The organism is Arthrobacter sp. 7Tela_A1, from assembly GCF_049311065.1.
In the GTDB taxonomy this organism is placed as follows: Bacteria; Actinomycetota; Actinomycetes; order Actinomycetales; family Micrococcaceae; genus Arthrobacter_B.
Genome location: NZ_JAXIOO010000001.1, coordinates 56,560 through 169,283, shown reverse-complemented (window position 1 = coordinate 169,283; position 112,724 = coordinate 56,560). Strand labels below are relative to the sequence as shown.

Below are 112,724 nucleotides of genomic sequence, written 5' to 3'. Positions count from 1 at the left end.
ACTTCATTGACACGTACCAGCGCAGCGGTGTCTACAAGATGGACTATCCCTTCATTCCGGGTTCCGAAGCCGCCGGCACCGTAGTCCAGGCGGGCGTGGACGTAGCCGCTTTCAGCGACGGGGACCGGGTGGCCACGGCCGAAGGCGGCGGGGCGTACTCCCAGTACATGCTCCTGGATGCATCCAAGGCCCTGCCCGTTCCCCGGGGCGTAAGCAGCGAGGTGGCTGCGGCCCTTCCCCTGCAGGGCATGACGGCGCATTACCTGTGCAACTCCACCTACCCCGTCCAGGCCGGGGAAACCGTCCTGACGCACGCCGGAGCCGGCGGCGTCGGCATGCTGCTGACCCAGCTGCTGAAGGCCAAGGGCGCCACGGTGATCACCACCGTTTCCACGGATGAGAAGGAAGCACTGGCCTCTGCGGCCGGTGCGGACCATGTGCTGCGCTACGACGGTTTCGCCGACCGGGTCCGCGAGCTGACGGACGGTCGCGGCGTGGACGTGGTGTTCGACGGCGTCGGGAAGGCCACGTTCGACGATTCTCTGGCCAGCCTGCGCCCTCGCGGAATGATGGTGCTGTTCGGCGGCGCGTCGGGCCAAGTGCCTCCGTTCGACATCCAGCGGCTGAACGCCCTGGGCTCGCTCTACCTGACCCGGCCGACCATAAGGGATTACCTGCTCAGCGCCGAGGAGCGCCAGTGGCGTGCGCGCGAGCTGTTCGAAATGGTGGAGGCCGGAACCCTGGATGTGCGGATTGGTGCAACCTATCCACTGGCCGACGCTGCCCGGGCGCATGAGGACCTTGAGGGCCGGAAGACGACCGGCAAGGTGCTGCTGGTTCCGTAGCGCCGGCCCGATTGTTGCCGTTTCCGTTCCCCTGGCGCTGCCTCGGGATTCGCTCCGCTTTGTGACAAACGCTCCGGTACGCCGCGGAGGGAATGCCACAAACGGGAGCGATCTGCACAAACCGGAGCGATCCCGATTCTCTCGACAGTGTTGCCATCCGCACCAACCCGTCATATCGTTTATCAATATTATTGACAATCGATATGGGGAATGATGACGAACGTGACGCACACCAGAAAACCGAAGTCCGTCCAGTTGGCGGTGATCTCGGTTTGGATCGTTGCTTGCCTCGCAGCACTCGGTAGTGCTGCGGAGGCATTCGTGACGATCTTCGGCCGGACTCCGTTGGCCTTCGGGGGTGCTGATCCGCGGGTGCAGCTCGTTATGCTCCCCCAAATCAATCAGGCGGAACTCCGTGAGGGTGCAGTTGGCTATCTGGTGGATATTCCGTTGTGGCTGCGCGTGCTGTGTGCGACCCCTGCACTGCTTTACATTGTCCTGGCACTGGTGGCCGCGTTCCTCATCGCGAGAGTCCTGCGGGAAATCTCTGCCGGACGGCCGTTCACAGCGCGGGTACGGAAGAATCTACTGGCCCTTAGCTTTCTCCTGATTGGAGCTGGGCTTCTGTACGGCACGCTCGACGCTACGGCAAACCGGGCCGTCTTTGAGGTGGCGAGCAATTTCGGCACCGAAGGTTTCCCGCTCGGCGCGGATTACGCAGTAATCAGCACCGACGCTCCCCGGTGGCCGTACTTCATGATCACCAGCGGCGTCGTTGGCCTGGCGCTCTCCAGCGCTTTCAAGGCAGGCGGACGGCTGCAGGAAGAGACGGACGGACTTGTCTGACATTCGGTCCGCTGCCGAGCCAGCCAGCGGCCACCGAGTGGTGTGCCATCTGGATAAGGTGCTGCTCCAGCGGGGAATGACGTTGACTGAGCTTTCAGTGCGGACCGGCATAACCATGGCAAACCTTTCCATCCTCAAAACGAACAAGGCCAAGGCCGTTCGGTTCACCACCTTGACAGCCGTCTGCGACGCTCTGGAAACCACGCCGGGCGAACTCTTCAGCATCGAGCCTCGGACTTGAAACTGTTTGTCAGCGTCTAGGCCCGCTGCCGGCTTGCCGGTTCCGCTCCACTTTGTGGCAATCGCTCCGATATGCCGCGGAGCGATCTGCACAAAGCGGAGCAGATCCGGGTTCTGTTGCCGGTTTGGGGGTTGCTGCCTGATCCAAGCGGCAGCAGAAGTGCGAACCGGTCGGATCTTCCTGAACCGGCAGCAGAATCACCGCGCATCCCCCGCCCCGTGTCCGATACCTCGGCTGCACTGCGGGCGCCGCGCGTTTGTGCGAGACTCGACCCCATGATGAGCGCACAAGGCCCGGATCGGGTCGCGCAGGTCGACGCCGTCAGCATCGCACTCGCCGCTGCCGGCATTCTGAGCGGCAACCTGCTCGGGCTGCCGCCCGACGCACAGGCGGCCCAGCTGATGCTGCTATTCACCGGGCTCGCCGCTGCCCTCCAGGTGATCAGGGACCGCCGGGCCGCCGCAAGACACGAAACCTTCCGCATATTCCAACCAACAGGCAAGCGCCTGGCGGGAACTCTGCTGTTGCTGGGAGTAGTCGTCGTCCCCGTAGCTCTTTACGTCAGCTCGATTCCGGGGCACGGTTGGATAGCGATCGGATATCTGCTGATTGGCATGGGAATGACCGCCCCGCTCCTGGTGGCGAACCGGAAAACCAGTTCGGCAGATCCCGTGGGCAACCGTCCTCACTGAAAGGCGGCAGGATTATGCAGTCGGACCCGGCGCAGGAGACCCTGGCCCAGCGCATCCGGCAAGGCCTTACCTCCCACCAAGACGTCCGGGAGAAAAACATGTTCGGCGGCGTGGCTTTTATGGTGGACGGACGTCTGACGGTGTCAGCTGGCCGGGACGGAGACCTGCTGGTTTGTGTGGATCCGGCGGATTACCGCGAGCTGCTCGCTGCCGGCGGCCAGCCCGCCTTCATGGGCGCGGGCCGGCCGATGGGCGAAGGATGGATAAACGTGCCCATGGACATCATCGCGGACGATGAAGCTCTGGACTGGTGGATCGCCGTCGGCCGTACCTCCCGCAGACCCTAGCAAAAACGCACAAAGCCCCGCCGGAAGTTTCCGGCGGGGCTTTGCGCTTTCAGGTGGAACTACCGCTGCACGGCACCAAAACGCTCGGCAGCCAGCGCGACGGCGGCGGCCCGGGATTCGGAGGCCTCGTCGGCGGTCAGTGTGCGGTCATCGGCACGGAAGCGCAGGGCGAAGGCCAAGGACTTGTGCCCCGGCTCGATGCCCTTGCCCGTGTAGACGTCGAACAGCGCGATGTCTTCCAGCAGATCGCCGGCACCTTCACGCAGGGTTTCCAGCACAGCCTCGGCCGGGATGTCTTCGCCCACAATGAGCGCCACATCCTGCGTGGTGGCCGGGTACGTGGAAATTTCCTTCGCCACGATCACGTCCGGTGCGGCGTCGAAGAGAGCATCGGCGTCGAGCTCCAGTGCCACGGTGCGGGCCGGCATGTCCCGGGCTGCGAGCAGCTTCGGGTGAAGTTCGCCGGCGTAGCCAATGGTTTCGCCGCTGCGCAGCGAGATCTTGGCAGTGCGTCCCGGATGGAAGGCCTGGTGTTCGCCCTGGCTGATCACCAGTTCGACGCCGAGCACGTCCCCCATGAGCCGGGCGGTGTCGACGGCGTCGGCCCAGTCCCAGGCGCGCGGGGTGTGGCCGGCGCCGGCGGGTGATTCGTGGCCGGTGAACAGCACGCCGATATGCAGCGGCTGGTCCGGAATGCCGTTGTACAGGCCGTCCAGGACTTCCTCTGACGGCTTGATGCCCAGCGGCGGAATCGACTCGGTGCCGTTCTGCTCACCGGGCAGGAAGACCAGTGCGGATTCGAAAAGCGCCAGGTCACGGAAGCCGCGCGAGAGGTTCCGCTTGGCGACGTCGAACAGGCCCGGCAGCACCGAGGTGCGCAGGTAGCCGAACTCGGCGGAGAGCGGGTTGGCCAGCTTCACGGCCGGACGTTCTTCGCCGGCGACCGGGGTACCAAAGGTGTTGTTGTCCGCTTCGGTGACGAAGGGGTAGGACAGCACCTCGGTCAGGCCCGACGCCGCGAGGGACTGCTGCAGGCGGCGCCTCTGCTGCTGGACGCGGGTCAGGCCGCGGCCGGGAGGAGCAACCGGAAGGGTGGAGGGGATCTTGTCGTAGCCCACCAGCCGGATGATTTCCTCGGTGAGGTCCTCGCGGGTTTCCAGGTCGGTCCGCCAGCTCGGGGGAATCACCCGGAAGCCGCCGTCGGCCTTTTCAACGTCTGCACCCAGGTCGGTGAGCGTGCCGGTGATCTGGTCCTCGGTGAACTCCAGGCCGATCAGCTTGGCGGGGAAGTCCGCGGGCAGGAAGATGCTGCGGGTCTCCGGTGCGGTGCCGGCGTCGGTGATGGACGCGTCGGCGGTGCCGCCGGCCAGTTCCACCAGCAGGTCGACGGCGCGCTGTGCCGCGATGTCCGCGACGTGCCAGTCAACGCCGCGCTCGAAGCGCTTGGACGCTTCGGACGGGAGTTTGTGGCGGCGGCGCGAACGGCCAATCGAGACTTCCTCGAAGTGGGCGGCTTCAATCAGCACGTTCTGCGTGGCGTCGGAGACCTCGGTGGCGTTTCCACCCATCACGCCGGCGATGCCAATGGCACCGGAGCCGTCAGTGATCAGCAGGTCTTCGGGGTCCAGCGTGCGGACCTTGTCATCGAGGGTCTTCAGGGTCTCGCCCGGGTTGGCGCGGCGGACCACGATTTCGCCGGTGAGCTTGTCCAGGTCGTAGAAGTGCAGCGGCTGGCCGAGCTCGAGCATCATATAGTTGGAGATGTCCACGACGAGGGAAATGGAACGCATTCCGGCCAGGCGCAGGCGTGAAGACATCCACGGCGGCGTCGGGCGGGTGGGGTCCACACCGCGGACGGTGCGGGCCACGAAGCGGTCGCAGCCGGCCTTGCCGTAGATCGGGGCTTCGTCGGCCAGGCGCACCGGGTACCCGGCGCCGTCGGCTTCCGGAACCTCCACCGTGGCGGCGGGGTCGGTGAACTTGGTGCCGGTGGCGTGGGCGTACTCGCGGGCAGCGCCGCGGATGGAGAAGACGTAGCCGCGGTCCGGGGTGACGTTGATTTCAGCAGCCTGGTCGTAGAGGCCCAGCAGCTCCATCGCGTCGGAGCCTACCTCGGGATCGAGTCCCAGGGTGGAGAGCACCAGGATGCCGTCGTGGTCTTCGCCGATGCCGAGTTCACGCACGGAGGCGATCATGCCGGCGGAGACGTGGCCGTAGGTCTTGCGCGGGCTGATCCGGAAGTCTCCGGGCAGCACGGCGCCGGGCAGGGTGACAACAACCTTGTCCCCAACCTCGAAGTTGTGCGCGCCGCAGACGATGCCCTGCACGCCGGACGGGTCAATGCCCTCGCCGGTCAGGGTCTGTTCGGCGCCTTCCGGAACCACTCGGACGGAGCACCAGTTAATGGTCTTGCCGTTCTTCTGCGGCTCGGGCTCCTTGGAGAGCACCTGGCCCACGACGATCGGGCCCTGCAGTTCGTCGGTGGGACGGTGGACGTCCTCTTCCTCCAGGCCAACCTTGACCAGCTCTGCCATCACGTCTTCGGCGGTTGCCTCCGCCGGTACCTGGGCGTACTCGCGCAGCCAGGAAAGTGGGATTCTCACTTAGATCTCCATCCCGAAGTGTTCGCTGAAACGTACGTCGCCTTCGATCATGTCCCGCATATCCGATACTTCGTTGCGGAACATGAGGGCACGTTCAATGCCCATGCCAAAGGCGAAACCTGAATAGACCTCGGAGTCGATGCCCGCGGCGCGCAGCACGTTGGGGTTGACCATGCCGCAGCCGCCCCACTCGATCCAGCGCGGGCCGCCCTTGGCGCCGGGGTGCCAGATGTCCAACTCGGCGCTCGGCTCAGTGAAGGGGAAGTAGTTCGGGCGCAGGCGCACCTTGGCTTCGTCGCCGAAGAGCACGCGGGTGAAGTGCTCCAGGGTGCCGACCAGGTCTGCCATAGTGAGGCCCTTGTCGATGGCCAGGCCTTCGAACTGGTGGAACACCGGGGTGTGCGTGGCGTCGAGCTCATCGGTGCGGAAGACCTTGCCGGGGCACAGCACGTAGATGGGCAGGTCACGCTCGAGCATTGAGCGGACCTGCACCGGGGAGGTGTGCGTGCGCATGACCAGGTGCGCTTCGGGGGGCTCCACGAAGAACGTGTCCTGCATTTCGCGGGCCGGGTGGTCCGGCTTGAAGTTCAGCGCATCGAAGTTGAACCACTCGGACTCGACTTCGGGACCTTCGGCGATTTCCCAGCCCATGCCTACGAAAATGTCGCTGACGCGGTCCTGCAGGGTGGAAAGCGGGTGGCGTCCGCCCATGCGGCGGCGGCGCGGGGCGGCGGTAACGTCGACGGCTTCCTCAACGAGGATCCGGGCGTCACGCTCGGCTTCCAGCTCCACGGTGCGGGCGGCGAGCGCCTGGTTGATCCGTCCGCGGGCCGGGCCTACAACCTTGCCGGCGGCGGCCTTCTGGTCCTTGGGCAGCGAACCGATCTGGCGGTTGGCCAGGGACAGCGGAGACTTCTCGCCGGTGACGGCGATGCGGACGTCCTTGAGGGCATCCAGGTCCGCTGCGGAGGCGATGGCTGCGAGCGCTGAATCGACGGCAGCCGCAATGGCTGACTCGTCGAGCGGATTGGGTGCCGCGTTGTCTGGGGAGTCCGTCCCCGGTATGGAATTCGACATGTACCGTTCTTACCTGTTTCCGGCCGTGTTGATGTGGGTGAAAGTAAAAGGGGTGCTGCAGGCAAAGGCACAAAGCCCGCGGCTACCAGTCTAACCAACTCGCGCGCCGCGCCCGGGCAGTGTGAAGACCTCCCTCCCTCGCCCGGGCGCCGGCACTTAGCATGGGTGCATGACGCAGGAGCAGCGGCGGCTCACCCGCACACAGTTAGTCCGCCGCACGCTCAACCTCGTGAACGGTTCGACGGCGGCCGGCCTGCTGGCTGCCCGGGTTGGCAGGGTGCGTGTGCGGCCCGGTCCCGGCGGACTGCTGCTCGCCGGCGGCTGGGAGCTGCCGCTCCCACGTGCCGCGGCCTTCACGGTGGGCAATGTGGTCCTGTACCGCTCCCGCGTTGCCCCGGCGTTCGACGTCGTACCTGCCTCGTCCCTGCTGCGCCATGAAGCGCGGCACAGCTCCCAGTACGCGGTGCTGGGGCTGGCGTTCCTGCCGCTCTACTTTGCCGCCGCGGGGTTCTCCAAACTGCGCACCGGGGACCCGGCGTCGTCGAACATCTTTGAGCTCCTGGCCGGACTGGCCGACGGCGGCTACCGGCCCCCTCCTTCTTCCCCTCATCGAGATGACAGAAAGTGCCCGAATAGGGGTGCCTAACGTGCAGTTTCTGCTATCTCGATGAGGGTGAGGGGTAGGCGCCCATTCGAACACATGTTCTAATAGGTGTCATGAGGTGGCAGGAACAGGAACCAAAAGCAGCGCCGTCCGCTGACGCGCTGCTCCCCCTGCAGGGCCTCGTCCGCTCGGTGCAGACACCGGGGTTCGCGGGCGTGACGTTCCATGAGGTCCTGGCGAAATCCGTCCTGAACAAGGTCCCCAGGACTTCTTCCATGCCCTTCGGCTGGACGGTGAATCCCTACCGGGGCTGCAGCCACGCCTGCGTGTACTGCTTTGCCCGCAAGACACACAGCTATCTGGATCTGGACACCGGCGCGGACTTCGACAGCCAGCTGGTAGTGAAGACGAACGCCGCCGAAGTGCTGCGGCGCGAACTGGCCCGCCCGTCCTGGCAGTATGAGCACGTGGCCATGGGCACCAACACCGACCCGTACCAGCGGGCGGAGGGCCGCTACAAGCTCATGCCCGGCATCATCCGAGCCCTGGCGGACAGCGGAACACCCTTCTCGATCCTGACCAAGGGCACCCTCCTGGCACGCGACCTGCCGCTCCTGGCCGAAGCAGCGCAGCAGACCAGCATCAGCATGGGGATTTCCCTTGCCCTGCTGGACCCCGACCTTGCGCACCGGGTTGAGCCGGGCACCCCGTCACCCAAAGCCCGGCTGGACCTGATCCGGCGTATCCGGGATGCCGGCATGGACTGCAACGTGATGGCCATGCCGATCCTGCCGTGGCTGACCGACGGCGACGAGTCGTTGGACGCACTCTTTTCCGCACTGGCCGACGCAGGCGCCACGTCGGTCACGGCCGGCGCCCTGCACCTTCGCCCGGGAGCGCGCGAGTGGTACCGGGAATGGCTCGCGCGCGACTATCCCCAGCTTTCGGCACGCTACGACAAGCTGTACGACGGCGGCACATATGCCGTCAAGGATTACCGCCAGTGGCTCGCGGGACGAATCACCCATTTCAAAAAGCGTCACGGGTTCGCCGGCAAGAACCAGTTCCTCGCCACCCGCGGCGCCGCCCGTTCGGTTCCGGTGACGGAGGCCGGTCACCCGGTTGCCGCGGGAACTCTTTTTTAGTTTCGCCGAGGTCTTGACCGGTGCCGCCGCGGGCCCTAAGGTACAACCAAATGGTTGTAGATGCGTTGTCAGATGAAACCGTGAACCGCCTGTTCCATGCCCTGGCGGACAGCACACGCAGGGACATCCTGCGCCGTGCGGCCGCAGGCGAACTGTCGGTATCGCGGCTGGCCGAGGCCTATCCCATGAGTTTCGCGGCGGTGCAGAAGCACGTCGCGGTCCTCGAAGCGGCAGGCCTGGTCTCCAAGGAACGCCGCGGGAGGGAACAGCTCGTGAGCACCGCACCGGACGCCGTCGACCAGGCACACCGCGCGCTGGACGCGCTGGCTGAGGCCTGGGAACGCCGGCTGAACCGGATGTCAGACCTGCTGCGGCAGGAAACGCCCGGGAACGGACCCCGGTAGAGGAGATCAGTCATGAGCGTGAAGAGCATCGACAAGGAATACGACACCCTGACCATCACCGCCCTCGCGGAGTTCGAGGCAGCTCCCGAACAGGTCTGGGAGCTGTGGGCCGACCCGCGGAAGCTCGAGCGGTGGTGGGGTCCGCCAACGCACCCCGCCACGGTTCCGCAGCACGACCTGACGCCCGGGGGCACGGTCACCTACTTCATGACCGGACCGGACGGCGAAACGTACCACGGTTGGTGGGAGGTGATCTCGGTCGAACGCCCGGAGAAGCTGCGCTTCCGCGACGGCTTTGCCGAGGAGGACGGCACCCGCCGGGACGACATGCCGATCTCCGACGTCACCGTCACCTTCGCTGCCCGGGACGGGGGAACGGTCGTTGAAGTCGTGACGGCATTTGCGGACCGGGAGCAGATGGAGGAACAGATCTCCATGGGCGCCATTGACGGCGTGGCCTGCGCCATGTCCCAAATGGACGCGATCCTCGCGGACGCCTGACCCGGCTTCCAGTGGCGGGGCCCACGGCTAGGCGGATCCTGCCGGGGGCTGACCCGCGGCCGCGCGAACCGCCGTGACGATCGGCAGGTCAGCCGGAATCCAGGGCAGCTCGGCAAGCTCCAGGGAATCCAGGCGGACCCAGCGCAGTTCGTCGTGGTCCTCAAGGGGCATCGGCTCCCCCGCTGTCACTTCCACCAACCACACCCGCATGGCGGCCTTCGGATTCAGGGGCCAGCCCTGGTCCAGCGGTCCGGCCACCTCGGCGCCCAGAACCACCTCAATGCCCAGTTCTTCGGTGAGCTCACGGTGCAGGGCGGCTTCGCAGGTCTCCCCCGGTTCAACCTTGCCGCCGGGAAACTCCCACATGCCGGCATAGGCTTCCGGGGCCGTGCGCCGAGCGGCCAGCAGGCTCCGCGGCTGGCCCAGGTTATCCACAATCGCGGCTCCGACTACCTGCTTCAGTTCTGAATTCGACACAGATCGAGTCTACGGTGCCCGCTGTCCTAGACTTGGAAGGAACGGCATCGTGGCCGTTTGGCCCCCGGCCAACGGCAGCCCCTGCTCCCGCGCTGGTCCCGGGCCCGCCAGACGCGACCGTGCTTTTCACGGCTCCGCGGCAACCGCTGATCCGAAAGCACCCCCGCACTTATGCCTTCCCTGCGCGTAGCGACGCCCAAAACCCGCAATGTTTCCCTGGCCATCACTGCCCTTGCCGCAGGTGGCTTCGCCATCGGCACCACCGAGTTCGCCATTATGGGACTGCTCCAGGAGATGGTCGCAGAACTGGGTGTCTCCGTCCCCGAAGGCGGGCACGTCATCTCCGCCTACGCCCTCGGCGTCGTTGTTGGTGCGCCTCTTCTTGCAGCCGCCGGAGCCAAGATGCCGCGCAAGTGGCTGGCCCTGGGACTGATGGCGTTCTTCGCCGTGGCCAATCTTTCATCCTTCATTGCCCCGGACTACGGGTGGCTGCTGGTCACCCGTTTCCTTTCAGGACTGCCGCACGGCGCCTTCTTCGGCGTCGCGGCAGTGATCGCCGCTTCCCTGGTGGCGCCTACCCGGCGCGGCTGGGCCATCTCCATGGTCATGCTGGGCTTGAGCATCGCCAACGTGATCGGCGTGCCGTTCGCCACCTGGCTGGGCCAGCAGGCGGGATGGCGCTGGATGTTCGTCCTTGTGGGGGCGATTTCCCTGCTGACCGTCGCCCTGGTCGCCCGGTTCGTTCCCTTCCAGGCCGCCCATCCCGAGGCAAGCATCCGGCGCGAGCTGAGTGCCTTGCGCCGGATGCAGATGTGGCTGGCGCTGCTGGTCGGCACGGTCGGTTTTGGCGGCTTCTTCGCCGTGTACACCTACATCTCCCCCACCATGACCGAGGTGGCGGGCTTCTCCATGGGCGTGCTGCCCCTGATCGTAGGGCTCTACGGTGTGGGTCAGGTGGTCGGCAACATCGTGGGCGGCCGGATTGCGGACAAGTCCGTCATGGGCAGCATCTACGCTGTCCTCGCCGGAACCGTCCTGATCCTGGCCATCTACGCGTGGGGCGTCCAGTACAAGGCCAGCGCCATTGTGCTCGTCTTCCTGGTCGGAGCCATCGGCTCAGCACTGACGCCGGCTCTGCAGACCCGGCTGCTGGATGTCTCCCCCGGAGCCGCGTCGCTGGCATCTTCCCTGAACCACGCCGCCCTGAACATGGCCAACGCCCTCGGCGCCATGGCCGGCGGCCTCGTCATTGCCTGGGGCTGGGGCTTCCAGTCCCCGGCGATCGTCGGTGCCGTACTGGCACTGATGGGGCTGGGTGTGGCGCTGCTCAGCGGCGCCCTGGACCGCCGTCAGCCGGCTCACGAAGCCGGGAAACAGGGCGCCGCGAAAGACGAAGCAGGGGCCCTGGATGCGTCCACCGGCGCGGAGATCCAGCGCTAGGAAGGATTAGCGGTTCTGTGCCCGCGCGGAAGCGTAGAGGCACACTGTTGCTGCCGTTCCCACGTTAAGGCTTTCAGCCTGCCCGTACACGGGGACGGCGACGCGAAAATCCGCTGCTGCAAGTTCAGCTTCCGACAAGCCCTGGGCTTCGTTGCCGAAAAGCCATGCCGTCTGGTTCTCGAGCCGCGGCCCTGATGTGCCCTCTCCTTCAGCACCGGGTGCCAGCCGGCGCACGGCGGACTCATCCTGCAGCGCATCGAGATCCTGGCTGCCGTACCCGTCCGCGGCCAGGATGGTGATGCCGCCCTGACGCAGCGCGGCGGCGAGTTCTGCGAACTCCACGCCGGAGACAACAGGTAAGTGAAAGAGGGAGCCAACGGTGGAACGCACGGCCTTGGGATTGTGGATGTCCACACTGGAAGCCGTCAGGACGACGGCGTCAGCGCCGGCGGAATCTGCGGCGCGCAGGATGGTGCCCGCGTTGCCCGGGTCACGTACCTCGCACATCACGGCGATCAGCTTCGGCCCGGCTGCGAGCACATCCTGGAGACTCGGCGACTGTATTCTGCAAACGGCCACGATTCCCTGTGGCGACACTGTGTCCGCCATGGCAGCGAGGACCTCGTCTGTTGCCAGCCGCAGCGTTGTCCCGGCTGCGAGGCCGGCCAGTTCCGGCAGCCGCTGAAGGCAGGCCTCAGTGGCATACGCCTCGACGACGACGCCGGGCAGGCCCGCCTCCACGGCATGACGGTGCGCCACAAGCGCTTCACGGACTGCCTGCGGACCCTCAGCCAGGAACAGTCCGGTCTTTAAACGCGCCGAACGCCCCGCCAGCTTCGCTGCTTCCTTCACCCGATCGGCTCGGGGATTGGACATCAGCGGCGCTGGGGAGCGTCCGGCGTCAAACATGTTCAGCAGGTACCGAAATTAGCCCTGGAACTTCTGGCGGTTTTCGCCGCCAGCGGGCTCCAGGCCAGCAGCCTTGGCGGCTTCCACGGAGTTGAACCAGTACTCGGGTACGGTCTGCTCGTACCAGGTCGAACCCGGAACGTGGTACTTGCCGGTCGTGGCGCCCTTGATGACGTAGCCCTCGGGAGCGTCACCTTCGGAAGCCTTGAAACCGCCGTCGACAACCGTTGCGGTTGCAGCCGGAGCGGACTTGGCTGCAGCCTTGGCCGGTGCGGACTTGGCAGCCGGAGCTGCGGCGACGGCCGGAGCCGAGGTGTCGGACGGCAGGGCGTCCTTGGCAACCTGGACCAGGGTGGCGAACGCATTGGCGTCGTTCACGGCGAGTTCGGCCAGCATACGGCGGTCAACCTCGATCTCAGCTGCCTTCAGGCCCTGGATCAGACGGTTGTAGGTGAGGCCGTTGGCGCGGGAAGCAGCGTTGATGCGCTGGATCCACAGGCGACGGAAGTCACCCTTGCGCTTGCGGCGGTCACCGTAGCTGTACACATACGAGTGCAGCAGCTGCTCTTTGGCCTTGCGGACCAGACGCGAACGCTGTCCGCGGTAGCCCTTGGCGCGCTCGAGGATAACCCGACGCTTCTTATGGGCGTTAATCGCCCGCTTCACACGTGCCACGTGCGTACTCCTTAGAAATATGTCCCGCGCACTTCTTCTGTGTGCAATGGCCTGAATGAGGCCACGGGGAAACTAGATGGTTTGCGGAGCAGTCCTTGGCGAACCGCGCCTGGGGGAAGGATCGGCTACTTGCCGAGCATCTTCTTGATGACCTTGGCCTCGCCCGGGGTGACGATCTTGTCACCGGCGAGACGGCGGGTCAGGCGGGAGGACTTGTGCTCCAGGTAGTGGCGGCGGTTAGCCTGCTGGCGCTTGAGCTTGCCGGTACCGGTCAGCTTGAAGCGCTTCTTGGCGCCACTGTGGGTCTTCATCTTCGGCATGACTACCGATCTCCTTTTGGTTTCCGCGGGACAAGCCCGCGGGGATATGGGCACCTGTAAACAGGTGTCAGGGTTTTCCTAGGGACGCCTGGGCGTACTTAGCGGTGTTGTGCTGTGCCTACTCCGCAGTGCCAGGCTATTTCTGGCCGGCTCCCGGAGCGGGTGCCTTGCCAGCAGGCTTGGATGCAGCAGGCTTAGCTGCTGCAGCAGGCTTGGGCCGGGCAGCAGGCTTGGGCGCGGCCGGCTTGACGGCCGTCGGCTTCGGCACTGCCATCGGCTTGGGCGCCTCGGCCGGCTTAGCTTCTGCCGGCGCCTTGGCTGCAGGCTTGGCGGCCTGGGCCGGCTTTGCCGCAGCAGCCTTGGCAGCTTCCTCGGCGCGGCGGGCATCGGCAGCAGCCTTGTCCGCAGCAGCCTTGGCAGCCTGTGCTGCTTTCTCCTTCTCAGCTGTTTCCTTCTCAGCGCGGGCCTTGTCGGCCTCTGCTGCGGAGGAGCCAAGACGCAGTCCGTCCGGCAGGAGGTCTGCCAGGCTCTGCGTCATCGGGGCCTTGTCGGCGCTGGTGTCAACCCGTGCCGGAGCCTCGCCGTTCTTGGCAGCTTCGTTGGCGGCCTTTGCCTCGGCGCGCTGGGATGCGCGGCGGGCTTCAGCCTTGGCTTCAGCCTTGTTCTTGAGGGGGCCGATGACCATGACCATGTTGCGGCCGTCGATGCGGGGGCTGGACTCAACCACACCCACCTCTGCGACGTCCTCTGCGAACTTCTGCAGCAGGCGGATACCCATTTCAGGCCGCTGCTGCTCACGTCCGCGGAACTGGATCATAGCCTTGACCTTGTCACCCGCGCCGAGGAAGCGCATGGCATGGCCGCGCTTCGTCTCGTAGTCGTGGGTGTCGATCTTCAGCCGGAAACGAATTTCCTTCAGGACCGTGTTTGTCTGGTTCTTGCGTGCCTCACGGGCCTTGACTGCGGCTTCGTACTTGTACTTGCCGAAGTCCATTAGTTTGCACACCGGCGGCTTGGCCTGCGGTGCTACCTCAACAAGATCCAGGTCGGACTCCGCTGCCAGTCGCAGGGCGTCCTCTATCCGGACCACACCTACCTGTTCCCCAGCCGGTCCTACCAACCGCACCTCAGGGACACGGATCCGATCATTGATTCTTGGCTCGCTAATGTTGCAGCTCCTGTTTGACTCAAAACGGCTACCGCCTGCAAATGAAGAAGGCCCCCAATTGCACGCGCAATCGAAGGCCTCGAAAGGTCAGCCGGCACCGGATATCCGGTGCTCTTTCCGGCGGCATCCGAAGATGCTGCCCGGGAAGGGCCGACCTGAACCCGGCAACTCTGATCCTGTCCGTAGACTGGTTTTATCAGGCTGACGCGGGTGGGAGAGTCTCCGCTTGCATACCGGCTGAACACTTGAAAAAGCAGCTCACCGCAATGTTTCCATTGGTGCTCCCCGGAGGAAGGTGCGAGCTGCCGTAAATAACGTCAACCGGTCGGTCTGTGACAAGCTTACCAGTATGAGTACCCCACAGAGCAATCCGGCTGGCGAATCTGCCCGCCACTCCTTCCCTGGAACCTCAGAGGAAGCCCATTCACACGAGTCAACTCCCGTTTCATCCCAGGTCCGGGACATTGCCGAAGTAGCTGCGGTCGAAGTGATCACCACCGCCGCCGTCCACCTCATGAGCGCCGCCGCCGTGAAATGCGGACTGGCTGAGGGTTCCGATGCCGAGGACCTTAAGGACCTTGACGAGGCGCGCAAGCTGATCACCGCACTTGCCGGATTCGTCACGGCTGCTGCTCCGGAAATCGGCAGCCAGCACGCCCGTCCGCTGCGGGACGGTCTCCGTTCCCTGCAGCTGGCCTTCCGCGAGGCTTCCCTGGTTCCGGACGCGCCGGGCCAGGGCCCGGGCGAGAAGTTCACGGGTCCGGTCAACTAAGCACGTCCCGCCGCATAGCCAAAGAGCCCGGAGAGGCATCTCTCCGGGCTCTTTCCCTGTCCGGAAGAATCTAGACGCGGGCCGTTCGCTTGGCTACCAGGGCGCGGGCTCCCAGCGTTATCAGGACCATCAGGATCGCCGCTGTTCCGGCGAAAGCAAATCCGGAGGCAGGGCCAATCGTGTCGATGGCCGCACCCGCCAGCGGAGCCCCTATGGCAGTGCCGGTGGTGAGTGCCGAGCCGTACCATCCCATGGCTTCACCGCGGCGCTCCTCCGGAACCAGGTCAGCCACACGCTCGGACGCGGCGGAAAGCAGCGGTGCGCAGAGCAGTCCGCCGGGAATGGAGAGCAGCGCAAGGCTCAGTGTGTCGGTCGCCAGGGACATGGGAAGTGTCAGGACAGCCATGCCCAGCAGCAGGAGCATGGGAGAAATCTTGCGGTTCATTGCTCCGTACACCAGACCGCCGACCAGCGAGGCAGCGCACCAGACGGCGAAGACAATGCCCAACTCCCCCGGCTTCCCCGTGGACTCCACCATCGCCACAATGCCGACGTCGCTGCTGGCCAGGAGCACTCCGGCACCTGCGGCAACCACGAACACCACGGCAACGCTCAGTGTCAGCCAGGAGAATCCGGCAGAGAAACGGTGCAGGATTCCTCCTCGCGCCGGATCCTCGGCCTCCGCCTGTTCGGCGGCAGCCTGCGCCAGTTCCACGGCCGGTTCCCGAAGGTGGGCAGGAGCAGCGGTCACGACGGCTGCAGTGGCTGCTTCGACGTCGTGTTCAGGAAGGGCGCCGGTGGCAGCGGAACGTGTAGGCGGGTTGAACCACATCAGGAAAAGCCCCGCGGCCGCGGTCGAAAGACCAACCAGGGTCAGGCCGACCATAGTCGAAAGGGACGTAGCCAGGACTGCGCCTACCGCCGGGCCGCCCATGAACACGATTTCGGTGGCAATGGAGTCCAGGGTGAAGGCCGTGCGCCGTTTGTCTCCGGTCGCGAGGACACCCAGGGACTGACGGACAACACTGAAGACGGGAAGCGTGAACAGTCCGCCGATGAGTGCCAGCACCAGGAGCCATTCGTAGCTCACGTGCGGGGCAACAGACCAGATCACCGCCTCGGAGATCACGGACGGAATCAGTGCGCGGCGAAGTCCCGCGTTGTCCACGCGCCGTCCTCGCCACGGTGCGCCGACGGCGATGCCAATGGTGACCAGGGCAGCCACAGCTCCTGCAGCGGCATATCCCTTATCCAGGGTCAGGACTACATGGAGGGTCAGCAGGACTCCGGCAGCGGCGTGCGGAAAACGGGCCAGCATGCCGACAAGGAGCAGCCGACGGACCGGGACGATGGAGAGCAGATCCCGGTAGACGCTAAAGTTCACAGCACTTCTCTTCTAGCCTTGCGGCCGGTCAGCGCGTGATTTTCAGTTCCAGTGAATCAACGCGCTCAACGAATTCGGGGTGGGCGGCCAGGCGCTGCTGCAGCGCGGCCGCGACGGCTTGGACACCGGAGGCATCCAGCCCGGGTGCCAGCTGGAGCGTCACCCGCAGCTCGGGTCCGGATCCTCCGCCGGAGACCAGAGTACCGCCTGCTGTCCGCGACGCCACTCCCGACCCTGCCGAGAGCTGCACCTGCCGGACGGCGGGTTCCTTGGCCGCTGCCTCAGACACCAGGCCGGGAAGGGACTGGTCCGCGTAGCACGGCACCCATTTCCGCTGCTGGGCCAGCGCCCACATGGCTGGCCGCCGCACTACGAAGGTGACGTCGCTTCCGGGATCGATGACAAGCAGCTGGGCCTCTTCCGAGACCGCCGAGAGCGCGGCCCGCGGCGCGTAGACGGCCACAGGACGTGCCTTGGGATGCCAGCGGGCCAGCGAATCCACGGAGGAGAACACCGGCAGGGCTTTCCGTCCGTCGGGTGCCGTCAGCGTCACCAGGGCAAGATCTGCTTCCTTGTCCGCAGCCAGCCCGTGGGCGGATTCTGCTTCTTCCCCCAAGGTCGCAACGATGGCGACGTAGACCCGGGCAGTGGCCAGTGAGGCGACCACGTCGGCTTCGCTGCCCTCCCCGGAAACCAGTGCCGCCGCAGCGGCCGTGTAGCCCGCGTCGGGCTGCCCGTCGTCCTTGTCGAACTGGTGGAGCGGGTTGCCCTCCCCCTCCAAGCTGCGTCCGGCCCAGGGCTGACCTGCGGAGTCCGTAGCGCCCCCGGCCCCGGCGAGGGCGGCAGCGATGTGCCCGGGCAGTTCACGCTTGGCCATGGCTGCTAGCGCTCCGGGTGCCCTGCGACGTCGAAAGCCTGCGGCAGGGTGAAAGCCCCGGCGTACAGTGCCTTGCCCACAATGGTGCCTTCCAGGCCCAGCGGCACCAGTTCGCGCAGCGCGGCAAGGTCATCGAGGCTGGAGATGCCGCCGGAAGCGACGACGGGGCGGTCGGTGCGTGCCAGCACGTCGCGGAGCAGATCCACGTTGGGTCCGCGCAGTGTGCCGTCCTTGGTGACGTCGGTAACGACGTAGCGCGGGCAGCCGGCGTCTTCCAGGCGGGCGAGGACCTCCCAGAGATCGCCGCCGTCCTTGGTCCAGCCGCGGGCAGCCAGCGTGGTGCCGCGGACATCCAGGCCGACGGCGATTGCGTCGCCGTAGCGGGCAATGGCGCCAGCGGTCCATTCCGGGTTCTCCAGGGCAGCAGTGCCCAGGTTGACTCGGCTCGCACCTAGCTCCAGTGCCTTTTCGAGCGAGGCATCATCGCGGATGCCACCGGAGAGCTCCACCTTAATGGACAGTTCTTCCACCACGCGCTTGAGCAGCGGCAGGTTGCTGCCGCGGCCGAAGGCTGCGTCAAGGTCCACCAGATGCACCCACTCGGCGCCGTCATTCTGCCAGGCCATGGCGGCGTCGAGCGGATCGCCGTAGCTGGTCTCGCTGCCGGCCTCGCCCTGGACCAGGCGTACGGCCTGGCCGTCAGCCACGTCCACGGCGGGGAGGAGTTCGAGAATGGGGGTTTCGATGAGCGGCATGGTTCTGCTTTCAGTAACGGTTCCGGCCTAGAGGCCGTAGGTAAGGAGGTAGGCACCGAGCAGGGACATCCCTGCCAGGACCCAGAAGCTGATGCTGACGAACCGGGGAAGGCCCTGCCTGCGGAAGGAGATTGCTCCGCCGATCAGCAGGCCGGCGAGGCCCATGAGGACAACACTCCACACGGCCTAGCCCAGGCCCTTCAGCCAGTTTTCGAGCAGGGCGGCGCCGGCGTCCCCGGACTTCTCCGGGTGGAACTGGGTTGCGCTAAGCGGCCCGTTCTCCACGGCAGCCACGAAGCGCCCGCCGTGATCTGCCCAGGTCACCAACGGCGGGTGCATCGCCGGCTGGGTAACGTCGAAGTCCCACTTCTGCACGCCGTAGCTGTGCACGAAATAGAAGCGCTCATCCTCGATCCCGGCGAACAGCCTGGATCCGGCCGGGGCTTCTACGGTGTTCCAGCCCATGTGCGGCACCACGTCGGCGGCCAGGCGCTCGACAGTGCCAGGCCACTCGCCCATGCCCTGGGTGCGCACGCCGTGCTCCACGCCTTCCTCGAAGAAGACCTGCAGTCCAACGCAGATGCCCAGGACCGGGCGCCCGCCGGCCACCCGCCGGCCGATCATCCGGAGCGCGTCCACGTCCTTAAGGCCCTGCATCACCGAGGCAAAAGCTCCGACGCCGGGTACCAACAGGCCGTCCGCCTCCAGCACATCGGAGGACTTCGCACTCAGCGTGACGTTGGCGCCAACCCGTTCCAGGGCGCGCACTGCGGAGTGGATGTTCCCGGACCCATAGTCCAGGACCGTGACGTTGGGCTTGCTCACAGGGCCCCCTTCGTGGAGGGAATGCCCTCGACACGCGGATCCGGTTCCACGGCAGCGCGCAGCGCGCGGGCGAAAGCCTTGAACTGCGCTTCGACGATGTGGTGCGGGTCGCGCCCGCCCAGGACGTTCATGTGCAGGCAGATCTGCGCGTGCAGGGTGACCGCTTCGAAGACGTGGCGGGTCAGGGAACCCGTGAAGTGCCCGCCGATCAGGTGGTATTCCTGCCCGGCCGGTTCACCGGAGTGCACCAGGTAGGGGCGCCCGGAAATGTCCACGACGGCGTTGGCGATCGCTTCATCCAAGGGAACGGTGGCTTCACCGAAGCGGCGGATGCCGGCCTTGTTCCCCAGGGCGGTCTTCAGCGCCTCTCCGATGCTGATGGCAACATCTTCCACGGTGTGGTGGACATCGATGTGGGTGTCGCCAGCGGCCTTGACCGTGAGGTCGATCAGCGAGTGCTTCGCCAGCGCGGTGAGCATGTGGTCGTAGAACGGAACCGACGTGCTGATGTCGGAACGGCCGGTGCCGTCCAGATCCAGTTCTACAAGCACGGATGATTCGCTGGTGGTCCGCTCAAGGCGGGCGGTGCGGCCGGTGGCGGTCTCCACGGTCATGAAAGTTCCTTTGGAAGAAGTGAGGTCTGGTTACCAGTCTAGTGTTTCCCTGCGGGGCTTACCTCGCCGGGAGCAGCGGCTGCCGGCCGCCGTCACACCGCGCTTAGGCGCCGAGCAACTCCCGCAGCCCGGTCAGGAATGCAGTGGTTTCCGCTTCCGTGCCGGCCGTCACGCGAAGATGTCCTGGAATGCCGACATCGCGGATCAGCACGCCCGCGTCCAGGAGTCCCTGCCAGATCCGCTTCGTGTCTTCCACTCCTCCGAAGAAGACGAAGTTGGCATCTGAGGCGGCAGGCTGCAGGCCGAGTTCGGTCAGCCCTGCGACAATCCGGTCGCGCTGGACTTTGATGTCCTCGACGTTGGCCAGCAGTGCATCGGCGTGGGCCAGCGCTGCGTTGGCCGTGGCCTGTGTGACGGCTGAGAGGTGGTAAGGAAGCCGGACGAGCCTCAGCGCATCAGTGACTTCGGGGGCAGCCGCCAGGTACCCCAGCCGCGCGCCGGCCAGGGCGAATGCCTTGCTCATGGTCCGGGAGACAATCAGGCGCTCCCGGCCCGGAAGCAGTTCAAGGGCACTGGGGGTGCCGGCGTGGGAGAACTCTGCATACGCCTCGTCCACGATCACGATCGCGTTGCTTGCGGCGCCTGCCTCGTAGACAGCCTCGATGACGTCCAGCCCCAGTCCGGTGCCGGTGGGGTTGTTCGGGGTGCAGAGGAAGACGATGTTCGGTGCTGCCGCGCGGACCTGTTCCGCTGCGGATGCGGCGGAGAGGGTGAAGTCCGCTGCCCTGTCCCCGGTGACGTAGCGGGTTCCCGTGCCGCTGGCGAGCAGCGGATACATGGAATAGGTGGGCGGAAAGCTCATCGCAGTGCGTCCGGGACCGCCGAAGGCCTGCAGGATCTGCTGCAGCACCTCGTTGGATCCGTTGCCCGCCCAGATGTTCTCGATGCCCAGTCCGTGGCCCAGATAGCCGGCGAGGCGGGTTCGAAGTTCAGTGAATTCGCGGTCCGGGTAGCGGTTCAGTCCCGAGGCGGCCCGCTGGACGGAGGCGGTGATTGCGTCCTGCACCTCTTGCGGCAGGCCATGGGTGTTTTCGTTGACGTTCAGCAGGATGGGGACATCCAGCTGCGGCGCACCGTAGGGGGTCAGCCCCCGGAGATCGTCGCGCAGGGGAAGGCGGTTCAGTTTTTCCAGCTGTTCAGTCACCAGTACAGCTTAAGGCGCACGCCGCCGGTGAACAGAATCCGTGTAGCCCGGTGACGGGCCCCAGCGGCAGAACGACCCGAAAACGCAGTTAGCCGGCGACCGGAATGTAGAGCTGCGCCCCTGCCGGGACCACGGCGTCGGACAGATTGTTCAGTTCCATAATGTCGGCCACGACGGTCCGCGGATCCTGCTCGGGCGCATATTCGGCGGCCAGACCCCAGAGGGTGTCACCGGTGCTGACGCTCACCTGCTGGGTGCGGGTCAGGTCTCCGCCACCACCCGCGGCCAGTGCGGGCGCTGTGAAGAACCCGACAAAGGTCAGGAGGGCGGCGCCGCCAAACATGATCGGGGCACCAATAAGCAGCAGGCGACCCCGTCGCGTCAGGCGAAGCGGGGCGGGGGCTTGCTGTTCCACCGGCTGGTGGGCGGTGCGTGCTGCCGAGAGCTGGGCTGTCATGGCAAAACCTTTCCGGAGCGGGAGCCTGCTTATTCCGGTGCTGCTGCACCGGCCTGGGCGGGTTCGAAACTGGGTTCGAACAGTTGGCGACCTTGAATCGAACATGTATTCGATCCCTTCTGTTCCTTTTCTAGCATCTATCTACGAACGATGTCGAGACTCACTCGAACAAATGTTTGAAAATGACCCTCCGCTCCCCTAGCGTGGATACCGGCGGTGTCACTTGTTTATCGTTCGGACTCAGGCAACCACCCGCCACTGACATTGCCGACATTGCCGCCCTCCGGTTCGCCGGAACACTCGAAGGGAAGCCGAAGTGCCCCGTAGGAACAACTCCGAAGGCAGGAGCGCTGCCGCGGCCGCCGCCGATGCCCCGCGGCCCCGGTCCCTGACTCCCCGGCAGAAGAAGATCCTCGAAACCATCCAGGCGTCCGTCAGCACCAACGGCTACCCGCCCTCCATGCGCGAGATCGGTGACACGGTCGGCCTGGCCAGCCTCTCAAGCGTCACGCACCAGCTCAGCCAGCTGGAAAAGATGGGCTACATCCGCCGTGACCCCAAACGACCCCGGGCCATGGAGATCCTTGTGCCGCTGCTCATGCACACCGAGCGGGGCACGGGTTCCGCCGCCGGCGACGCGTCAGCGCCTGCGGCCGATGCACGAACGGCATCCAACGTCACGGAACTGACGACGGCGGTGGACACGGCAATGGTGCCGCTGGTCGGCAGGATCGCGGCCGGTGGTCCGATCCTGGCGGACCAGGTCGTGGAAGAAATGATCCCGCTGCCCCGGCAGCTGGTCGGGCACGGCGAGCTGTTCATGCTGCGCGTCTCCGGAGACTCCATGGTGGACGCGGCCATCTGTGACGGCGACTGGGTAGTGGTCCGCCGCCAGCAGACGGCCGAGAACGGTGATATCGTCGCCGCCCTGCTCGATGACGAAGCAACCGTAAAGACCTTCCGCCAGCGCAACGGCCACACCTGGCTGCTGCCGCAGAACACGCGCTACGAACCGATCATGGGAGACCACGCCACCATCATGGGCAAGGTTGTCTCGGTGATGCGTTCCCTCTAGGAACGCATCACGCAAAAGCCCGTCCTCCGCTGTGTTCCAGCGAAGGACGGGCTTCGTTCCTGCGACGTTCTTGTGCAGGGTCCGTCAGGATTTCACGCCCGTCTTCTCCCCCGCCTGGGCCGCCCGCAGCCGTTCCAGGATGCCGAGCGCCACGGTACGGTCGGTGGTGCTCCAGAACGGCGGCAGTGCCGCACGCAGGAATCCGCCGTAGCGGGCAGTGGCCAGCCGTGAATCCAGGACGGCGACCATGCCGCGGTCCCCGGCTGCACGGATCAGTCGGCCGGCACCCTGCGCAAGCCGCACGGCTGCGTGCGTCGCTGACACCGTCATGAAGCCGTTGCCGCCTGCTTTAGCCACAGCACGGGTACGTGCCGTCATCAGCGGGTCATCGGGACGCGGGAACGGGATGCGGTCGATCACGACCAGGCGGCACGACCCACCCGGAACATCGACTCCCTGCCACAGCGACATAGTGCCGAACAGGCAGGTGGCGTCCTCCTCCGCGAACTGCTTGACCAGACCCGACATGGACGATTCCCCCTGGCACAGGATCGGAAAATCGACCTTGGGCCGCAGGGCAGCGGCGGCTTCTTCGGCAGCACGGCGGGAGGAGAACAGTCCAAGCGCCCCTCCGCCCGAGGCCTTGAGCAGCGCTTCCAGTTCTTCCAGCTGCGCAGGGGACGTACCGCGGTCGGGCTTAGGCAGGTTCTTGGCGACGTACAGGACGCCTTGGCGCGGGTAGTCGAAGGGGCTGCCGACGTCGGAGCCCGTCCATTGGGGTGCCGCTGCACCCACGAGTCCCAGGCCGCCTGCCACCGGACCGAACTCGGAACCAATAGCCAGCGTGGCTGAGGTCAGGATGACGGTGTGGCCGTCGAACAGTCCGTCCCTGAGCCGGCCGGCTACGGAGAGCGGCGCGACATTCACGGTGGCGGGCGCGTCATCGTCGGGCGGCGAATAACCCTCCCCCGGAGAGAAGGTGCTCGGCCTGGAAGCCCATACGACTTCGCCGGCATCCGGAGCGGACACCAGCCGTTCACACACTTCCAGCACACCCAGCAGGCGCGAGCGGGCCATCTGCCGTCCGCCGTCTCCGGCGTCTCCGCCCTCGGGCTTTGAATCGGAGAGCGCCACACGGCATGCTTCCCGGACCCGTCCGACGGCTAGTTCCTGCTCGCCGTTCAGGCCCGACGGCAGCAGGCCGGCCGGAACGCCTTCCATGGAAGCGTCGAAGGCGCGTCCGGCTGCTGCCAGCTCCTCGACCGAAGCGGAGGTGTGCTTGCGGGCGGCGGTGACTGCGGCACTGATGACGGTGCCGGAGAGCTGGCCGGTCACCGCTCCCGTCACCCGGTCCTGCAGTTCGTGGGCCTCGTCGATGACAACGACGTCGTAGTCCGGCAGCACTGCGAGGCCCTCGAAGGCGCTGATCGCGAGCATGGCGTGGTTAGTGATGACCAGGTCGGCGACGGCAGCTTTGGCTCTGGCACGTTCGCTGAAGCACTGCTCCGCCACCGGGCACCGCTGGGCGCCGAGGCATTCCATCGACGTCACCGAAACCTGCCGCCAGGCGCGGTCGGTCACGCCCGGGAGCAGTTCGTCGCGGTCCCCCGTCTCCGTTTCTTCGGCCCATTCCCGCAGCCGGACCACTTCCCTGCCCAGGGCCGAGGTGGGCCCTGGGGCTGGAGCGGGGTGGGCGACACCGTGGTCATCGCCGAGGCTGAACAGGGCGCCTGGATCGTCGTCTTCCGGGAACCCTCCGCCGGTCTTGTGGACGCAGACGTAGTTGCTGCGCCCCTTGAGCAGCGCGACGTCGACTTCCCGCGGCAGTTTCGGTGCCAGGGCATCAAGCAACCGGGGCAGGTCCCGTCCCACGATCTGCGCCTGGAGGGCCAGGGTGGCTGTCGAAACGAGGGCAGGCTTGGTGCTCTCAAGGGCATGGTGGATGAGCGGGACCAGGTAGGCCAGGGACTTGCCGGTTCCGGTCCCGGCCTGCACCAGCAGGTGCTTTCCGGTCTCGATCGACTCCGCCACCTGGCGTGCCATGTCGTGCTGTCCCGGGCGGTTTTGGCCGCCCATTGCGTCCACCGCGGTGTCCAGGAGCTCCAGGACCTCCGCGGCTGCATCCTTCTTAGGCATGGAGGGCGAACGGCTCCAACTCGGGGGCAAGGGAATCGCGGACCTTGACCCGCAGGCGGGTTCCGCCTTCCTCGTGGTCGAGCGAGATGATTTCCGCGTCCTGGCTGTGCAGCCGGGAGACGACGTCGCCGCGCTGGTAGGGAACGAGGAGGTCCAGTTCAATTCCGGGCCGCGGAATGCCGTCAGAAATCGCCTGCCGGAGTTCCTCGATGCCTTCGCCGGTCCGGGCGGAAACCACCACGGTCCGGGGCTCGCGCTGCCGCAGCCGTTCGAGGACAAACGGGTCAGCTGCATCGGCCTTGTTGAGCACGATGATCTCGGGGATCCGCCGGGCGTCCACGTCCGCGAGGACCGCACGCACGGCGGCGATCTGCCCCTCCGGATCCGGGTGTGATGCATCGACCACGTGCAGGATCAGGTCAGCGTCGGCCACCTCTTCCAGCGTGGACCGGAAGGCCTCCACCAGCTGTGTGGGCAGCGACCGGACGAACCCCACAGTGTCCGCCAGGGTGTACCCGATTCCGTCAGCGGTCTCCGCCTTGCGGATGGTCGGATCCAGCGTGGCGAACAGTGCGTTCTCCACCAGCACCCCGGCGTCAGTGAGCCGGTTGAGCAGGGAGGACTTTCCCGCGTTGGTGTAGCCGGCGATGGCAACGGAAGGAACCTCGTTGCGCTGGCGGTTCGCCCGCTTGGTTTCGCGGGCAGGCTTCATCGCGGCGATTTCACGGCGCAGCTTGGCCATCCGCGTACGGATCTTCCGCCGGTCCAGCTCGATCTTGGTTTCACCCGGTCCACGCGAACCCATGCCGGCGCCGGCGCTGCCTACCTGGCCGCCAGCCTGGCGGGACATGGATTCACCCCAGCCGCGGAGGCGGGGAAGCAGGTATTCCAGCTGGGCAAGTTCCACCTGAGCCTTGCCCTCGCGGGACTTGGCGTGCTGGGCGAAGATATCCAGGATCAGTGCGGTGCGGTCGATCACCTTCACCTTGACGATGTCTTCCAGGCCGCGGCGCTGGGAAGGCGACAGCTCACTGTCCACGATCACGGTGTCCGCACCGGTCGCCAGGACGATGTCCTTCAGCTCCTGGGCCTTGCCGGACCCGAGGAAGGTGCCGGGGTCCGGTTTCATCCTCCGCTGGATGATTCCGTCGAGCACCTCGGAACCGGCCGTCTCGGCGAGGGCCGCGAGCTCACGCAGCGAGTTCTCGGCGTCGGCCGCCGTTCCTTCCATCCAGAGACCGGCCAGGACAACACGTTCCAGGCGCAGCTGCCGGTACTCGACTTCGGTGACGTCTTCGAGTTCAGTGGAGAGTCCTGCAACGCGGCGCAGTGCGCGGCGGTCCTGGAGGTCCTGCTGGTCTCCGTCGAAGACAGAGTGCTCCGCGTCCTGCGCTGAGAGTGCCTGTGCCTGCCGGGATAATCCGGAGCCGGAATCGGGCGACACGCTGCGCTTGGCAGCAGCTGCTTCTTCCTTGGCCAGGATCCGGTCAATGACGCCCTGGATTTCCTCGGGCTTGAGGTCCGTGGGCGTGGAGCCGGCAGCGGGACGGGAATTGTTGATGGTCATAATCTCCTTAGACGCAAGTGTTAACCATGGTAGGTCAGCGGACCCACATTGTGCGGGCTCTCCGGGGACCTGTGCAATACCTTGCGCAGGCTCCGGCTCCGGGCCGAGGGCTGCCCGGAGCCGGGAAGCCACTAATCTGGATAGTTATGGGTTCAGAGCATTACTTCAGTTCGCAGCCGTCCACGCCAGAGGTACGCAGGCCGCTGCGTGTCACACTCAACGGTCGGGACGTCACCTTGGCCACCTCCGGCGGGATTTTCTCGCCCGACGGCGTTGATAAGGGAACGCAGGTACTGCTCGCAGGTATTCCCGACCCGTCAGCTGAGGGCAACCTGCTTGATATCGGCTGCGGCTGGGGACCCATCGCCCTCACGATGGCGCTGAAGTCGCCGGGGGCGCAGGTCTACGCCGTCGACGTCAACGAACGGTCCCTGGGCCTGACGCGGGACAACGCTGCCACACTGGGGCTCGGCAACGTCCATGCCGCGCTGCCCGAGGCTATCGATCCCGAACTGCGGTTCGCCACTATCTGGTCGAATCCGCCCATTCGCATTGGCAAGGATGAACTGCACGCACTGCTGCTTCAGTGGCTTCCCCGGCTGGCCCCCGGCGGCACAGCGTGGCTGGTGGTCCAGAAAAACCTTGGTTCGGACTCCCTGCAGCGCTGGCTCGACAGCGCTCTGGGCGAGGGCTTCCACGTCAGCCGACACAGCACGGCAAAGTCCTTCCGCATCCTGAAGGTGGCGCGGGAAGACTAATCTGCGGGACTAGAGCACGGTTCCGCGGGCCACGAGCACAGCGGGTCCACTGAGTTCCACATGCTCACGGCCGTCCGCGCCGGGCAGGAAGCGGATGCCGAGGACTCCTCCGGGCACAGCCACGCTCCAGGCATCAGGGGCCCCGGTACCGGCCCAGAAGCGAGTGGCGACCGCTGCCGCACAGGCTCCCGTGCCGCAGGAGCGGGTCTCGCCGACACCCCGTTCGTGGACACGCATGGTGAGCTGGCCGACGCCGTCGAGCACCAGCGGCTCCGCCGGCACCACGAACTCCACGTTGGTGCCGTTGTCGGGGACGGGCTCCACCGACGGCGCCCTGGTGAGGTCCGTTGCGGCCAGTTCGGAAAGTTCAGCCAGGGCGACGACGGTGTGGGGGTTGCCCATGCTCACCGACAGTCCCGGCCGGGGCACCTCGAGTCCCTCGGCGTTCACGACGGTGTCCATGCCCTTGGCCGCGGCGTGGTCGGGGAAGATGAACTCCCACGGTCCCATGTCAACGGCGTATCCGTCCGGGGTGCGCGTCACTGTCTTCAGTCCGCCGCGGGTTCCGATCGCCAGTGCTTCACCGGGGGCCAGCGCGGCCAGTCCTTCTTCGAGCAGGAAGTGCACAAAGACGCGGACGCCGTTGCCGCACATCTCAGAGACGCTGCCGTCGCCGTTGCGGTAGTCCATGAACCACTCGGCGTCCGGGTTGGTCTGCAGCAGGGCCTGGCCCTCGGGCAGGTGTTCGGAACGGACAGCGCGGATAAACCCGTCGGCACCGATTCCGCTGTGCCGGTCACACAGTGCCGCTACATCGGCCGGAGCGAACTCTGACAGCCCGTTGGGGTCTGCCACGAGGACAAAGTCGTTGCCGGTTCCGTGCCCTTTCGCAAAGGACAGGCCCGTAAGGGCAAGCGGAAGGCCGGAGGCGGACAGGGCTGCGGGGGAAGGAGTGCTCACTCCTCAAGAATAGCGGCGGCGGCCTTCTCCACCAGTCGGGGATCGTCGAAGTCCAGCCATGTCACGCGCGGATCTGCGCGGAACCAGGTCAGCTGGCGGCGGGCGAACTGCCTGGTGGCCACCACGGTGTCCTCGGCTGCTTTCTCGACCGTGGACTCGCCGTCGAGCACTTTGAGGAACTGCGCGTAGCCCAGGGCCCGTCCGGCAGTCTTGCCGGTACGCAGTCCGGCCGCATCCAGGCGCCGTACTTCCTCTTCCAGTCCCTGCTCCACCATGTGTCCCACCCGCAGGGCCAGCCGCGAGTGCAGCAGGCTGCGTTCTACCTGCAGCCCAATCTGCACGGCGGGCTGGAAGTACGTGCGCTCTGGCATGAAGGAACTGAACGGACGCCCGGTGAGCTCGTGGACTTCCAGGGCGCGCACCACGCGCCGCGCATCGCCCAGCCGGCCGGCGGAGACCGGGTCAACGGCCTCCAGGCGGCTTCGCAGGTGTTCGAGTCCGGACGCTTCCAGTTCTGCTTCCAGGCGCCGGCGCACCTCCGGATCCGTGCCCGGGAATTCCAGGACGTCCAGTGCTGCGCGCACGTAGAGTCCGGAGCCCCCGACGAGGATGGGCCACCGGCCCCGGGAACGGATGTCAGTGATAAGGCTGCGGGCCTGCGCCTGGAAAGCCGAGACGCTGGCTTCTTCCGTGACGTCCATGATGTCCAGGAGGTGGTGCGGGATCCCGCCGCGTTCGGCCGGGGGAAGCTTGGCGGTTCCGATGTCCATGCCGCGGTAGAACTGCATCGAGTCGGCGTTGATGATTTCCCCGCCCAGCCGGGCGGCCAGGGCGACGCCGAGATCGGATTTCCCGGAACCGGTAGGACCTACGACGGCGAGGACCGGGAGGTCTTGTCCGTTCACTGGCGCGGAGGCAGGGCCGGCATGCCGAGCAGGACACCGGCACGGGCTCCGGCTGCTGCCGGGGACGGAGCACCGCAGGAATCGGCTTGCGCACGGTCCCAGGCATCTCCTGCCCGTGAGCGCCGCAGCGAGTAGTCAGCGGTCGAGGCGGGATCTGAGACCAGGTGGAACGCCGCTGCCGAGGTGACGGGGACGGTGACCAGGTCGCCTGGCCGGGGAACCGGAGCTCCGTCCGGGACGGAGAAGTGGACCAGCCGCTGGTCACGGGAGCGTCCGGAAAGGCGCCCGGTCTCCGCGGACTTTTTCCCGGCGGCGGCCGTCACCATGACCTCGACGGTCCGGCCGACCTGCTTGGCGTTCTCTTCCGCAGCGATCCGGTCCTGCAGTGCGGTGAGTCGCTCAAAGCGTTCCTGCACGACGGCCTTGGGCAGCTGGTCGGGCAGGTCAGCCGCCGGGGTACCGGGGCGCTTGGAGTATTGGAACGTGAAGGCCGTCGCGAAGCGTGCCTGTTCGACGACGTCGAGGGTGGCCTGGAAGTCTTCCTCGGTCTCCCCCGGGAAGCCGACGATGATGTCGGTCGAGATCGCTGCGTGCGGCATCTGCTCGCGCACGCGGTCCAGGATGCCCAGGAATTTCTTGGACCGGTAGGACCGGCGCATGTCCTTCAGCACCTTGTCTGAGCCGGACTGCAGCGGCATGTGCAGCTGGGGCATCACGTTGGGCGTTTCGGCCATGGCGTGGATGACGTCGTCGGTGAAAGCGGCGGGGTGCGGGCTCGTGAACCGGACCCGTTCCAGGCCCTCGATCTTCCCGCAGGCGCGCAGCAGTTTGGCGAAGGCGCCGCGGTCACCGAACTCGACCCCGTAGGAATTGACGTTCTGGCCCAGCAGCGTGACCTCGATCGCGCCGTCGTCTACCAGTGCCTGGACCTCGGCGAGGATCTCGCCGGGCCGGCGGTCCCGTTCCTTGCCGCGCAGGGACGGGACGATGCAGAAGGTACAGGTGTTGTTGCAGCCAACCGAGATCGATACCCACCCCGAGTAGACGGAGTCACGCTTGGTCGGGAGGGTGGAGGGGAAGACCTCCAGCGACTCGAGGATTTCCAGCTGCGCGGCGTCGTTGTGGCGGGCACGCTCCAGCAGGGCTGGAAGTGCGCCGATGTTGTGGGTGCCGAAGACAGCGTCCACGAACGGTGCCTTGGCGAGGATGGTCTCCCGGTCCTTCTGGGCCAGGCAGCCGCCAACTGCAATCTGCATGCCCGGCCGCGACTCCTTGACGTGCGCCAGCTGGCCGAGGTTTCCGTACAGCTTGTTGTCCGCGTTCTCCCGGACCGCACAGGTATTGAAGACCACGACGTCGGCGTCCCCCTCGGTGGCAGGCACGTATCCTGCTCCTTCAAGCAGGCCGGAAATGCGCTCCGAGTCGTGCACGTTCATCTGGCAGCCGAAGGTGCGCACCTGGTAGGTACGCTGCGGGACCTCCTGACGGGTGTCGAAGGTCTCTTCGGATGCGGGGCGGGATACAGACAGGCTCACCATCCAAGGGTACGACGCGGCGCCGCCGCGCCCCCAATTCCGCCGAAAGGCCGGAAGAAGGCCTTTCCAGCGTTGAAAAGAGCTTCTTCTGCCCTCTCGGCGGAAGGCGGGATTAGTACCAGTTGTTGGCGTAGTGGAAGTTCAGGGCGGAGCAGGGGCTGCCGTAGCGGGATTGGATGTAGGTGAGTCCCCAGGTGATCTGCGTCTGGTAGTTCGTCTGCCAGTCGCTTCCCGCGGCCGCTAGCTTGATCCCGGGCAGTGCCTGCGGGATGCCGTAAGCGCCGGAGCTGGCGTTGGTTGCGCTGGTGAGCCACTCGGACTCCTTGGCCCACAGAGTATCCAGGCAGGTCATCTGCGAGGCATCCCAGCCATGGTTTCCGAGGACCGACGCAGCGTAGGCCTTCGCGCCTGCGGGATCGTCCACGGGAACAGCAGCGGCGGCGATCCGGGCGGCTTCGCCGGCAGCAGCCTGTTCAGCCGCTGCTTCCTCGGCAGCAGCCTGTTCAGCTGCTGTCCGCTCAGCGGCTTCCTGCTCTGCAGCTTCCGCTGCCGCAAGCTCAGCGGAAGCGGCGCGTGCGGCCTCCTGCTCGGCCGCCTGGTCCACTGCCGCTGCCTCGTCGCCGGATGAAGTCGCCGGTGACGTTGGGCCGGCAGCTTCGGGAGCTGCCGGACCCGGCTCCACTGAGTCCGACGGCGCCGGCTCGGCAGCCTGCGCGGCCTCGTCCGTACCATCATCCAGAAGCGGCAGCGCCATGCTCGCAAGCTGGATGCCGGCTGTCGCACGGAGGTCATCCTCGCTCGCAGCAGCACCCACCGTACCGGCCATCGCCAAGGTGCCCAGGGCAACCCCGGCGGAAATCTTCATTCTTTTCCTGCGCCGGGCAATGGTCCGCTGGCGTCTCTGCTCACGCCGTCCGTGTACTTCAGTCATAAGTCCGGGACTGTACACAGGATTTCTGGGACAGATTGCGGAACGATAACGCTCAGGTTGCGTTAAGGTAACGCCGGGGGTTTAATACCAGTTCACTCGCTCCGAATGGTCCCAGGCAGCGCAGGGGCTTCCGTACCTCTGGCTGATATACATCAGCCCCCAGTTGATCTGGGTTCGGTAGTTCGTCCGCCAGTCGGATCCCAGGGCGGCCATCTTGTCCCCTGGAAGAGACTGGGGGATGCCGTAGGCGCCGCTGTAAGGATTATGTGCGCTGGTCCGCCAGTTGGACTCCCGGTTCCACAGGTCTACAAGACAGCGGAATTGACTGCCGTCCCAACCGTAGGCGGACGAGGCCCCGGCCGCGTACGCCTGAGCACCCGCAGGGTCATCTACGGGAGCGGCGGGGGGCGGGGGCGCAACGGGCAGCGGTGCGGGATTCCCCGTCAGCGGAGGTACCGGGACGGGTGCCGGAGCAGGTGCCGGAGCGGGTGCAGGAGGCACCGGCGGCGGTACGGGACCCGGTTCGGGGCCCCTGGGAATCGTGGGATTAATCACAGGCTGATTCTCGGGCCGGGGGGTTTTGACCGCGGCAAGACGGGCAGCTTCGGCCTGCTGACGGACTGACTCCTCAACCCGGGCTGCTTCCAGCCGCTTCAGTTCAGCTTCTGCAGTACTGTCCTTAAGCTCGGCCAACTGGGCCACCAGCTCCGCCGTACGTTCTTCCTGTTCACGGACGGCTTGCTCAGCCGCGGCAGTGGCCGCTTCCGCTCCTTCATAAAGCTCCCCTGCCTCGTGGGCCAGGGTTTCGCGCGCCTGACGCTCCGCTTCCTCGGCTTCCTGAAGGGAAGCAGCGGTGCTTTCGGCTGCCGCCGCCTGTTCGAAGAGACGTGCCGTCCGGTCCGTTACAAGCTGCAGCGTAGCCAGCCGGTCAAAATGCGCCGTGCCTGCCTCGGCGTCGAGGATAAACAGGAGGCTGCTGTCCATTCCGCCGGTCTTGTACGTCTGGGCCGCGAGGGCGCCGACCTGGCTGTTGAGGGACGCTGCTTCGGCTGCCGCTGCGCTGCGTGCTGCCGCGAGTTCTCCGAGACGGGCGTCGCTGGCCTCCAGTTCGCTGCGCAGGACGTCATAGCGGCTCGACGCGTCGACGGCGGCGTTGCCCAGCTCCCCTGCCTCGGACTGCAGGTCGGCCAGATGGCGTTCCAGTTCCGAGACCTGTGCCTGTTTGGCCGACGCATCGCCTTTGGCTGCGGCGATGTCCTCCCAGCTGGGATAGTCCGCGGCCGAAGCGGGCACAGCGACGAGCAAGGCAGCTGCCAGCGCACCGGCAGCTGCCGTGGCCATAAGGGACGAGAAGCGTAACTTCTGTCCCAGAAACCTCATTGTAAACATAGTGCTGCCCAGCATACGGCACGGGATGTTGCTGCCCTTGATGCCGCACGGGCTGCAGGGCTAAACGTCTGAGGCACGTTCCGCCGCCCTCGCTGCGAGGCCCTCTTCGACCACGGAGAAACCCAGGGACGGAGAGTAGCCTTTGCGGGCCAGCATGGATACGAGGCGGCGAACGAGCTTGTCACGTCCTTTGCGGTCCTGGGGCACGGCAGCGTTGCGTAGCTTGCGGCGGACAAGGTCCCTGGCCGCTTCCCACTCATCGTCGGCGCTGACCTGCTCCAGGGCCTCTTCAGCCAGCTCCGGCGCGATGCCCTTCTCCGCGAGTTCCCTCCGGATCGCCGAGCGGGCCAGGGAGCGGGTCTGTGTCCTGCTGCGCACCCACATCTGAGCGAACTCGGCGTCGTCAATGAGCTGCACTTCCTCGAAGCGGTCCAGCACTGCGGCCGCCACGTCCTCCGGAACGTCCCGTTCGGCAAGCTTGTCTGCCAGCTGCCGGCGGCTTTTGGAGGAACTGGTCAGCTGGCGCAGGACGATCGCGCGGGCGACGGAGTAGGGATCAGCTTCGGGAACGGAATCGGCCGGCGAGGCCGGGGGGGGGGGGGGGCCCCCCCCCCCCGCCCGGCTTCCGTCCGCGGCGCCGCTGCTGCTGCATCCGCTGAGGCTATGCGCCGGCGGCAGCGGCCTTGCCGGCTGCCGTGTCCGTCTTGCCGTTGACCGCCTGTTCCTCGGGCTGCGCGTCAACACCAAGCTTCACGCGGAGCCGGCGTTCAATCTCGTCAGCCAGTTCCGGATTATCCCGCAGGAACCGGCGGGAGTTTTCCTTGCCCTGGCCCAGCTGGTCGCCGTCGTAGGTGAACCATGCGCCCGACTTCTTGACGATTCCATGCTCGACGCCCATGTCGATCAGGCCGCCTTCGCGGGAAATGCCCTGGCCGTAGATGATGTCGAACTCGGCCTGCTTGAACGGCGGGGCCATCTTGTTCTTGACGATCTTGGCACGGGTACGGTTGCCAACCGGGTTGGTGCCTTCCTTCAGCGTTTCAATGCGGCGCACATCGATGCGGACCGAGGCGTAGAACTTCAGGGCCTTGCCGCCGGTGGTCGTCTCGGGGCTGCCGAAGAACACGCCGATCTTCTCGCGGAGCTGGTTAATGAAGATCGCCGTGGTTTTGGTCTGGCTCAGGCGCCCGGTGATCTTCCGGAGTGCCTGGCTCATGAGGCGGGCCTGGAGACCCACGTGGCTGTCGCCCATTTCGCCTTCGATTTCGGCGCGCGGCACGAGGGCAGCAACAGAGTCGATGACCACGATGTCCAGGGAGCCGGAGCCCACCAGCATGTCCATGATTTCCAGGGCCTGTTCGCCGGTGTCCGGCTGGGAGACCAGCAGCGCGTCAGTGTCCACGCCCAGTTTCTTCGCGTACTCCGGATCCAGGGCGTGCTCGGCGTCGATGAACGCGGCGATGCCGCCGTTCTTCTGTGCGTTGGCCACGGCGTGGAGCGCGACGGTGGTCTTACCCGAGGATTCGGGTCCGTAGATTTCGACAACGCGTCCGCGCGGGAGTCCGCCAATGCCCAGTGCTATGTCCAGTGCGATGGAGCTGGTGGAAATCGTTTCGATGGGGGCGCGGGTTTCGTCGCCCAGCCGCATGATCGAGCCCTTGCCGAACTGCTTGTCGATCTGGGCCAGTGCTGCTTCGAGTGCTTTGGCGCGGTCTGGAGCGGCCATTCTTCACCTCTGTTGTTGTGGCTGTTAATGATGTTCCCGGCCCGGGGGCCTGCTTATCGGTTGCTCATTGGTAACCGTAGGCGACGGCACTGACATCGCTGCGCCGCGTACCGCCGATGTGGACAGCCGGTGCGGGGCGGGCCGGGTGCTGCCCCTGTGTAGGAGCATATCGGCATCCGAACAGATATTCGAATGACGTGCCCGCGTGTCCTAGGTGGTTTTGGGTTTCACATCCCGGCCCAGGCGTCTTTCGTCTGGCACATCCTGGATGTCGCACACGGCAAGCCAGACCCGTTTGGGCTCCACTCCCCGTGCGAGGGCCTCGCTGGCTGTCTTCCCGCCGAGGCCCGTTAGGACAAGGTCGGAGGCAAGGACCCGGGAATACGCCGGCCCGAACTCGTCGTCCATGAGCCGCCAAAAATCGCTGATACGCATCGCTTAATCCTCTCACGCTCCCCCGCCTGCCCGCCCTGGCCAGGGGGACGGGATCCTGCCCCGTGGCCGACGCCTAGAATAGGCTCCATGACCGAAAAGCTGCCGGCAACCATTCCCGCCACGACTCCGGCCATAGAAGACCTCGAACAGGAACTCAGTGTCTTGTGGCGCCGCGCGCGTGCAGCATCGCAGCGGGTTGCCCGCGCTGTCCACCCGGATCTGGAGCCCGCTGCCTACGGCCTCCTGGTGCTCCTGCAGCGCCAGGGACCGCTTCGCCTCACCGATATAGCGGCGGCTATCGGGGTGGGCAAACCCTCAGTGAGCCGGCAGATCGTGATGCTCGAGCACCTGGGGCTGGTCCGTAAGCAGGCGGACCCCGACGACGGACGTGCCCAGGCCATCAGCCTCACGGATTCCGGCCGCGATCAGTTGCTGAAGACCCAGCGCGCACGCGAAAAACATTTCCGTGCCCTGCTCCAGGCATGGAGCGAAGACGAGGTGCAGGCGCTGAGCGTGCTGCTGCATAAACTCAACAACTCCGAGGCGCCGGCAGCACCGGCCGCCGGCCCCCTCCCCAGCCAAGATCCACTGCAGAGATAAGGCCCCGTCCGGGCTGGACGGGGCCTTATCGAGATCTTTGGGCGGGCAGCTGATGCTGCCCGAGGTTGTTACGGCGTGCGGGCCAGATCCCGAGCCAGGTCCTCCGGGAATTCACGGGCAAACTCGCGCGAAAATTCCGTAGGAACGGTGTCGGGGATGGAAACGCCTTCGGCGCTGGCCACACGATCACTGACCTCTCGAAGCATCAGGGACAAAGGCACATCCAGGGCGCTGCAGATCGAGGACAGGAGTTCCGAAGAAGCTTCCTTCTGCCCGCGTTCAACCTCGCTCAGGTAACCAAGGGAAACCCGGGCACTGTGCGACACCTCGCGCAGGGTACGGCCCTGGCGCTGGCGTACGTCGCGGAGTACATCACCAATTTCGTGGCGTAGAACTACCATTTTGCGCTCCTTAGGTTCCCGGTGTGCATCTTCCGCCAACCCTACATCCCGCCAGCGAATAACGCCGTTCACGGAAACGGGTTGCTTCACCATGTGTATGTCCTGCTCCCTTATCGGTCCGTCCGCGGCGAGAAACCGCGGAATGTTTAGATCCTAAACCTGAAACCTTGGTGGTTCCTGATACTAACAACTGACGCCGTTACGGTTTTGTTCCCGCACCCCGCCAGCGGACTCCGGGACGCTCCGCATTGCCGCGGCTACGCGGAAACCAGTTCCGCCTCCAGCAGTTCCAGCGCGGCGGTACAGGCCTGCCGCCGGACCGAGTCCCTCCCGCCGTCGAACCGAAAACGCTGCGAGCGTACTCCGGACGAGGTGGCAATCCCGATAAAGACAGTGCCGACGGGCTGTCCGTCATGCGGTTCCGGGCCGGCCGCACCCGTGGTGGACACGCCCAGTTCCGTCCCCAGCAGACGCCGTACTCCGGAGGCCATTTGTTCAGCAACGCGGGCGTCAACCGACCCTGCGGTTGCCAGGAGTTCTTCCGAGACCCCCAGCACGCCGGCCTTGACCTCGTTCTGGTAGGCGACGACGCCGCCCTGCAGCACTGCCGAAGCACCCGGCACGGTGGCGATCTCGGCAGCCACCATGCCGGCGGTCAGGGATTCAGCGCACGCCACGCGCGTGCCCGATGCAGCTGCTGCCGCGACGACCCGCGCCGCGGTGCTGTTCACGCTGACCGGCCGGTTGCGCCCCGTGCCGTGCTGCGCAGCTTAATGGCCTGCAGGACATAGTCGATGCCGGTCACCACAGTGACGACGACGGCGGCGGCCATCGCGGTGGCGCTGATCCACCAGGCCCAGTCGCCCAGCCAGGAGGAGAGCGGCAGCAGGAACAGGAAAATCGCCAGGGTCTGGATCACGGTCTTGAGCTTTCCGCCGCGGGACGCTGCCATGACGCCGTAGCGGATGACGACGAAACGCATGACGGTGATGCCAATTTCCCGGACCAGGATGACGATGGTTACCCACCACCAGAGCTCACCCAGGATGGAGAGCATCACCAGGGCCGAGCCGATCAGCAGCTTGTCCGCAATGGGATCGGCAATCTTGCCGAAATCGGTGATTAGTCCCCGGCTGCGGGCCAGGTCGCCGTCGAGCTTGTCGGTGTAGATGGCCACTGCGAAGGTCGCCACTGCCAGCCAGCGGAAAAGTCCGTCCCGCCCGTCGTCGGCCACGAGGAACCAGATAAACAGGGGCACCATGACGATGCGGATGACCGTCAGGACATTGGCGATGTTGAGGGTAGGTACCCGCTCGGCTCCAGAATTGCTCACGAAACCAGACTAGCCGGATTCACCGTCCGGTGAGATTCCATGCATCTTCGGATCCGTCGTCGTCGCCACTCCCCTCGGATCCGTCGTAGTAGTCGGTGGCCTGCGGCCGGGACTCGAGGTCCTGGGCCACGAGGTCCACGGGGCCCCCGGTTTCAAAGCCGTGGTTCACGTTCGCGTTGTCGGCCAGCGCTGCGGTCTCCGCGGCATCGGCGCCGGTCAGCGGTTCGCCGCCCTGGATAGCGGCCAGCGTAGCGGCGAGGTCGTCCGGTTTGACCAGCACGTCGCGGGCCTTGGAGCCCTCGGAGGGGCCCACCACGCCGCGGGATTCGAGCAGGTCCATCAGCCGGCCGGCCTTGGCGAAGCCAACGCGCAGCTTGCGCTGGAGCATGGACGTCGAACCGAACTGGGTGGTCACCACCAGCTCGGTGGCCTGCAGGAGGACATCGAGGTCGTCTCCGATGTCGTCGTCGATCTGCTTCTTCGGCGCCGTGACTGTGACGTCCTCGCGGTACGTGGCCTGGAGCTGGTTCTTCACGTGCTCCACCACGCGGTGGATCTCCGACTCCGTCACCCAGGCGCCCTGCACACGGATGGGCTTATTGGATCCCATCGGGAGGAAGAGTGCGTCACCCTGGCCAAGCAGTTTTTCAGCGCCGGGCTGGTCCAGGACCACACGCGAATCTGTCACTGAGGAGGTGGCGAAGGCCATGCGGGACGGGACGTTGGCCTTGATCAGGCCGGTGACGACGTCGACGGAGGGCCGCTGGGTGGCCAGGACCAGGTGGATGCCGGCGGCACGGGCCAGCTGGGTGATGCGCACGATCGAGTCTTCGACGTCCCGCGGTGCGACCATCATGAGGTCCGCGAGCTCGTCCACGATGACCAGCAGGTACGGGTAGGCCTTAATGACGCGCTTGGAACCCGCGGGCGGCACCACCTTGCCGTTGCGGACGGCCTTGTTGAAGTCGTCGATGTGCTTGTAGCCGAAGTTCGCCAGGTCGTCATAGCGGGTATCCATTTCCCGGACCACCCACTGCAGCGCCTCCGCTGCCTTCTTTGGGTTGGTGATGATCGGGGTGATCAGGTGCGGCACGCCCTCGTACGCGGTCAGTTCCACGCGCTTGGGATCCACCATGACCATGCGGACTTCATCCGGGGTGGAGCGCATCAGGATGGAGGTGATCATCGAGTTGACGAAGGAGGACTTGCCCGCGCCGGTGGCACCGGCCACCAGAAGGTGCGGCATCTTGGCCAGGTTCGCCACGACGAACCCGCCTTCGACGTCCTTTCCCACACCCATGACCATGGGATGGTCTGTTTTGCGTGCCGCATTCGAACGCAGCACGTCACCGAGGACAACGACTTCCTTGTCCGCGTTGGGGATTTCGATGCCGATGGCTGACTTGCCCGGGATCGGCGAGAGGATCCGCACGTCGGAACTGGCAACGGCGTAGGAAATGTTCTTCGACAGGGCCGTGACCCGCTCGACCTTCGTGCCTTCGCCCAGCTCGATTTCGTAGCGCGTCACTGTGGGTCCCCGCGAGAAGCCGGTGACCTGGGCATCCACGTTGAACTGCTGAAGCGTCCGGGTCAGGGCTGCGACGACTGCGTCGTTGGCTTCCGAGCGTTCCTTGGCGGGAGGTCCGGACGGCAGGAACTCCGACGGCGGCAGGGTGTAGGTGACGTCGCCGGAGAGCTGGAGCTGCTCGGTCCGCTGCGGAATGGGGGCCGACGGCGGCACATGGGCTACGGGGCGTGAAGGCACCGGGGGCACCGGCGGGGCTGCGACGAGGGAGGCTGCAGCCTCCGGAACCAGCGAGATGGCTTCAGTGGGCGGCTCGGCGTCCTCGAGGCCCTGGTCCCGGCGCAGCTTCTGCGTGGCCAGTTCCGCCTTCGTGGGACGGCGGACTCCCGGAGGTACCGCGGACTCGGCCGCGGCTGCTTCCTGCCGCTCCTCTTCGTCGCGCAGGAGTGCGGCTTCGAAGGCCTCATCCCCGGCGTAGCCGTCCGCATGATCCGCCTCATCGTCCTTGCGGCCCTTTCCGAAGCGGCGCTGCTTCTTGGGCTTTTCGGGCTTCTCGGCGGCGTACAGGTAACTCTGGTCGTGGGCCTCGGGATCATCTGCGGCCAGGTCCTGGCCCATGAGGTGCTCGTACAGGGCACGAAGCCGCAGCGGAATATGCCGGAAGGGCGTGGCGGTGACGATCAGCAGGGAGATAAACACCAGCAGCGACAGCAGGATGATGACCGGCCACTTGGTGATGGCTGCGGAAAGCGGTCCCGCGACGAGGAAGCCGACGATCCCGCCGGAAACCCAGAGCTGGTCGAATCCGTCTGATAGGGCGGGTCCGCCGCCGATCAGGTGGGTGATGCCGGCCCCGGAGCAGAGCATGAGGGTCAGCCCGATGCTGATGCGGCCGTTGGCGCGGTGCCGTTCGGGATACCGGAACAGCCGCACGGAGGCGGTCAGGAGCATAAAGGGAAGCACGACGGCCATCCAGCCGAAAGTGCCTGCGGCACCGGCGTGGATAACGTCGGCAACCGGACCGCGCAGCGCCCACCATTCAACGGTGGCGACAAGCAGGGCGGTGAGGATGAGGAAGAATCCGGTGCCGTCGCGGCGGACGTTCCGGTCGGGAACGACGTCGGTGCCCAGTTTGCGCACTCCGGCGCCAACGATCCGGGCGATGCCCATCCAGGCGCCCTGGATGGCACGCAAGGGCAGGGGCAGGGTTTCTTCGGGTGCCGCCTTGGCAGCCTGGCCGCGGCCCGTGGACTTGCCCTTCGCTGCGGTCTTACCACCGGCGCCCCGTGAGGAAGTCCGGCTGGTCGAAGTGCCGCGCGCGGAGGAGGAAGTACGAGTCGCCATACTGGCCACGCTACCGGACGCAGGCCTCAAAACCCCGAATATACGCGCCAGGCAGCCGCTTTCCTTCCCCCGGTGACAGCCCGCCGGGGGAAGGAAAGAGCGGCACTGCTATGCCTCGAGAACCACCGGAACGATCATCGGCCGGCGGCGGAGCCTGCGGTTGACCCAGGTCCCCACCACACGGCGGACAACCTGCTGCAGCTGGTAGGCCGTGTGGTCGCGGTTGGACATCACGGCCTCCTCCAGCGCCTTGCTGATCTTGGGCTTGATCTCGTCGAACACGGCATCGTCTTCGGCGAAGCCACGGGCATGGATCTCCGGCCCGGAGACGATGGTTCCGGTGCTGCGGTTCACCACGGTGATGACTGAAATGAAGCCTTCCTCACCGAGGATCCGGCGGTCCTTCAGGTCAGTGTCGGTGATCTCGCCAACGCTGGAGCCGTCCACGTACACGAAGCCGCACTCAACGTTGCCGACTACCCGGGCCTTTCCGTTGACCAGGTCCACCACGGTGCCGTCATCGGCGAGGATGATGTTCTCTTCCGGCACGCCGGTCTGGGCGGCGAGGTTGCCGTTGGCGATCAGGTGCCGGGTTTCACCGTGCACGGGCATGGCGTTCTTCGGCTTCAGGATGTTGTAGGTGTAGAGCAGCTCCCCCGCCGAGGCGTGGCCTGAGACATGGATCTTGGCGGTTCCCTTGTGGACCACGTCGGCTCCGAGCTTCATCAGCCCGTTGATCACACGGAAGACGGCGTTCTCGTTGCCCGGGATCAGGGACGAGGCCAGGATCACGGTGTCGCCGCGGCCCACGTTGATGCGGTGGTCTCCGTTGGCCATCCGCGAGAGCGCTGCCATCGGCTCGCCCTGCGAACCCGTGGACATCAGGACCAGCTTGTGGTCCGGCATGTTATCCACGTTCTTCAGGTCCACCAGGATGCCCTCGGGGACGTGGAGGTAGCCCAGCTTCTCCGCAATGGCCATGTTCCGCACCATGGAGCGGCCAACGAAGCAGACTTTGCGTCCGTGGGCGGCAGCGGCGTCGAGCACCTGCTGGACGCGGTGGATGTGCGAGGAGAAGGAAGCAACGATGATCCGCTTTTTGACCTTGCCGAAGAGCTCTTCAAGGACCGGGCCGATATTGCGTTCCGGTGACGTGAAGCCGGGAACGTCGGCGTTGGTCGAGTCCGCCATGTAGAGGTCCACACCCTCTTCGCCCAGCCGGGCGAACGCGCGCAGGTCGGTGATGCGCCCGTCCAGCGGAAGCTGGTCCATCTTGAAGTCGCCGGTGTGCAGGACGGTGCCTGCGCCGGTCCGGATGAATACCGCGAGGGCATCCGGAATGGAGTGGTTTACCGCCACGAATTCGCACTCGAAGGGGCCGAGCTGCTCAACCTGGCCCTCCTTGACGGTGAGTGTGAACGGCTTGATCCGGTGCTCCTGGAGCTTCGCCTCGATCAGCGCCAGCGTCAGCTGGGATCCGATCAGGGGGATGTCCTTCTTCAGCCGCAGCAGGTAGGGAACGGCACCGATATGGTCCTCGTGTCCGTGGGTCAGCACGACGCCCACGACGTCGTCCAGCCGGTCCTCGATATAGGAGAAGTCCGGGAGGATCAGGTCAACGCCGGGCTGGGTCTCTTCCGGGAAGAGCACACCGCAGTCCACGATGAGCAGCTTGCCGTCGATTTCGAAGACGGCCATGTTGCGGCCAATCTCTCCGAGCCCGCCCAGCGCCACGATGCGCAGCGTCCCGGGCTTGAGGCGGGGAGGGGTCTTCAGTGCGGTGTCCGCGGTTTCAATCATGTTTTATTACGCCTTGTCCTGGGAAAAGTCCCATCCTGCTTCGGCCAGGTCCGCCAGGACAGCTTCCATTTCAATCGCGTCGGGAGCCACCAGCGGCAGCCGTACAGCGGCGTTGGGGATCACTCCCTGCATCTTGAGGATCTGCTTGGCGGAAATGGCACCTGGTATGTGTGTCATTACGGCTCGCACTACCGGATCCAGTTCAAAGTGGATCCTGCGGGCCTTGTCGAAATCTCCTGCGGCTGCCGCGTCCACGAGGGCGCGGAACGCGCCGGTCGCAACGTGGGCGCTGACGCTGACGACGCCGGCTGCTCCGGCCACCATCCACGGCAGCGTCAGCCCGTCGTCGCCGGCGTAAACATCCAGGGTGGTGTTGGCCAGGACCCTGGTGACGGCAGCGAAGTCAGCCTTGGCGTCCTTGAGCGCCAGGACCTTGGGGTTCTCCGCGAGGCGGAACATCGTCTCCGTGGCGATGGGGATCCCGGCGCGGCCCGGGATGTCATAAATCATGATGGGCAGGTCGCTGGCCGCCGAAACGGCGTCGAAGTGGGCGATCACGCCGGCCTGTGTCGGCTTGTTGTAATACGGCGTCACCACCAGCTGGCCGTCGGCACCGGCGCGCTCTGCCCGCTTGGCCATTTCCACCGAGTGGGAAGTGTGGTTGGTGCCGGTTCCGGCAATAACCTTCGCGCGTCCGCCGACAGTCTGCGCCACGACGCGGAAAAGGTCTTCCTTCTCGCTGTCCTCGAGGGTGGAGGTTTCCCCGGTCGTTCCGGAGACAACGAGGCCGTCACAGCCGTCTTCAACGAGCTTGTTGGCCAGGAAGGCCGTGGCCTCGAAGTCGACTTCGCCGTCGGCAGTGAACGGGGTGACCATCGCGGTCACCAGGGTTCCAAACGGACGGGAAGAAAGAGAAGAGTCAGCCATGGGTAAAACGTTACCTGTTGGACCTGCGATTGGGACAAACGGACACAGGAGCCGCCCGGAGCGAGGCGGGGCCTGTGAGACGATTCTGCAATGAGCAGAACGCGTCTGACGGGCATCGATGCGGCCCGCGGGGTGGCTTTGCTGGGCATGATGTCCACCCATATCTTCCCCCTGTATGACCCGGCAACCGGGGAGCCCACGTTTGCGGCGCTGGTGTTTTCCGGGCGCGCATCGGCGCTTTTCGCCGTCGTGGCCGGCATTGGACTGGCGCTGCTCACGGGAGGACCGAATCCCGGCGCCGGGCGCTCCCCCGGTGCCAGCCGGCGCGGCATCGCGGCCCGGGCCGTGGTGATCGCACTGATCGGCCTGCTGCTCGGCGGGCTCGACACCTCGATCGCGATCATCCTGTTCCACTACGCCGTACTGTTCCTGCTGGTCCTGCCGTTCACGAACATGCGGCTGGGCAGGCTGGCGGCCTGGGCGGGTGCGTGGGTGTGCCTTTCCCCTGTGCTCGCCTATCTGGTGCGGCCGTGGCTGATCGATACCGTTGTTCCGCCGGACGTCGGCGGCAACATCACCTGGGAACATTTCCTGGAACCGGCCACTCTGCTCTCGGATGTCCTCTTCACCGGCGTCTATCCGGCGGTCCAGTGGATGAGCTACCTGCTGATCGGCATGGTGATCGGGCGGCTGCAGCTCTCGGATCTCCGGGTGCAGGCCGGCCTGCTTGCCGCGGGCATCTTCGCGGCGGTGGGCGCCAAGTACCTGAGCTGGTACCTGCTCATCGATGCCGGCGGGTTCGCGGAGCTGCTCACCACCGAGTCGGGCCGGACGTGGCCCATCGGACGGATGCTGGAGGTTAACCTGACGGGGGTGGACCAGTCCGGTTCCTGGTGGTGGCTGGCGGTGAGCGCGCCGCATTCCGGAACCACCTTTGACCTGCTGCATACGGCAGGGACAGCGGCTGCCGTCGTCGCGGCCTGCCTGCTTTTGACCCGGTCGCGGCCGAACCTGCTGCTCCCGCTCTCTGCGGCCGGGGCGATGACACTGACGCTCTACAGCGTCCACATCTGGGTGATGGCCCTCCTGGACGCCCAGGAAACCGCGCCCGACCCGGGGTGGACCTTCTGGCTCCAAGCCGCAGCGGCGGTCCTGGTGGGCCTGGCCTTTGTCCGCCTGGGATCCCGGGGCCCGCTGGAGACTGTCGCCTCGGGTGCTTCCCGGCTGGCCAGGGACGGAAAACTGACCGGGAACCGCCGCTAAAAGCCGCGCACCGCTCCGGTCTCAGTGCCCGGCAGGAGGCAGCTCGCCCTGGGTTGCTGCCGGCTTGCGGACAAAGAAGGCTGCCGCCACAGCGAGGACACTGATCACGGCACCGGCCAGGAACGCAGACTGCACACCTGCCGCAGTGGCTTCGACGGCGGCGGCCCCCTGTGCAAGCTTCGCGGCCGCACCAGTGGAAAGAAGCGTTACGAACAGCGCGGTCCCGGCGCCGCCCATGACCTGCTGCACCGTGTTCAGGATGGCGCTGCCGTGCGAGTACAGCCTCGGCTCAAGCGATCCCAGCGACGAGGTGAACAGCGGCGTAAAGGTCATGGCCAGCCCGATGCTGAGCAGGACGTGGATGACCGGGATAACGAACACCGGAGTGTCCTGGCGGAAGAAAGCCATCATGGCCCAGAGGCTTCCGCTGACCAGCACCGATCCGCCAATCAGCAGGGCTGTCGGGCCAATCCGGTCGTAGATCCGGCCGACGACCGGTGACAGGATGCCCATGATGAGGCCGCCCGGCAGCAGGAGCAGTCCCGTGGTCAGGGTACCCAGGCCCAGGACGGACTGCATGTAGATGGGCAGGACGATCAGGCTCCCGAAGAGGGTGATGCTCGACGCCGCGATCATGGCGATCGAAATCGTGAAGTTCGGCGTGCGGAAGGCCCGGAGGTCCAGCAGCGGCTCGGATACGCGGGCGAGCTTGCCCTGGCGGAGGATGAACAGCACAAGGGCGGCCACGCCGACGGCGAAGGGAACCAGCGGCGGAACCGGCGCCGGACTGTGGGACGCGCCCTCGCCCAGTGCGGAGAGTCCGTACAGCAGCCCGCCGAAGGCGAACGCGGAGAGGATGACGGACAGGACGTCGAGCGGGACCTTGCGCGGTTCGGTGACATTTTGGATCTTGGCCGCCCCCAGGATCAGGGCTGCAACCGCGATGGGCAGCACCAGGATGAACATGAACCGCCAGCTCAGCACGCTGAGGATCACTCCGGAAATCGTCGGCCCGATGGCGGGCGCCACCGAGATGACGATCGAGATGTTGCCCATCGTGCGCCCGCGGGCCGCCGGCGCAACGAGCGTCATCGCCGTCGTCATCAGCAGCGGCAGCATGATCGCTGTCCCGCTGGCCTGCACGATCCTGCCGATCAGCAGGACCGCAAAGCCGGGAGCGATGGCTGCGACCAGCGTTCCGCAGGTGAAGAGGATCATGGCGAGCAGGAAGATCTGCCGTGTGTGGAAACGCTGCAGCAGGAATCCCGTAATCGGAATGATCACGGCCATGGTGAGCAGGAACCCTGTGGTGAGCCACTGGGCGCTGGCCGCACTGATGTCCAGGTCCGCCATGAGCGTGGGAAGGGCAACGCTCATGATCGTCTCATTCAGGATCACGACGAACGCCGAAACGATCAGGATGCCGATGACCAGGCGGTTGCGTGCAGCGTGCGGATCTGCGCCGGGAGCCGCGGCGGATTCTGCCGGAGCGGGTCGTGTGGGGCGGTTTCCGGCATGGGTCGTCAAAAAAGTATCCTCGGATCGCTTGTGCAGAGAGGCGGCACGCCCCTCGAAACTATGGGTGTTGCTCTGTCCGTATTAGCTAACCGAAGCGGAAGCGAAAAGCTTCCCGGCCTGGCGCATCGCGGCACGTGCACGCTTCCGGTCCCCGGCGGCGTCGTACGCGCAGGAGAGGCGGAACCAGGTGCGCCATTGTTCCGGGTCCGCTTCGACCTCGGCCTGGTACTTCACGAACTCGGCATCGGCGGCTTCCCGCACGATCCGCCCGCCCGGAGTCCGCGGCAGGTCATCGACGGGAAGTCCCCCCTCATCAGCGAGGATGCGGGCCATTTTCTCGGTCTGCGCCCCGAAGAGCAGTTCGCGGACCAGGGCCCACACACCCACTGCGGGCAGGACGAAGTAGGCGACGCCCATGGCTTTGGCAACGATGCCGTCTGACATCATCAGCAGCCATCCGCGCTGCGCGACGACCAGGATGTAGAAGACCAGCAGGGTGGTGACCAGCAGGACGCCGATCTTGGCCCGGTTATGGAACAGACCTGAAAAGAAGGTGGACAAGTGCGTTTCCTTAGGCGTTCAGGTTGAGGTAGCCGTCGAGGCCGACGGTGAGGCCCGGATGCGCTGCGACTTCGCGCAGGCCGAGCAGGACGCCGGGCATAAAGGAGGCCCGGTCGTAGGAGTCGTGCCGGATGGTCAGCTGCTCCCCCGGCCCGCCCAGGAGGACCTCCTGGTGGGCTACCAGTCCGCGCAGCCGCACCGAGTGCACACGGACCCCGTTGACGTCGGCGCCGCGCGCACCGGGCAGCTCCGTGGTTGTGGCGTCCGGTGACGGTCCGGTTCCGGCGTCGGAACGGGCTGCAGCTATCAGTTCAGCGGTCCGGGCCGCGGTGCCTGACGGGGCATCCACCTTGTCCGGATGATGGAGTTCGACAATCTCCACGGACTCGAAGTACGGCGCGGCTTTGGCTGCAAACGCCGAAGCGAGCACGGAGCCGAGGGCGAAGTTCGGGGCAATGAGGACACCGGTCTCCGGGTGCTCCGCCAGCAGCTCTTCCAGGCGTTCCAGGCGCCCGGCGTCCCAGCCGGTGGTTCCGACGACGGCGTGCATGCCGTGCTCGACGGCGAAGCGGACGTTGGCTTCGGTGCTGTCCGGAACGGTCAGGTCCACCACGTACTGCGCGCCGGCGGAGACCAATGTCTGCAGGGAATCGGTGCGGCCCAGAGCCGCCACGAGTTCCAGGTCCGGGGCTGCTTCCACGGCCTTGACCGCTTCGGAGCCCATGCGTCCGGTGGCACCGAGCACGGCGACAGGCAGTTTTTCACTCATGGTTCCAGATTACCGGTCAGGCCGGGGCGTCGCTGACGCCCACCCACTCGACGGTCCCGTCGGCAAAGACCTGTTCCTTCCAGACGGGGACCTGGGCCTTTACGGTATCGACCAGTTCAGCACACGCGGCGAAGGCGGTGCCGCGGTGGGCCGAGGCGACGGCGGCCACCAGGGCAGCGTCCCCGATCTCCAGCGGCCCGGTACGGTGGGCCACCCAGATCCGCACGCCGTCGTACTTTCGCGCAGTCTCAGCAGCAACATCCGCAATGACGGCGCCGGCAGTGGGATGGGCGCTGTAGCCCAGGGAGGCGACATCTCGGCCGCCGTCGTGGTTCCGGACAATCCCGCTGAAAGTCACTACGGCACCGTCCTGCGGGGTCCAGACCGCGTCATAGGCGGTCTCGGTGTCCAGGACCGACTCGCCAACGGTGGCAGCAACGACGTGGCTAGTGCTCATTCTTGCCCTCCAACAGGCCGCAGATATGTCCGAGGACAGGTTCCAGGACAGCCAGTCCGTCGGCGACGGCGGACGGGGATCCGGGCAGGTTCACGACGAAACTCGAGCCGGCCGTACCGGCGTACCCCCGGGTCAGCGCAGCCATCGGCGTCTTGGCCAGGCCGGCGGCACGCAGTGCTTCCATGATGCCGGGAACCTGGCGGTCCAGCAGCGGCAGGGTCTGCTCGGGGGTGGCGTCTGTCGGGCTGATGCCCGTGCCGCCGCTGGTGACCACCACGGACGGCTGCAGGGCCAGCATGCGCTTCAGCGCCTCGCCCACCGCATCGCCGTCGGGCACCACTTCAGCCAGCACGACGTCGTATCCGAGTGCGTAGAACCAGTCCTGCAGCAGCGGGCCGGCTTCATCCTCGTAGATTCCCGCGGAGGCGCGGGTGGAGGCGACCAGGATCGCGGCCGTTCGGCGCGCGGGTTCCTTCCGGGGGCTCACAGCGCCCAGTCCCCGCTTTTGCCGCCCGACTTGGCCAGCACCATGATGTCGGAGATGGCTGCGTGTTTGTCCACGGCCTTGATCATGTCGTAGAGGGTCAGGGCCGTGACGGAGACCGCGGTCAGGGCCTCCATCTCGACGCCGGTCAGGGCCTTGGTTTTCACCGTTGCCTTCATGAGAACGGTGCTCTCTCCGGGCTCGAAGTCCACCGTCACCTTGGTGATCGGCAGCGGATGGCACAGCGGTATGAGGTTAGAGGTCTGTTTGGCGGCCATGATGCCGGCCACGCGGGAGACGCCAAAGGCGTCTCCCTTGGGCAGGCCTCCGTCGCTGAGCAGCCGCACCACGTCGGCGGTCGTGTTCAGCACGGCCTGTGCCGTCGCTTCGCGGGAGGTCTCGGCCTTCGCGGAGACATCGACCATGTGGGCGGTTCCGTCCGCCCTGACATGGGTCAGTGCCGGCTGGTTTTCGTCTCCGGCCATCGGCGCGGTCCTTTCGGTAGAACGGGTCATTCCAACAGCCATACTGTCACTTCCGAGCCGGCGGGGAGGTGTTCTGTTTCTTCGGGAACCAGGACCAGTGCGTTGGAGGCGGCCAGGGCATGGATGAGGTGGGAACCGGGCCCGCCGATGAGTGACACCGTGCCCGCACCGTACTGGCCGCGCCGGACCTGCAGTTTCCCGGCCGGACTCAGCGCTTCCTCGGCGAGGACGGCCTTGAGGACCCGGCGTGGTGCCGGCAGGCCGGTCAACGCGCTGAGCGCGGGACGCAGGAACATTTCGAAGGAGACCAGGGCGCTGACCGGGTTGCCCGGGAACCCCAGGAAGGGAACCCCGTCCACGGTCCCGATCCCCTGCGGACCGCCGGGCTGCATGGCTACCGAGGTGAACTCAACGCCGTCGGCCGCCAGCGCCAGCCGCACCACCTCATAGGCGCCCTTGCTGATGCCGCCCGAGGTGAGGATCAGATCCACCGGGTGCCTGGCCAGGTCATCGCGCAGGGCCGTGAGGAATTCTGCCGGAGAGTCCGCCAGGATGCGTGAGCGCATCACTTCGGCACCGGCTTCCCGCAGGCTGACGGCAAGCAGGGTGGTGTTCGCGTCATGGATCTGGCCTGGTGCCAGCGGCCGGCCCGGCTCCACCACCTCGTCGCCGGTACTCAGCAGCAGCACCCGCAGCGGCGCACGGACGCTGACGGCGGGGATCCCCAGGGCTGCCAGCAGACCCAGCTGCGCCGCCCCAAGCCGAGTTCCGGCTGCCAGCGCCACGTCCCCCGCCGCAATGTCGCAGCCCTTGGGACGGACGAACTGTCCGGCCGGCACCCCGCCGGGCAGGGAAACCGCCTCCCCTTCGGGGTGCGGGTAGAACGTGTCCGGCACGGCGCGCTCAATGGGTACGACGGCGTCCGCCCCCGCGGGCAGCATGGCTCCGGTCATGATGGGCGCCGCCGTGCCGGGGGCCAGGCCGGGCGCCGGCGCTCCGGCCGGAATCGCGGCCGCAACAGCCAGTTCTGCGGCTGCTCCTCCCGTGTCCAGGTCCGTGCTGCGAACGGCGTAGCCGTCCATTTGTGAGTTGGCGAACGGCGGAAGGCTGCCCGGGGCACGGACGTCGCCGGCAAGGATGCGTCCGGCGGCCGCATCCAGGCTTCGTTCCTGCGTCCGGCTGCGGAGGTTGTTCGCCAGCAGCTGCGCAACGGCGTCCTGGTGCTCCCGTACCGGGCGCGCCCGGCTGCCTGTGCTCCCCACGTTTCTCCTTCGTCCGGCGTTCTTCCGGAAGTCTATGCGAGGACTCGGGCCCTGCCGTTGTGCCTAGTCGCGCAAGCGGCCGCGCAGGTCGGACAGTTCAGCATCGCTCAGTCCGCCGGAACGCAGGTATTCGGCCGACGAACCGTGGTTTTCCTCAACCCAGTCCAGCGCGGCGCGGATGGCCCCGGCGGGTGCCTTGGTTGCCAGCGTGACGATTTCGTCGTTCAGGGGAACCCCCATCGCGGTGACCATGCCCAGTGTTTTCTCCGCCCAGGCGCCCGCCAGGTTGTGTTCGCTTGCCTCGTAGTCGGCGACGATCGCAGCGGTTTCCACCCCGACAGCGTCCAGGATCAGCGCGATGGCCACTCCGGTACGGTCTTTGCCCGCCGTGCAGTGGACCAGGGTTGCCGAACCAGGTCCGGTTGCTGACACAGCCCTTGCGCTCTGGGCAAACTCCTCCGCGGCGTGCTCAAGCATCCCGGTGTAGATCTGCGCCAGCGTGGGGAGCTGGCCCACGGCGGCCTGCACCGCGCGTGCTGCCGCAGCCCGGTCACCGGAAAGATTCGCCCGCTGCATTTCCTGCTGGGCCATCGCCGTGAACGCTCCCTCCAGCAGCGGCAGGTCCAGCTTCAGGAAGGTGTTCACGGCAGGCAGCCGGTCCGGTGCCATCTGCTGCTCTGCCGGCGTTCGGTAATCCACAATGACGTTGATCTGGGATCCGGCCAGTTCCTCGAGGCCGTGCGGGGTCAGCCCCGCGATTGCGTCGGAACGGTACAGCACACCGGAATTGACGGTCCCGCCCCCGGTGAGCGGCAATCCGCCCACGTCACGGAAGTTAACAGTGCCTTCGAGAGTCGTGATAGCCATTGCTCGACCCTAGCGGATACTCCGGACGGGACGGCATGGTCAGCCGGCGCCAACCGTGACCGAATGCAGGCCGGTGGCGCCGTCGGGCACTACCGGCCGGTTCGTTGCGTCCTGTACGTTGCCGTCCGCGTCGAAGGCGCGGACTTCTATGGTGTGGTCGCCGGCGGAAAGCTCCACGTCGGCCGCGAACTGGCGCCAGGTGTCCGCCGAGATGCCGGCGGCAAGCCGAGCGTCCTGCCACTCGCCGTCGTCGACCTTGACCTGGACGTTGCTGATGCCCGTGTGCTGGGCCCAGGCAACGCCGGCAACAGTCACGGTGCCGGCGCTGAGCCGGGCATTGCGCGACGGCGTGTCGATCCGTGAGGAGAGTTTGACCGGACCGCGCTCGGACCAGCCCCGGTCTGTCCAGTACGCAGTCTCATCTGCGAACCGGGAAACCTTCAGCTCGGTGACCCATTTGGTCGCCGAGACGTACCCGTAGAGGCCCGGCACCACCATCCGGACCGGAAAGCCGTGTTCAGGAGGCAGCGGCTCACCGTTCATGCCAACCGCCAGCAGGGAATCGCGGGCATCGGTCAGAGCCTCCAGTGGGGTCGTGGCGGTCCAGCCGTCCTCGCTGGTGGACAGGACGACGTCGGCACCGTCCTGCACCCCGGCTTCGGCCAGGAGCTTCCGGACCGGCCAGCCGAGCCACCGGGCGTTGCCGATCAAGGACCCGCCCACTTCGTTGGAAACGCAGGCCAGCGTGACCCAGCTTTCCTGCAGGGGCTTGGCCAGCAGCTGGTCATAGGTGAGTTCGACCTCCCTCTCCACGAGCCCCGTGACGCGCAGCCGCCATTCCCGGGGATTCACCAGCGGCACCCGGAGGGCTGTGTCAATCCGGTAGAAGTCGGCATTGGGCGTAATGAGGGGCTCAGTTCCCGGAATGCCGAGTTCCGCGCCGGCAGGAACAGGTGCTGCGGGTTCCACCGGCGGGGGCAGGTCGATGCCCGCGCGCAGGTCTTCGGCGGCTATCTGTGAACTGCGGGTCAGCCCGGCCAGGCCGCCGGCAACCACGGCCACGGCAGCCCCGCCGCCTACCGCTGCGAGGACGTCCCGGCGGCTGGCTCCCGGCTCTCCCGGGCCCGAAGCCGCATAGCTGCGGATCCGTGCCGCCAGTGCCCGCAGGACAAGCACACCCACCAGACCGGCGAGCAGCGGCGGAAGGAGCGCCAACGCAGAGAACTGTGCCCGGGAAAGCGCGGCAGCCGCGCCCAGCACGCCGAAACCCGCCAGTACGGCCGAACCCCACGGCGGACGCCTGGTTTCCAGCAGTCCGCAGGCCGCGCCGGTCAGGGCGATGACCAGCAGCATTCCGGCCAGGAGGGCGGTCTTGTCCGCGGTGCCGAAAACAGCAATAGCCCAGTCCTTGACCGGTCCCGGCACCGCATCGACCACCACCGCTCCTACAGCCGTGACCGGTGACAGGGCAGGACTCAGGAGTGCTGCGGCGAGCTCCCCGGCCGCGACGGAAAGCGCCGCGGCCACCAGCCCTGCAGCACTGGCCCAGGGCCACATTCCTGGCATCGTTTTGTTCTCCGGTCAGCTAAGTTGGCCGGACGGTTTCCCTCCGGTGGCCTGGAACGATTATGGCAGTCCTGGCCCCTGCCCCGGCGTGGCTGCGGAACCTTCCTAGAGGCCGGATGTGAAACCGCCTACACTCGAGGAATGGGAATTGAGCTTGGCATGCCCGCCTTCGCACCGCCGCGGCCGTTCCCCGAGCCCGGGGCGGCGCCGAACGCGGAGACTCCGGAGGGACTCGACGGGCTGGTTGACCGCTACGGCCGGCGTGCAACCGATATGCGCCTGTCGCTCACGGACAAATGCAACCTGCGCTGCACGTACTGCATGCCCGCATCCGGACTGGACTGGCTGCCCAAGGACAAGGTGCTCACAGCAGGCGAGATCGTCCGGCTGGTAGGCATCGGCGTCAACGGACTGGGTGTCCGCGAGCTCCGGCTCACCGGCGGCGAACCGCTGGTCCGTGCCGATCTGGTGGAGATCATCGCCGGGATCCGGGCCAACCATCCCGAGCTGCCCGTTTCCCTGACGACCAACGGGCTGGGGCTGGATAAAAAAGCCGGAGCCCTCAAGGAGGCAGGGCTGACCCGCATCAACGTCTCCCTTGATTCGCTGCATCCCGGCACCTTCGCCCAGCTCACCCGCCGTCCGTTCCTGGACCGGGTCCTGGCGGGCGTTGAGGAAGCAGCGCGCGTCGGACTGGGGTTGATCAAGATCAACGCCGTGCTGATGCGGGGCATCAACGACGTCGAGGCCCCCAACCTGCTGGAATGGGCCGTGGCGCACGGGTTTGAACTTCGGTTCATTGAGCAGATGCCCCTGGACGCCGACCACGGCTGGACCCGGGAGGGCATGATTACCGCGGCCGAGATCCGGGAGCGGCTCGAGGAACGTTTCATCCTCGCCCCCGATCCGCGCAACCGCGACGGCGCGCCGGCCGAACGGTGGGAAGTGCGCTCCCGCACTTCTCCCGGCGTGGTGGCCGGCGTCGTCGGCATCATTGCCTCCGTGACAGAACCGTTCTGCGCCGACTGCCGGCGGACCCGCATCACGGCCGAAGGCAAGGTGCGCAGCTGCCTGTTCTCCCATGAGGAAACCGACCTGCTGGAACTGCTGCGGAGCGGCGGGGACGACGCCGCCGTCGCACGCCGCTGGCAGGAAGCGATGTGGGGCAAGCCGAAGGCGCACGGAATGGACCATGCCGGTCTCGGCGCCCCGGACTATGTACAGCCTGAACGAACAATGAGTGCGATAGGTGGCTAAGTGCTGATCCGCTATTTTGGCGCTGCGAAGGCAGCGGCAGGCATTGAAGAAGAAACGATCAACGCCGGGCCCCTCCAGCTGGGCGAGCTGCTTGAAAAGCTCGCCGCACTGCATCCGGATGCGCCGGAGGGAACCCCCGTCCTGCAGACCGTCATTGGACGCAGCACGTTCCTGGTCAATGAGGTTGCCGCCCGCGACCGGTCCCGGCTGCTGGAGATGTCGGACACGGTGGACATCCTGCCCCCGTTTGCCGGCGGCTAAGCCCGTCCCCTCCCCCAAAAAATCGAGATGACAGAAACTGCCCGTATGAAGGCTCATACGGGCAGTTTCTGTCATCTCGATGGGATGAGAGGCTAGAAGCCGAGCTCCGCCGCGGATGCGAAGGGCCCGACGACGGTGATGGTCCGCGGTGCCGCTGCCAATTCGGCAGCGAGCTCCTGAACCTGGTCTCCCGTGACCGCACGGATGCGGGCCAGGGAGGCTTCAATGTCGACGTACTCGCCGCGGACCAGCTCAGCGCTGCCCAGGCGGGACATCCGTGAACCGGTGTCCTCCATGCCGAGAACCAGTCCCCCGGAAATCTGGCCCACGGCGCGTTCCAGTTCTCCGGGTTCGACGCCGTCCGCTGCCAGCCGCTCCAGCTCCGACTGCAATAGGTCAATGACCTGCCGCGTCTTGGCCGGCGAGCAGCCTGCGTACATGCCGAAGTAGCCGGCATCGGTGTACGACGCCGCGAAGGAGTAGGTGGAATACACCAGTCCCCGCTTTTCCCGGATTTCCTGGAACAGGCGCGAGGACATTCCGCCGCCCAGGATGGTGTTCAGCACGCTCATGGCGAACCGCCGGCTGTCGGTAGCCGTCAGCGACGGGCAGCCCAGGACAATGTTGGCCTGCTCCACCGGACGGTTGATGACCTGCACGCCGCCGGCGGCGGTGATCTGCGCCGGCGCAGTGTTCCGCCGGGGAGCGGGCACAGCGCCCTCGTCGAGTTCCCAGCCGGCCCGCTTGAGGGCGTCCAGCACCAGTGAGACCACACCTTCATGCTCCAGGCCGCCGGCAGCCGTTACCACCAGCGTTTCCGGACGGTAGTGCCTGCGGTAGTGCTCTACTACGGCATCCCGGGGCACGGCCTTGATCGCTTCCGGCGTTCCGCCGATCGGACGGCCCAGCGGATGGTCTCCCAGCACGGCCTCGGCGAACTTCTCATGGCAGAGATCAGCCGGATCGTCGGCGTCCATCGCGATTTCCTCGAGGATGACGTCGCGTTCCTGCTCGAGCTCTTCCGGATCCAGCACGGCAGAGGTGACCATGTCCGCGATGACATCGATGGCCATGGGCAGGTCGGTGTCCAGCACACGGGCGTAGTAGCAGGTGGTCTCCTTCGCCGTCGCGGCGTTGGATTCCCCTCCTACTTCGTCGAAGGCTGACGCAATGTCCATGGCGCTGCGCCGCTCCGTGCCCTTGAACAGCAGGTGCTCCAGGAAGTGCGTGGACCCGTGCCGGCCTTCTGCTTCGTCACGCGACCCTACGCCGACCCAGAAGCCAATCGTGGCACTGCGCTGGCCCGGCATGGACTCGGTGAGCACCCGGACTCCGCCGGGCAGCACGGAACGGCGGACGACGGCGCCTGCCGGATCGCCGATTTCGATGGCCGGATCGCCCGGCCTGGATGACAGTGGAAATGGGACAACCGTCCCGGAGCGGGAAAATCCCGCGCCGGAACGGCTGTCCGTGATGTTTTCAGGCATTTACTCTGCTGTCTCGGCAGCCAGTTCGCCTTCGGCGTCGTCTTCGGCAACAACCGGCGAAAGGGAAAGCTTTCCGCGGTCGTCGATCTTGGTGATTTCGACCTGGATCTTCTGGCCGACGGAGACAACGTCATCAACGTTGTCGACGCGCTTGCCGCCCGAGAGCTTGCGCAGCTCGGAGATGTGCAGCAGGCCGTCCTTGCCCGGGGTCAGGGAGATGAAGGCACCGAAGGTGGTGGTCTTCACGACTGTGCCCAGGTAGCGCTCGCCCAGTTCCGGAACCATCGGGTTGGCGATCGCGTTGACCGCAGCCCGGGCAGCCTCGGCGGACGTGCCGTCCGTGGCGCCGATCAGGACCGTGCCGTCATCTTCAATCGAGATGTCAGCGCCGGTGTCCTCCTGGATCTGGTTGATCATCTTGCCCTTCGGGCCGATGACCTCGCCGATCTTGTCCACGGGGATCTTCACCGAGATGATCCGCGGCGCGAACTCGGAGAGCTCGTCCGGGGTATCGATCGCAGCATCCATGACGCCGAGGATGTGCAGGCGCGCTTCGCGGGCCTGCTTCAGCGCGGCGGCCAGGACCGAGGCGGGGATGCCGTCGAGCTTGGTGTCCAGCTGGATGGCCGTGACGAACTCGGAGGTACCGGCGACCTTGAAGTCCATGTCACCGAAGGCATCTTCGGCACCGAGGATATCGGTCAGGGCGGCGTAGCGGGTTTCGCCGTCGACCTGGTCGGAAACCAGGCCCATGGCGATGCCGGCAACCGGAGCCTTCAGCGGCACACCGGCGTTGAGCATGGACAGCGTCGAGGCGCAGACCGAGCCCATCGAGGTGGAGCCGTTGGAGCTCAGGGCTTCGGAGACCTGGCGGATGGCGTACGGGAATTCTTCACGCGACGGCAGCACCGGCATGAGCGCGCGCTCTGCCAGGGCACCGTGGCCGATTTCGCGGCGCTTGGGCGAGCCCACGCGGCCGGTTTCACCGGTGGAGTACGGCGGGAAGTTGTAGTTGTGCATGTAGCGCTTGCGCGTTACCGGCGACAAAGAGTCGATCTGCTGTTCCATCTTCAGCATGTTCAGCGTGGTGACGCCCAGGATCTGGGTTTCGCCGCGCTCGAAGATTGCCGAACCGTGGACGCGGGGCAGAACCTCGACCTCGGCGGTGAGCTGGCGGATATCCGTCAGGCCGCGGCCGTCGATGCGGATCTGGTCCTTGAGGATGCGCTGGCGCACAACCTGCTTGGTGACGGAACGGAACGCAGCGGAAACTTCGTTCTCGCGGCCTTCGAAGCGCTCTGCCAGGGAAGCCTTGACTTCGTCCTTGAGTGCGTCGGAGGCGGCGTCGCGCTCCTGCTTGTCAGCGATCGCGAAGATCTCGGCCAGCTTGGAAGCGGCAGCAGCTTCGACGGCTTCGAAGACATCGTCCTGGTAGTCCAGGAACAGCGGGAACTCAACGGTCGGCTTGGCGGCGCGTGCTGCCAGGTCGGCCTGAGCGTCGCACAGTGCCTTGATGAACGGCTTGGCGGCTTCGAGGCCCTCGGCGACAACCTCTTCGGTCGGGGCGGTGGCGCCCTCTTCCTTGATGAGGTTCCAGGCGTTGTCCGTGGCTTCGGCTTCAACCATCATGATGGCGACGTCGTCACCGGCAATGCGGCCGGCAACCACCATGGAGAAGACTGCGCGCTCCAGTTCGGAGTGCTTCGGGAAGGCAACCCACTGGCCTTCGACCAGGGCGACGCGGACGCCGCCGATCGGGCCGGAGAAAGGCAGGCCGGAAAGCTGGGTGGACATGGAGGACGCATTGATGGCAACCACGTCGTAGAGCACGTCCGGGTTGATCGCCATCACGGTGACGACAACCTGGACTTCGTTGCGCAGGCCCTTGACGAATGCCGGGCGCAGCGGGCGGTCCATCAGGCGGCAGGCCAGGATGGCTTCGGTGGACGGACGGCCTTCGCGGCGGAAGAACGATCCCGGGATGCGGCCGGCGGCGTACATACGCTCTTCGACGTCCACGGTCAGCGGGAAGAAGTCAAAGCCCTCACGCGGGGACTTGCCGGCCGAGGTGGCCGAGAGAAGTGCGGTGTCTTCGTCGATGTAGACCATCGCGGCACCTGCAGCCTGGGCTGCCAGGCGGCCGGTTTCGAAGCGGATAACGCGCTTTCCGAAACGACCGTTGTCGATTACGGCTTCTGAATACTGGATTTCGGGACCCTCCATAGAGAGTCACCTCCGTTCTGCTTTGCGGAGGCACCCAGCATCGTCCCATGAACTCCTGCGGCTGCAGGGGCTCAACACCCGGTCTTCGATCGAGGTCCACGGGCCAAACTTCCCGTAAACCACTACCGAGGACCGCGAATGCTGCGATGCTGGCTGACTCCTGTATGTGTTTGTGTTTACTGCTGTACTGCGGGTTCCGCAGTTGCTGCGCTCCGGGCAGGTGCGCTTCCGGTGATTCCGGTGTCCATATCTGCCCCAGGGACGCGGCTGCGGAAAGGGCGGCCCTGCGCGTGCGCAGGTACCGCCCTCAAAGCATGACTATCGACGCAGGCCGAGACGCTCGATGAGCGCACGGTAACGGGTGATGTCGGTCTCGCGCAGGTAACCCAGCATACGACGACGGCGACCAACCAGGGCCATCAGGCCGCGGCGGGTGTGGTGGTCGTGCTTGTGGGTCTTCAGGTGCTCGGTCAGGTCGGAAATACGACGGGACAGAACAGCAACCTGAACCTCGGGGGATCCGGTGTCACCTTCGGTGAGTGCGAATTCCTTGATGATCGCCTGCTTGACGGCGGGATCGAGTGCCAATGTAACTCCTACAATTTGTGCCGTGAGGCCCGAATCAGCACTTCGCTGCCGGGAACCCTGTGCCCGCTGCTTCAAAGCGACGGACACAAAGAAATTCAGCCGCCACGGACCGCAGCCGAATTTTCCAACAGTTTACCCGGCCGCGGGGCCTTCTGTCGAAAGGACGTCCCTAGTCCGGGCGACGTCAAGCCGCATCTGGGTGATCAGCGCCTCCGGTCCGGTGTAGGCGACCATGCCGCGCAGGCGTTCCACGAACTCCACTCCCACGCACTGGCCGTAGAGGTCGAAATCTTCGACGGCTTCCCGGGGCCGGTCGATGACGTGTGCCTCCACCTGGCGGCTGACGCCGTCAAACGTCGGGTTCGAACCGACGGATATGGCTGCCGGCCACCGCGTTCCGGCGGAATCAACCAGCCAGCCGGCATAGATGCCGTCCGCCGGAATAAGGCCCGTCGACTCGGGTGCCAGGTTTGCGGTGGGGAATCCCAGTTCGCGGCCGCGTGCAGCCCCGTGGACCACCACCCCGCGCATGCGGTGTGTCCGTCCCAGCAGCCGTGCCGCCGTCCGGACATCCCCCGCGGCCAGGGCTTCGCGGATCCAGGTTGAAGAGCACCGGCGCCCCTGGGAGTCTTCGGGACCTTCGGGAAGGGCATCGAGATCATCAACGGCGACGACGTCGAATCCCAGTTCCGCGCCCAGCTCCCGCATGGTGTCCAGGTCCCCGGTGTTCCCCCGGCCAAAGCGGGCGTCGTGCCCCAGGACCACGGCGACGGCATGCAGGCCTTCGGCCAGGAACTTCCGCACGAATTCCTCGGCGGTCAGCGACGCAAGGTCAAGATCGTAGTGCACCATCAGGAGGCCGTCGAGGCCGGCTTCCGCCAGTGCCTCGGTCCGGTCAGCCGGTCCCATAATGAGCTCGGGAGCGCTTTCCGGCCGGTGGACCGCAGCCGGATGCGGGTCGAAGGACAAGGCCACGGCCGCCGCGTCGTGATCACGGGCCGTCTTCACGAGGCGGGCAAGGACGTGCTGGTGGCCCAGGTGGACGCCGTCGAAGTTGCCGATCGTCACTACTGTCGGACCAAGGTCGGACGGCACCTCCGCAAGGTCATTCCAGTAATACACCCGAGCTCCTTACCAGCGACAAATGCCTGCCATGAATGCGCCTTGGGCAGCAGGTGCTGCACAGAAGGCTTCATCCATTATGGCGGAAAACAAGCATCCTTCACGCACCGGCCGGTGCGGAGTCTTCTCCGCCGGCACGGCCCCGGTGGATCTCGCTCCTCAGCGCGCTGGTCTTGACGATGAACCGGTGCCAGACAAGCAGCGCCGGCGGGAAGGCCAGCTCGAGGATCATGAGGATGATCAGCGTGAAGTGCGGGGTGCCGGAAAAGGCCCAGGACAGAACGCGTCCGATGCCGCCGAGGAAGACCATGAGGCAGACCAGCCACAGCATGTTGGCCCATTGGAACTTGATGGCTATTGCCACGAAGGCCGCTCCGACGCCGACCATCATGGCGGAGAAGAAGCGGAACTGGCTCTCCAGAGACGCGTTGACCGCTCCCCCGCTGGTCTCAGCCACTCCTGCCGTTCCGGTAATCAGGTAATAAATGCCTATTCCGGCAATCAGGACGCCGACGGCGATGACCACGGTCCGGAAAACACCCCAGTCATCTGAGCTCTTCCAGGTTCTCGCAGGCTGCCTGCGGCCTGCATCGGACGCGGGCGTTTTGCCTCTGCTCCGCCGGGATACCCTGCCGGAGCGTTCGCTGGACTGGCCACCCGGGGAGGACTGCCCGCCCGGGGAGGACTGCCCGCCCGGGCCGGATTGCCGGTCGCCGGCTGCGCCGTGGGACTGCTCAGCCGGTCCCGGAGTTGGCGTGGTCATGGTTGCCCCCTGATGGGATCGCGGTTCGCCGCGCCCGCATTGAGACGCCGGCACGGTTTTTCACATCGTCTCACGGGCTGGGACGGACCTGTTTGCGCCCCGGCAGCTAGGCGTGTTGGCGGTTCCGGTGCCGGTAAAGCCACCACAGTCCAAGGATGGGCAGCACGAGCGGCACAAAACCGTAGCCCTGGCCAAAACCGGACCAGACGGTGTCATCCGGCAGGGCGGCGGGGTCAAGCAGGCCAAGGAGTCCCACGGCCAGGACACCGGCCATCTCGATGCCGACGGCGGCGACGGAGACCTTGTAGGAGGTTTCCCCGGACCGGGCCAGTGAAAGCGTCGCGACGATGTAGACCGCAGCCGCGAAGGCGGACAGCAGGTACGCAACCGGGGCCTCGTCGAACTTGGTGGCGATCTGGAAGGCTGCCCGTGCCGATGCTGCCAGGGCGAAGACGCCGTAGACGGCGACGATGAGCCGTCCCGGCCCGGTGTTGCGCGCAGCCGGTTGTGCCTGGTCCGCAGCGGGCTTGGGCTTGATCAGTTTTTTCATCCGAGCTGGACTCCATCCCAAATCTGCTCCATCCGGAACAGCATGACGAACACGGTGACTCCGACTGCCCCCAGGACCAGGTTGCTCCACCGCGACCGGTCCATCAACGACCACCAGACGGCGCCGATCGGGATGACGGCAGCCGTCAGCAGGTACCCCCAGAATTCCCAGGCGGGTCCGTTCAGGGTTTCTCCGCCGGTCTGGCGGATCACGGCGGCAATTGCGTAGACAATCAGGAACAGTTCGACGGCGGCGGCGGAGAGGATCGTGAGGTCGTTGGGTCCGTGCCGCAGGATGGCCGCACCGACACAGAGGACCGTGGAGACGAGGCAGACAACCGTGCCGACAATGAACAGGGGGTCGATGAGCACTTAGGCCCTCTCATTTCCAGGGGCAAAGACCAGCAGCGCCCGGGCAGTATCGGCCTTGTCCGCCAACAGGCCGATGAGTTCGCCGTCCGGCGCGAACGCCGCGACCGGGACAGGCTCTCCGTTCCGCGCCGGGAACCCGGACGGATCGATCCTGCGCCCATGCGAGATGTCCTCCGCCTCGACGGCGCTGAGTTCACGCACCGGGAACAGCGCCCGGGCCGCATCATTGAGCTCAAGGAGCCGCAGGTCTTCCGCCAGCTGCTCCAGGGTGGAGGCCTGGTCAGCGGAATAGGGCCCGACGGCGGTGCGCCGAAGCGCAGTCAGGTGCCCGCCAACGCCCAGCGCGGCACCGAGGTCACGGGCGAGGGCACGGATATAGGTTCCGGATGAACATTCAACGGTGACGTCGACGTCGCGCAGCTTGCCGCCGTGTTCGCGCCGGATCCCGTGAATCTCGAAGCGGGAAACGGTCACCGGACGGGCGGGAAGGTTGACTTCGCCGCCAGCGCGGACCCGCGCGTAGGAGCGTTCACCGTTGACCTTGATGGCGCTGACGCTGCTGGGAACCTGCTGGATGTCTCCGGTGAGGGCTGCGACGGCAGCCTCGATTTCTTCGTCTGTGACAGCCGCCGCAATCGTCTCTGCCGTCACTTCGCCCTCGGCGTCGTCAGTGACAGTGGACTGGCCCAGCCGGATGGTGGCTTCGTAGGTCTTGGTCGTGCCCACGATGTAGGTCAGCAGCCGGGTGGCCTTGTTGATGCCGACCACCAGGACTCCCGTGGCCATGGGGTCCAGGGTCCCGGCGTGGCCCACCTTCCGGGTGCCGGCCAGCCTGCGCAGGCGTCCCACCACGTCATGGCTGGTCCATCCCTGCGGTTTGTCCACAATTATCAGTCCTGAACGGACCTGCCCGGAATTCACGCCTTCCAGTATATGCGCCGGTCAGGGCGTGCCTGGCGCCGTGCGCCGGCTGTACTCCCCGGCGGCCGCGCCAACACGCCGGAAGCGGCAAGCGGAGGTAGCATGCGGATATGCCCCAGCTTGCCTCCCACGTGCGTACCGTCGACCCGAACCAGATCCGCGAAATCACGCAGGCTGCCTGGGCAACACCGAACTCGATTGTCCTCAGCATCGGAGAACCGGGGTTCCCGACGCCGCCCCACATCCTTGAGGCCGCACAGCAGACCCTCGCCCGGGATGAGACCGGCTACACGCCCAATGCAGGCATAGCTCCCCTGCGGACGGCTTTCGCCGAGCAGGTCGGCGCACAGACCGGGACCGCAGTGGATCCGTCGCGGGTGTTCGTCACGGCCGGCGCGCAGCAGGGCCTGCACCTGGCGATGAGCCTGCTGCTCGACGCCGGAGACGAGATCCTGATTCCGAATCCGGGTTACCCTACCTTCGCCATGACCGCCCGCCTGCTCCACGCCGAGCCGGTCGACTATCCGCTGCACCCCGAAAACGGCTTCCAGCCCAGGATTGCGGACATTGAGGCCAGGATCACTCCCCGGACCCGGGTGCTGCTGCTGAATTCGCCGTCCAACCCGCTGGGCTCTGTCTTCAGTGCGGACCTCACCCGCGAGCTGGTGGAACTGGCCCGGCGGAGGGATCTCTGGATTATCTCGGACGAGTGCTACGAGGCGTTTACCTACGACGTTCCGCATATGTCCCCGCTGGCCTTTGACGGGGAAGGAGAACGGGTGGTTTCCTCCTACACCCTGTCCAAGACCTACGGCCTGACGGGTCTTCGCATCGGCGCCTTGGTGACTCCCCCGGGACTGGAAGCCCGGATGAGCACCGTGATGGAATCCATCGTTTCCTGCGTGGCTTCCCCGTCCCAGTACGCAGCCCTCGCTGCCCTGACCGGCCCGCAGGACTACGTCCGTGAGGCCGGTGCACATTACCGCCGCAACCGGGACGCTGCGACCGCGGTACTGGTCGAGAAGGGGATACCGTTCCTGCCGGCCCAGGGTGCCTTCTATCTCTGGGCCGACCTTTCGCACGCTTCCGGCGGCGACATCCGCGGGTGGACCCGCACGTTCCTGGCCGAATCCGGCGTCGCCCTGGCCCCGGGAACTGCTTTCGGCTCGTTTGGCGAGGGCTGGGTCCGGATCGCCCTCTGCGGGCCGGGCACCGATCTGGCGGAAGGCCTGGGCCGGCTCCCCGCCAACGATTAGCCTCAGGGCGTTCCGGCTATTTATCAGCTGAGGCACAGTTTCCTCCCAACTTCGCGTTTACACACCGCCGCCCCCTGCCTAGTCTGTGACTCCTTCGGCATGGGGGAACGGTTTAGGGGTTCCGCGCCGGGTGAGTCTCGCATTGAGCCGTATCCCGGCAGCACCTAATCCACGGAGGAAGCCATGAAGAAGCGCACACCCTCATTGCTGTCGTTGACCGCAGCAGCAGCATTGCTGGCAGGCCTGGCGGGCGCACCGCCCGCCGCCGCCGGCTACCGGGGGCATCATCCCTCCCCACAGCCCCCGGTGGCCGGTGAAGTCACCACGCTCGCCACCGGCCTCACCACACCGCTGCGGATCGCACTGGGAAGCGGCCGGTCTGTCGACGTCGCGCAGTCCATGGCCGAGAGCGTCGTGCGCATCGGCCAGGGCGGCGTACTCACCACCCTCGACCCGGGGATCGAGGGCTATTCCTCGGACGCTGTGTCACGCTCCCGCGGCACCACCTACTACACCCTGACCACCGGTGAGGGGCTTGGAGTCCCGGAGAACAACGTCGCACTGCTCCGCTCCGTGGACCGGCGGGGAAACATCCGGACCATCACCGATCTGGCGGAGTATGAACGCAGGGCCAACCCGGATCAGGTCAATACGTACGGGTTCCGGGACCTCGACGCTGAATGCCTGGCCCAGATCGATCCGATGATTCCCAACGATTACACGGGGATCCAGGACTCACATCCCTATGACACGATGCGGATCACCGGCGGCATCCTCGTCGCCGACGCGGGAGCAAACGCGATCCTCAAGGTCTCCGAGCGCAGCGGCAGGACGTCCACGGTCGCTGTCCTCCCGCCGGCAGCGTCGCCCATCACTGCGGAGTCCGCTGCCGCAAACGGGCTGCCTGCCTGCACCGCGGGCCATGTGTACTACTCCGAACCGGTCCCGACCGACATGGCCATGGGACGCGACGGAAGGCTCTATGTAGCCAGCCTTCCCGGCGGCCCCGGCGGACCCGGTTCCATTTACACCGTGAACCTGCGCACCGGTGCGGTTGAGCTTGCCGCCACGGGCCTGGTGACCCCCACGGGGATCGCGGTCAGCGCGCGCGGCGACATCTACGTTGCTGAACTTTTCGCGAACCGGATCTCGGTGATTCCACGCGGCACCGCTACGGCCCAGCCGTTCCTGGACGCTGCTGCTCCGGCCGACGTCGAACTGCGGGGCTCGGCACTGTACGCAAGTATTGATGCCATTCCCCCCGGGGGGTTCCCGGAGCCCGGCGAACCCACCGATCCGAATGCGCCGCCCCCTGTCTTGGACGGGAAGGTGATTCGGATCCAGCTCACCAGCGGCGGAGATCCCCGCGGGCTGGCGGAGCCGGACGGGGCGCCGGCAGAGCCGAACAACGACTAGTCCTGCGTCGGGAACGCAGAAGGAGCGGCCGCCGTGGCGGTCCGCTCCTTCTGCGTGTCCTGATGCCTAGCTGCGCGCGTCCGAATCCTCGGCAGGCGCGTCCTGCAGGTCTTCTTCGTCGTCCTCTTCGTCCTTGCGGTACGGATCGGGGTCACCGGCGTACTGGGCGCCCTGCTTCAGCGCTGCCAGCTCTTCGTCGCGCTTCTTCGCTTCGCGGATCAGCTCTTCGAGGTGGCTGGCATTGACCGGGATTTCGTCAGCAACGAACTCCAGGGTCGGCGTGAGGCGGACCGTGATGTTCTTGCCTACCTCCGCACGCAGGATCCCGCGCGCAGAGTCCAGGGCCGCCTTGGTGTCAGCCTGCTGGGCCTCGTCGCCGAAGACGGTGTAGTAGACGGTGGCGTGCTGCAGGTCGTTGGTGACCCGTGCGTCGGTGATGGTCACGAATCCCAGCCGGGGATCCTTGATCCGCCGCTCGAGCGCCTGTGCAACTACCACTTTGATGCGGTCAGCGAGTTTCGCAGCGCGTGCTGGATCTGCCATTACCTCTCCTTAGTAAAACCGTGGGTTCGCCGGACCGCGGCCGGAAGGGACCGCCGTCGGGCGCTGGAATGCCGCAAACCGCAGGGTCTCCCCTGCGGTTCCCGGCGGTATACCGGGGCAGACTGCCCCGGGCTGGGGCCGCCGGAATCCGGCAGCCCCAGGCCGTGGGACTAGACCCGCGGCTTCTCGCGCATCTCGAAGGTCTCGATGATGTCGCCTTCCTTGACGTCGTTGAACGAGCCCAGGCCGATACCACATTCGAAGTCGGTGCGGACTTCCGTGGCGTCGTCCTTGAACCGCTTGAGCGAGTCGACGGTGAGGTTTTCACCGATGACCTTGCCGTCGCGGGTGACCCGTGCCTTGGCGTTACGGCGGATGATGCCGGACCGGACGATCGAGCCGGCAATGTTGCCGAACTTGGAGGAGCGGAAGACTTCGCGGACCTCGGCGGTACCGAGCTGCACTTCCTCGTACTCCGGCTTGAGCATGCCCTTGAGGGCCAGCTCGATGTCATCGATTGCTGCGTAGATGACGGAGTAGAAGCGCATGTCCACGCCTTCACGCTCGGCCAGGTCGGCCACGCGCTCGGCAGGCTTGACGTTGAAGCCGATGATGATCGCGTTGTCCACGGTCGCCAGGTTGACGTCGTTCTGCGTGATGGCACCAACGCCGCGGTGGATAACGCGCAGCTGCACGCCGTCCCCGACGTCGATCTTGAGCAGGGAGTCTTCCAGGGCTTCCACGGCACCGGACACGTCGCCCTTGAGGATGAGGTTGAGGGTGTCAACCTTTCCATCGGCGACAGCCTGGTCGAAGTCCTCGAGGCTGATGCGCTTGCGGCGCTTGGCCAGGGCAGCGTTGCGGTCTGCAGCTTCACGCTTCTCGGCGATCTGGCGGGCAGTACGCTCGTCGTCGGTCACGAAGAAGGTATCGCCTGCACGCGGGACGTTGGAGAGACCCAGTACCTGGACCGGACGCGACGGTCCGGCTTCGGTGACGTTGTCCCCGTTCTCGTCGAACATGGCACGGACGCGGCCGTGGGCCGTTCCCGCCACAATCGTGTCTCCAACCTTCAGCGTTCCGGACTGGACCAGCACGGTCGCAACAGCGCCGCGGCCCTTGTCCAGGTTCGCTTCGATCGCGATGCCGCGTGCGTCCTTGTCCGGGTTGGCGCGCATGTCCAGGGCAGCGTCTGCGGTGAGCAGCACGGCCTCAAGCAGGGCGTCGATGTTGAGGTTCTGGCGGGCAGAGACCTCAACGAACATGGTGTCGCCACCGTATTCTTCCGGAACCAGGCCGTACTCGGTCAGCTGGCCGCGGACCTTCTCCGGGTTGGCGCCTTCCTTGTCGATCTTGTTCACGGCGACCACGATCGGCACGTTTGCTGCCTGTGCGTGGTTGAGTGCTTCAACGGTCTGCGGCATCACGCCGTCGTCCGCTGCCACAACCAGCACGGCAATGTCGGTGACCTTCGCACCACGGGCACGCATGGCGGTGAACGCCTCGTGGCCCGGGGTATCGATGAAGGTGATGGCCCGCTCGGTGCCCTCGTGATCGAAGGCGATCTGGTAGGCACCGATGTGCTGGGTGATGCCGCCGGCTTCGCCTTCGACAACCTTTGTGTTGCGGATGGCGTCGAGCAGGCGGGTTTTACCGTGGTCGACGTGGCCCATGACGGTGACTACCGGAGGACGTGCCTCGAGGTCGTCGTCGCCTTCTGCTTCCAGCTCGGCTTCGAAGTCGATGTCGAAGCTGCTGAGCAGTTCACGCTCTTCGTCTTCCGGAGAGACAACCTGGATCTTGTAACCCAGTTCCTCGCCCAGGACGCCGAACGTTTCTTCGTCGAGCGACTGCGTGGCAGTTGCCATTTCGCCGAGGTGGAACAGCACGGTAACCAGTGCTGCCGGGTTTGCCTCAATCTTGTCGGCGAAGTCCGTGATGGACGCGCCGCGGCGGAGCCGGACAACAGTGTTGCCGTCGCCGCGGGGTACCGAAACGCCGCCCAGCGACGGAGCTGACATCTGCTCCAGTTCCTGCCGCTTTGCCCGCTTCGACTTGCGCTGCTTGCCGCGTCCTGCGCCGCCCTTGCCGAAAGCACCGGCAGTGCCGCCGCGTCCGCGGCCGCCCTTGCCGAAACCGCCGCCAACGGGAGCGCCGCCGCCTGCACCCGGCGCACCGCCGGGGCCGCGGCGCGGACCGCCTGCACCCGGACGGGCCGGGGCTGCGGGACGCTCGGTGCGGTTGGGCATCATGCCCGGAGTCGGACGGTTTCCGCCGGCACCGGCCGGACGCGGAGCGCCGCCGGGACGGGGAGCGCCCGGACGCGGTGCGCCCGGACGGGGTGCGCCCGGACGAGGACCGCCTGCGCCGGCTGCCGGACGGGGACCGCCTGCGCCGGGAGCTCCGGTGCGTTCGGCGTCGTCACGGCGCTGGCCCGGGCGGGGCATGCCCTGGGAAGGAGCGAACGGGTTGTTACCCGGACGCGGAGCACCACCCTGGCCACGCTCGCCGTCGCCGCGGCCGCGGGGACGGGGCATGCCCTGGGACGTTGCAAAGGGGTTGTTGCCCGGACGGGGTCCGCCAGCTCCGGGGCGCGGGGCACCCGGACGCGGGGCGGAGGAAGACTCAGCCGGTGCTGCGGGCTTCTCTTCGGCTGCGGGAGCCGGCGAGGCAGGCTTCGCAGCCGGCGCTTCTGCAGCAGGCTTGGGAGCAGCGGGAGCGGCCGGAGCCGGAGCTGCCGGCTTTTCGGCAGCAGCGGGAGCCACCGGCTTTTCGGCAGCAGCCGGAGCTTCAGCCTTGGGTGCGGCCGGAGCAGGCGCAGCCGGGGCTGCGGGAGCTGCCGGACGCGGCGCAGGGCTGGCCTGTGCTGCGGGCTTGGATGCTGCCGGCTTGGCAGCGGCGTCGGGGAATGCCCCGCGAAGCTTCTTAACTACGGGTGCTTCGATTGTCGAGGATGCCGACCGGACGAATTCGCCCAGTTCCTGCAGTTTTGCAACTGCATCCTTCGAGGTAATGCCGAGCTCTTTGGCGAGCTCGTGTACGCGGACCTTGGCCACATTTCTCCTGTCTCGGTCCGCACCGAGCCAGGCACGAACCGTCTATTTGCTGCGGGCTTCCGCTGCGGGTGCAGCAGGGCCCATCACAGAGCACAACAAAGTACTCATCGCTGGGTACTCATCGGGTTTCCATCAGATTTCTGACCCGCTTTCAGGTTGGACGGTTTCGAGGTAGCTCCGGGTCGGAACCAGCCTCTTGAGCTTCGAACCACTGCTCCAGCGCCGAGATATCAACCTGCACCCGGAAGGCGCGGCCAAAGGCCCTGCGTTTTACAGCTGTTGCGAGGCATGCTGCCTCGGGATGCAACCAGGCACCCCGGCCAGACATACGGCGGCTTTCATCGACCTGGACGGCACGTGTGCCTTCCTTCGATTCAAGCGCCAGCCGCATCAAAGCAGCCTGGTCATCTTTCTTCCGGCAACCAATGCATGTCCGTTGGGGAACATGCACTGATCCTGCCGCAGGCCGCACCGAATCCTCGGGCTGCTGCGGCTGCTGGAAGGCGGAAGGTGACCCGGCCATGAACATTCTACCGCTTTTCTCTTCTCATGCCCGCATCCGGCTTCGCGGAACGGGAGTATCAGGCCGACTTTGCGTCGGAGACAATGTCGATCCGCCACCCGGTGAGCTTGGCGGCGAGGCGGGCGTTCTGCCCTTCCTTGCCGATAGCCAGGGAGAGCTGGTAGTCCGGCACGACGACGCGGGCCGAGCGGGCGTCGGCGTCGGTGATGGTGACGGAGTTCACGCGCGACGGCGAGAGGGCGTTGGCGATGAAGGTCGCCGGATCCTCGCTGAAGTCGACGATGTCGATTTTCTCGTCGTGCAGTTCGGTCATCACGGCCCGTACGCGGGAACCCATCTCACCGATGCAGGCGCCCTTGGCGTTGACTCCGGCGACATTGGCCTTGACCGCAATCTTGGTCCGGTGGCCGGCCTCACGGGCCAGGGCAACGATCTCCACCGAACCGTCGGCGATTTCCGGCACCTCAAGTTCGAAGAGCTTGCGCACCAGGCCCGGGTGGGAACGGGAAAGCGTGATCGACGGACCCTTGAAACCCCGGCGGACGTCGACGACGAACGCACGCAGGCGTGATCCATGCAGGTACTTCTCGCCGGGGACCTGCTCCGTCGGAGGCAGCAGCGCCTCCACCGAGCCAAGGTTGACCTGGATCATGTGGGGATTGTTGCCCTGCTGGATCTGCCCTGAGACGAGCTCGCCTTCGCGGCCCTTGAACTCACCGAGGATGTTGTCATCCTCCACGTCACGCAGGCGCTGCAGGATGATCTGGCGCGCGGTGCTGGCGGCAATCCTGCCGAAGCCTGCGGGAGTGTCGTCGAACTCCCCCACTGCCTCGCCGTCGTCGTCGACCTCCGTCGCCCAGATGGTGACGTGGCCTGACTTGCGGTCGAGTTCAGCGCGGGCGGTCTCCTGCGATCCGGTCGTCTTGTGATAGGCGACAAGCAGTGCCTGCTCAATCGTCGGAATCAGCTTGTCCAGCGGAATCTCGCGTTCCGCTTCCAGCAGCCTCAGCGCACTCATATCAATATCCATTTAGGCCTCCTCGGCTGTGCTTTCAAATTCGTCGGCGTCTTCGCCTGCCGGTTCATCCTCGAGATGGGCGAATTCGATTTCGACCCTCCCCTTGGCGATGTCGCTAAAGGCCAGGTGCGTCTTCTCGCCCTGTTTGGCTTTCATGCCCTTCTTCACGGGCAGTTCAGGAATCAGGGTGATGCCCTCGGCATCGGTCTCGACCAGGCGGCCCGTCACGGCGTCGCCGCGCACCGGGAAGACGGTCACCATCCGGCCGGTGTTCCTCCGCCAGTGACGGGGCTCGGTCAGCGGACGCGAGACTCCCGGGGAAGAAACTTCAAGGCTGTACGGACGTCCGTCGTCGTGCGGATCCTCATCCATGGCATCCGACAGGACGCGGGAGATTTCCGCAATGCGGTCAAGGCTGACCCCGCCGGTTTCCGTTTCGGGAAGATCCACGATGACGTGGACGGTACGGTGGGCGCCTGCCAGCTTAATCTCGATTTCCTCCAGGAAGAGTCCCTCGGAGGCGACAGTGGGAGCAAGGTAAGCGGTGAGCCGCTGCGTCTCTGCCGCGATCTCTGCACGCTGTGCGTTCTTGCGGTAGTCCGACGACGTGTCTTTTTTGGGGCTGGTCCGACCCGCCATTACTGCCTCCCACTAGATGTTGTTGTAGCTCCTAGCCTACCGACTTTCCCAAGTGCCCGAGTCACCGGTGCAGCCGGGACCCGGTTCGTGACATGATCGACTGTTGTGAATAAGCGCCCTTCACCCCTGAACACCGCTGCAGCGCGCCCCTCCAAGGCTGCCGCAGCTGCCGGTGTTCTCCGGCGTACCCTGGCGCTTGGCCTTCTGGCCTGCGTCGTTGCCAGTTTCGGACTCACGGCAGGGACCCGTGCCGAAGCTGACCGGCCGCGCACCTTTTCTGAGCAGGCCCTCAATGAGGCGTTCGCCACGGCACGGGTCCTGGCCGCGGATGCCGCCGGCTTGGAAGTACCCGCACCGGCAGCCGCGGAGCTCAAGCTGCAGGCACAGACCCTGACAGAGCAGGCGCTGCTCCTGGCCGGCCCCGGCGGCACCACGCCTCCGGCCGGCGCCCCGGAGGCGGCAGGGAGCTCCGGCGAATCGTCAGGTACCTATGTGCAGGCGCTGCAGGAAGCGGCGAAGACCAATCTGGAAGCAGCGGGACGGGCCGACTACGGAACTGCCCGGCTGCTGGCCTCAGTTGGCGCCGGACAACTGCTCCTGGCACAGCGGGCTGCAGACGCCCTGGGTGAAACGAGCGAACCGCTGCAGGAATCGGGCTGGACGCCGGTCCTCGAGGAAAGTGCTGCGCGGTGCACCAACAGCGACGCTGCCTCCGACCGCACCCAGCTGCGTGACCGCCCAGGGGCAGCCGAGTCACTCCGTGCGGTGCTGGATGCCGAGTTCGGCGCAGTCTATGCCTACGAGGTGGCGCAGGCCCAGGGCGGGAGTTCCTTCGCCGTACTGGGACAGACCGCTGCCGAACAGCGTGCAGCCCATCTCAAGGCCGGCGAGGATGGCGTACGGCATCTTTCGTCACTTTGCCTCCCGGCAGTCAGCCCGCTGCCCGCCTACTCGCTGTCGGCGGAGTTTATCGCCGACCCGGCCGGAAGCCTGTCCGCGATGGAAGCGGCGCTGCCCGGCATCTACGCTGATCTTGCCGGCTCCAGCGACGGCGCCCTGCGGTCCTGGGCCATCGACAGGCTGGTGCAAACCTCCGTGGCTGCGTACTCCGATTCGCGCCTTCCTCCCGCTTCACCGGGGATCACCGCCGACCCGGCCAGTCTGCCCTGGGCAGCCGGCTGACCCTTTGGCACCAGGCGGCTGCACACCGGTGTACTGGCCGGACAGGGCTGCTGCCCCTACTCTTGTTTGATGGCCGCGGCTGATGCGGCTGTAGTTTTCATCCCCATCCCATCCGGGAGGCACCATGGCAGCCGCCGTCACCGTACCCGAGGCGCTGCGCCTGCGCTATCTGCGGACACGGCAAGGCAGGGAATGGCTGGATGGACTTCCGGAACTCGTGGAAACCGCGTTGGCGGACTTTGGCATGGTCACCGACCCCGGCGCAGCTGCCCACAGCTGGCACGGACACGGTGCACTCGTGGTACCGGTGCGCTCCGCCGCCGACGGAACCCCTGCCGTACTGAAGTTCCCGTACCCGCACCCGGAGTCCGCCACGGAAGCGGCGGCCCTGCAGCTGTGGAACGGCACCGGCGCCGTGCGGCTGCTTGCCCAGGACCCGGCGGGCACCACGCTGTTGCTCGAGCGGCTGGATCCAGGAACCACCCTGGCCCAGTTGCCCGTGCAGCAGGCCGCGGAGGTGTGGGGCGGACTGATCCGGATGCTGTCCCTTCCCTCCGGCGATGACCCGCTGTGGGCAGCCGTTCCGTCCGTCGCCGAACACGCGGAACAGCTCTCCGATCAGCTGCCGGCGGAGTGGGAGGCGCTGGGCCGGCCGTTTGAACGCTGGCTGCTGGAGGAGGCGCTGCAGGTCTGCCAGACGCGCGGCGTCGTCGGCCGCCGCTGGAACCGGGATGTGCTGGTGCACGCAGACCTGCACTGCGAAAACGTCCTGCACCGCCTCACATCCAACAGCGGCTGGGCGGCGATCGATCCCCAGGCGGTCCTCGGGGAACCCGAGTACGCCGTCGCACCCATGCTGTGGAACCGGTTGGAGGACCTGGACCCGGACGCGCCTGAACAGTCGCTGCAGGACCGGCTCCGCCTGCTCTGCGACGCGGGGGGCCTTGACCCGGATGCGGCCAGGGAATGGAGCATCCTCCGGGAAGTCGTCAACGCGGTGGAGTACGTGGGCGAGGGGCAGCACGGGGATGCCCGGCGCTCGGTGTGGGTGGCCTCCGCACTTGCAGGGCGCCGCCACCCGGGGCTTCCGCCCGTCTGGGATCTTCCCGCGGCCTGATGCAGCGGACCTAGCCGCTGAAGTTCTCCATCCAGACATCCGTTCCCAGTTTGATGATCAGCGCGCCGACCACCACCAGGAACACGATCCGGATGAACTTGCTGCCCTGCTTCACCGCCATGCGTGCGCCGATGTAGCCGCCGGTCATGTTGGCGAGTCCCAGGATCAGCCCCAGGCCCCACAGCAGCGAACCGTGCGGGAGGAAGAATGCCAGGGCCCCGATGTTGGTGGCCATGTTCACGATCTTGGCCTTGGCGCTGGCGGCCAGGAAGTTGTACCCGAGGAGAGTCACCATGGCGATGATGAGGAAGGATCCCGTGCCTGGTCCGATCAGCCCGTCATAGAAACCGATCACCGCTCCGATGGCGCCTGCGGTCCAGTAGTGCCGGTTCCCGGTATGGCGGAGCTTGGTCAGCTCCCCCACCGTGGGCTTGGTCGCAGTGAAAACGGCAACCATGATCAGGGCCACCACAATGATGGGTTTGAATACCGACGCCGGCAGTGACGCCGCGAGGACGGCTCCGCCAAAGCTGGCCGCCAGAGCGACTCCGGCCATGGGCAGGGCCGTCTTCAGGTCCGGATGAGCGCGGCGGTAGTAGGTCACGGCGCTGGTGGTGGTTCCGAAGACGGAACCCATCTTGTTGGTTGCCAGCGCCTCGACAGGAGTGATTCCGGGCACGAGGAGAAGCGCGGGCAGCTGGAGCAGGCCGCCGCCGCCCACGACGGCGTCGACCCACCCGGCCGCAAGGCCCGCCACGACCACAAGCGCGATGGTGGCGAGCGTTATCTCCTCGAGCCCGGAGACCACTTAGGTGCTCAGGACCGGGCAGCGCGGAGCACGTACTCCACGGCCTCGGCAACGGGAACGTTCTCTGCCTCGCCGGTGGCGCGGTCCTTGATCTCGACGACGCCGTCGGCCAGGCCGCGGCCAACCACCAGGATGGTCGGAACGCCGATCAGCTCGGCATCGCCGAACTTCACGCCCGGGGAAACCTTGGGACGGTCGTCGTAGATAACCTCCAGGCCGGCTGCCTCGAGCTCTTCGGACAGCTTGGCTGCAGCCTCGAAAATCTCGTCCCCGCGGCCGGTGGCGACAACATGGACGTCTGCCGGTGCGACGGCGCGCGGCCAGATGATGCCCTTCTCGTCGCGGTTGGACTCGGCCAGAGCTGCAACGGCGCGGGTGACTCCCACGCCGTAGGAACCCATGGTCACGGTGGCGAGCTTGCCGTTCTTGTCCAGGACCTTCAGGCCCAGGGCTTCGGCGTACTTGCGGCCCAGCTGGAAGATGTGGCCCATCTCGATGCCGCGGGCGGCTTCCAGGGGTCCGGAGCCGTCCGGGGCTTCGTCGCCTTCGCGAACCTCGACGGCTTCAATGACGCCGTCCCAGGTGAAGTCGCGGCCGGCAACCAGGCCGATCACGTGCTTTCCGGCCGCGTTGGCGCCGGTGACCCAGCGGGTTCCGGACACCACGCGGGGATCCACGAGGTACAGCAGGCCGGTGGCGGATTCGGTGCCCAGCACAGCTTCGTCCAGGGACAGTCCCGGGCCGATGTAACCCTTGACCAGTCCCGGGTTCTTCTTCAGGTCGTCTTCGGTGGCAGCTTCGATGCCCACTTCACCGCCGATCTCAAGGTGCGCGCCGATGTTGGCTTCGATGCGCTTGAGGTCCACGGCACGGTCGCCGGGAACGCCGACGACGACGATCTGCCGTTCGCCGGTGGGCAGCGTTACCGCGAGCACCACGTTCTTCAGCGTGTCAGCCGCGGTCCATTCGCCGCCGTCCTTCGGGAAGCGGGCGTTGACGTCCGCCACCAGCGTCTCGATGGTCGGGGTGTCCGGGGTGTCCACTACCTGCGCGGCGGGAGCATTGGCGTAGTCGACTGCTTCGGGGGCAACGGTGGTCACTGCCTCGACGTTCGCTGCGTAGCCGCCGGCCGAACGGACGTAGGTGTCCTCGCCGACCGGAGTCGGGTGCAGGAATTCCTCGCTCTTGGATCCGCCCATGGCTCCGGAAACAGCGGAGACCACAACGACGTCGAGTCCCAGGCGCTCGAAGATGCGCAGGTAGGCGCCGCGGTGCGCCTGGTAGCTGGCTTCGAGGCCTTCGTCGTCGATGTCGAAGGAGTAGGAGTCCTTCATGATGAACTCACGGCCGCGGAGCAGGCCGGCCCGCGGCCGTGCTTCGTCGCGGTACTTGTTCTGGATTTGGAACAGGGAGACCGGCAGGTCCTTGTAGGAGCTGTAGAGGTCCTTGACCAGGAGGGTGAACATTTCCTCGTGGGTCGGTGCCAGCAGGTAGTCCGCGCCCTTGCGGTCCTGGAGGCGGAAGAGGTTGTCCCCGTATTCCGTCCAGCGGTTGGACGCTTCGTAGGGTTCGCGGGGCAGCAGGGCCGGGAAGTGGACTTCCTGGGCGCCGATGGCGGCCATTTCCTCGCGGATGATGGTCTCCACCTTGCCCAGCACCCGCAGGCCCAGCGGCAGCCACGAGTAGATGCCGGGAGCGGCACGGCGGATGTAGCCGGCGCGGACGAGCAGGCGGTGGCTGGCGACGTCGGCGTCTGCCGGGTCTTCGCGCAGGGTGCGCAGGAAAAGGGTGGAAAGTCGAAGGACCACGCGTCGAATCCGTTTCTGCAGCCGTTGGCTGCACCTAAGTAAGAAGTTCTACGTACTAATCTAGCCGCTTGCTCCGGGTCTCCCTGACACGCACGCAGTGTGGCGGGCCGGTGCCCTAGAGGACGATCAGGCCCAGGTTTTCGAGCATGGCGTCGATCACCGCTGCTGCTTCCTGCACCGCGGCCCGGGGATCGGCGGGCGCGGGCGTGGACACGACAATCCGGACGCTGCCGGTCCGCGCACTGACCACCACCAGCTGGGTCCGGCTGCCGGCGCCGCTGACGGTGGTGTTCAGGGCAAGGGTCTGCTCCGCAGCGGTGGAGGCGTCCAGCTGCGTGTTGGTGATGGTGACCTGCCGGCCGTCCTGAGACATCTTCACTTCGGCGCAGCCGGTCAGGACGGCCTCGTCAATATAGTCGAGCCTGTCCAGAAGGGAATCATCAGCGTAGGCGGCGACGTTGAGCACCGTCGGAGCTTCACCCGCAGGGCCGTAGGCCAAGCCTGCCAGGGAGGCGTCCCGGACCGCTGCGACCGAGTCGGTGACTGCGATCCCGGCACAGGCAGCCGGGTCGAAAGTCACGCCCTCCGTGGCTGGTGAACCGGTGGGAAACGCTGCCCGCAGGGACTCTCCGCTGAGGACCTCGCCGCCGAGTCCCAGGTTCCTGTTCACCGACGCAACGGCCGCTTCCAGGCGGTTCGGAGAAAAGGCCGGTTCCTGGCCGGCGTTTCCGGCATCGGGCCCGGTGGTGCCGGTGGAGCTGCGCGGAGTTCCGGCGTCCGGACTGGCGGCGTCCGGACTGGCAGGGGCCGGACTGGCAGGGGTCGTTCCGGGCTGGCTGCCGGGAGAAACGGTCCCGGCAGGCGAGGTGCCCTGCTCCCCCGGGCCGGGCGTGCCGGTGCAGCCGGTAAGCAGCTGGCTGCCGGCCAGCAGGCTCCCGGCCAGCAGGCAGGCAGCAGCGCGAAGCGATGTCATGGTTGTTCCACCCTACGGTCCGGCTAGCGGCAGCGTAAGGGCCGCTGTGCTCAGAAAAGGATGGTGGCGAACGTACCCACCTGCTTGAAGCCCACGCTTTCGTACGTGGCCCGGGCAGGGGCGTTGTAGTGGTTCACGTACAGGCTCGTGACCGGAGCGAGCTCCTGTGCGTACCGGACGACGGCGGACATGTAGCCGGCGCTGAGGCCCTGCCCGCGGTAGGCCGGGTTCATCCAGACGCCCTGCACCTGGACGGCGCTGCTGGAGACCGTTCCCAGTTCGGCCTTGAAGATCACGTCGCCGGCCGGGTCGAATTCCACCAGCGAGTGTCCCTTTTGGATGAGCGAAAGCACACGCTGCCGGTAATGGCGGCTGCCTCCGGCAACCGGGGAATAGCCCACTTCTTCCTCGAACATCGCGGTGCAGGCCGGAAGCAGCCGGTCCAGGTCCGAGGGGCGTGCCTTGCGGAGCCCGGGGGCCGGCGGAACATCGGAGGCAGCGGAGATTTCCAGCAGCGGCTGGTCGGCACGGACATCGAAGGGCCGCGGAGAGGTGTGCCGCAGCTCGGACCAGAGGGACAGCACGGCTTCGGCTGGGCCGAAGAGGGAAGAAAACCTGCGCCCGGTGCGGGCGAGGTACGCGCCGATCTCGGGACCGGCGTCGGCGCTCACAGCCGTGGGGACCACGTTGACGCCGGCCCAGCAGGCGGCAACCAGCTCGCCGCCGTCGAACACTCCCAGGATCTGGCCGCCTGAGGCGGTGGGCGCGGCCGTACCGGCGGTCTCCAAATGGGAGAGCAGGAACGTGTTCGCCACGGCATCCGCTGCCGCGAGTTCGGTCAGGGCCGCGGTGTCCGCGGCAGAGAGGATCCGCAGCGTGCCCAATGGGTGCCCGCTGCGGATCTCAGAGCCGGCCTTAGCCGACGGTAACCATGGGGCCACCCGTGCCAGCATCCTCGCCATCGGCCTCCCCCATATCTTCCGCGATCCTCATCGCTTCTTCGATAAGGGTTTCCACAATCTGGTCTTCCGGCACGGTCTTGATGACTTCGCCCTTGACGAAAATCTGACCCTTGCCGTTACCGGAGGCTACACCCAGATCAGCTTCGCGCGCCTCCCCCGGCCCGTTGACGACACAGCCCATGACGGCGACGCGCAGCGGGACCTCCATGCCTTCGAGTCCGGCGGTGACCTGTTCGGCCAGCGTGTAGACATCCACCTGGGCGCGGCCGCAGGAGGGGCAGGACACGATTTCAAGCTTGCGCGGACGCAGGTTCAGGGACTGCAGGATCTGGTTGCCGACCTTGATTTCCTCCACCGGAGGGGCGGACAGGGACACGCGGATGGTGTCACCGATGCCCTTGGAGAGCAGTGCCCCAAAGGCGGTGGCGGACTTGATCGTTCCTTGGAAGGCTGGTCCGGCTTCGGTCACGCCCAAGTGCAGGGGCCAGTCGCCGCGCTCGGCCAGCAGTTCATACGCGCGGACCATGACCACGGGGTCGTTGTGCTTGACGGAAATCTTGAAGTCGTGGAAGTCGTGCTCCTCGAAGAGCGAGGCTTCCCACACAGCGGATTCCACCAGGGCTTCCGGAGTGGCCTTGCCGTACTTCGCCAGCAGCCGCGGATCGAGGGACCCGGCGTTGACACCGATGCGGATCGAGACGCCTGCGGCCTTGGCCTCGGCTGCGATCTGCTTGACCTGGTCATCGAACTTCCGGATGTTGCCCGGGTTCACGCGGACCGCGGCACAGCCGGCCTCGATCGCCGCATAAACGTACTTGGGCTGGAAGTGGATATCGGCGATGACCGGGATCTGCGACTTCTTCGCGATGATCGGCAGGGCGGCAGCGTCGTCGGCGCTGGGGCAGGCAACCCGCACGATATCGCAGCCCGACGCCGTCAGCTCAGCGATCTGCTGCAGCGTTGCATTGATGTCGGTGGTCGGAGTCGTGGTCATCGACTGGACACTGACCGGAAAGTCCGACCCGACGCCGACGGAGCCCACCTTGATCTGGCGGGTCTTGCGCCTCGGAGCGAGGACGGGCGGCGGTGCTGCTGGCATTCCAAGGTTGACCGAGGTCAAAGCTTCCTCCATGTGCCCAAGGGGCAAGTATTAGTCTGTGAACGGCGCGCAGGGGCGCCTTCCCTATTATCCACCTGCCCGCGCGCAGAGCGCGGGCAGGTGGAGCGAATATCACTCTGGGCTTAGGACGCCAGGTGCGAGAAAGCGCCGGTAACGGGCTGCCATTCGGTGGTCTTCAGCCCCGAGATGCCTCCGCCGACGGCCAGGGGATCCTGCTTCAGCAGGTTGTTCAGGTCTTCTTCGCTCTCCGCCGTGAAGATCAGCAGGGCGCCCGCGCCGTCGGCAAACGGTCCGCTGGCCAGGACCCTGCCTTCTTCCACGAGGGCTGCAAGCCACTCGCGGTGGGCCGGACGGTGCTGCGCGCGCAGCTCTGCGGACTCGGCGTCGTACACGTACTCAACGGCAAAAATACTCATGAATTCCACCCTAAGGGATTCAGCCCTGCAGCAGGGCCATGCGGACTGCTGCGGCGACCCCCACGGCCCAGAGCATGGACGTGAGCGTGCCGATGATGAAGCGTTCGGCCGCGGCCGGTGTTTCCTTGAGCTCGGCGTACCGGCCCAGTCCCTTGATGGCCACGACGTACGCGATCGCCACGGGTTCGTCAGCGAGGACGGCGGCGGCCACGGCAAGCCGTTCCAGGAAACCGATCACCAGCCCGCCCCGCAGGATCACCGGCCCAGCGGGCAGGGGCGGCCGGCGCGGAAGGGGCGGCAGCGGATGTACCGCGGCTCCTACCGGATCCCGGACCTGGTCAGCAGCGGGGTCGCTGAACGGATCCAGGCCGGGGCGCGCCGCTTCGACGGCCCGCGCCAGTTTCAGGACACCCGACGTGACGGGCCATCCCCCGACTGCGGCGGCCGCCAGTCCAAGCACGATCCATAAGACGTCCATGACGTTCCTCCCCCTTTGATGCCCCGGGTCAGCTGTGGTTCCCGCCGGCAGCCCGGTCGGCGCGCTCCAGGAGCACCGCTGCGGCGGGACGGGCGGCCCACTCTTCCTGCCAGCCGGCACGCCGGACGGCATTGCTGACGGCCTGGGAACTGACCCCGAGCATACGTGCTGCTTCTGTCTTGGCTCCCCATTTATGCGGTTCGACGTGTTCCAGGATGCGCCACTCGGCCGGACTCCGGTCGCAGACCAGCCGGGCAATCAGGACCAGGACGGCCTCAGCCTGCGCCACTGCGGCGACCGTCTCCGGGTCCGCCCCGGGCCCGGTGCCTGCCGATGCGACGGCCAGCGGCGGACGGTCCCCGGTCTTTTTGGCACGTTCGACGGCGTCGCGTGCGGCGACGAAGGCATCTCCCCCGGCCTCCCGGGAGGAGGCGGGCAGCGGAAGGCCGACCTCGCCGACCCCGATCCCGACGGACCATCCGCCCTGGCGAAGGGCCAGCAGGGCTGCATCCACCACCGTGCCGGCCGATGAGGTGACGCCCTGGACCTCATCGCCCACGGTGCGTTCAAACGGGAGATCCAGGTCCAGGGGTCCGAGGAGGTCCAGCAGCTCCGGTACCCGGTCGGCACTGTTCCTGCTGTCTTTTTGGTCGATCGTCATGACGAACATGTTGAAACCATATTCGCTTGCAAATCATATTGCAATCAAAATGCGTTTCAATTCAACTTGAAACCTAGCTAGAACAGGCTGACCGGCTTCACGATGTCCGCGTAGATGAGCAGGGCACCCATCCCCATGAGCAGCACCGCCACCGCATAGGTCACCGGGAGCAGCTTGGCCATGTCGAACGGCCCCGGATCGGGACGCTTGAAGAGTTTGGCGAAACCGCGCCGCAGCGACTCCCAGAGCGCCCCGGCAACGTGCCCGCCGTCCAGCGGCAGCAGCGGAATCAGGTTGAACACGAACAGCGCCAGGTTCACGCTGCCCACCAGCCCGATCAGCGTGGCCACACGGTTCTGCACCGGTGCTTCCTCCATGGAGGAAATCTCTCCGGCGATCCGGCCGACACCCACAACACTCATGGGCCCGTTGGGATCGCGTTCCTCAGTGGAGAAAGCAGCCTGGGCCACATCGGCAAGCCGCTGCGGAAGGTTGATGATGACGCCGGCAATGCCCTGCAGGTTCTCCCCCACCATGGGCAGCACTTCAGTGGCCGGCTGGCGGACCAGTGCCGTCTGGGATCCGACGCCGATGAAACCGACCTCCTGCGTGACCGGATTGCCGCCGTCGTCCAGCACCGGCGTGCCGTCCTCTTCCGTGACGGGACGTTCGGTCAGCAGCGGCGTGATGCTGGCCTCCGCCTGCACTCCGTCCCGCTCGTACGTGACGGTGACGCTGCGGCCCGCAGCTTCACGGATCAGTTCGGAGAGCTCGGCCCAGCCGGCAACCGGCTTGCCGTCAAAAGCGGTGATGGTGTCCCCGGGCAGAAGCCCGGCTTCGTGTGCTGGAGCAGCCGGGTCGGTATCGGTGCACTCTGACTGCCCCGCGGCTGCCTGGCTGCCGCTCACCACGCACTCACTGACCGATGCCAGCGTGGTGGTGCTTTGTGAGGTGCCGAAGCCCATGAGCAGCACGGCAAAAAGCACGACGCCGATCAGCAGGTTCATAAACGGCCCGCCGAGCATGATGATGATCCGCTTCCAGACGGGCAGCTTGTAGAACACCCGGTTCTCGTCCCCGGGTTCCAGGCGGTCGGTTTCCGCCTGCCTGGCATCCACGGCGAGCTGCTGGAACATGCCGGTGCTGGAGCGGCGGACATCGCCGTCGGCCGTTTCCTTGTTCGGCGGAAACATGCCGACCATGGAGACATAGCCACCCAGCGGAAGTGCCTTGAAGCCGTACTCGGTTTCGCCCCGCCTGCGGGAGAACACCGTGGGGCCGAAACCGATCATGTACTGCGTAACGCGGACCTTGAAGGCCTTGGCCGGAACCAGGTGCCCTACCTCGTGCAGCGCAATGGACACGGCGATGCCGACGGCCACGAACAGCACACCCAGGACAAAGAGTAAAACGCTCAACGGACTTCCTTTGGATCAGGGCGGACTACGCCGGCCGGCCGCAGCGGGCACGGGCAGCCGAGCGGGCCCATTGTTCTGCTGCCAGCACGGACTCCAGCGTGAGTATCCCGGTCTCCGTGTGCTCTGCCAGCACGGCGGCGATCGTATCAACAATGTCTGGGAATCCGATGAGACCGTCGTGGAAGGCATCCACGGCTTCCTCATTGGCAGCGTTGTAGACGGCCATCCCGGTCCCTCCGGACGCCGCTGCTTCCTTCGCCAGCCGAACGGCAGGAAAGGCTTCCTCATCCAGCGGTTCAAACGTCCACTCCGCGGCCCGGGTCCAGTCACACGGCACTGCGGCTCCGCGGACGCGGTGCGGCCAGCCCATGCCCAGGGCAATCGGCAGGCGCATGTCAGGCGGGGACGCCTGGGCGATCGTGGAGCCGTCAATGAACTGGACCATGGAATGGACGATGGACTGCGGATGCACGACGACGTCAATGCGTTCCAGCGGCACATCGAAAAGCAGGTGGGCTTCGATGACTTCCAGGGCCTTGTTCACCATGGTGGCGGAATTGGTAGTGACCATCCGGCCCATCTTCCAGGTGGGGTGGGCCAGCGCCTGCTCCGGTGTCACGTCCGCGAGTTCCGCGCGCTTCCTTCCGCGGAAGGGCCCGCCCGAGGCGGTGACGACCAGCCGGTCAACTTCGTCGGGGGTGCCGGACCTCAGCGCCTGGGCCAGAGCCGAGTGCTCAGAATCCACCGGTACCAGCTGCCCGGGCCGGGCGGCCTGCTTCACCAGTGCTCCCCCGACGATCAGGGATTCCTTGTTGGCCAGCGCCAGCAGGTGCCCTGCTGCCAGCGCGGCAAGGGTTGGTTCCAGGCCGATCGAACCGGTCATGCCGTTCAGGACGACGTCGGCTTCCGGCCACGCGGCGATGGCCGTCGCAGCACTGGCACCGACAAAGAGCTCCGGTTCGTAGCCGGTGACGGACGCAGCCGCGCAGGCCCGCGCTATCGCTGCTTCCAGGGTCCGCAGGTCCACGGCGGCGCAGCCCACGGCGGCGGCCCGTGTCTGGACCGCCTGCCCGGCCAGCAGGTCCAGGTTGTTGCCGCCTGCGGCGAGGGCCACGATTTCGAAGCGTTCCGGCGCGGCGTTCGCCACGTCGATTGCCTGCGTTCCAATGGAACCGGTGGAGCCCAGGAGAATCACCCGGCGCGGTGCTTGCTCGGCGGTCAGGGGCACGGAGGCATCAGGTAGCTGCATGGTTCCCAGTATTCCGCACCCGGCCTCCACCGCACGCCGCACACGGCCTACAGCGCAACAGGCAACGCGGCAACGGCCTCCGGAATCGTCTCCGTCCCGGTGACCAGGCCCAGGACCTGCCCGACGCCGCGGCCGCTGGTGACGAGTTCAGCCAGCACAGCGGCGACGTCCTGCCGCGGAATCGTGTTCGGGGCGACATCCCTGCCCAGCTCCACCAGCCCCACCGGATCCCCGTTGGTCAAGGCCCCGGGCTTCACGATCGTCCAGTCCAGGTTCTGGCGTGAGCGCAGGTCCTCTTCCGCCGCCAGTTTCGCTGTGAGATAGGCATGCATGGTGTCGGACAGGCCTTCCGGGCGCCCGTCCCGGACGGTCTCCGTGCCGGCTGAGGAAATCTGGATCAGGCGCTGCACTCCGGCCTGCTCAGCGGCTTCGGCCAGCAGCACGGCCCCGGCACGGTCCACCGCATCCTTGCGTTCACTGCTGCTGCCCGGTCCGGCGCCGGCGGCGAAGACTGCAAGGTCGGCTCCGTTCAAGACCTGGGTCACGTCTTCGAGGGTGCTGTTTTCCAGGTCCAGGACAACGGGCGCCACGAGATCGCGCTCCAGGTCCTCGGACTGGTCAGGATCACGGATCAGGCCCGCTACGTCGTTGCCTGCGGCCGTCAGGAGGCGGCCGGTTTCGCGTGCAATCTGCCCATGGGCTCCAGCTATGACTATGCGCATAGCCCCAGTATCGGCGGGCGCCGCACAGATTTCCCCGGTTTGGCGAAAGTTCTTCCCGCTTTGACAGGAACCTGCTGCTGTACCGCGGATCAGGTCAGGATGCCGGCCCGGCGCAGGGTTTGTTCTGCCTGGCGCAGCAGCGGTCCGTCGATCATCTCGCCGCGGAAACTGAAGACGCCGCCCTGGCCCTTGGCTGCGGCCAGCACTTCCCTGGCATAGTCCTTTTCCGCTTCGGAGGGTGCGTACGCGGCACGCACGGCGGCCACCTGCCCCGGATGGATGCAGGCCTTGGCAGCGAACCCGGACGCGGCGCCGTCGCGCGCTTCCTCTTCCAGTCCAGCGGTATCCGCAATGTTCCCGTAGATCGAATCGATCGCACCTTTGCCGAAGGCTCCGGCGGCCAGCAGGACGGCGGAGCGCGCGGCGACAGCGACGCTGCGGTAACTGCCGTCGGCCCTGCGGCTGGATTCGCCGCCGAGGGAAGCCAGCAGGTCCTCCGCTCCCCACATCAGCGCCGCCACGTTTTCGGCCTGGGCGATCTCCGCGGCCCGGACGACTCCCAGGGCTGTCTCCAGCAGGGCTACGACCTGGTATTTGCGCAGGGCATGCGCAATGGCCTTGGGGTCCTCGGCCTTGGCCGCCATGACGTACCGGTAGCCGGTGACGGCGAGCGCCTCGAGGTCGGCACGGAAGGAGGTGCTGTCCACGGGGTTTACGCGCACGATGGTCCGCTCCGGGTCCAGCGCAGAGGCTGCCAGGTTTTTCCGGGCCTGCTCCTTGTCCTCGAACGCTACTGCGTCCTCCAGGTCCAGGATCACGGCATCGGCACGTTCGGCTGCTTTGGCGAACCGGTCTGCGCGGTCCGCGGGGCAGAACAGCAGGGCAGGTCCCATGGGGAAGGCGGTCATGTGCTTGCTCCTCGGTAGTGCGGTACGTCCAACCTACCGGCGGCCCGGGGCCAGGCGGTAGGCGCCACCCCGGCTGGGGGGCGCTCCCGGTTCAGGTTCGGCGAAGCGCAGCGGCCATGTTTACCGCCGTGAGCACGCATCCTGCCGCCGCGATACAGATGCCGAGCAACCGGGCACCGCCGCCCGGCGCCGCAGCGGCCAGCACTGCATCCACCAGCACCACGGACAGGGCAGCCCCGATGTACTGCGCCGTGCGGTAGAGCCCGCTGGCCACTCCAATGCTGTCTGCGGGTGCCGAGGCCTGCAGCACGGACTGGTTGCCTACATTGTTGAACCCGTTGGGAACGCCCAGGACTGCGGCAACGGCGGCCAGCAGCCACACCGGGGAATCGGTGGTCCACAGAACTGCCACCAGGACCCCGCCCAGGACGAACGCTGTCCCGCCAATGACCAGGAGCCAGCGCGGGCTCAGCCGGCGTCCTGCTGCAGTCGCTGCCATGGTCGAGAGGACACCGGCTCCGAAGACCGGGATCATGAGGGCGCCGGACTCCGCCGGGTTGAGCCCCCGGGCTCCTTCGAACCAGAGGGGCAGTCCATAGAAGACGCAGTAGAACGCGGTGAAGGTCAGCACGGCCCGGGCACAGGTGCGCAGGACGGCAGGTTCGCCGGCGAGCATCCTCACGTCCAGGAACGGCTGGGCGGCGTTCAGCTCCCGCCAGAAAAACAGGGCGCCGAGTCCCAGTGACCCCGCCAACAGGACCCCCGCGGTCCACAGCGATCCATCGAGTTCGAGCAGTCCGGCCATCAGCGCGACGAGGGCCAGCACAAAGAGCAGCAGCCCGGGCACGTCGAGCAGCTGGACTACGGCACGGAAGCTTCGGGGTTCCGGCCGGGGATCAGCCTCAACGGTGCAGAGCACGAGCACGGCGGAAAGCGCGACCAGCGGGATGTTCGCCCAGAAAATTGCCTGCCAGCCTCCGGCTACTATCAGGAACCCGCCTATCGACGGCCCGATAGCGGCCATGGTCTGCCCGCACAGGGCAATGGTTCCGATGCACCGCCGGTTCGACCCGCCCTGCGCTGCCGCGCTCCGGCGGAGCACGGCCATGGCCGCGGGAAAGTGGATTGAGGCCCCGATCCCCATCAGCACCCGCACCGCCACGAGGGCCTGCAAGGTCGGAGCGAACGGTCCCAGCAACGACCCGGCCAGGACAATTCCGAGTCCGGTGAGATACAGCCTCCGGGCGCCGAAGAGATCCACCAGGCGTCCGGCCGTGGGCGAGGCAACCGCGCAGGCGATGTACATGCCTGAGACCAGCCAGGGCAGCGCCGATGGGTCCCCGTAGAACACGCCGATGGACACCACTGCCACGGCGATGATTGAGGAGTTGAAACCCTGCAGGATGGTGCCCGACCCCAGTGCCCATCCGAGCCGGGCAGGCAGTTCGGGGCGGAGGGCAGGCGCAGCCGTGCTGCTCACGGGCGAGGAGTGTTTTCGCCGGCGGGCCCGCCGCCGGCGGCCGCCGCCGATCCGGGCAGGGCGAACACGACGTCGGGATGCACGGCCAGGCGGCCGAGCACGGTTTCGGCCACGTCAGCAAAACACGCCTGGCCCAGCACCCAGCCGAACCAGCTCAAGCCCAGGAAACGGTTTCCGCAGGTCCGGGCATCCGCCACGAGCTGGTCGACGGTATCCTCAAGCAGGCCCTCGTACTCCTCAAACGGCAGGCCCCGGCTGTATAGCGCAAACATATCTTCGGTCTCGAGGGAGAACGGCAAAGCGGTCAACCCGCCCGCGGACCCCTGCAGGGGAACGGGTACCTCGTCCAGCGTCCAGTCGCCAAACCATTCCACGCCTTCGGCGGCGAGCAGCGACGTCGTGCGGGGCGTGGACGTGCGCTCAGGGGAGAACCAGCCCGTGACCTTCCGGCCGGTCGCTTCTTCAACGGCAGCCAGTGACGTGGTGATGTACGCGCGCTCGGCGTCCTCGTCCATCCGCGGGTCAAGGACACTGTTTGCGGCGGCTCCGCGGGCCACGATTTCCCCGGCCCTCATTCCCAGGGCTGCCCCCAGGCCAGGAAGAGCGGCGGCATGCGCATCGAGCGCCACGGCCGCGGCCACGCCGTGCCTTTCCGCGATGTCCAGCAGGCGGAAAATACCGGTAGTCAGTCCGAAGTCCCACTGCGAAAGACGAGCGACCTGGCCCGGCTTTGGTTCACCGGTCTCGCGCCCCACGCCGCCCTGCATGGCAAGCGGCTCGAAGGTTCCCGGGGGCGCAGGGTCCAGGTAGCGGGGTGCATGCAGCAGCAGTGAGACCGTCAATGGCGCCCGGCTGTCCCAGCCGTCCCGTTCGGGCTCGTAGCTGCGGGGAATGTCCGGGGCGTACAGGACGGCGTCGGCCGGGTGGTTCAAAATGGGCATGCCGGGTCAGCTCCTTGCGGGGACGGGAAACTGGGATCCAGCGGAGAGTCCTTCCGCGTAGGCCAGCTGGGCGTCGTAATGGTGTTCGAGGTAGTAGTCGGTGATTTCTCCGGCAGTGGCAAGCCAGACATCATCCTGTCCGCGGAGGAACTCAAAGATGTCCAGCAGGTGCCTCGACTGGTGCGGCTGGCCGGCGACAAACGGGTGTGTCGCGATACAGGCCACCCTGCCGTGCCCGTCCTCGGCGGCATCTCGGACAAGACGGCTGACCTGGGCCTTCGCCAGACGGGCAAAGTACTCACCGGAGTAATGCTTGGCATGCAGCAGGGGCACGTCGTTGAGCATGAAGGAGTACGGGATGGAGACCAGGCGTCCCCCGCCGGATGTACGCAGCGGGCGGGGCTGCTCATCGTGGATCCAGTCGGCGTGATAGCTCATGCCGTATTCGGCCATCAGGTCGCAGGTATTCTCTGTGCCGGAAACCTTTGGTCCCAGCATGCCTTTCAGGGGTTTACCCGTGTACGCAAGGGCCAGGTCCTGGTTCAGTTCGAAGAACTCGCGCTCCTGTTCCACGGAGTAGCCATAGAGCGGCCGGAGATTGTTGATGCCGTGGCTCATCACCTCCCAGCTTCGCTCCAGCATGGCATCCCGGACTTCGGGCAGTTCCTCCAGGACCTGCAGGCTCAGCGAGACGGTGCTCGGGACCGCGAACTCATCCACTGCACGGAGCAGCCGCCAGAACCCTACCCGGTTGCCGTAATCCCGGTGGGTGTAGTGCTGCAGGTCGGGAGTGGAGACCCGCCCCTGCACCGCTCCCGACCCGGGTGGAATGTAGTCGTAGTGCTCCACGTTGGGTGCGTGCCAGACCGCCACGGTCTTCCCGCCCGGCCAGGTGAGCTGCGGCCGGCCCGGCAGCGGAGCATAAACCAGGCGTTCGTCGTGGGGAATCCGGGCACCGGTCATGCCCGGACTGCTTCCGCGCGTTCCGCTGCCAGCTGCCCGAAGCGGTCCAGTGTTTCGGACAGGCCGACGACGTCGCCGAACCGGTCCTGCATGTCCCACAGTGAGACTTCGCCGGAAAGTGTCCGGAAGTCATCAACGCATTCCTCCACGACCGATACCCGGTAGGAGCGGTAGGCGGCATCCATGACCGTCGCACGCACGCACCCGCTGGTGGAGGTCCCGGCGACCACCAGTTCGTCAGTGCCGAGCTCCTCGAGCAGCTCATCCAGCCGTGTCTTGTAAAAAGCTGTGGCGACGGTTTTCTCGACGATGTGGTCTCCGGGACGGGGTTCCACAACCGATGAAATCTCCGTCCAGGGATTGCCGCGCAGGCACCGTTCGGTGAGGGAGGAACGGACCCGCTGCGCCAGCATGCGGTCTTCCAGGTCATCCAGGATCATCTTGATGTAGATCACCGGGATGCCCGCAGCCCGGGCAGCATCCAGCAGGACGGCTGTGTTGCGGAGCGCCGCGGCCGCCGAAGGCCCGCAGCCGGCGTGTTCAACAAACGCCTTCTGGAAGTCGACCACAACAACCGCCGGGCTGGCACCGGGACCAACGCGCGGCCTTTCGGCACGGAGCTGGCGGATGCGGGCCATTTCCTGGTTCCAGTCGAGGCTTTCAGTGCTCATGCTTTGTCCTGTTCTGTGCGGTGCTTGGGGTGAGGCGCGCTGTCGTGCAGTGCTGGAACCGGAGGGCGGCCCGGCGGCTGGAGGAGGGACCGGGCGGCCAGGTACCGTTCAATCCCCGCCGTGGTTTCGACGTCGGCAATCTTTGCCTTGATGTCCACCAGGTTCGACGCATGGATCTCCGGGTGCCGGTCTCCCACCGCGTCTGCGGCGACGATGGGAATGAAACCGTGCTGCAGGGCGTCCAGGGCCGTGGCCCGGATACAGCCGCTTGTGGTCAGCCCGGCTATGAGGACGGTGTCCACGCGCGCGGCGGAAAGCAGTGAGGCCAGCGGCGTGCCGAAGAAGGCACTGGGGTACTGCTTTGTGATGACGGTTTCACCTGTTCCGGGTTCCAGTCCGGGGATGAACTCAGCCCAGGGGCTGCCCTTGGCCCAGACCCGCGTGGCGGGAACTTTCCGGGCGAAGAGTCCGCCGTCGCCGGGGTGTTCATGGAGCACCCGGGTGAGGAAGACAGGGATCTTGTGCCGCCGTGCTGCGGCCAGGAGCCGGTGCATCCCTGTCACGGCATCCTGGACACCGGCATACAGCGGGGACTCTTCCTCGGTGTAGGCAGCCGCGGGATCGACCAGCAGCAGTGCCGGGCGTTCCCCCGGCCCGAGCGTGCCGTCCAGTCCCGCGGCAGCAAAATCTGCGCCAAAGTCCGCCTGCCGGGGGTGCTGGTCCGCGGCCGGTGCCGCCGTCGCGCCGGCCACGGTCTAGCAGCCCACCTGGATGAAGGCCTTTGCTGAAATGGCAGGGGCAATGTGGTCCCTGACGAGGGCAACGTGGGCCGGGTGCACCTGGTAGGAGCGCCAGGCTGCTTCGTCTGCGAAGGATACTTCGAAGCAGATGTCGGCGTTGCCGTCCTTGAGGAACAGGTCCCGGGCAGCGGTCACGGAGACGACGCCGGGGACCTGGTCCCGGAGCGCCCGGAGGCCGGAGAGGATTTCGTCCGCTGTTTCTGCTGTGGTTTCCGGGCGCAGCGTGAGCAGGCCGATGTGTTTGAGGGGCATGTGGGTATCTCCTAGAACTCTTCGAGCAGGCGGCCGAAACCGGTGAGCTGGTCATTAATTCCCTGGCCGCGCAGGGCGTGCCAGACCGTCGCCGCGTTGATCGCGATGACCGGCTTGCCCAGCTCCTTCTCCAGTTCGGCGGCCACCTCCACGGCGCACAGATTGGTCCCTGCCTGCACCAGTGCGTCGACATCCGGACCGTCCACTGACAGGAAGGCTTCACGGACCTGCTCCCGCGTGACGTCGGAAATATTGGTCGCCGAAGTACAGGCGAAGCCATGTACCTTGGCCACTTCGTAGCCCATGTCGGTGAAGTAGGCCCGGACCTGTTCATCGCCGATCGGCTGGTAGGGGGTGATGAAACTGATGCGGCGGGCACCAAACCTGCGCAGGGCTGCGTCACAGGCCGCTGCACCGGTGGAGAGTTCCAGGCCGCCGGCACGTTCCCGGATGCCGGCTTCGAAGGCAGCGGCCCCCTCGGCGCCGCCCCAGAAGGTTTCGGCGGACATACCCATGACGATCCGGTCGGGTTCAGCGGTCATGATGTCGCGCACCGCGTAGTCAGTCTGGGTGCGCAGGTCCTCCAGGAAGTCCACAAAGGACGCGTCGTCCTGGAGTTCGGGCTGGCTGATGAAGATCCGGCTGGTGGCGTAGCTGACGCCGGGCGGGCGCATGAGGTTGTATTCGGCCTCCACGACGGTGTTGGTGGAGGGGACGATCACGCCAAGGACGGCGCGTTCGGAGAGGTATGAAGGCAAGGGATGATCCTTTACGTTGCGGGGCCGGCAGCACCGGCGGCGAGCATGGAGTTCAGCGAGGACCAGGCAAGCTGGCCGGTAGGCACCGGCCACGCCTGTTCTGCCAGGGATTCGTAGGCACCGCGCAGCGCGCTGCCTGCTGCCAGCAGGCCTGTCACCGGGTAGATGACCAGGCCGACGCCGGCTGCTGACAGGTCTGCCAGGGAACCGGCAACCGGTTCCCTCGCTTCGGAACGGTTGAGAACCAGGCGTTTGCCGGTTGCCCGGTGCAGTGCCGCGAGTTCGGCGACCGTCAGGCCGCCCTCGGCAAAGATCAGGTCTGCTCCGGCGGCGGCGTAGGCGCGTGCCCGCTGCAGCACCCCTTGGAAACCTTCTGTCTGGTAGGCATCTGTCCGGGCGATGACCAGCATTTCCCTGCGGGCGGCAACAGCGGCGGCAACCTTCGCGGCGGCTTCCTCGAGCGGCAGGACTGCTGTCCTGCCGGAGGGATCCTTGGGCTGGACCTGGTCCTCGATGGTGATCGCTGCGGCGCCGGCGTGTTCGTACGCCGCAGCGGTGTATGCCGCCTGGCGTGCGTCGCCGTAACCGCCGTCGCCGTCGGCGATCACCGGGAGCCCGGATGCTGCGGCGACCGGAGCCAAGTGGGACAGCATGTCGGCGCGGCCCACATAGCCCTGGTCCTGGCATCCCAGTCCGGCGGCCGCCGCGGCGGCTCCGGAGACAAAGCAGGCACCGAACCCGGCGTCCCGCACCAGGGTTGCGCTGACGGCGTCGTACGCGCCGGGGGCAACAACCGTGCCCGCGGACAGCGCTGCCCAGAGCCGGCGCCCGGCCGGGACCGCTGCGCCCCGCGCCGCAGCGCGCAGTCCGCCCTCGAGCAGGTCGTTGGAGCGCGAGACCGCACTGAGCATGGAGGAGCCGAGCAGGTAACTGCGGGAGAGCTCGCGGTCCGCCGATATGCGGCCCAGCTGGACCGTCCGTTCGTGGCGGAGGGCGGAGTCGGACTCCTGCAGGTCCTTGTAGTTCTGGATGGTGCTCTTTTGCAGGAAGTTTACGGCTGTGCTGCGGCGTGCCTCATCGTAGGCCCTGGCTGCCAGCTCGGGGTCGGCGCCGTCCAGGGCTGCGGCAACCGTCCTGGCAGCGGCAACGGCGTCGTGGATACCGCTGTTCATTCCCATTCCGCCCAGCGGATTGTTCACGTGGGCGCTGTCTCCGGCGAGCAGCACGCGTCCGGCGGCCATGCTGGCCGCAACGCGCTGCTGGACAACGTAGATGTTGGCGTGGTCCAGCGGATACGTACCCTCCTTCGGGGCAATGTTCTGCAGGCGCCGTTCCACGGTTTCGGGGTCGAGTGCCTCGGCGTCGCTCACCGCGGGGCTGACGGGCATCAACACCCGCCAGTGCCGCGGCGTCCGCAGCAGCACGCCCCAGTCCGAGGGATCGGACAGGTAGGCAACCAGCGCGAGGTCCACGAACTGTTCCCCCAATTCGTGCTTCGTCGAGGCAACGAGGAAACGCTCGGGAAGCGTCAGTCCCTCAAACGCGATCCCGAGGGATTTGCGGATGCTGGAGCGGGCCCCGTCCGCGGCAATCAGCCAGTCCGCGATGTAGCTCGGCTCCCGTGCGTCCCCTTCCAGGAAGACCCGGGCCGTGTCCGTGCCGATTTCCACCCGCTGCACGGGCGCGCTGAAGCGCAGGGTCACGTGCGGGTATTCGGCGAGCTTCGCGAGAATGACTTCGGTGAGCTTGTTCTGTTCACACTGCAGGCGGTACGGAAAGCGGGTGTCATCGGAGAGGGCATCAAGGTGCAGATCTGCCAGGACCGCACCCGACTTGTCCCGGTACTGGAAGCGCGGAGCCACCAGGCCGCGCGCCTCGACGTCGGCGAGGATGCCCAGGTCCGCCAGCATTTCCAGGCTCGGCGGGTGGAACGTGGAGGCACGTGACTCTTCGGCCAGTTCCGCACCGGCCTCCAGCACCGTCACGGGGATGCCGCGCCGGGCCAGGGCCAGGGCGGCGACCATGCCGGTAGGACCCATGCCGGCTACCAGGACGGGCACCCGGGTGCCGGCCGGGCCGTCCGGGGTAAGTGCTGTGCTCATCGTGCTGCCACCTCCTGGGCGCGGACGAAGGGTTGATAGAGGAACGGCTGCCGGGTGGCGACGGGGTCCAGGTGGAATCCCTGAACTTTGGAATGGGAACCGCGGAGGTCCAGCTCCACCTTCATCTGTTCCTCGAACCCGCCGCGGCAGGTCCAGGCAGTGGGGTAGCGCATCAGGGCGATCGGCTGCCCGGGAACGAATTCATCGGCCTCCACCACTTGGCTGCCCACGCTGCCGGCGGAGTCGAGGCGGGCCGAGGAGATCAGGTGCACACGGTTTTCTTCGGTCCGCTGGACTGCTGCGCAGGTAGCGGCCTCGGGCCGGTCCCAGCCCGTGGGGTGCACGATCAGTTCGGCTCCGCGGACGGTCAGCACGCGGGCCACTTCGGGGAACCAGACTTCGCTTCCGGTCATGAAGCCGATTCGGCCCAGTGCCGTCTGGGCCACGGTGAGGTCGTCTCCGGGGGTTGCCCACCCTTCAGCCGGTTCAAGGTGCGTCTTGCGGTAGCGCGCGGAGGTTCCGCCGTCGGGGCCGACCAGCCAGGTGGTGTTGAAGTAGGCACCGCCGCCGTCCTCGACCAGGTTTACGGCCACATGCATCCGGGCGGCCGTTGCAGCGGCACGGATCCTGTCCAGGACTTCGGCGCTGAACGCGGCGGCGTCAGCCGGATCGGCGGCGACCTCGCCTGGACGGAAGCAGAAGAGTTCGGGCAGCACGCCCAGGGCTATGGCACGGGAACCGGCGTATTCGATCTGGCCCAGGGCCCGGGTGACGGTCCAGTCGCGGTTGTGGAACCAGGAAACCTGCAGCGGCGCAACGGTGATCAGTGTGGAGGGTGTTTCACCCGCCGGTCCGTACATGGCCGCCACGGGCAGCTCCTGGACCGGAAGTGCCAGATCGCCGTAGAGATCGGGCCTCCGGGCGGCGAACACGTCGCCGCGCAGCGGGTCCGTCTTCTGGTCAGCGGCAGCCGGGTCCAGGTCTGCCCAGACCAGCTCCTCCTCAGATTCCCCGGCGGCGGCAAGGACCACTCCGTCCGGTGAGACGATCTGCGAGCCGCCCATCCACGGGTACGCGTCCGCCGGGCCGCCAACGGTATTGGAGGAGACATGCCAGACCCGGTTTTCCATGGCCCGCTGCGGAACGTGCAGCCGGTGCTCATCCGGCCCCCGGCTGTTCAACGAGTTCAGGAACACCTGCGCGCCGTCCAGACCGAGCAGGCGCGGCACTTCGGGGACAATTCCGTCGGCGCACATCAGCAGGCCAAGCCGTCCCAGCGGCGTCTCGACGGCCGTAATGGGCTCCGTACCGGGGGTGAAGAGCGTGTATTCGTAGTCCCAGAAAATGTGCTTGCGGTGCACGGCAGCGATTTCACCGGCGTCGTTGATCAGCACCTGGCCGATGAACACGTCAGGGCAGTCCTCGCCCCTCAGGTCCACACCGACTGCCAGCCACAGGCCGAGTTCCGCACAGGCGGCGCGGAGGCCTGTGACGAAATCGCCGTCGAGGTCTTCGGACAGCTCCCAGGCCGCTTCGCGTGTCGTGAAGTCGCGGACCCGGTTGGAGTTCTCCGGCATCACAAGCAGCTGGACGCCGGCATCGGCTGCCCGGCGCATCCAGTTGATGCACATCTGCAGGTTGGCCGCTGTATCCGGGCCGGAGAAGAACTGGGCGGTACCAAAGCGAACGATCGCCACGGAACTTCCTTTCGTTGCCGTTCTCGCTTCATCTGGACAGTTCCATATGATGAGAATGGATTCCTAGTAACTGGGAATAACGCTAGCCAGCAAAGAAAACACAGTCAACGCAGAATCCGGGGCGAAACAAGCATTTAACAATTGCTGGGACCTAAATTCCCATAGGATGGCAACCCATGGCCGCAAAACCCTGCGCCTGACAACTGCTCCATCGCATATCCACGAGGACAAGGGATGACCCCGAACACCGCACGAACCAAAGGCACCAGCGGCGCCGAAACCGGACGCAAGCTGCTCAACGTCCTGGGCCTGTTCACGGGCGCACGCCCTGCCTGGACGGTCGCCGAACTCGCCCGGGAACTGGGCCTGACGACGTCGACGGCATACCGCTACGTCGGCCTGCTCCGTGAGGAAGGGTTCCTGGAACCTGCCACAGACAACGCGTACCGTGTCACTGCCCGGGTGCTGGACCTCGCCGGCGCGCACACCGCCAGCCGGACCGACATCGTGGATATCGCGGTGCCGGTCATGACCCGGCTGCGGGATGAGATCGGGGAAACCGTACTCATCGCGCGCCGGGCCGGGGACTTCGCCTACTGCGTTGAGCGGGTCGAGTCCGAACAGGCCGTGCGCCTGCAGTTCCGCCGCGGGCAGGCAATGTCCCTGCATTCCGGGTCCATCCCCCGGACGCTGCTGGCCTACATGCCGCCCCGCGAGCGTGAAAGGTACGTGGCATCGGTGGAAGGCCAGCTGAATTCGGAGGCGCACCGCCGGCTGCTTTCCGCCGAGGCACTGGATGAGCTGGCCCGGGCAGGACATACCGAGAGCTTCGAGGAGATCGATCCAGAGATTTGGGGGTGCGCCGCTGCCGTGCATGCTCCGGGCGGAGAGGTCCTGGCCCTGGGCACCGCCGGGCCGACCTACCGGCTTTCGGCCGAGAGCCGGCGCAGGATCCAGTCCCTGATTACCGGGGCTGCCCGGCAGATCACTGACGCCCTCGCCGTCGCCGGCTGAACCGCCGCCCCCCCCCCCCCCCCCCCCCCCCCCCCCCCGCACCCGGGGGGGGCGGGGACTGCGACCGCGGAGCTCAGCTCAGCTCAGCTCAGCTCAGCTCAGGATCGTGCCTGGATTTCGGGCTTCCCGGTGTGAGCGCATCGCGCAGCGAATCCCCGAAGGTGTTGAAGGCCAGCAGGATGACCATGAGCACGGCCCCGGGTGCGATGGCCGCCCAGGGGGCCAGGCGAAGATCGTTCTGCCCGTCCGCGAGCATGGAGCCCAGGGTGAACTCCGGCGGCTGCACGCCCAGCCCGAGCAGGGAGAGGCCTGATTCTGCGAGGGTCAGGATGCCCGCCATGTTGGTCCACAGGACCACCACGGGGCTGATGACGGACGGCAGGACGTGGCGGAACATGATCCGCGGCGCCGAGGCACCGTAAGTGCGGGCCGCAACCACATAGTCCACGCGGCGCACCTGTGACACCGTGGAGACAATCACCCTGGAGAAGGTGGTCCAGCCCCAGTAGCCCAGGAACACGATCAGCATCATGGCACCGGATCCGACGACGGCAGAGAGCGCAATGCCGACGGCCGCGAAAGGCAGGGCGAGCTGCACGTCGGCGAGGCGGAGCAGCACCGTGCCGAGCACCTTTTCGTAGTACCCGGCGAGCACGCCGAGCAGCAGCCCCAGGCAGGCGGCGATGGTGGCCGCCGCGAGCCCGATGACCAGCGAGAGCCGGAGCCCGAACAGCAGGCGCGAGGCGATGTCACGTCCCAGCGCATCGGTGCCCAGCAGGTGCCCCTCAGGCCCGCCCATCCACGACGGCGCCAGGTTGATCCTCAGCAGGTCCTGCTCGCGGGGGTCAAACGGCGCCAGGATGTCGGCGAAGACCGCGCAGCAGGCGAGCAGCAGCAGCGCGCCTCCTGATATTCGCGCCGCCCAGCCGGAAAACACCGCCGCGGAGACTTCTGCGAACCGGGGCGGCGCCTTGCGCCTGGCCGGGCCGGCAGCTGCCGCAACGGACGGGACAGCGGGAGGGGTCAGGACTGTCATTTCGCGACCTTCGTTCGAAGTCGGGGATCAATCAGCGTGACGATCGCATCGATGGCCAGGTTGATCACGGTTATCAGCAGTGCGATGGCGAAAACGCCGGCCTGCACCACCGGAAAGTCACGGGTGGTGACACTGCGGACCAGCAGGGCGCCCAGCCCGCTGTAGTTGAAGATCGGCTCGAGCACCACCAGGGAGCCGAAGGAGATGGAGAAGAGCAGGCCCACGAAGGAGATCAGGGGCGGCAGCGCAGTCGGCAGGGCGTGCCGGAACAGCACCGACGCCGGGGAAATGCCCTTGGAACGCGCCATCTGGATGTGTCCCTCGCCGAGGACATCGAGGAACTGGCCGCGGACCAGGCGGGAGAGGGTGGCGACTGAGCTGAGCGCCAGCACCGCAATCGGCAGGATGGTGTGTTCGAAGGTACCGCTTCCCGTCGCCGGCAGCAGGCGCCAGGAGAGAGCGAAGAGCAGCACCAGCAGCAGGGCCAGGAAGAAGTAGGGAATTCCGTCCAGCAGGAACGCCACGGACATCAGTACCCGGGAACGGGCCTTCGACCGGTTCAGTGCCGCATAGATTCCGACGACGAATGCCGCTGCGACGCCGATGAGCAGGCCGGGCAGCAGTACCTGCAGGGTCAGGGCCATGCGCTCTGCCACCAGCGTGAAGGCGTCCAGGCCAAAGGTGTAGGACATGCCGAAGTCCAGTTTCAGGGCACCGGCCAGGGCGGAAAAATACTGCTCGGCCAGGGGCCTGTCCAGGCCGAAGCGTTCCCGGGTGAGCTGGATCTGGTCCTCGGTGGCGTCAGGTTCGGAAAACAGGACAGCGGGATCGCCTGACAGCCGGGCCATGACGAACAGGAAGGAGACCACGCCCCACAGCACAAACGCCAGCAGGCCCAGCCGTTTGAGCACGTAGACCGCAATCCCGCGGACCTTTCCGGCAGCGGCACGGGTTGCCGGCGCACCCGCGGGGGCCAGGACAGCCGCGCTCACTGCTGGCCTGCTCCCCCGGCGCGAGCCGCAGCGATGAGCCGGCTGGTAAAGGCCTTTCCGGCCTCTTCCAGCTCGGCCTGCAGTTCAGCTCCGGGCAGGGCGGCGTCAATGTCTTCCCGCCGCAGTCCGGTAAGTCCGGCGAGCAGTGTTTCCGTGACCGCCTGCCGGTCACGCAGCACGGAGATCTCCGAGGCCAGCTCGAGGATCATGCCCATCACGGCATCCATGTCCTGCGCCGGGTCCAGATACTTGGCATTCTCAACGGCGAAACCGGGCATTTACTTTCCTCCTGTGGTTGCGGGAACAGTTTCCCGGCGGACGGCGTGGCTGTCCCCGGAGTGTCCTTGGATGTGGGCCAGCGGGTGCGGGATGACCGGCACGGCACGTTCTGTCCCAGGGACGGCCAGTTCCCCGGCGCGGTGGCAGGCAACCATGCGTCCGGCTCCGTCATTTGTCAGCACTGGCCGGGAAATCCGGCACAGGTCGGTCGCGAGCGGGCAGCGCGTGCTGAACGCACAGCCCGAGGGCACCTGTGACGGAGAGGGAATGTCCCCCTGCGGAACCAGCCGGTGTTCCGGGGCCCGGCCCATGGACACGAGCGAGACGGTGTACGGGTGGCGCGGATCGCCGAAGACCTGTTCCGCCGTGCCGTATTCGACGACGCGGCCTAGGTACAGCACCAGGACGTTGTGGCTGATGTAGCGCACCAGCTCCAGGTCGTGGCTGATGAACAGGTAGGAGATCCCCCGCTCCAGCTGGATGTCGCGCAGCAGGTTGACCACTTGGGCCTGCACCGAGACGTCCAGGGCCGCCGTGGGCTCATCGGCGACGATCAGGGACGGTTCCAGCATCAGGGCGCGCAGCACTCCCACACGCTGACGCTGTCCGCCGGAGAGCTGGCGCGGATAGCGCAGGGACCAGGCCGGGTCGATTCCCACGCTCTCGAGGGCCTCCTCGACCTTCGCTGCACGGGTGCGTGAAGTGCCTACCCGGTGCACCTCCAGCGGTTCGGCAAGTGATTCGCCGAGCCGCCGTGAGGGGTTCAGTGCCGTACTGGCATTTTGGAAAATCATCGACGAGCGGCGGCGGAGGTGGCGGGTCAGCCGGCTGCCCCGCAGCCGGGTCACATCTTCCCCTTCGAAGTAGATGCGGCCCGCGGTGGGATCGTAGAGCCGCAGGGCGGTGCGGCCCAGCGTCGTCTTGCCGGAGCCGGATTCGCCGACAACGCCGACCGTCTGGCCCGAATGCACGGAGAGTGACACGTCGTCGACGGCAACTACCTTGCTGCCCTTGGCTCCCTTGAAGTGCTGTTCAAGGGACATGATCTGCAGTACCGGGTCGGTCGCCTGGGCAGTGGTCATGGGGTGCCTTTCTGGGCGGCGGCAGGGGTCGATGCTTGCTGGACGCGGATGCACGCGGTGCGGTGATCCGGAAGGTGCGGGGCCAGGAGCCGCGGCACGGCGTCCGAGCACTCGGGCGCAGCAGAAGCGCACCGCGGGGCGAAAGCGCATCCTGGAGGAAGGTCATCCAGCGCCGGAGGCCGGCCCGGGATGGTGAGCAGCCGCCCCTTGCCCTGCCGCTTGGGCTGGGCCTGCAGCAAGGACCAGGTGTAGGGGTGCTGCGGGTTGCCCATGACCTGCTTCATCGGCCCCTGCTCCATGACCGTGCCGCCGTACATCACCACGAGGTGATCCGCGAGACCGTCAATCACGTCGAGGTCGTGGGTGGCAATCACGATCGTCAGTCCCATTTCAACATTCAGTTCGCGCAGGAGCTCCAGGATTTGTTCCTGCGTTGTGACATCCAGTGCCGTGGTGGGTTCGTCGCACAGCAGGACCTGCGGCTTGGCGACTAGTGCCATGGCGATCACGATGCGCTGCAGCTGGCCTCCGGAGACCTGATGCGGGTAGGAACGCATCCTCGCTTCCGGATCCGGGATCCCCACCCGGGACAGCATGGCGACGGCGAGTTCCCGGGCAGCGGCCTTGGACAGGCCGGGATCGGCCGAGCGGGCGGATTCCACCAGCTGGGAACCGATTGAATGCATGGCGTGCAGCGCACTCCACGGGTCCTGGAAAACCACCCGGGCATAGCTGGCCCGGAAGCCACGCATCCGGCCGGCGTCCATCGCCGTGACTTCGTGGGGGCCGACCACCAGCTCCCCGCCGACCCGTGCACCCCACGGAAGCAGGCGGACCATCGCAAGCATGGCCGTCGACTTGCCGGAACCGGATTCACCGGCCAGGGCCACGATCTTGCCCGCAGGAACGTCAATGGTGACGTTCCGCAGAATCTGCAGCTCGCCGTCCGCGGTGGGAAGGTGGACGCTCACACCGCGAAGGGAGATGCCGTTCCCGCGCTCGGGCACCGGCGCCGTTTTCAGGGGTCGGACCCCGGCCGTGGTGCTCATGCCGTTTCCAGCGGCTTGCGTGCCGTGAGAATCCAAGGGTAGACACCGCCGCCGGGCAGCCCGCCTTCGCGTACTTCAGTGAATCCGGCGGCCTCTGCCAGGGCAGTCAGTTCAGCCGTCGCGGCCGTCCGCCACCACGGCTCGTTGCCGTGCTCGGCGTCCCAATCGTCATTCCATGCCTTGTACGGATCACAGGCGCGGTAGGGCGTTACATCGGAGAAATGGATCTCCCCTCCCGGTTCCAGCAGCCTGAAGGACTCGGCCAGGATGGCACGGGTGATGTGGGGCGGCACCTCGTGCAGGAGGATAAAGGAGGTGACCAGATCGAACGAAGCGTCGGGAAGCCCTGTCCTCTCGGCCAGGGAGCGCACGCAGCGCCAGTCAAGGCCGGCGTCGAGTGAGCGGCGCTTGGCGTAATTCAACGAGGTGCGGGACGGGTCAAGGGCGGTGATCTGCGCCTCCGGGTACACCTCGGCAAGCATCATCGTGTACTGCCCCGTACCGGCCCCGAGGTCGAGGATCCGCTGGTAATCCCCGCGGGGTGCGGCCGCGGCAACCTGCTTGCGCAGGGCGAAGATGCCGTTGCCGTAGGCCGCCATCAGAAGGTACTTGTAGACGAGTTCGAAGTGGATGAACCCCATGTGTCCGTGTCCGTCCCACCCGCCGGCTGTGCCGTGGAATTCGTAGTCCCAGTAGCGCGGAACTTCCGGACCGAGGAGGTCCTCCACCATATGGTCCGGAACAGAGGCGAGGGGCTCCAGCTCGTCCCGGCACCGTTCGAACGCTGCCACGGCGCGTGGAGTGGTCTGATCCCGGCACCAGCGCAGCACTGATCCGACCACGCGGTGTTCCGGCAGGTTCGCCACGATTGGTTCGGCTTCCCTGCGCAGCGCCGATATGTCCTGGACGGTGTCCCCGGCCAGGACACCGGCCGACTCAAGGGCGGCGCGGATGTCCTGGCGCAGGGGCGTCAGGCCTCCCCGCATCTGCCGGAGAAACGCCAGTTCGGAACGGCCGCGCTGGTCAATGTGGATCTGGGCCTCGGCCGTGGCTGGTGCAGCTGCCATGGGGATGTCCTTCCGTGCTGGATTTTTCTGAGGGAGATACGGGCGGAGTGTCAGTTGGTCTTGGTGACGTCTGCCAGATGAAGCGAGAGTCCGGTGGAGAAGTCCACGCCCTCCACGCCTTCCTGGACGGCACCTACCGCGGGAGCTGCGAACGTCCACAGCGCCAGGTTCTGCTCGTTGACGTATTCGCTGGCTTCGATCAGCAGCTCTTCGCGCACTTGCTTGTCCATTTCGGTGCGGGTCGGGTCGTAGAGCGCCTTCCATTCCTCAGACGAGTTCATGCGCGAGATGGTGGTAAAGCCCCGGTCGATGTCGTAGATGCCGTTGAAGGACAGCCCGCGGTAGAGGATGTCGGCGTCCGTGGTGCCGCGTGCCTGGACCACCCACTCCGCGATTTCAACGAGGTTCAAATGGACCTTGAAGCCGGCCGCCTCAAGCATCTGGCCCATGGCTTCGTAGAGGTTCTTGTTCTGGCTGGACTGTCCGGTGATGGTGATCTCCGTGCCCACGGCCCCTTCGGCCTCCACGATTTTCTTCGCTTCCTCCAGGTTGAAGGCAGGGCGCTTGAGGTCCGGCGAGTATCCGGTGACGCCTTCGAGGGCGAGCTGGCCGTCTTCAATCTCGCCTGCCCCGGCTGTCATGGAAGCGGTCAGCGCTTCGGCGTCTATCGCCAGGTTCGCGGCCCGGCGCAGTTCCGGGTTGGCGAAGGCACCCTTGTCCGCGTTGAACTGGAAGAAGTTCAGGCTCCCGCCCCATTCCGTGGAGACGTCGTAGTTGCCGCCGAGGACCTGGATGGAGTTCGGACCAAGCTGGTGGGCGATGTCCACTTCCCCGGCTTCGAAGGCGGACTGCAGGGAGGTCTGGTCTGAGAACGTGCGGAGCGTGAGGTTCGGGGTGGCCGGCGCCTGGCCCCAGTAGTCCTCGTTGGCGGTGAGCGTGACGCTCTGTCCGGCGTCGAACGCGGTGATTTCGTAAGGCCCGGTCCCGGCGCCGGAAGTGTTGAAGCCTTCTTCCGTCCAGGCATCCGACGGCGCAATGTAAGCCAGGCTCAGCTGCGAGAGCAGCAGCGGAGTGGGTTCGGTCGTGACGATTTGGACCTCATAGTCGCCAAGCGCGGTTACGGAGGCGACCTGGGAGAGGTACGTGGCCGGCTGGTAACCCTTTTCCTTGATGGTTTCGAGTGAGAAAACTACGTCTTCGGCGGTGAACGCACTGCCGTCGTGAAACGTGACGTCCTCGCGCAGTGTGAAGGTCCAGGTGAGTTCATCTTCCGCGAGTTCCCAGCTCTCCGCCAGAAGGGCCTTGCCCTCGCCTGTGGACGGATCAACCGTTACCAGCGGTTCGTAGGCGGCCAGCAGCCAGGTGCCGTAATAGGACATCAGCGGGTTGATGGCGTTGGTGCTGACGATCGAACCGACGGAGATTGAGTCGGCGGCTTCCCCGCTGGAACCGGCGGAACTGCCGCAGGCTCCCAGGGTCAGGGCACCGGCAAGGCTGAAGGCGGCGCCGGCAAAAAGGCGGCGGGACCGGGGTGTTTTCATGGTACTTCTCTCTCGCTGGGGAGGTCCGCATGTAGCCCACGGACGGTTTCTGGGCAGGATCGGGTAGGGCAGGGTGACAAAGTACAAGGCGGGCGCCTCTGGAAGGCCGGCGCCGGGGGCCGTTACGTCAAGGCAGCGCTGACACGTTCATCGGAGCTCAGGACCGAGCCGTAGACCCGGGAAGCCAGGCGACGGCGTTCAGCCGTGAGCCTCCCGGCGAGAGGCCCCTCCGGAACAGCGCCGTCAACAGCTCCGGGGACCAGGGCGCCGGACCGCTCCAGCTGGTCTTCCAGAACGAGCACCCGGTCCTTGAGGATCCAGAGTTCGCTGGTGAGTTCGAAGACCATCCGGGCGACGTCGTCGAGGCGGTTGTCGCCCAGGTAGGTCGGGCGGTTGGGGACATCTCCACCGGCCATGTTTGTTGTCCTTTGCTGAAGTCGGAAAGTGGGGAGTTGGGGTCAGTCCAGCGGCTTGCTGGCCAGGGTGATCCAGGGGTACTTGCGTTCGCTGGCACCAAAGGACCGGGTATCCGTGAACCCGGCGGTCCGCAGCATGCCGGGCAGGTCCATCGTCAGGGCGTCCCGCCAGTAGGGCTCTCCGCGGTTTTCTGTTTCCCAGTCGAGGATGACGGCCCGGAATGCGTCGTGCTCTTCGTAGGGGGCCACCTCGCAGATCATGAGGTCTCCGCCCGGAGCCAGCAGCCGGAAGGCCTCGTGCAGGATCTCCTGGTTGGATTCGGTGGGGACTTCGTGCATCAGCGTGTAGGCGGTGACGAGGTCTGCCGTGCCGCCCTCCAAACGGGTGTCCTCAGCCGGTGCCTGGTACCAGTCGACGGCTGTGCCGGCCTCGGAGGCCAGGGCATGCGCGTACTTCAGTGAACTGGCGGACAGCTCGACCGCGGTGATTTTGGCTTCCGGATACGTCCGGGACAGCGCCGCGGTAAAACGTCCCGTGCCGGCACCGAGTTCGATGATCCGTTCGTAGCTCTCGCGGGGCGCGCAGCGTGCACTGACGTGGCGCTGGTCGTTGAGGTTCTCGTCGTGGCGCACGGCACCGACCCCGCCGGGCCGCAGGATGTAGCCGAAGACGAGTTCGTGGATGGCTGGACCCATGAGCTCATGGCCGTCCCATCCTCCAGGGGCCAGGTGGAAACCGTTCTCCCAGTATTCGGGAGCTTCGAACTGAGGATTGAGGGTCAGCGAGCCGGCGGGTTCCCTGGATCCGACCCAGCTGATGATGTGGTCCCGGGCAGCTTCGGCCGCGGGCAGCGCCCGCACATATGCTTCCTCCGCTACCCAGCGGGTGAGGAAACGGTCGAAGGCCCACGCTGCGCTGTCGGCGAGGTGGTGTTCCACCGAGGCTTTGCGCTCCAGGATGGCCACCGGGGGCTGTGGTTCGGCCGCGCGGTATTCCGACGCCGCGCGGGTCTGCAGGACGCCGCCTGCGTAGGACTGGGTTGCGCCCAGGAACTCAAGCCCGGCCCGGGATGCCTGTGTCAAGGGAATCTGCACTGCGCACTGCCTCTCTGCCAACATTCTCGTTATGTAGGAATCTAATACCCACATTTGGAGAGAACTGACGGAAGCGGCGTTAATTTACCTCGTCGTAACAAGGAGTTTTCACAGCGTGCGGTTTCGTTTCGCGGAGGGGCCGGACCCTCCGCAATATGTCGTCCTTTGTCTAAGTTATCGCCGCCGGCCAGCGGGTTCGCAGCCGGTTACCCGGAGTTACCGGCGTACCGCGTATCCGTCCCCGGTCCACATCAGAGCGGTCCGGGTGAAAGTGGCTACCACGGTGCCGTCCTGGTTGCGGCCAGTGTGCTCCAGCGTGACGATTCCCTGTCCGGGCCGGGACCCGGAGAGGCGCTTGCCCGCTACCCGGGTCTGCGAGTACAGGGTGTCGCCGTGGAAGAGCGGATGGGGAAAGGCGACGTCGGTCAGGCCCAGTTGGGCAACGAGGGTTCCCTGCGTGACCTGGCCCACGGATTGTCCGACCATGACGGCCAGCGTCAGCATGGAATTCACCAACCGCTGGCCGAACGGCTGCTCAGCACTGTAAGCGGCGTCCAGGTGGAGTGCCTGCGGGTTCATGGTCAAGGTGCTGAACAGGACGTTGTCCGCCTCGGTCAGCGTCCGCCCGGGCCGGTGGTCGTAGACCGTCCCGGGTTCCAGTTCCTCGAAAAAGAGGCCGCGTTGCACGACGACGCGTGCAGTCCCGGCGCCAGTCCCGCCCCGGCTGCCGGCATCAGACGCCAAGGGCCACCTCCAGCGGAGCGCCGGTGGCCGCCACAACCTCGTCCACGCTGACTCCCGGGGCGGTCTCACGCAGCACCAGGGACTCCGGTCCCACCTCGATCACTGCGAGGTCGGTGACAATCAGGTTCACGCAGCCCCGGCCGGTGAGCGGCAGGGAGCACTCCTGGACGATCTTGGGCGCACCGCTGCGGTCCATGTGCTCCATCATGACGATCACCCGCTTGGCGCCGAAGACCAGGTCCATGGCGCCGCCCATGCCCTTGACCATCTTGCCGGGAATCATCCAGTTCGCCAGGTCCCCGTTGGCTGCAACTTCCATCGCTCCGAGCACGGCGACGTCCACATGCCCGCCGCGGATCATGCCGAAGGAAGCTGCGGAGTCGAAGTAGGCAGCACCGCGGTTTACCGTCACGGTTTCCTTGCCTGCGTTGATCAGGTCCGGATCCAGCGCAGCTTCGTCGGGATAGGGCCCCACGCCGAGAATGCCGTTCTCGGAGTGCAGCACCACCTCTACCCCCTCGGGGATGAAGTTAGGAATGAGGGTGGGCATGCCGATGCCCAGGTTCACGTACTGCCCGTTTTCGAGCTCCTGCGCCACCCGGGCCGCGAGCTCATCGCGTGTCAGAGCCATTACTTCTCCTCCCCTGCGCCTGCGGTCTGCGGCTTTTTCGCTGCGGCCACCGTGCGCTTCTCGATTCGTTTTTCACCCGGACCGGCCAGCACGACGCGCTGGACGAAGATGCCCGGCACGTGGACCTCGGCAGGATCGATCTCCCCGGGTTCCACCAGTTCCTCGACCTCGGCGATGGTGATCTTTCCGGCCATCGCGCAGAGCGGATTGAAATTCATGGCGGAGGCGTGGAAGACGAGGTTTCCGTGGCGGTCGCCCTTCCAGGCGTGCACGAGGGCAAAGTCGGGGGTCAGGGATTCCTCCAGGACGTAGTCCCTGCCGCCGAAGCAGCGGACCTCCTTCGGCTCCGATGCCTGCGCCACGCCGCCCTCGGCGTCGTACTTCTGCGGCAGGCCTCCGTCGCTGACCTGGGTCCCGACGCCGGCAGAAGTGTAGAAGGCGGGGATGCCGGCTCCACCGGCGCGGAGCTTCTCGGCCAGGGTCCCCTGCGGGGTGAGGACCACCTCGAGTTCACCGGCGAGGAACTGCCGGGCGAACTCCTTGTTCTCCCCCACATAGGAACTCACCGTGCGGCGGATCCGGTGGTCGGCAAGGAGCAGTCCCAGCCCCCAGTCGTCCACCCCGCAGTTGTTGGAGACTGTTTCCAGGTCTTCCGCGCCCTGGGCGTGCAGCGCGTCGATCAGGGCTGCGGGGATTCCGCAGAGTCCGAACCCGCCCACGGCCAGGGAAGCGCCGCTGGGGATATCTGCCACGGCCTCCGCCGCCGTGGCTACTGTCTTGTCAATCATGGAGCCGTCCGTTCGTTAATCGCCGTTGACCAACCGGTTACGTGCTCAAAGCCCCAGTTCGCGGGCAATAAGCATGAGCTGAACCTCAGAGGTACCTTCACCAATCTCGAGGATCTTCGAGTCACGGTAATGCCGTGCCACCGGGAACTCGTTGATGAAACCGTAGCCGCCAAAGACCTGGGTCGCATCCCTGGCGTTGTCCATGGCAGCTTCCCCGGCCACGAGCTTGGCCATGGCGGCCTGCGTCTTGAACGGTTTGCCCGCGAGCATCCGTGCCGCGGCGTCGTAATAGGCCAGCCGGGCGGTGTGGGCCCGGGTCTGCATGCGGGCGATCTTGAAGGCAATGGACTGGTTGCTGCCGATGCTGGTGCCGAAGGCCTGCCGCTCGGAGGCGTAGCGCAGCGCCTCGTCCACACAGCCCTGTGCGGCGCCGGTAGCCAGGGCGGCGATCGCGATCCGTCCCTCGTCCAGGATCTGCAGGAAGTTGGCGAAACCGCGGCCTTCGGAGCCCAGCAGGTTCTCCCGGGGCACCCGGACGTTGTCCAGGGTCAGCGGATGGGTGTCGGAGGCGTTCCAGCCCACCTTGTTGTAGGCCTTTTCCACGGTGAACCCGGGGGTGCCGGAGGGAACCATGATGGTGGAGATGTGCTTGCGCACCGAGCCGTCGGGGTTCTCCGAGACGCCGGTGACGGCCGTGACAGTCACCAGGGACGTGATGTCGGTGCCGGAGTTGGTGATGAACTCCTTGCTGCCGTTGATGACCCACTCCCCGCCGTCGAGCCGCGCGCTGGTCCTGGTGCCTCCGGCGTCGGATCCCGCCTCGCGTTCGGTCAGTCCAAAGCCTGCGAGCGCGGAGCCCTCGGCCAGGGCCGGCAACCACCGCTGCTTCTGCTCTTCGGTTCCGAAACGGTAGATCGGCATTGCTCCCAGCGAGACGCCGGCCTCCAGGGTGATGGCCACGGACTGGTCCACGCGGGCCAGCTGCTCCAGGGCCAGTGCCAGGGCGAAGTAGTCTCCGCCCATGCCTCCGTACTCCTCCGGGAACGGCAGCCCAAAGAGGCCCATCTCGCCCATCTGCGCGACGACCTTGTACGGGAAACTGTGTTCCTCGTCGTGCCGGGCAGAGACGGGCGCGACGACTTCGTCGGCGAACTCCCGCACGGTATCGGAGAGCACCTGGTGCTCTTCACTCAGTTCAAATCCGGGCATGGCCTGCTCCTTCGGTTGGCGGTGCGGGGGTGGCAGGATCGCTGCCGTTCCGGGCTGCCTCAGCCGGCGTGATGGAGGCCAGGGCCTGGCCTGCCTTCACGAGGTCTCCGGTGCGCAGCGAGATCGACACCGTCCCGGCAAGGGGGGCGGTGAGCTGGTGTTCCATCTTCATCGCTTCGACGCCGAGCAGTACCTGTCCGGCCTCGACGGCATCTCCGTCCTGGACCGCGACGGTGACGACGGTTCCCGGCATCGGCGAGCGGAGCACCGGGTCCACAGCGCCCTCGGCGCGTCCGGACGCTGCCATCCGGGCCCGCAGCCGCTGTCTCCGGTCAGGCAGGCCCAGGACCGCAGTGTATCCCCCGCGGGAGGTCCACAGCTCGGCGCCGGTTTCCGGGCTTCCCGGTGTGTGGGCAAAGCGCAGGGGATAAACGACGCCGTCCAGCGCCAGCCGCGCCTTCCCCGCCGCGGCGTCCGGTCCAATCTCCAGCGACGCGGTGCGCGGCGCCCCGGCGTCGATCCGCACCTGGGCGGACCGGGGCGTACCCGTGACTTCCACGGTGTGTGCGGCCCCGCCGGCAGTGACGGCGACGCTCAGCGGACGTGTCCCGCCAAGCCGCCATCCGTCGGCCCGGTGCCAGGGCGACCCTTCAGACGCCGAATCGGCCCGCGGAGACGGCTGCCCCGTTTCCTGCAGCGCTGCCAGCCGCAGCAGCCCGGCTGCGGCGAGTTCAACGTCGTCCGCACTTCGGAACTGCAGTCCGGGCAGGCGCCGTTCGATCAGGGTGGTGTCCAGGTCCCCTGCCTGCACGTCGGGGTCGGCGAGCAGCAGGCGGAGGTATTCAATGTTGGTTCCGATACCCAGGATCACCGTGTCCGCGAGCGCTGCATCCAGCCGGGCCAGAGCACTCTGCCGGTCGGGCCCCCACGCGATGACCTTGGCAAGCATCGGGTCATAGCTGGAGGAGACCCGCTGGCCCTGCACCAGCCCGGAATCGGTGCGGGTTCCCTCCCCCCGGGCTTCTGCCAGAAGCTCCACGGTTCCGGCGGTGGGAAGAAAGCCCTGCGCCGGGTCTTCGGCGTAGACCCGTGCTTCCACGGCGTGGCCGGTCAGCTGCACCTCCTGCTGGGAGAGATCCAGGACCTCCCCGGCGGCAATCCGGACCTGCCATTCGACCAGGTCAATCCCGGTCACCATCTCGGTGACCGGATGCTCCACCTGCAGCCGGGTGTTCATTTCCATGAAGAAGAACTCATCCGGCGCCTGGCCCGAGACCAGGAACTCCACTGTTCCGGCGCCGGTGTAATCCACCGAGCGCGCCGCCTCGCAGGCCGCTTCGCCGATACGTTCCCGGGTGGCGGCGTCCAGCAGGACCGAGGGCGCCTCTTCAATGACCTTCTGGTGCCGGCGCTGCAGCGAGCACTCGCGCTCGCCCAGGTGAATGACGTTCCCGTGCGTATCGGCCAGCACCTGGACTTCGATGTGGCGCGGCGCCTGGATCAGACGCTCCAGGAACAGCGTGTCATCCCCGAAGGCCGACGCCGCCACCCGCCGGGCGGAGGCAAGGGCGGCGGGCAGGTCGCCGGGCTGGGCCACGGCCTGCATGCCTTTTCCGCCGCCGCCTGCCGATGGTTTGATCAGCAGCGGATAGCCGACGGAGTCTGCGGCGGCCAGCAGTTCCGCGTCGCTGAGTCCGGGCTCCGCGAGACCCGGGATCACCGGAACCCCGTAGCCGGAGACGTGGTTCTTGGACCGGATCTTGTCCCCCATGAGTTCCAGGGCCTTGACCCCGGGGCCGATGAAGGCGATCCCGTTGTCCTGCAGCAGACGTGCGAAGGAAGCGTTCTCGCTCAGGAACCCGTAGCCGGGGTGGACGGCTCCGGCCCCGCTGGCCAGGCACGCGGCGAGCACTGCCTCCGCGTCCAGGTAGCTGTGCCGTGGATCCGCGGGGCCCAGGCGGATGGCGCAGTCGGCTTCGCGCACGTGCCGGGCACCGGCGTCGTCCTCGCTGTACACCGCGACGGTGCGAAGTCCCATGCGTTTCACGGTGCGGATCACCCGGCAGGCGATTTCGCCCCGGTTGGCAACCAATACGGTGTCAAAAGTCATGTCGTCACATCCGGAAAAGGCCGAAGGAGGTTTCGGGCAGCGGAGCGTTGGCACATACGTCCAGCGCCAGGCCCAGGACCCTGCGGGTGTCGCGGGGGTCGATGATGCCGTCATCCCACAGGCGGGCGGTGGAGTAGTAGGGACTGCCCTGTGCCTCGTAGTCCTGGCGGATCGGTTCCCGGAAGGCTTCCTCTTCCTCGGAGCTCCATTGCTCTCCGCGGGCCTCCAGCCCGTCACGGCGTACGGTGGCCAATACCGACGCCGCCTGGTTGCCGCCCATCACGGAGATCCGGGCCGCAGGCCACATCCACAGGAATCTCGGCGAATAGGCACGTCCGCACATGGAGTAGTTGCCGGCACCAAAGGAGCCGCCCACCACCACCGTCAGTTTCGGAACCCGCGCCGTGGCGACGGCGGTGACCATCTTGGCTCCGTGCTTCGCGATTCCGCCCGCCTCGTAGTCACGGCCGACCATGAACCCGGAGATGTTCTGCAGGAAGACCAGCGGTATGCCGCGCTGGTCGCACAGTTCGATGAAGTGGGCGCCCTTCTGCGCCGATTCGCTGAACAGCACGCCGTTGTTGGCGATGATCCCGACCCGGTGTCCGTGCAGGCGGGCGAATCCGGTGACCAGGGTGGTGCCGAACTCCTTCTTGAACTCGTGGAAGGAGCTGCCGTCGGTGATGCGGGCGATGATCTCGCGGACGTCATAGGGGGTCTGGAGGTCCGTGGGAACGGCGCCGTAGAGTTCTTCGGGATCGACGGCCGGTTCGACGGCGGCCACGGGCGTCCACGCCGGGACCGGGTCGGGGAAGGTCTCGGCGATGTCCCGGACGATTTCCAGCGCGTGCTCGTCGTTCTCGGCCAGGTGGTCGGTCACTCCGGAGGTGCGCGAGTGCAGTTCCCCGCCGCCAAGTTCCTCCGCGGTCACCACTTCACCGATCGCGGCTTTCACCAGCGGCGGGCCGCCGAGGAAGATCGTGCCCTGGTTGCGCACGATCACCGTCTCATCGCTCATGGCCGGCACATAGGCTCCGCCCGCGGTGCAGGAGCCCAGGACGGCAGCAATCTGCGGGATCTTGGCCGCGGACATCTTCGCCTGGTTGAAGAAGATCCGGCCGAAGTGCTCCCGGTCGGGGAAAACCTCATCCTGCAGGGGCAGGAACGCGCCGCCGGAATCCACCAGGTAAATGCAGGGCAGGCGGTTCTCCAGGGCGATCTCCTGTGCGCGGAGGTGCTTCTTCACGGTTAGGGGGTAATAGGTGCCGCCTTTGACCGTCGCATCGTTGGAGATCACCATGACCTGCCGCCCGTGGATCAGGCCGATGCCGGCGATCACCCCGGCCGCGGGGCATTCGTCCCCGTACATCCCGGTGGCAGCGAGCGGAGCGATCTCCAGGAAGGGGCTGCCGTCGTCGAGAAGCTTCTCCACCCGTTCACGCGGAAGCAGCTTGCCGCGGGCCGTGTGGCGTTCACGGGAGCGCTCCGGGCCACCCTGCGCCGCCAGGTCCAGGCGCTTGTGCAGCTCCTGGGCGAGGAGGCGCTGGGCGGATTCATTGGCCGCATAGGCCGCTGACCCGGTGTCCAGTCCGGTGGTAAGGGTCTCCATCGACTTCCTTAGATTGGGGTGGAACGGGACCTGCGCCGCGACCGGCGCCGGTTAATGCCCGCTAACCCGAATCAGGTTAGTGGCTATTAACTGACCTGTCCACCACAATGGAAGACGTTGCCCACGTTCAGGACCGGGAAAGGCAGGCATGGAAGTCACGAAAAGTACACCGCACGCCACTACGGGGCGCAGTGCGGCCAAGGCGTCCCGCCGCGCCGCCATGCTCGACGCCGCAGCGGCCTTGTTCGCTGAACGCGGGTACAACGGTGTTTCCATTGAGGAGCTTGGCGCCGCTGCCGGAGTGAGCGGACCGGCGGTATACCGGCACTTCAGCGGCAAGGCTGCTGTTCTCTCGGCCCTTCTGGTCGGGGTCAGCAAGGACCTGCTCGAGGGCGGAATCGCCGTCGTCGCCGAATCCAGCACGGCGGAGGAAGCGCTCACCGGCCTGATTGAGTTCCAGGTGGACTTCGCCCTGCGGCAGTCCAACGTGATCCGCGTCCAGGACCGTGACCTGGCCAGCCTGCCCGAAGACGACGAGCGCACGGTCCGGTCCCTCCAGCGCCAATACGTGGAGGTCTGGGTAGATGCAATCTCCGCCCTGCACCCGGATTCGGGACTGCCGCTGCTGCGCCACCGGGCGCAGGCTGTCTTCGGGCTGATCAACTCCACCTCCCACACGCTGACCAGCAAAACCACGGCGCGTGAGACCGTTCGCCTCCGTGATCTGCTGGAGCGCATGGCATGGGCAGCGCTGAATGCCTAGTAGGCTGGAGCAAACACCCCGAGCAGAAAGACCTGCCGTGATTGAGCTTCGTGCCGTAGTACCAGCGGACCTGGATGAGTTCTTCAGCCACCAGCTGGACCCGGGCGCCAACCATATGGCTGCCTTTGCCGCCAAGAATCCGTCCGACCGTGGCGTCTTTGACCTCCACTGGCAGCAAATCCTCAGTGACACCGGTATCACCGTGCGCACCATTGTGGCTGACGGGGAGGTAGTGGGCTCGATCCTCGCCTACCGCGAGGGCGACGTCCCGGAGATCAGCTACTGGATCGACCGTTCCCGCTGGGGACAGGGAATTACGACGGCGGCGGTCGGCCTGTTCCTGGAGGAGTTCCCGGAGCGTCCCATCCGTGCACGCGCCGTGGCGGACAACGTCAGCTCCATCCGCATCCTGGAACGCTATGGCTTCAAGGTCATCGGCGAAGCACAGAGCTTCGCCAATGCCCGGGGCGCTGTGGTGCGCGAACTGGAACTCGAACTGGCGTAGCACCGAGGCACAGGCTTCGAAAGGCCTCCTTCCACGCGGTATTCCGTCGTGAAAGGGGGCCTTTCTGCTTAAGCGTCTCCGGTGTCCGGCCAGACTTAGTCCATCGCCAGGACCATCGCCGGTTCGGCGAGTACGTCCCCGATGTCCCGGAGGAATGCTGCACCTTCCGCTCCGTCCACCAAGCGGTGATCGAAGGAGAGGCTCAGCGTTGTCACTTGCCGGAGCGCAATCCCGCCCTCGTACTCCCAGGGCTGGTTCCGCACTGCGCCGAGGGCCAGGATCACTGCCTCGCCGGGATTGAGGATTGGGGTCCCGGCATCTACGCCAAAGACGCCCACGTTGGAGATGGACACGGTTCCACCGGCAAGCGCGGCCGGCGGGGTGCGTCCTTCCCGTGCCGTCCGTGCGAGGTCCGAGATAGCCAGGGCCAGTTCCCGTAGTCCCAGGTCCTGGGCGTCCTTGATATTGGGCACCATGAGTCCCCTGGGAGTGGCCGCCGCAATGCCGAGGTTCACGTACCGGTACCGGATGATCTCCCGTGCAGCCTCATCCCAGCGGGCGTTCAACCCCGGGTGGCGGCGCAGCGCCAGGCAGACTGCCTTGGCAGCCAAAACCAGCGGGGTGAGCCGAACGCCGTCGTACTCCTTGCGTGCCCTCAGCTTTTCCAGCAGGGTCATCGATGGCGTGACATCCACCGTGAGGAAGACTGTGGCGTGCGGCGCAGTAAACGCACTGGCAACCATGGCCGCCGCCGTGTGTTTCCGAATACCTGCGATCGGCACCCGTTCCTCACGGCCCTGGCCCAGGTGCGGCGCATCTGCAACTACTGGCTGGGCACTGGCATGCATTTCGCGGTCATCCGTCGAGCCGGCTGCTGCTTCCACGTCGGCACGCAGGATCCGCCCTTCCGGTCCGCTGCCGGAGATGCCCGCCAGGTCGATGCCCAGGTCCCGGGCGAGCTTGCGTACCGGCGGTGTGGAGCGCGGCCGCTCGGACAGCACCTCGGCACTGCCGGCCGGAACCCCGGCAGGCGGAACGGGCACGGTTACCTGGACCGGGGGTATGGGGAGCGTTTGGGCTGGATGAGCGGCCAGGCCCGGACGCGGCCTGCGCGCCGGGCGGCCCGCCTTGTCCGGTTCCGCGCCGTAGCCAACCAAGGTGGGCTGCCTGCGCGGGGCGTCCTCCGCCGGCGCTGCCCCTGCCGTCACGGACGTCCCGTCCGGATCCGCAACGTCAAAGCTAATGATCGGGGAACCGACCTCCACCACCGTTCCAACGGATTCGTGCAGCCTGGCCACCACGCCTTCAAAGGGCGACGGAAGTTCGACGACAGCCTTCGCTGTCTCCACCTCGGCGATGACCTGGTTCAGGGTGACGGACTGCCCTTCGGCAACACGCCAGGAGAGGATCTCGGACTCAGTCAGGCCTTCCCCGAGGTCCGGAAGCCGGAATTCGCGGATCATGCCTGCACCCCTGCCAGCGCGCGGGGGCGGTCCTGCGAGTTCGGGCGGCGCATGACCCGGTCCACTCCGTCCAGGATCCGGTCCAGGTCC

General features: G+C 66.5%; 115 protein-coding genes (2 of these 115 only partly in view). 24 read left to right on the top strand and 91 right to left on the bottom strand.

Annotated features, from left to right (window positions below; translation table 11 throughout):
• From TVB01_RS00840 to TVB01_RS00820, 5 genes are all read left to right on the top strand, one after another.
• Positions 1-845, top strand: the 3' portion of a protein-coding gene (locus TVB01_RS00840) for a quinone oxidoreductase family protein (protein WP_422453356.1). It extends 121 nt beyond the left edge of the window; only the last 845 of its 966 coding nucleotides appear in the window; its start codon lies beyond the left edge, outside the window; its stop codon occupies positions 843-845.
• Between the two features lie 222 nt (positions 846-1,067).
• Entirely contained in the window at positions 1,068-1,691 is a 624-nt protein-coding gene (locus tag TVB01_RS00835; RefSeq protein ID WP_422453354.1) for a hypothetical protein, read from the top strand.
• A gap of 37 nt (positions 1,692-1,728) precedes the next feature.
• Positions 1,729-1,932, top strand: a complete 204-nt coding sequence (locus tag TVB01_RS00830; protein ID WP_321164372.1) for a helix-turn-helix domain-containing protein — start codon at positions 1,729-1,731, stop codon at positions 1,930-1,932.
• A 275-nt stretch (positions 1,933-2,207) separates the two neighbouring features.
• The gene (locus tag TVB01_RS00825; protein ID WP_422453352.1) at positions 2,208-2,624 is read left to right on the top strand and encodes a hypothetical protein; all 417 of its coding nucleotides are present in this window, start codon (positions 2,208-2,210) and stop codon (positions 2,622-2,624) included.
• Positions 2,625-2,638: 14 nt separating this feature from the next.
• A complete protein-coding gene (locus tag TVB01_RS00820; protein ID WP_422453350.1) occupies positions 2,639-2,971 on the top strand; it encodes a TfoX/Sxy family protein in 333 nt (110 codons plus the stop codon).
• 59 nt (positions 2,972-3,030) lie between these two features.
• Here the strand turns inward: TVB01_RS00820 and pheT are convergent, their stop codons facing one another.
• Positions 3,031-5,574: a phenylalanine--tRNA ligase subunit beta gene (gene pheT, locus TVB01_RS00815; protein ID WP_422453348.1), complete on the bottom strand. Its 2,544-nt coding sequence runs from the start codon at positions 5,572-5,574 to the stop codon at positions 3,031-3,033.
• A complete protein-coding gene (pheS, locus tag TVB01_RS00810; protein WP_422453347.1) occupies positions 5,575-6,651 on the bottom strand; it encodes a phenylalanine--tRNA ligase subunit alpha in 1,077 nt (358 codons plus the stop codon).
• A 169-nt stretch (positions 6,652-6,820) separates the two neighbouring features.
• Between pheS and TVB01_RS00805 the strand changes: the two genes are divergently transcribed.
• The 4 genes from TVB01_RS00805 (at position 6,821) to TVB01_RS00790 (ending at position 9,305) form a co-directional block, all read left to right on the top strand.
• Positions 6,821-7,297, top strand: coding sequence for a hypothetical protein (locus TVB01_RS00805; RefSeq protein ID WP_422453345.1), 477 nt, complete (start codon positions 6,821-6,823; stop codon positions 7,295-7,297).
• A 71-nt stretch (positions 7,298-7,368) separates the two neighbouring features.
• Complete coding sequence (locus tag TVB01_RS00800; protein ID WP_422453344.1) at positions 7,369-8,400, top strand: Rv2578c family radical SAM protein; 1,032 nt, start codon at positions 7,369-7,371, stop codon at positions 8,398-8,400.
• A gap of 50 nt (positions 8,401-8,450) precedes the next feature.
• Entirely contained in the window at positions 8,451-8,804 is a 354-nt protein-coding gene (locus TVB01_RS00795; RefSeq protein ID WP_422453343.1) for an ArsR/SmtB family transcription factor, read from the top strand.
• A 12-nt stretch (positions 8,805-8,816) separates the two neighbouring features.
• Positions 8,817-9,305, top strand: a complete 489-nt coding sequence (locus tag TVB01_RS00790) for an SRPBCC family protein (RefSeq protein WP_422453342.1) — start codon at positions 8,817-8,819, stop codon at positions 9,303-9,305.
• 27 nt (positions 9,306-9,332) lie between these two features.
• Here the strand turns inward: TVB01_RS00790 and TVB01_RS00785 are convergent, their stop codons facing one another.
• On the bottom strand, positions 9,333-9,782 hold the full coding sequence (locus tag TVB01_RS00785) for a (deoxy)nucleoside triphosphate pyrophosphohydrolase (protein WP_422453340.1): 450 nt from the start codon (positions 9,780-9,782) through the stop codon (positions 9,333-9,335).
• A gap of 171 nt (positions 9,783-9,953) precedes the next feature.
• Between TVB01_RS00785 and TVB01_RS00780 the strand changes: the two genes are divergently transcribed.
• The gene (locus TVB01_RS00780) at positions 9,954-11,222 is read left to right on the top strand and encodes an MFS transporter (RefSeq protein WP_422453339.1); all 1,269 of its coding nucleotides are present in this window, start codon (positions 9,954-9,956) and stop codon (positions 11,220-11,222) included.
• Between the two features lie 6 nt (positions 11,223-11,228).
• Here TVB01_RS00780 and TVB01_RS00775 read toward each other — a convergent pair whose 3' ends face one another.
• The 4 genes from TVB01_RS00775 to infC all read right to left on the bottom strand — a co-directional run bounded on the left by TVB01_RS00775 (position 11,229) and on the right by infC (position 14,252).
• Complete coding sequence (locus TVB01_RS00775) at positions 11,229-12,131, bottom strand: TrmH family RNA methyltransferase (protein ID WP_422453337.1); 903 nt, start codon at positions 12,129-12,131, stop codon at positions 11,229-11,231.
• Between the two features lie 18 nt (positions 12,132-12,149).
• The gene (gene rplT / locus TVB01_RS00770; protein WP_422453335.1) at positions 12,150-12,806 is read right to left on the bottom strand and encodes a 50S ribosomal protein L20; all 657 of its coding nucleotides are present in this window, start codon (positions 12,804-12,806) and stop codon (positions 12,150-12,152) included.
• A gap of 125 nt (positions 12,807-12,931) precedes the next feature.
• Positions 12,932-13,126 carry a 50S ribosomal protein L35 gene (rpmI, locus tag TVB01_RS00765; RefSeq protein WP_055240480.1) on the bottom strand — a complete coding sequence of 65 codons (195 nt, stop codon included), beginning with the start codon at positions 13,124-13,126 and terminating at the stop codon, positions 12,932-12,934.
• Between the two features lie 136 nt (positions 13,127-13,262).
• Positions 13,263-14,252, bottom strand: coding sequence for a translation initiation factor IF-3 (gene infC, locus TVB01_RS00760; RefSeq protein WP_422453333.1), 990 nt, complete (start codon positions 14,250-14,252; stop codon positions 13,263-13,265).
• A 391-nt stretch (positions 14,253-14,643) separates the two neighbouring features.
• Between infC and TVB01_RS00755 the strand changes: the two genes are divergently transcribed.
• Positions 14,644-15,066, top strand: coding sequence for a DUF1844 domain-containing protein (locus TVB01_RS00755; RefSeq protein WP_422453332.1), 423 nt, complete (start codon positions 14,644-14,646; stop codon positions 15,064-15,066).
• A 70-nt stretch (positions 15,067-15,136) separates the two neighbouring features.
• Here the strand turns inward: TVB01_RS00755 and TVB01_RS00750 are convergent, their stop codons facing one another.
• The 8 genes from TVB01_RS00750 to TVB01_RS00715 form a co-directional block, all read right to left on the bottom strand.
• Positions 15,137-16,450 (bottom strand): MFS transporter, encoded by a 1,314-nt coding sequence (locus TVB01_RS00750; protein WP_422453330.1) that lies wholly within the window; start codon positions 16,448-16,450, stop codon positions 15,137-15,139.
• Positions 16,451-16,478: 28 nt separating this feature from the next.
• Positions 16,479-17,327, bottom strand: coding sequence for an SseB family protein (locus TVB01_RS00745; RefSeq protein WP_422453329.1), 849 nt, complete (start codon positions 17,325-17,327; stop codon positions 16,479-16,481).
• A gap of 5 nt (positions 17,328-17,332) precedes the next feature.
• Positions 17,333-18,082, bottom strand: coding sequence for a bifunctional 1-(5-phosphoribosyl)-5-((5-phosphoribosylamino)methylideneamino)imidazole-4-carboxamide isomerase/phosphoribosylanthranilate isomerase PriA (priA, locus tag TVB01_RS00740; RefSeq protein WP_422453328.1), 750 nt, complete (start codon positions 18,080-18,082; stop codon positions 17,333-17,335).
• A 27-nt stretch (positions 18,083-18,109) separates the two neighbouring features.
• A complete protein-coding gene (locus TVB01_RS00735; RefSeq protein ID WP_227894779.1) occupies positions 18,110-18,265 on the bottom strand; it encodes a hypothetical protein in 156 nt (51 codons plus the stop codon).
• A 3-nt stretch (positions 18,266-18,268) separates the two neighbouring features.
• A complete protein-coding gene (gene hisH / locus TVB01_RS00730; RefSeq protein ID WP_422453326.1) occupies positions 18,269-18,907 on the bottom strand; it encodes an imidazole glycerol phosphate synthase subunit HisH in 639 nt (212 codons plus the stop codon).
• Positions 18,904-19,521: an imidazoleglycerol-phosphate dehydratase HisB gene (gene hisB, locus TVB01_RS00725; RefSeq protein WP_422453325.1), complete on the bottom strand. Its 618-nt coding sequence runs from the start codon at positions 19,519-19,521 to the stop codon at positions 18,904-18,906. The genes hisH and hisB overlap by 4 nt, the downstream gene beginning before the upstream one ends.
• A 103-nt stretch (positions 19,522-19,624) precedes the next feature.
• Complete coding sequence (locus tag TVB01_RS00720) at positions 19,625-20,725, bottom strand: histidinol-phosphate transaminase (RefSeq protein WP_422453323.1); 1,101 nt, start codon at positions 20,723-20,725, stop codon at positions 19,625-19,627.
• Between the two features lie 88 nt (positions 20,726-20,813).
• A complete protein-coding gene (locus TVB01_RS00715; protein ID WP_422453322.1) occupies positions 20,814-21,182 on the bottom strand; it encodes a LysM peptidoglycan-binding domain-containing protein in 369 nt (122 codons plus the stop codon).
• Positions 21,183-21,570: 388 nt separating this feature from the next.
• Here TVB01_RS00715 and lexA point away from each other — a divergent pair, with 388 nt between their 5' ends.
• Positions 21,571-22,257, top strand: a complete 687-nt coding sequence (lexA, locus tag TVB01_RS00710) for a transcriptional repressor LexA (RefSeq protein WP_422453389.1) — start codon at positions 21,571-21,573, stop codon at positions 22,255-22,257.
• Positions 22,258-22,341: 84 nt separating this feature from the next.
• Here the strand turns inward: lexA and TVB01_RS00705 are convergent, their stop codons facing one another.
• Together TVB01_RS00705 and hflX are read right to left on the bottom strand one after the other, a co-directional pair.
• Complete coding sequence (locus TVB01_RS00705) at positions 22,342-24,393, bottom strand: ATP-dependent DNA helicase (RefSeq protein ID WP_422453320.1); 2,052 nt, start codon at positions 24,391-24,393, stop codon at positions 22,342-22,344.
• Positions 24,386-25,960: a GTPase HflX gene (hflX, locus tag TVB01_RS00700; RefSeq protein WP_422453319.1), complete on the bottom strand. Its 1,575-nt coding sequence runs from the start codon at positions 25,958-25,960 to the stop codon at positions 24,386-24,388. The genes TVB01_RS00705 and hflX overlap by 8 nt, the downstream gene beginning before the upstream one ends.
• Before the next feature lie 146 nt (positions 25,961-26,106).
• On the opposite strand from hflX, the gene TVB01_RS00695 reads away from it, so the two are divergent.
• Positions 26,107-26,718, top strand: a complete 612-nt coding sequence (locus TVB01_RS00695; protein ID WP_422453317.1) for a class I SAM-dependent methyltransferase — start codon at positions 26,107-26,109, stop codon at positions 26,716-26,718.
• A 9-nt stretch (positions 26,719-26,727) separates the two neighbouring features.
• On the opposite strand, the gene dapF is transcribed toward TVB01_RS00695, so the two are convergent.
• The 8 genes from dapF to TVB01_RS00655 all read right to left on the bottom strand — a co-directional run bounded on the left by dapF (position 26,728) and on the right by TVB01_RS00655 (position 34,599).
• On the bottom strand, positions 26,728-27,678 hold the full coding sequence (gene dapF, locus TVB01_RS00690) for a diaminopimelate epimerase (RefSeq protein ID WP_422453315.1): 951 nt from the start codon (positions 27,676-27,678) through the stop codon (positions 26,728-26,730).
• Positions 27,675-28,583: a tRNA (adenosine(37)-N6)-dimethylallyltransferase MiaA gene (miaA, locus tag TVB01_RS00685; protein ID WP_422453313.1), complete on the bottom strand. Its 909-nt coding sequence runs from the start codon at positions 28,581-28,583 to the stop codon at positions 27,675-27,677. Before miaA ends, dapF begins: the two co-directional genes overlap by 4 nt.
• Positions 28,580-30,112, bottom strand: a complete 1,533-nt coding sequence (miaB, locus tag TVB01_RS00680) for a tRNA (N6-isopentenyl adenosine(37)-C2)-methylthiotransferase MiaB (protein WP_422453388.1) — start codon at positions 30,110-30,112, stop codon at positions 28,580-28,582. Before miaB ends, miaA begins: the two co-directional genes overlap by 4 nt.
• A 118-nt stretch (positions 30,113-30,230) precedes the next feature.
• Entirely contained in the window at positions 30,231-31,049 is an 819-nt protein-coding gene (locus TVB01_RS00675; protein WP_422453311.1) for a hypothetical protein, read from the bottom strand.
• A gap of 81 nt (positions 31,050-31,130) precedes the next feature.
• Entirely contained in the window at positions 31,131-32,390 is a 1,260-nt protein-coding gene (locus tag TVB01_RS00670) for a coiled-coil domain-containing protein (protein ID WP_422453309.1), read from the bottom strand.
• A 108-nt stretch (positions 32,391-32,498) separates the two neighbouring features.
• Positions 32,499-32,927: a regulatory protein RecX gene (locus TVB01_RS00665; protein ID WP_422453386.1), complete on the bottom strand. Its 429-nt coding sequence runs from the start codon at positions 32,925-32,927 to the stop codon at positions 32,499-32,501.
• 172 nt (positions 32,928-33,099) lie between these two features.
• Positions 33,100-34,164 carry a recombinase RecA gene (recA, locus tag TVB01_RS00660; protein ID WP_422453307.1) on the bottom strand — a complete coding sequence of 355 codons (1,065 nt, stop codon included), beginning with the start codon at positions 34,162-34,164 and terminating at the stop codon, positions 33,100-33,102.
• A gap of 210 nt (positions 34,165-34,374) precedes the next feature.
• Complete coding sequence (locus tag TVB01_RS00655) at positions 34,375-34,599, bottom strand: DUF3046 domain-containing protein (protein ID WP_422453306.1); 225 nt, start codon at positions 34,597-34,599, stop codon at positions 34,375-34,377.
• Positions 34,600-34,686: 87 nt separating this feature from the next.
• Here TVB01_RS00655 and TVB01_RS00650 point away from each other — a divergent pair, with 87 nt between their 5' ends.
• The gene (locus TVB01_RS00650; RefSeq protein WP_422453304.1) at positions 34,687-35,199 is read left to right on the top strand and encodes a MarR family winged helix-turn-helix transcriptional regulator; all 513 of its coding nucleotides are present in this window, start codon (positions 34,687-34,689) and stop codon (positions 35,197-35,199) included.
• Positions 35,200-35,267: 68 nt separating this feature from the next.
• On the opposite strand, the gene TVB01_RS00645 is transcribed toward TVB01_RS00650, so the two are convergent.
• The 6 genes from TVB01_RS00645 to dapA form a co-directional block, all read right to left on the bottom strand.
• A complete protein-coding gene (locus TVB01_RS00645; protein ID WP_091606131.1) occupies positions 35,268-35,693 on the bottom strand; it encodes a helix-turn-helix domain-containing protein in 426 nt (141 codons plus the stop codon).
• A 164-nt stretch (positions 35,694-35,857) separates the two neighbouring features.
• Positions 35,858-36,331: a CinA family protein gene (locus tag TVB01_RS00640; RefSeq protein WP_422453301.1), complete on the bottom strand. Its 474-nt coding sequence runs from the start codon at positions 36,329-36,331 to the stop codon at positions 35,858-35,860.
• Positions 36,328-36,933, bottom strand: a complete 606-nt coding sequence (gene pgsA, locus TVB01_RS00635) for a CDP-diacylglycerol--glycerol-3-phosphate 3-phosphatidyltransferase (protein WP_422453299.1) — start codon at positions 36,931-36,933, stop codon at positions 36,328-36,330. The genes TVB01_RS00640 and pgsA overlap by 4 nt, the downstream gene beginning before the upstream one ends.
• A gap of 19 nt (positions 36,934-36,952) precedes the next feature.
• On the bottom strand, positions 36,953-39,802 hold the full coding sequence (locus TVB01_RS00630) for a DNA translocase FtsK 4TM domain-containing protein (protein ID WP_422453297.1): 2,850 nt from the start codon (positions 39,800-39,802) through the stop codon (positions 36,953-36,955).
• 108 nt (positions 39,803-39,910) lie between these two features.
• Positions 39,911-41,602: a ribonuclease J gene (locus TVB01_RS00625; protein ID WP_422453295.1), complete on the bottom strand. Its 1,692-nt coding sequence runs from the start codon at positions 41,600-41,602 to the stop codon at positions 39,911-39,913.
• Positions 41,603-41,608: 6 nt separating this feature from the next.
• Positions 41,609-42,529, bottom strand: coding sequence for a 4-hydroxy-tetrahydrodipicolinate synthase (gene dapA, locus TVB01_RS00620; RefSeq protein ID WP_422453293.1), 921 nt, complete (start codon positions 42,527-42,529; stop codon positions 41,609-41,611).
• A gap of 90 nt (positions 42,530-42,619) precedes the next feature.
• On the opposite strand from dapA, the gene TVB01_RS00615 reads away from it, so the two are divergent.
• Positions 42,620-43,792 carry a heparan-alpha-glucosaminide N-acetyltransferase domain-containing protein gene (locus tag TVB01_RS00615; protein WP_422453291.1) on the top strand — a complete coding sequence of 391 codons (1,173 nt, stop codon included), beginning with the start codon at positions 42,620-42,622 and terminating at the stop codon, positions 43,790-43,792.
• Positions 43,793-43,813: 21 nt separating this feature from the next.
• Here TVB01_RS00615 and TVB01_RS00610 read toward each other — a convergent pair whose 3' ends face one another.
• The 9 genes from TVB01_RS00610 to TVB01_RS00570 all read right to left on the bottom strand — a co-directional run bounded on the left by TVB01_RS00610 (position 43,814) and on the right by TVB01_RS00570 (position 51,752).
• Positions 43,814-45,319, bottom strand: coding sequence for a DHA2 family efflux MFS transporter permease subunit (locus TVB01_RS00610; protein ID WP_422453289.1), 1,506 nt, complete (start codon positions 45,317-45,319; stop codon positions 43,814-43,816).
• Between the two features lie 72 nt (positions 45,320-45,391).
• Positions 45,392-45,871, bottom strand: a complete 480-nt coding sequence (locus tag TVB01_RS00605; RefSeq protein WP_422453288.1) for a hypothetical protein — start codon at positions 45,869-45,871, stop codon at positions 45,392-45,394.
• 10 nt (positions 45,872-45,881) lie between these two features.
• The gene (dapB, locus tag TVB01_RS00600) at positions 45,882-46,640 is read right to left on the bottom strand and encodes a 4-hydroxy-tetrahydrodipicolinate reductase (protein WP_422453287.1); all 759 of its coding nucleotides are present in this window, start codon (positions 46,638-46,640) and stop codon (positions 45,882-45,884) included.
• Positions 46,641-46,656: 16 nt separating this feature from the next.
• Positions 46,657-47,097, bottom strand: coding sequence for a molybdenum cofactor biosynthesis protein MoaE (locus TVB01_RS00595; protein WP_422453286.1), 441 nt, complete (start codon positions 47,095-47,097; stop codon positions 46,657-46,659).
• Positions 47,087-47,593, bottom strand: coding sequence for a MogA/MoaB family molybdenum cofactor biosynthesis protein (locus TVB01_RS00590; RefSeq protein WP_422453384.1), 507 nt, complete (start codon positions 47,591-47,593; stop codon positions 47,087-47,089). The genes TVB01_RS00595 and TVB01_RS00590 overlap by 11 nt, the downstream gene beginning before the upstream one ends.
• The gene (gene moaC, locus TVB01_RS00585; RefSeq protein ID WP_422453284.1) at positions 47,581-48,066 is read right to left on the bottom strand and encodes a cyclic pyranopterin monophosphate synthase MoaC; all 486 of its coding nucleotides are present in this window, start codon (positions 48,064-48,066) and stop codon (positions 47,581-47,583) included. Before moaC ends, TVB01_RS00590 begins: the two co-directional genes overlap by 13 nt.
• Before the next feature lie 26 nt (positions 48,067-48,092).
• Positions 48,093-49,328: a gephyrin-like molybdotransferase Glp gene (glp, locus tag TVB01_RS00580; RefSeq protein WP_422453282.1), complete on the bottom strand. Its 1,236-nt coding sequence runs from the start codon at positions 49,326-49,328 to the stop codon at positions 48,093-48,095.
• A 63-nt stretch (positions 49,329-49,391) separates the two neighbouring features.
• On the bottom strand, positions 49,392-50,195 hold the full coding sequence (locus tag TVB01_RS00575; RefSeq protein WP_422453280.1) for a tyrosine-protein phosphatase: 804 nt from the start codon (positions 50,193-50,195) through the stop codon (positions 49,392-49,394).
• Between the two features lie 39 nt (positions 50,196-50,234).
• Positions 50,235-51,752, bottom strand: coding sequence for a molybdopterin-dependent oxidoreductase (locus TVB01_RS00570; RefSeq protein ID WP_422453279.1), 1,518 nt, complete (start codon positions 51,750-51,752; stop codon positions 50,235-50,237).
• Positions 51,753-51,902: 150 nt separating this feature from the next.
• Here TVB01_RS00570 and moaA point away from each other — a divergent pair, with 150 nt between their 5' ends.
• Together moaA and TVB01_RS00560 are read left to right on the top strand one after the other, a co-directional pair.
• Positions 51,903-53,018 carry a GTP 3',8-cyclase MoaA gene (gene moaA / locus TVB01_RS00565; protein ID WP_422453277.1) on the top strand — a complete coding sequence of 372 codons (1,116 nt, stop codon included), beginning with the start codon at positions 51,903-51,905 and terminating at the stop codon, positions 53,016-53,018.
• Positions 53,019-53,279: a MoaD/ThiS family protein gene (locus TVB01_RS00560; RefSeq protein ID WP_422453275.1), complete on the top strand. Its 261-nt coding sequence runs from the start codon at positions 53,019-53,021 to the stop codon at positions 53,277-53,279.
• Between the two features lie 92 nt (positions 53,280-53,371).
• Here the strand turns inward: TVB01_RS00560 and TVB01_RS00555 are convergent, their stop codons facing one another.
• The 8 genes from TVB01_RS00555 to truB all read right to left on the bottom strand — a co-directional run bounded on the left by TVB01_RS00555 (position 53,372) and on the right by truB (position 61,304).
• A complete protein-coding gene (locus TVB01_RS00555) occupies positions 53,372-54,766 on the bottom strand; it encodes a M16 family metallopeptidase (protein ID WP_422453273.1) in 1,395 nt (464 codons plus the stop codon).
• A complete protein-coding gene (locus TVB01_RS00550; RefSeq protein ID WP_422453271.1) occupies positions 54,767-56,989 on the bottom strand; it encodes a polyribonucleotide nucleotidyltransferase in 2,223 nt (740 codons plus the stop codon).
• Positions 56,990-57,307: 318 nt separating this feature from the next.
• Entirely contained in the window at positions 57,308-57,577 is a 270-nt protein-coding gene (gene rpsO, locus TVB01_RS00545; RefSeq protein WP_055240444.1) for a 30S ribosomal protein S15, read from the bottom strand.
• Positions 57,578-57,709: 132 nt separating this feature from the next.
• On the bottom strand, positions 57,710-58,699 hold the full coding sequence (locus TVB01_RS00540) for a bifunctional riboflavin kinase/FAD synthetase (RefSeq protein ID WP_422453269.1): 990 nt from the start codon (positions 58,697-58,699) through the stop codon (positions 57,710-57,712).
• A gap of 100 nt (positions 58,700-58,799) precedes the next feature.
• A complete protein-coding gene (locus tag TVB01_RS00535; RefSeq protein ID WP_422453268.1) occupies positions 58,800-59,462 on the bottom strand; it encodes a DUF4345 domain-containing protein in 663 nt (220 codons plus the stop codon).
• Positions 59,463-59,568: 106 nt separating this feature from the next.
• Positions 59,569-60,012: a hypothetical protein gene (locus TVB01_RS00530; RefSeq protein ID WP_422453266.1), complete on the bottom strand. Its 444-nt coding sequence runs from the start codon at positions 60,010-60,012 to the stop codon at positions 59,569-59,571.
• A complete protein-coding gene (locus TVB01_RS00525) occupies positions 60,009-60,383 on the bottom strand; it encodes a hypothetical protein (RefSeq protein ID WP_422453264.1) in 375 nt (124 codons plus the stop codon). Before TVB01_RS00525 ends, TVB01_RS00530 begins: the two co-directional genes overlap by 4 nt.
• On the bottom strand, positions 60,384-61,304 hold the full coding sequence (truB, locus tag TVB01_RS00520) for a tRNA pseudouridine(55) synthase TruB (protein ID WP_422453263.1): 921 nt from the start codon (positions 61,302-61,304) through the stop codon (positions 60,384-60,386).
• A 110-nt stretch (positions 61,305-61,414) separates the two neighbouring features.
• Between truB and TVB01_RS00515 the strand changes: the two genes are divergently transcribed.
• Together TVB01_RS00515 and TVB01_RS00510 are read left to right on the top strand one after the other, a co-directional pair.
• Positions 61,415-62,560 carry a pyridoxal phosphate-dependent aminotransferase gene (locus tag TVB01_RS00515; protein WP_422453261.1) on the top strand — a complete coding sequence of 382 codons (1,146 nt, stop codon included), beginning with the start codon at positions 61,415-61,417 and terminating at the stop codon, positions 62,558-62,560.
• A 183-nt stretch (positions 62,561-62,743) separates the two neighbouring features.
• Complete coding sequence (locus TVB01_RS00510; protein ID WP_422453259.1) at positions 62,744-63,976, top strand: ScyD/ScyE family protein; 1,233 nt, start codon at positions 62,744-62,746, stop codon at positions 63,974-63,976.
• A 66-nt stretch (positions 63,977-64,042) separates the two neighbouring features.
• On the opposite strand, the gene rbfA is transcribed toward TVB01_RS00510, so the two are convergent.
• From rbfA to rimP, 5 genes are all read right to left on the bottom strand, one after another.
• Entirely contained in the window at positions 64,043-64,519 is a 477-nt protein-coding gene (rbfA, locus tag TVB01_RS00505; RefSeq protein WP_227894820.1) for a 30S ribosome-binding factor RbfA, read from the bottom strand.
• Positions 64,520-64,689: 170 nt separating this feature from the next.
• Positions 64,690-67,575, bottom strand: coding sequence for a translation initiation factor IF-2 (infB, locus tag TVB01_RS00500; protein ID WP_422453257.1), 2,886 nt, complete (start codon positions 67,573-67,575; stop codon positions 64,690-64,692).
• 151 nt (positions 67,576-67,726) lie between these two features.
• On the bottom strand, positions 67,727-67,966 hold the full coding sequence (locus TVB01_RS00495) for a YlxR family protein (protein ID WP_422453383.1): 240 nt from the start codon (positions 67,964-67,966) through the stop codon (positions 67,727-67,729).
• Positions 67,967-68,156: 190 nt separating this feature from the next.
• Positions 68,157-69,128, bottom strand: a complete 972-nt coding sequence (nusA, locus tag TVB01_RS00490) for a transcription termination factor NusA (protein ID WP_422453255.1) — start codon at positions 69,126-69,128, stop codon at positions 68,157-68,159.
• Positions 69,129-69,755 (bottom strand): ribosome maturation factor RimP, encoded by a 627-nt coding sequence (gene rimP, locus TVB01_RS00485; protein WP_422453253.1) that lies wholly within the window; start codon positions 69,753-69,755, stop codon positions 69,129-69,131.
• 105 nt (positions 69,756-69,860) lie between these two features.
• On the opposite strand from rimP, the gene TVB01_RS00480 reads away from it, so the two are divergent.
• Positions 69,861-70,937: a DUF4439 domain-containing protein gene (locus TVB01_RS00480; protein WP_422453251.1), complete on the top strand. Its 1,077-nt coding sequence runs from the start codon at positions 69,861-69,863 to the stop codon at positions 70,935-70,937.
• A 124-nt stretch (positions 70,938-71,061) separates the two neighbouring features.
• Positions 71,062-72,054: an aminoglycoside phosphotransferase family protein gene (locus TVB01_RS00475; protein ID WP_422453249.1), complete on the top strand. Its 993-nt coding sequence runs from the start codon at positions 71,062-71,064 to the stop codon at positions 72,052-72,054.
• A 10-nt stretch (positions 72,055-72,064) separates the two neighbouring features.
• On the opposite strand, the gene TVB01_RS00470 is transcribed toward TVB01_RS00475, so the two are convergent.
• The 21 genes from TVB01_RS00470 to TVB01_RS00370 all read right to left on the bottom strand — a co-directional run bounded on the left by TVB01_RS00470 (position 72,065) and on the right by TVB01_RS00370 (position 93,241).
• The gene (locus tag TVB01_RS00470; RefSeq protein ID WP_422453247.1) at positions 72,065-72,862 is read right to left on the bottom strand and encodes a sulfite exporter TauE/SafE family protein; all 798 of its coding nucleotides are present in this window, start codon (positions 72,860-72,862) and stop codon (positions 72,065-72,067) included.
• An 8-nt stretch (positions 72,863-72,870) separates the two neighbouring features.
• The gene (locus TVB01_RS00465; RefSeq protein WP_422453245.1) at positions 72,871-74,670 is read right to left on the bottom strand and encodes a proline--tRNA ligase; all 1,800 of its coding nucleotides are present in this window, start codon (positions 74,668-74,670) and stop codon (positions 72,871-72,873) included.
• 115 nt (positions 74,671-74,785) lie between these two features.
• Complete coding sequence (locus TVB01_RS00460; RefSeq protein ID WP_422453243.1) at positions 74,786-75,643, bottom strand: hypothetical protein; 858 nt, start codon at positions 75,641-75,643, stop codon at positions 74,786-74,788.
• Positions 75,644-75,693: 50 nt separating this feature from the next.
• The gene (locus TVB01_RS00455) at positions 75,694-76,596 is read right to left on the bottom strand and encodes a GNAT family N-acetyltransferase (RefSeq protein WP_422453381.1); all 903 of its coding nucleotides are present in this window, start codon (positions 76,594-76,596) and stop codon (positions 75,694-75,696) included.
• Positions 76,559-77,725, bottom strand: a complete 1,167-nt coding sequence (gene ispG / locus TVB01_RS00450; protein WP_422453241.1) for a flavodoxin-dependent (E)-4-hydroxy-3-methylbut-2-enyl-diphosphate synthase — start codon at positions 77,723-77,725, stop codon at positions 76,559-76,561. Before ispG ends, TVB01_RS00455 begins: the two co-directional genes overlap by 38 nt.
• A gap of 122 nt (positions 77,726-77,847) precedes the next feature.
• The gene (locus tag TVB01_RS00445) at positions 77,848-78,141 is read right to left on the bottom strand and encodes a YciI family protein (RefSeq protein ID WP_422453239.1); all 294 of its coding nucleotides are present in this window, start codon (positions 78,139-78,141) and stop codon (positions 77,848-77,850) included.
• 19 nt (positions 78,142-78,160) lie between these two features.
• On the bottom strand, positions 78,161-78,619 hold the full coding sequence (locus TVB01_RS00440; protein WP_422453237.1) for a hypothetical protein: 459 nt from the start codon (positions 78,617-78,619) through the stop codon (positions 78,161-78,163).
• Between the two features lie 28 nt (positions 78,620-78,647).
• Positions 78,648-79,289 (bottom strand): MarR family transcriptional regulator, encoded by a 642-nt coding sequence (locus TVB01_RS00435; protein WP_422453235.1) that lies wholly within the window; start codon positions 79,287-79,289, stop codon positions 78,648-78,650.
• Positions 79,290-79,357: 68 nt separating this feature from the next.
• Positions 79,358-80,698: a M50 family metallopeptidase gene (locus TVB01_RS00430; RefSeq protein ID WP_422453234.1), complete on the bottom strand. Its 1,341-nt coding sequence runs from the start codon at positions 80,696-80,698 to the stop codon at positions 79,358-79,360.
• A 25-nt stretch (positions 80,699-80,723) separates the two neighbouring features.
• Positions 80,724-81,947 (bottom strand): 1-deoxy-D-xylulose-5-phosphate reductoisomerase, encoded by a 1,224-nt coding sequence (gene dxr, locus TVB01_RS00425; RefSeq protein WP_422453232.1) that lies wholly within the window; start codon positions 81,945-81,947, stop codon positions 80,724-80,726.
• Positions 81,948-81,994: 47 nt separating this feature from the next.
• Positions 81,995-82,669, bottom strand: a complete 675-nt coding sequence (locus TVB01_RS00420; protein ID WP_422453230.1) for an NAD(P)-binding oxidoreductase — start codon at positions 82,667-82,669, stop codon at positions 81,995-81,997.
• Positions 82,670-82,758: 89 nt separating this feature from the next.
• Complete coding sequence (locus TVB01_RS00415) at positions 82,759-83,577, bottom strand: HpcH/HpaI aldolase/citrate lyase family protein (protein ID WP_422453229.1); 819 nt, start codon at positions 83,575-83,577, stop codon at positions 82,759-82,761.
• A gap of 91 nt (positions 83,578-83,668) precedes the next feature.
• Positions 83,669-85,057, bottom strand: coding sequence for an MFS transporter (locus TVB01_RS00410; RefSeq protein ID WP_422453227.1), 1,389 nt, complete (start codon positions 85,055-85,057; stop codon positions 83,669-83,671).
• Positions 85,054-85,998: a hypothetical protein gene (locus TVB01_RS00405; protein WP_422453226.1), complete on the bottom strand. Its 945-nt coding sequence runs from the start codon at positions 85,996-85,998 to the stop codon at positions 85,054-85,056. The genes TVB01_RS00410 and TVB01_RS00405 overlap by 4 nt, the downstream gene beginning before the upstream one ends.
• Before the next feature lie 6 nt (positions 85,999-86,004).
• Positions 86,005-86,961 (bottom strand): hypothetical protein, encoded by a 957-nt coding sequence (locus tag TVB01_RS00400; protein WP_422453225.1) that lies wholly within the window; start codon positions 86,959-86,961, stop codon positions 86,005-86,007.
• Entirely contained in the window at positions 86,958-87,632 is a 675-nt protein-coding gene (locus TVB01_RS00395; protein ID WP_422453223.1) for a cysteine hydrolase family protein, read from the bottom strand. The genes TVB01_RS00400 and TVB01_RS00395 overlap by 4 nt, the downstream gene beginning before the upstream one ends.
• Positions 87,629-88,384, bottom strand: a complete 756-nt coding sequence (locus TVB01_RS00390; RefSeq protein WP_422453221.1) for an isochorismatase family protein — start codon at positions 88,382-88,384, stop codon at positions 87,629-87,631. Before TVB01_RS00390 ends, TVB01_RS00395 begins: the two co-directional genes overlap by 4 nt.
• A gap of 3 nt (positions 88,385-88,387) precedes the next feature.
• Complete coding sequence (locus TVB01_RS00385) at positions 88,388-88,684, bottom strand: Dabb family protein (RefSeq protein ID WP_422453220.1); 297 nt, start codon at positions 88,682-88,684, stop codon at positions 88,388-88,390.
• 11 nt (positions 88,685-88,695) lie between these two features.
• Positions 88,696-89,442 (bottom strand): maleate cis-trans isomerase family protein, encoded by a 747-nt coding sequence (locus TVB01_RS00380; RefSeq protein ID WP_422453218.1) that lies wholly within the window; start codon positions 89,440-89,442, stop codon positions 88,696-88,698.
• 11 nt (positions 89,443-89,453) lie between these two features.
• The gene (locus TVB01_RS00375; RefSeq protein ID WP_422453216.1) at positions 89,454-91,544 is read right to left on the bottom strand and encodes an FAD-dependent monooxygenase; all 2,091 of its coding nucleotides are present in this window, start codon (positions 91,542-91,544) and stop codon (positions 89,454-89,456) included.
• On the bottom strand, positions 91,541-93,241 hold the full coding sequence (locus TVB01_RS00370) for a nitrilase-related carbon-nitrogen hydrolase (RefSeq protein WP_422453214.1): 1,701 nt from the start codon (positions 93,239-93,241) through the stop codon (positions 91,541-91,543). The genes TVB01_RS00375 and TVB01_RS00370 overlap by 4 nt, the downstream gene beginning before the upstream one ends.
• 234 nt (positions 93,242-93,475) lie before the next feature.
• On the opposite strand from TVB01_RS00370, the gene TVB01_RS00365 reads away from it, so the two are divergent.
• Entirely contained in the window at positions 93,476-94,255 is a 780-nt protein-coding gene (locus TVB01_RS00365) for an IclR family transcriptional regulator (RefSeq protein ID WP_422453213.1), read from the top strand.
• Between the two features lie 88 nt (positions 94,256-94,343).
• Here the strand turns inward: TVB01_RS00365 and TVB01_RS00360 are convergent, their stop codons facing one another.
• The 15 genes from TVB01_RS00360 to TVB01_RS00290 form a co-directional block, all read right to left on the bottom strand.
• The gene (locus tag TVB01_RS00360) at positions 94,344-95,291 is read right to left on the bottom strand and encodes an ABC transporter permease (protein WP_422453212.1); all 948 of its coding nucleotides are present in this window, start codon (positions 95,289-95,291) and stop codon (positions 94,344-94,346) included.
• The gene (locus tag TVB01_RS00355; protein ID WP_422453210.1) at positions 95,288-96,283 is read right to left on the bottom strand and encodes an ABC transporter permease; all 996 of its coding nucleotides are present in this window, start codon (positions 96,281-96,283) and stop codon (positions 95,288-95,290) included. The genes TVB01_RS00360 and TVB01_RS00355 overlap by 4 nt, the downstream gene beginning before the upstream one ends.
• Positions 96,280-96,561: a hypothetical protein gene (locus tag TVB01_RS00350; RefSeq protein WP_422453209.1), complete on the bottom strand. Its 282-nt coding sequence runs from the start codon at positions 96,559-96,561 to the stop codon at positions 96,280-96,282. Before TVB01_RS00350 ends, TVB01_RS00355 begins: the two co-directional genes overlap by 4 nt.
• Positions 96,562-97,644 (bottom strand): ABC transporter ATP-binding protein, encoded by a 1,083-nt coding sequence (locus TVB01_RS00345; protein WP_422453207.1) that lies wholly within the window; start codon positions 97,642-97,644, stop codon positions 96,562-96,564.
• On the bottom strand, positions 97,641-98,693 hold the full coding sequence (locus tag TVB01_RS00340) for an ABC transporter ATP-binding protein (RefSeq protein ID WP_422453206.1): 1,053 nt from the start codon (positions 98,691-98,693) through the stop codon (positions 97,641-97,643). The genes TVB01_RS00345 and TVB01_RS00340 overlap by 4 nt, the downstream gene beginning before the upstream one ends.
• Positions 98,690-99,760 carry a class I SAM-dependent methyltransferase gene (locus tag TVB01_RS00335; RefSeq protein WP_422453205.1) on the bottom strand — a complete coding sequence of 357 codons (1,071 nt, stop codon included), beginning with the start codon at positions 99,758-99,760 and terminating at the stop codon, positions 98,690-98,692. Before TVB01_RS00335 ends, TVB01_RS00340 begins: the two co-directional genes overlap by 4 nt.
• Positions 99,761-99,810: 50 nt before the next feature.
• Complete coding sequence (locus TVB01_RS00330) at positions 99,811-101,301, bottom strand: ABC transporter substrate-binding protein (protein ID WP_422453203.1); 1,491 nt, start codon at positions 101,299-101,301, stop codon at positions 99,811-99,813.
• 122 nt (positions 101,302-101,423) lie between these two features.
• Positions 101,424-101,717, bottom strand: coding sequence for a hypothetical protein (locus TVB01_RS00325; protein ID WP_422453201.1), 294 nt, complete (start codon positions 101,715-101,717; stop codon positions 101,424-101,426).
• Positions 101,718-101,759: 42 nt separating this feature from the next.
• Positions 101,760-102,800, bottom strand: a complete 1,041-nt coding sequence (locus tag TVB01_RS00320) for a class I SAM-dependent methyltransferase (protein ID WP_422453200.1) — start codon at positions 102,798-102,800, stop codon at positions 101,760-101,762.
• 228 nt (positions 102,801-103,028) lie between these two features.
• Positions 103,029-103,556 carry a MaoC family dehydratase gene (locus TVB01_RS00315; protein WP_422453199.1) on the bottom strand — a complete coding sequence of 176 codons (528 nt, stop codon included), beginning with the start codon at positions 103,554-103,556 and terminating at the stop codon, positions 103,029-103,031.
• Entirely contained in the window at positions 103,546-104,187 is a 642-nt protein-coding gene (locus TVB01_RS00310; protein WP_422453197.1) for a CoA transferase subunit B, read from the bottom strand. The genes TVB01_RS00315 and TVB01_RS00310 overlap by 11 nt, the downstream gene beginning before the upstream one ends.
• Complete coding sequence (locus TVB01_RS00305; RefSeq protein ID WP_422453196.1) at positions 104,187-104,975, bottom strand: CoA transferase subunit A; 789 nt, start codon at positions 104,973-104,975, stop codon at positions 104,187-104,189. The genes TVB01_RS00310 and TVB01_RS00305 overlap by 1 nt, the downstream gene beginning before the upstream one ends.
• Positions 104,976-105,020: 45 nt before the next feature.
• Positions 105,021-106,184, bottom strand: coding sequence for an acyl-CoA dehydrogenase family protein (locus tag TVB01_RS00300; protein ID WP_422453194.1), 1,164 nt, complete (start codon positions 106,182-106,184; stop codon positions 105,021-105,023).
• Positions 106,171-108,294: a biotin carboxylase N-terminal domain-containing protein gene (locus tag TVB01_RS00295; RefSeq protein WP_422453192.1), complete on the bottom strand. Its 2,124-nt coding sequence runs from the start codon at positions 108,292-108,294 to the stop codon at positions 106,171-106,173. Before TVB01_RS00295 ends, TVB01_RS00300 begins: the two co-directional genes overlap by 14 nt.
• 4 nt (positions 108,295-108,298) lie before the next feature.
• A complete protein-coding gene (locus tag TVB01_RS00290; RefSeq protein WP_422453191.1) occupies positions 108,299-109,903 on the bottom strand; it encodes a carboxyl transferase domain-containing protein in 1,605 nt (534 codons plus the stop codon).
• Between the two features lie 148 nt (positions 109,904-110,051).
• Between TVB01_RS00290 and TVB01_RS00285 the strand changes: the two genes are divergently transcribed.
• Complete coding sequence (locus TVB01_RS00285; RefSeq protein ID WP_422453190.1) at positions 110,052-110,666, top strand: TetR/AcrR family transcriptional regulator; 615 nt, start codon at positions 110,052-110,054, stop codon at positions 110,664-110,666.
• A 37-nt stretch (positions 110,667-110,703) separates the two neighbouring features.
• Positions 110,704-111,171 carry a GNAT family N-acetyltransferase gene (locus TVB01_RS00280; RefSeq protein ID WP_227917344.1) on the top strand — a complete coding sequence of 156 codons (468 nt, stop codon included), beginning with the start codon at positions 110,704-110,706 and terminating at the stop codon, positions 111,169-111,171.
• A gap of 95 nt (positions 111,172-111,266) precedes the next feature.
• Here TVB01_RS00280 and TVB01_RS00275 read toward each other — a convergent pair whose 3' ends face one another.
• The gene (locus tag TVB01_RS00275) at positions 111,267-112,634 is read right to left on the bottom strand and encodes a dihydrolipoamide acetyltransferase family protein (protein WP_422453188.1); all 1,368 of its coding nucleotides are present in this window, start codon (positions 112,632-112,634) and stop codon (positions 111,267-111,269) included.
• Positions 112,631-112,724, bottom strand: the 3' portion of a protein-coding gene (locus TVB01_RS00270; protein WP_422453187.1) for an alpha-ketoacid dehydrogenase subunit beta. 929 nt of this gene lie beyond the right edge of the window; only the last 94 of its 1,023 coding nucleotides appear in the window; the start codon falls outside the window, past its right edge; its stop codon occupies positions 112,631-112,633. Before TVB01_RS00270 ends, TVB01_RS00275 begins: the two co-directional genes overlap by 4 nt.

Coding starts and splice junctions, on each gene's coding strand:
- TVB01_RS00655 (WP_422453306.1), bottom strand. CDS start 34,599: ATGCGTATCAGCGATTTTTGGCGGCTCATGGACGACGAGTTCGGGCCG.
- TVB01_RS00775 (WP_422453337.1), bottom strand. CDS start 12,131: ATGTTTGACGCCGGACGCTCCCCAGCGCCGCTGATGTCCAATCCCCGA.
- TVB01_RS00340 (WP_422453206.1), bottom strand. CDS start 98,693: ATGAGCACCACGGCCGGGGTCCGACCCCTGAAAACGGCGCCGGTGCCC.
- TVB01_RS00300 (WP_422453194.1), bottom strand. CDS start 106,184: ATGCCCGGATTTGAACTGAGTGAAGAGCACCAGGTGCTCTCCGATACC.
- TVB01_RS00330 (WP_422453203.1), bottom strand. CDS start 101,301: ATGAAAACACCCCGGTCCCGCCGCCTTTTTGCCGGCGCCGCCTTCAGC.
- TVB01_RS00395 (WP_422453223.1), bottom strand. CDS start 87,632: ATGAGCACTGAAAGCCTCGACTGGAACCAGGAAATGGCCCGCATCCGC.
- dapB (WP_422453287.1), bottom strand. CDS start 46,640: ATGAGTGAAAAACTGCCTGTCGCCGTGCTCGGTGCCACCGGACGCATG.
- moaA (WP_422453277.1), top strand. CDS start 51,903: ATGGGAATTGAGCTTGGCATGCCCGCCTTCGCACCGCCGCGGCCGTTC.
- TVB01_RS00375 (WP_422453216.1), bottom strand. CDS start 91,544: ATGAGCACAGCACTTACCCCGGACGGCCCGGCCGGCACCCGGGTGCCC.
- TVB01_RS00460 (WP_422453243.1), bottom strand. CDS start 75,643: ATGACATCGCTTCGCGCTGCTGCCTGCCTGCTGGCCGGGAGCCTGCTG.
- TVB01_RS00630 (WP_422453297.1), bottom strand. CDS start 39,802: ATGGCGACTCGTACTTCCTCCTCCGCGCGCGGCACTTCGACCAGCCGG.
- TVB01_RS00285 (WP_422453190.1), top strand. CDS start 110,052: ATGGAAGTCACGAAAAGTACACCGCACGCCACTACGGGGCGCAGTGCG.
- TVB01_RS00290 (WP_422453191.1), bottom strand. CDS start 109,903: ATGGAGACCCTTACCACCGGACTGGACACCGGGTCAGCGGCCTATGCG.
- TVB01_RS00275 (WP_422453188.1), bottom strand. CDS start 112,634: ATGATCCGCGAATTCCGGCTTCCGGACCTCGGGGAAGGCCTGACTGAG.
- moaC (WP_422453284.1), bottom strand. CDS start 48,066: ATGGCCGGAGACGAAAACCAGCCGGCACTGACCCATGTCAGGGCGGAC.
- TVB01_RS00455 (WP_422453381.1), bottom strand. CDS start 76,596: ATGCTGGCACGGGTGGCCCCATGGTTACCGTCGGCTAAGGCCGGCTCT.
- TVB01_RS00550 (WP_422453271.1), bottom strand. CDS start 56,989: ATGGAGGGTCCCGAAATCCAGTATTCAGAAGCCGTAATCGACAACGGT.
- TVB01_RS00405 (WP_422453226.1), bottom strand. CDS start 85,998: ATGCCCATTTTGAACCACCCGGCCGACGCCGTCCTGTACGCCCCGGAC.
- nusA (WP_422453255.1), bottom strand. CDS start 69,128: ATGGATATTGATATGAGTGCGCTGAGGCTGCTGGAAGCGGAACGCGAG.
- TVB01_RS00310 (WP_422453197.1), bottom strand. CDS start 104,187: ATGGCTCTGACACGCGATGAGCTCGCGGCCCGGGTGGCGCAGGAGCTC.
- TVB01_RS00795 (WP_422453343.1), top strand. CDS start 8,451: ATGGTTGTAGATGCGTTGTCAGATGAAACCGTGAACCGCCTGTTCCAT.
- TVB01_RS00350 (WP_422453209.1), bottom strand. CDS start 96,561: ATGCCCGGTTTCGCCGTTGAGAATGCCAAGTATCTGGACCCGGCGCAG.
- TVB01_RS00595 (WP_422453286.1), bottom strand. CDS start 47,097: ATGAGCACTAGCCACGTCGTTGCTGCCACCGTTGGCGAGTCGGTCCTG.
- TVB01_RS00675 (WP_422453311.1), bottom strand. CDS start 31,049: ATGACTGAAGTACACGGACGGCGTGAGCAGAGACGCCAGCGGACCATT.
- rpmI (WP_055240480.1), bottom strand. CDS start 13,126: ATGCCGAAGATGAAGACCCACAGTGGCGCCAAGAAGCGCTTCAAGCTG.
- priA (WP_422453328.1), bottom strand. CDS start 18,082: ATGCCGCTCATCGAAACCCCCATTCTCGAACTCCTCCCCGCCGTGGAC.
- TVB01_RS00445 (WP_422453239.1), bottom strand. CDS start 78,141: ATGAGTATTTTTGCCGTTGAGTACGTGTACGACGCCGAGTCCGCAGAG.
- TVB01_RS00385 (WP_422453220.1), bottom strand. CDS start 88,684: ATGCCCCTCAAACACATCGGCCTGCTCACGCTGCGCCCGGAAACCACA.
- TVB01_RS00800 (WP_422453344.1), top strand. CDS start 7,369: ATGAGGTGGCAGGAACAGGAACCAAAAGCAGCGCCGTCCGCTGACGCG.
- TVB01_RS00825 (WP_422453352.1), top strand. CDS start 2,208: ATGATGAGCGCACAAGGCCCGGATCGGGTCGCGCAGGTCGACGCCGTC.
- TVB01_RS00570 (WP_422453279.1), bottom strand. CDS start 51,752: ATGTGGCCCTGGGCCAGTGCTGCAGGGCTGGTGGCCGCGGCGCTTTCC.
- TVB01_RS00365 (WP_422453213.1), top strand. CDS start 93,476: ATGACCCCGAACACCGCACGAACCAAAGGCACCAGCGGCGCCGAAACC.
- dxr (WP_422453232.1), bottom strand. CDS start 81,947: ATGCAGCTACCTGATGCCTCCGTGCCCCTGACCGCCGAGCAAGCACCG.
- TVB01_RS00475 (WP_422453249.1), top strand. CDS start 71,062: ATGGCAGCCGCCGTCACCGTACCCGAGGCGCTGCGCCTGCGCTATCTG.
- TVB01_RS00695 (WP_422453317.1), top strand. CDS start 26,107: ATGGGTTCAGAGCATTACTTCAGTTCGCAGCCGTCCACGCCAGAGGTA.
- TVB01_RS00535 (WP_422453268.1), bottom strand. CDS start 59,462: ATGACCACGCCAACTCCGGGACCGGCTGAGCAGTCCCACGGCGCAGCC.
- pheS (WP_422453347.1), bottom strand. CDS start 6,651: ATGTCGAATTCCATACCGGGGACGGACTCCCCAGACAACGCGGCACCC.
- TVB01_RS00435 (WP_422453235.1), bottom strand. CDS start 79,289: ATGTTCGTCATGACGATCGACCAAAAAGACAGCAGGAACAGTGCCGAC.
- TVB01_RS00625 (WP_422453295.1), bottom strand. CDS start 41,602: ATGATTGAAACCGCGGACACCGCACTGAAGACCCCTCCCCGCCTCAAG.
- TVB01_RS00755 (WP_422453332.1), top strand. CDS start 14,644: ATGAGTACCCCACAGAGCAATCCGGCTGGCGAATCTGCCCGCCACTCC.
- TVB01_RS00305 (WP_422453196.1), bottom strand. CDS start 104,975: ATGATTGACAAGACAGTAGCCACGGCGGCGGAGGCCGTGGCAGATATC.
- TVB01_RS00335 (WP_422453205.1), bottom strand. CDS start 99,760: ATGGCAGCTGCACCAGCCACGGCCGAGGCCCAGATCCACATTGACCAG.
- TVB01_RS00790 (WP_422453342.1), top strand. CDS start 8,817: ATGAGCGTGAAGAGCATCGACAAGGAATACGACACCCTGACCATCACC.
- TVB01_RS00440 (WP_422453237.1), bottom strand. CDS start 78,619: ATGGACGTCTTATGGATCGTGCTTGGACTGGCGGCCGCCGCAGTCGGG.
- hflX (WP_422453319.1), bottom strand. CDS start 25,960: ATGACCATCAACAATTCCCGTCCCGCTGCCGGCTCCACGCCCACGGAC.
- TVB01_RS00420 (WP_422453230.1), bottom strand. CDS start 82,669: ATGCGCATAGTCATAGCTGGAGCCCATGGGCAGATTGCACGCGAAACC.
- TVB01_RS00805 (WP_422453345.1), top strand. CDS start 6,821: ATGACGCAGGAGCAGCGGCGGCTCACCCGCACACAGTTAGTCCGCCGC.
- TVB01_RS00820 (WP_422453350.1), top strand. CDS start 2,639: ATGCAGTCGGACCCGGCGCAGGAGACCCTGGCCCAGCGCATCCGGCAA.
- TVB01_RS00555 (WP_422453273.1), bottom strand. CDS start 54,766: ATGCCTGAAAACATCACGGACAGCCGTTCCGGCGCGGGATTTTCCCGC.
- hisB (WP_422453325.1), bottom strand. CDS start 19,521: ATGACCGTGGAGACCGCCACCGGCCGCACCGCCCGCCTTGAGCGGACC.
- TVB01_RS00575 (WP_422453280.1), bottom strand. CDS start 50,195: ATGGCTATCACGACTCTCGAAGGCACTGTTAACTTCCGTGACGTGGGC.
- TVB01_RS00650 (WP_422453304.1), top strand. CDS start 34,687: ATGACCGAAAAGCTGCCGGCAACCATTCCCGCCACGACTCCGGCCATA.
- TVB01_RS00415 (WP_422453229.1), bottom strand. CDS start 83,577: ATGACCGCCTTCCCCATGGGACCTGCCCTGCTGTTCTGCCCCGCGGAC.
- TVB01_RS00780 (WP_422453339.1), top strand. CDS start 9,954: ATGCCTTCCCTGCGCGTAGCGACGCCCAAAACCCGCAATGTTTCCCTG.
- TVB01_RS00615 (WP_422453291.1), top strand. CDS start 42,620: ATGAGCAGAACGCGTCTGACGGGCATCGATGCGGCCCGCGGGGTGGCT.
- TVB01_RS00645 (WP_091606131.1), bottom strand. CDS start 35,693: ATGGTGAAGCAACCCGTTTCCGTGAACGGCGTTATTCGCTGGCGGGAT.
- rbfA (WP_227894820.1), bottom strand. CDS start 64,519: ATGGCAGATCCAGCACGCGCTGCGAAACTCGCTGACCGCATCAAAGTG.
- TVB01_RS00670 (WP_422453309.1), bottom strand. CDS start 32,390: ATGGCCACGGCAGCTGCCGGTGCGCTGGCAGCTGCCTTGCTCGTCGCT.
- dapA (WP_422453293.1), bottom strand. CDS start 42,529: ATGGCTGACTCTTCTCTTTCTTCCCGTCCGTTTGGAACCCTGGTGACC.
- TVB01_RS00495 (WP_422453383.1), bottom strand. CDS start 67,966: ATGCGGCTGGCGCTTGAATCGAAGGAAGGCACACGTGCCGTCCAGGTC.
- TVB01_RS00705 (WP_422453320.1), bottom strand. CDS start 24,393: ATGCCTAAGAAGGATGCAGCCGCGGAGGTCCTGGAGCTCCTGGACACC.
- TVB01_RS00715 (WP_422453322.1), bottom strand. CDS start 21,182: ATGACAGCCCAGCTCTCGGCAGCACGCACCGCCCACCAGCCGGTGGAA.
- TVB01_RS00530 (WP_422453266.1), bottom strand. CDS start 60,012: ATGAAAAAACTGATCAAGCCCAAGCCCGCTGCGGACCAGGCACAACCG.
- TVB01_RS00400 (WP_422453225.1), bottom strand. CDS start 86,961: ATGACCGGTGCCCGGATTCCCCACGACGAACGCCTGGTTTATGCTCCG.
- TVB01_RS00360 (WP_422453212.1), bottom strand. CDS start 95,291: ATGACAGTCCTGACCCCTCCCGCTGTCCCGTCCGTTGCGGCAGCTGCC.
- TVB01_RS00345 (WP_422453207.1), bottom strand. CDS start 97,644: ATGACCACTGCCCAGGCGACCGACCCGGTACTGCAGATCATGTCCCTT.
- TVB01_RS00325 (WP_422453201.1), bottom strand. CDS start 101,717: ATGGCCGGTGGAGATGTCCCCAACCGCCCGACCTACCTGGGCGACAAC.
- TVB01_RS00515 (WP_422453261.1), top strand. CDS start 61,415: ATGCCCCAGCTTGCCTCCCACGTGCGTACCGTCGACCCGAACCAGATC.
- TVB01_RS00295 (WP_422453192.1), bottom strand. CDS start 108,294: ATGACTTTTGACACCGTATTGGTTGCCAACCGGGGCGAAATCGCCTGC.
- rimP (WP_422453253.1), bottom strand. CDS start 69,755: ATGGCGGGTCGGACCAGCCCCAAAAAAGACACGTCGTCGGACTACCGC.
- TVB01_RS00745 (WP_422453329.1), bottom strand. CDS start 17,327: ATGGCCAAGCGTGAACTGCCCGGGCACATCGCTGCCGCCCTCGCCGGG.
- TVB01_RS00510 (WP_422453259.1), top strand. CDS start 62,744: ATGAAGAAGCGCACACCCTCATTGCTGTCGTTGACCGCAGCAGCAGCA.
- recA (WP_422453307.1), bottom strand. CDS start 34,164: ATGGCCGCTCCAGACCGCGCCAAAGCACTCGAAGCAGCACTGGCCCAG.